We start from the raw sequence: 115,343 nt of genomic DNA on the forward strand, positions 1-115,343 counted from the left end.
TCATTCCATTTATGAAACAGCTTCTCGAAAAAGAGGAAGTGAATTAAAAAAGCTGCCATCATCGGCAGCTTTCAGATTGTTGACAAAGGGCTAAAATGATCTTGATTTTAGCCCTTTGTCTTCTTTTCAGCGTGATAGAAAACCTTTGCAGCCCTAGGAAGGGCGAGTACCGGAGCGGAGCGAATTGGACATTCGTGAGCACCGGAGCGCAGACCTGACACCGAGTGCGAGGGTTTGTCTACACGCTGAAAGCTGCCGGCATCGGCAGCTTTTTTATTTAATGACTGAAATAGTCAGTGTATGCTGTTCATTATCAATGACAAACAGGTTGTTTTCGCCCTTCACTGCGAACTTTGTTCGTTTCTCATTCATCCAGACATCTTGTTCTGTCAGCCCAAGTGTGGAAGGAGAGATTGGCATAATGTCACGAAACATAATCGTGTTTGCCTGACCATTTTGAATGACATAGTCGGTTTTCTCTGTGGTCAATCGCTCAATCGTATCTCCTTGATCATTTTTCACTGAACTCAGCGTTTGCATTCTCTGTTTCAGCACAGATTCTTCTTTTCCAAGGAAAGACAGTAAATACTCATACGAACCTGCCGATGCAGGCGATACATAGGAATTAAACTGTCCTGGTCCAATGGATAATGACTTTAAATCCTCTGCATTTTGAAGCGCAGCAGGTTTAACAAAATACGTTTCTGACGCAGTTTTAATTTGAACGGTTTGTTTATTTTCAGCCACAGCCTGTACTTCTTGTCCAAATGACAAAGTGACATCGGCCTTTTTTTTCATGGCTTGGTCTTTGTAAACCTTGAGGGGATCAGCCGTGACAATCGCCTGTTGATCCACCTTTTTCATATCAGGCGCTCCTTTGGTCTGCGGGTTCTTCGACTGAGGCGCTTCTGTCTTATCTGATGGGATTGCACCAAATGTCGCCAATGTACGAAGCGGGCGATCTGAAAACATCGATAAGGCTAGCAATATCGTTAAGACCGCTAAAACTGTCACTTGAAATGCGGGTCCGAACAATGAGCGGCGTTTTCCGTTCTCTTGATAGCGAGACACCTTTTCTGTCTTTTGTACGCCTTTTCTGCCTTCCTTCTGTTCCATTTGGTATTTTTGTTTCTCTTTCTTGGAAAGCTTGTTAAACCACTCAACAAACTCCTTATATTCCTTCACGACCTTTTTCGTATCATCAAACATACGAAGTTCACCATAATGCATCCAAGCCACCCGATCACAGATTTTTTGGATTTGGCTAATGGAGTGACTGACAAAAAAGATCGTCTTTCCTTGTTCCTTGAATTCTGTAATGCGGTCCACACATTTTTGATAGAAGGTTTGGTCTCCAACAGACAGTGCTTCATCAATAATGAGGATATCTGGATCGATATGAGCTGAAATGGCAAAGCCAAGACGTGATTTCATTCCACTTGAATAGCTCTTAACCGGCTGATCAATAAAGTCGCCAATATCCGCAAACTCTACGATTTTTTCATAAAGCTCGTCTATCTCTTTATTCGTTAGTCCCATCATTAAGCACTTTAAACGAATGTTGTCTTTTCCGCTTAACTGGTTGTTCAGCCCTGCTGCAATGGCAATTAACGAAGGCTGGCCGTCCATATCAATTTCACCACTTGTCGGTGGAATGATTTTCGCTAGAAGGTTCGACATTGTCGATTTCCCCGATCCGTTAATTCCTACAAAACCAATTGTCTCGCCTTCATATACATCAAAGGACACATCACGAACAGCAAAAAAACCTTTTTCATTTTTATTAGGAAAAAACAGCCCTTTAATCTTATCTGACTGCTTTTTATATAGGACGTATTGCTTGGATACGTTTCGAAACGAAACCTTTAGTTTCATCGTATAATCTCCTTACTTTTTAAAGAAAATCGACAAATTTATCCCTAAATTTCATATGAAGCAATGAACCGACTGTTAAAAAAAGAAGCGTGATCAGCCAAAAATAAAGTGTATATTTGACATCATGGAAGAACCATTCTCCCTTTAACAAACTATTTCTAAAACCATCAATAATGTAGAAAAGAGGATTCAATCTTAATATATCCCCAATCCACGCTTTGTCTCCAGTGAGCTTCTCTGAGATATTCCAAAAAATCGGCAGCAAAAAGAAAAGTAATCGTGTCACGGATTGTAAAAGAAATTGATAGTCTCTCACGAGTACGCTAATCGTGGAATTAAACAAACTAAACGAAAACATAAACGCGATCATACAAATAAGATAGTATATATATTGCAGCCAATGTGCGTCAGGATAGATGCCATAGGAAATCAGCACAATCAGATAGACACCCATCATGACAAAGTAGCTGAACAAGTTGGACATAATCACCACAGACGGCAGCGCACTAATCGGAAAATTCATTTTCGATACCATATTAATGCGTTTAAACACACTGTTTGATCCATCAAGAATGGTCGGACTAATGAAAAACCACGGGATTAATCCGGCAAGCATCCAGATGATAAATGGAATCTCCACACCGCCAATGACAATTGGCTGTCCTCCGCGAATGCCCATACCAAAAACAAACCAGTAAGCCAGCATTTGAATCAATGGATTTAAAAACTGCCATAAAACACCTAAATAATTCATCTGATATTTTGATTTTGTTTCATAAACAGCAAGTCGCATAATCAGCGGAAATGAGCTGATTTGCTCCTTTAGTATCGTCAACATTGCGTTCATTCTAATCTTCCTTAGATATAAGTTTTTGGGATTACTTTTTTAAAAAGCACCGCTCATAATTGTAACAGATAACGATACACATTTCATCTTATAACAAAATCATGCACGTCAAACTAGAAGACAAAAAACCCCTGAATCCTTTCAATCATAGATTCAGGGGGCATAAGACATTAGATAATTTGATGCTCTTTTAAGAAATCTGTAATTCTTTTCGTATTTTGATTATCGTTAAAGCTGTTAATTTTCAAGTATTTTTCTTTATATTCATCTTCCACGGCATACTCATTCTCAATCGCATGTTTGACAATACGAATAAGCTCTTGAGTATTATATGCAATCGGTCCTGGTGCATTTTCTTCGTTTACAGGAGGAATCGCTTTATACTGTCTAATCAAGTAATCTTTTTCTTCCCAATAAAAAATAGGGTATGCTCCTCTATATTGTGCATCATAAATAGCTGAAGAGTAATCAGTGATAAACACCTTTGATACTTTTAGCGCTTCTGATGGATTATCAGAAATAATATGTTTATACTGAGGCAGGTTTTGGTAAACGTACTGAGAAAATTTGTTATGCGGTACAATTAACAAACGATCAAGAAGACCTGCTTCTTCAAAGCTTTTAATGATTTTAATCAGAACTCTATAGTAAGATGTTTCTTCGATTCTATTTGTATATATTAGCCCCTCTTCCCAATAGCGGTAAGTTGGCATAAAGGCGATCTTATCTGCACCGTCTACTAATTTGGCATGATCAAAAGTTGCGAGGCCTGTCAAAATCAAATCCTCACGGTCATATTTCATTTTGTAGAATTCACCAGCCTCTAGTTCAGAACTGATGACTGATTTATAAATATTATATTGGTTCTTGTCTTTATGGAATCCAAAGGCCATTGGATTATCAACTGGTTTCGCAAACATTATTCCATGCTGCAAAAAGACAAGTGGTACGCTCATAATTCTCTCTCTAAGGTGATCAATATATAATCTATCGTTCAGAACATGGTTAGATAACTCACTTGAAATAAAATAGCTGGCATTGAAGATACTTAAATAATGTCTCAGACTATATTTCGGAATGATTCCCTTTCCATACTTAGCTTTAAGTGCCGGATAAGCACTTGATTTCTTATTAAGAATAAAGTAATTTCTTGAGTCTGTTTGACAATTCTCTTGTACATAGTCATACACTCTAATAGCGGATTCATCTGCTTTATCACTCTTTTTCTCAAAAAACAAATTCACACGATAATTCTTGTCTTTATAGAATGATGATAAGATACTCGCTATTTTTATTTTTACTTTACTAAATAAAGAATATTCCTGTGAATAAGGAATAATGGTTGATGTCACATTTCCAAATAGATTTGTTCTTAGTACTTGAAGCTTGTCCCCATTCTTTTTCGTGATATATGTTTTCACCTTTTTATCTCTTTTTTTCAGCCTTAAACTATGGATAATTCGGTTATCATTGCCAACGAATAGGTTATTATGGATTCTGCTGTCTAAGTCAAGATCATTTAACGAAATTTTAAAGAAACCATACCTTTTTAAGAATTTGATCTTTCTAAATGGTCTTATAAATTTCGCCACTTGGTGATCAGAATTTCTAATGTACAGATATTCATACTTTTGGTCTGAATTATACGCGTAATGTGTCAGTCTTCCATAAACATAAAAGCTATTAAACAAACTAAAAATACGTAGTCTTGATGTATGTTTTGTAACAAGATAAGGGTTTCCTCTTACTAAGTAAACACCATTCGTTCTTACATATATGTAATACCTTTGTTTATTAATCACCAAAATATTGAGGATATTATCTTCTTTGAATTGCTCTAATGTATCTTTACCAAAAACTTTGAGCGGCTGATATCTAGGAACAAGTCTAAAGTTGACGATTTTCTTTTGCTCAGTCACCTTATTTAAAATTTTGATTTGATTACGATTATTCACAGTCACTTCAATATCTTTATGTTCCTGCATCACATCAAACAAAATTTTCCTTACATTTAGTTCTTTATTTTGGCAATCATACGTAACAACAAAGTTGAAGGGACTATATTGGATAAAGGAGATGTCTACAAATCTTCTTTCTGCCCCGTGAATCTTCAAATCCATTTTATAATTCCGATTGATCTCATCAACGTTCAGCAGCCCTGAGAATAATAACAGTTCCTCTTCGCCTCTATATAAGCCATAGCGGTCTAACCCTAATTGTTTGACATATATATCTTCAAATTGATTGTTAATGTCAATAGGATGTATTTGATTTGATTGAAGGATGTCAGAGCTTTCTTTGACAATATACAAGTTCTGATCCTTAGAATAGAGATAGATCATTTCATTAGAATGATCTATTGAAGATTCAAAAATCATCTGATCCTTAACATTAATTTCACAAATCTTCTTTGATTCGTTTACAATTAGCTCTTTAAATTCAAAAGTACATAACTTCTCTATGTCATCAATATATAACACTAACTTTTGTTCATCTAAATTAAGAATTTCAATAAAATTATGATAAAGTTTGTACATTGAAGCACCTCTATATTATTTTCAGCATTTTTACAGTACCGGATAATCTTATCTAAATTTAGCATGTTTACTGTTAAATTTCTATGTTTTTTTATTTTTACCATTACATTTAAATATGTGTACAATGGAATAAAAAAAACAAAAAAGTACCGTTCTACTATGCGAAGAACGGTACTTTTTAAACTATTTTTCAGAAAACACTACTTCAACGACCCGCTTCGAAGATTCTCCAGTCTCTAAGTAACAGAATTTCTCATAAAACGGTGCAAATGAAGCTGGTAGTGTAAAGCCTGGCTGTTCTGTTTCTCTCACCCAGTCAATGACACTTGCTGTCTCTTTCACAAGTGGTCCAGGTGCTTCTTGTTCAAAGTCGAAGTAGAAGCCTCTGAGCTTGTCACGATATGTTTCAATGTCTGGCACATAGAACAGCATCGGACGTTTGAGGTTTGCATAATCAAAGAACACCGATGAGTAATCTGTGATGAGCAGATCTGAAATCATATAAAGGTCTCTAATGTCTTCGTAATGAGAGAAGTCATAGGCAAAGCCTTCATACGGCCCTAAATCAAAGTTTTCAGCAACTAGATAGTGCATACGCAGAATGATGATATATTCATCTCCGATTGCAGCTCTGAGTTCATGCAGATCAAGGTCTAAATCAAATTTGTACTGCCCTTTTTTATAAAATTGGTCGTCTCTCCATGTCGGTGCGTATAAGATCAATTTTTTATCGAGCGGCAGGTTCATTTTTTGTTTCAGTGCTCTCATCGTTTCTTCATTGTTTTGATTGTGAAGGAAGTCATTTCTCGGATATCCTGACTCAATCATGGTCTTTTGGAATTGGAACGCACGTGTAAAGATTTCAGTCGAGTAGGCATTTGGAGAAATGAGATAATCCCAATTCGATGCTTCTTTTGTGAAATTCTTTTTGTATTTCTTCGTGTTTGTTCCAGGCATATGCACCTCGTCCATGTCCATTGCCAGCCGTTTTAACGGCGTACCGTGCCAAGTCTGCAAGTATGTTGTGTGATCTGGCTTTGGAACCCATAGCGGCAAACGGCTGTTTACGACCCAATACTCGGCTCTTGCCATCGCAAAGATCCATTTTAATGACAGACGATTGATATAGTAGATGCCTTTTTCCTTAAACGGTGCTTCATGACCCTTTTTAACGCTCCAGATCAGCGTATATTCAGGGTGATGTTCTTTCATATACTCATAAATCCCACGCGGGTTACAACTGAATTGTTTTCCGTTAAAACTTTCAAAAACAACCGTTTTCTTTTTCACAGACAGCTTACTCGCCAGTTTAAAGGTCGTTTTAAACGTTCTTGTCACAAGACGGTTACGGACTTTTTTGATTTTACTGATCTTCTTTTTGAATTTCTTCCACTTGCTTTTGACGTAATACTTGGCACGTGTTTTCATTGTGTAATCATTAATACGGATGCCAAGCGTTTGTCTTTTTTTCTTTCGGTACACTTCATATCGAATCGGTACATCGTTTCGTTTATGAATTTGAACAAGTCCTTTGAGTTTGTTCGAGCGGTCTCCAAGCACTAAAGAAGTGGTTGTTAATGTTTCCTCTACTCCGTTTACATCGCAGATAAATTCAAGATAGAAGCGATATACAAAGCGTTTGTTTAATGAATAGGTCAATTCCTCTAAAGGGACTTCTGCTAAAAATTGATAAAGCTGTGGTACATGTTGATCATCACGGTATTCGATCACTTCGTCTTTTATATGGGTAATATTAACCGGAAAGCGATGTTCAATTGGTTCTTCACCATTTTTCTTCAATAGAAGCTTTGCTTCTTTGATCTCATACGGATGTTCTGCACTTAGAACGCCTGCATAACCAGACAAAGCTAACATACATCCTTTGTTGAGCTCGATATGATTGAATTTCACAACCTTTAGCTCACGCTTGATTTTCAAAGAAGCATTCCCTTTGTCTGTACGGTATGGAATGATACACAGCATGGCGTCTTTATTTTCTAAAAAGGTCAGCTCAGGCTTTTCTATTTCCATTTTTAAACGGCGTTTATAGTTTGACGTTTTCTCTTCAGATTCAATATCTGTATTGATATCCGCTTCTTTTACTTCTTCTTCCTCTTCTTCGGAATCAGAATCATAAGCTGAGTCCTCAAGCTCGTCCTCATCCTCTTCTTTGTTTGTGCTCAAATAGTCCGTGACATACAAGTTATATGTCTGGCCTTGCTCTAACGCAAGCGGCAGCGATGCTTCATTCAATACCAATTTGAATAGATTCTCTTCTTGATGAACAAGCGGAAGGAAGAGTTCTTGTTTCGAAACTCTCTCCCTAATAAACAAATAAAATTCTCTATCTGTTAATGGTATGTCATCGTATATGCGAATCAGCATTTCTAGTTTCTCATGATGATTTTTTAACCCTTCAACGACACTCTTCTTATGAATTCCCTCTTCAATCATTAATCGTTAATCTCCTCTGTTCAGAAATCTTACCGTTATGTTATATCACTATTTCACTTTCCAAGAATAGTTGCCTTGTTTCGTTTGATATGACCATCCATCGATGGACGATGGTTTATTCGTAAGCAGCTCACCTTCTATTTCTAGACGCTGCAAAACCTCTTGAAGTTCTTCTGTTTTAAAACGAATGTAAAAATCCACAAATTTCGTTTGGTTGATTTCAATGTTTTTCTTTGTTTGAAAATGGCCGATTGGGAAGCTGACTTGATGGTTCTCATCAATTGTTTGAGAGATGATTTCAGCTCCATTCACTCGATCATATCCTGCGAAATCAATTTGCACATGATCCGCATGACTCATTTCATCTTTTAACTCGAGTTGAAGGTGAAGAACATGATGCTCAGAGCTTAGATCACGCAAGACCCATTTCATGCTGTCAACGATCCCTCTCAGTTCATCTTTATGCTCACGATTTTCAAGCATATGATGAATCGCCGTATTCCAAACAGTCTCTTCGTCAGAAGGAACAAGATAAAAATAGGCTTGTTCTCCCAATAGTTTTTCGACATCTTCTTTATGTTTAGTATCCCCAAAAAAGACAGCATCCACTTGCTGTTTTCTTATTTGTTTAAATAATTCTCCATATTGAGAATTGACTTGATGCAGGTCTTCTTCATAATGTGCGTGATGCACAAATGCAGCGTAATAGGTTGTTTCAGGCTGATCGATTTTAAACAGGTGGCGGTCCTGATCACGATCCTCTGTGATCATCAGTTTCAAACGGTCATTTTGTGATTGAATGCTGGATAGCCATAATTGTTTAATATCCGTCTTCTTTGTAAATGTTTGAATTCCTGTTTTTTTATACCAATTAATATGCCGAACTGGATTCTTTTTTGCATCACCAGGATAAATGATCTCCATATAGATGCTGCCTTCGTCATTGATTAATTCCTCTAAGTATAGAGCACCTGTATGTGGAACAAAGCTTTGTACTCTGCACAAAATGCCCTGCCAATTGTATTCTTCCCTCTTCACTAATTGCTGGTTTTCATTATATTGATCAATATAACAAATGGGAGAAGAAGGCAATTCATATCTCGTCACTTGAATCGCGGACGTATCTTCTGGAAAAATAGCTTCATTGATCTGATGTGACGATTCACCAGCAATAAATTCTGAGTAACGTCTTTTACTTCCGCTTTCCGGTAAGATGTAGTGTTCAAATACATTCAAGATGTCCACTTGGCTAGGAAATGTCTCCTCCAAGCTGTGAATACGTTCCTTCACATTTGCATCGTAATTTAAAGTTAAAATTGCAGTACGTTTATGTTGATCAGCCAAAGGCTTAATCCTTGTCTTTAAAGACTTCGTTAAGCTCTCATCCTGTTTTGGCACATCACCCACAATAAAGTAATAGTCCATATCAGGCACGTCCATTGATGCCATCGTTTCATGTTGTTCAGATTGATCCAATGTGTCTTCAACTTTTTTCTTCATCCAATTTTGAAACAAAGGAAGCTCTCCTTAAAAATAATGATGACTTGCTCATTGTATTTTACATGAAAAAGTACTTCTCACCAAAAGATAAGAAGTACTTTTTTTCGATCTATTAAAGTCCCGCAATTTCTTCCTTAATTTGTGTTGTCGAGATGCCTTCTGTTCTCTTCAAGTATACGACTTCGCAATGTTCTTTTAAGAAATCGAATTTACCTTCCCAGTCATCTCCCATGACAAACACATCGATATCATGCTCTTGCACGTCACGGACTTTTTGATCCCAGCTGTTTTCTGGAATGACTTCGTCTACATAACGAATGGTTTCAAGAATCAGCTTTCTATGCTCGTAGCTGTGATAAGCTTTTTTTGATTTTTGTAAATTAAACTCGTCTGTAGAGATGGCCACCACTAAGTAATCTCCGAGCTGCTTTGCACGTTCTAGCAGCTTAATGTGCCCCCAGTGTAATAAATCAAATGTACCGTAAGTAATAACTTTCTTCATTGCAAACATAAACTCCTTTCTTCAATCCTTATTCGACTGCATTCGTGCAGTAATTTATCCGTAATTCTGTGATATTCGATTCGCTCTTCGGAACCTCATTATATCACAGCGCCCACCAAACGTTAAGCGGATGTAAAGACAAACTATTTCCAATTTATTGGGCGCAGGAGGAAAAGTCCGAAGAATCAATGTTTCACAAAGGATCGTCCAGATGAAATGATGAAAATGTCATGAAATTTAAAGGTTTGTAAAGTTATTGTTAATATTTCATGGAGCATCTGTGATAAAATGATGAGTAGGCGAAGAATGAATTTACAATGAACGTTCATAGATAACAAGTTAAAAAGGAGGTCTAAACAATGCAAACAGAAGTGGTCTCTAACCTTTCTTATGTAAACGGCGACTTAGATGAATTTATCAGCTATATGAACCAGCATCATATTTCTCAGAGAAGAGGCGCCATGATTGCGACTGTCAATCCAGAGATAGGCTATGCCGTCATGAAGGATCATGCGTACCATCAAGTCGTCTCATCTGCGGATTATGTACTGCCGGATGGCGTAGGCGTCGTATTGATGTCCCGCATGACCCAAAGTCCGCTTAAGTCTAGAATTGCCGGCTTTGATGTCTTCATGTCTATGCTTGATCTAGCAAACAAGCAGTCTAAAAGAATCTTTTTATATGGTGCGAAAAAAGAAGTGCTTGAGGCAGTGAAACAGCGAATTGATACGGAATATCCAAATGTGGTCCTTGCCGGAAGCTGTGACGGCTATCAAGCAGATAAACGTTTCGTAGCGAAGCAAATCGCGCGCTCGAAACCTGATATGGTGTTTGTTGCATTAGGTTATCCAAACCAAGAGAACTTTATTTACGAATACCGCCATTTATTCCCGCAGGCTGTTTGCATCGGTTTAGGCGGAAGCTTTGATGTATTTAGCGGAACGGTGAAGCGTGCACCACGCTGGATGATTAAGACAAATACAGAATGGCTGTACAGATTGATTGTGAATCCATGGAGATGGAAACGAATGCTCAATATTCCTAAGTACGCTTTTGCCGTATTAAAAGAAAGCAAAGGAAAAAAACGTTACTATCCTGAGCAAGTAAAGGATCAGACGAAGCAGCTGTGAGAGACTGATAAATGATGAATATACGCTCAATGATGATTTCATGTTACGCAGCTTTTATTTCTTTCATTGGATGGCTGATGAGCGGCGTGAAGCCTCGTGAAAACCAGGTGACGCTGCTTGTTTCATTCCAAGAGAATGCGGCTGCTCTCATTCATACTTATCAACAACAGGCGAACATGACAATGAAGCTTACTGTCCTCTATACGAAGCATGCTTCTGCGATAGAAAAGGACGAGCCTCATCTGTCATTTCGCTATTTTCATGAAAAAAATCCTCTCCATCTCATTCAATGTCTGTATACGATGTTTAAAAGCAAGGTTGTCGTGACAGATAATTATTTTCTCATGACGAGTGTGCTCAGAAAACGGCCTTCTACCACCTGTATTCAAGTATGGCATGCCAATGGGGCTTTGAAAAAATTCGGGCTCGAAGATGCTTCAAATTCTGAACGAAGTCCCCGTGACATCGAACGCTTCAAACGTGTCTATGCGTCTTTCGATTACATTGTGACAGGCTCAGATCACATGCGTGAGATTTTCAAGACCTCGTTTGGGGTCAATGATGAACGCTTTTTACCAACTGGTGTACCATTGACGGATGTGTACTATGAACAGCACCAGCCTTCCTTGAAGCTAAATAATGTTCCAAAAGGGAAAAAGATCCTGCTCTATACACCAACTTATCGAGACTTTGCAATGGACGGTCTTGTGCTGCCTTTTTCAAAAGAGCAGTTACAAACTGATCTGAATGGCGATTACATTCTGCTCGTCAAGCTTCATCCTGCGGTCAAACATTTAGCGAAAGCAGAAACAGACGGTGAATGGATATTTGATGTGTCCGATCAGCCGCTCTATCCATTGCTTTGTGCTTGTGATGTCCTGGTGACAGATTATTCATCGATTGTGTTTGAATATGCACTGCTCGAAAAACCTGTGTTGTTCTTCACTTATGACTTAGACACTTATCGAGAGAAACGCGGCTTAGTCGATCGGTATGAAGATATCATTCCTGGTAAGGCTTGCGTCACTCAAGACATACTCTTGCAGGAGCTTTTGCACCTAAACGGATCAACCAATAAAGAACGAATCAAAACCTTTGCTGAGGAATGGAACCAATATTCAAAGGGACAATCCAGTCAGCTGCTCCTCTCATTTATTGAACAGCAGCTGCTCCTACACAAAAAACGTCCGGCTTCTCATTAGGAAGCACGGACGTTTTTTTATTTGTTATACACCGGGATATCATAATACAGCGTATAGTCATCAAGCAGGTTATACAAACTATACATGCGAGTGACTTGCTTAGAAGCCCAGCCAATATCTGTTGCATATTGATGAGTCGCTGCAGCCGACCAGCGCATTTTATAAATTGTATCTTGCTTGTATGTGGCATTATTGATATAGCTGTTGCCAATGAATTTTGCTCCGCCAATAATGGCCGCCTCTGGCGTGAACCATTGTTGTTCATACGCATACTTTGCACCAAGATAATTTGGATTGCTGTCATATGCGCCAATGCCATACATGTTATAAACTTTCTTTCCATTATACAATGTACCATTCGCTAAAATGGAACTTCCGTTACCCGTTTCAAGCAACGCATGAGAAATAAGATAAATTTCGTTGATATGATACGTTTTTGCTGCTGTAATAAAGGCTTGTCCTTTACCCGCAAGAATCCCTTTTCCTGCTAAAATCTTTGAATTGACCTCTGCTGGATTGAGATTCGCAGCTTCAGAGAGTTTCAGAAATTGAAAATAAGATTGCGTGCCTTCGGCAATATTAGCTGGATCTACATATTTTTGCACCTCTGCTGCACTTGCATTTCTCCAGCCGAGGTTGATCCTGATCCAGTTCCCTTCTTTCCCAAGCTGTTTCACTTTTGCTCCTTTATTGAGCTGTGCCACAATGTTGCTTGCAGAGCTAGAATCAGGTGTAGAACGGACATTTAAGCCATCCGTATTCACTGTCGATGTGGCTTGGTCTACATATGGTGCATAAACATAGGCCGCACTATCTGTCTGTGGTGATACCTTCATTTGTTTGTTGACCATCTCATTGACAGTAAGGTTGTAGTTCGTTTGCATGACCATTGGGCCATTTTTAATTTTTACGGCTGTGGCGGTCCAGCCATATTGGCTTTTCACAAATGCAATGGCTTCATTTACAGTTGGTAACCCTGTAAATTGCTGCGTAATGTTGATTTTGTAAGTTGGTTTCGTTGTTGTTGTATACGCAGCGGTTTCATTCCGTTTTTTGAAAAATGCCAAGCCTTGGTCACGCAGTGCAGCGGTGGAGATGACACCTGTTTTGATCTGATATTGAGCATAATCGGCTGCGCCTGTTTTTTGAGCAGCGGCCTTCATTTTTTGTTTCGTCAAATAGCTGAGTGCTTGATTCAGTTTTGTCTGATTCACTGTCGGCTCTGTCGTGATACGGTATTGCTTGACCGCTTCTGTCAGCGTTTTTGTACTGCTGGCAATGCCATTTTTCTTGATGATCTCTTGAGCCTGCTTCACTTTACTTTGTTCATATACAGGCGTTGTCTTGAGACTATACGTTTTGCTGACAGCTTGTCCCTTACTTGTCTTGATGCTGCTTGTCAGCTTCTGCGTTTTTAAGTAGGCGGCACCTTTATTCACTTTCGCTTGGTCCACTGCTTGATTGACGACGAGTCGATACGTGCTGTCTGATACCTTGCCTGTTTTTTTCGTTGTCGCAGATACTTTTTTCTTTTGGAAGAAAGCCGCTGCTTTTTTCGCCTCGTCATCTCCTAAAAGGTTTCCCGTCACGACTTGATATGGCTGTGTGGAAGAAATCTTTTTGGACGTGTAGCGCCATTTCTTTTTCTTGAAAAAGGCTACCGTTTTGCCGTAAGCTGTATCGTTCAATTGATTGAGCTTCACGATATAATTTTTTGTTTTTCCCACTCGCTGGACAGCACCTGCAGCACCGGTTTGTTTCTTAATCTGAGCTGCAGCTGAAGCTGCTTGTTTGTTGTCTTTAAAATAGCCTGATTCCAAGCTGTAGACATTTTTTAAGGCACCAGTCTTTTGAATCTTCCCGCTGATCTTTGCTTCTTTTTGCAGCTGGGTAAGGAGCGTCTGTGCTTTCGACTGGTTCGCTTGTGCAGCGGATGTGACGATGTAATACGGCTTACCCGCTGTCACCGTTTGAAGCACTGCTGTTAAGCCGGATGCCTTTTGAAAGCCTTGCAGAATGGTATTCGCCTTACTTTGTCCAACAATACCGCTTGAAATCAGCTGATACACAGTGCCAGCTTTCGTTTCGGTTTGGTATGTACTGGTGACACCTGCCTGCTTTTGCAGCTCAGTTTGAATATTTTTCACTTTCGTTTCAGAATCAATGGTTCCTGATATGACCTGATAAGAAGGTTTGCTTTGATTGATGACTTCATAGGAGCTATTGAGCCCTGATGTTTTTGTTAGCTCAAGTGAGAGCTTTTTCGCCTGACTTTCATCATTGACTGGGTCAGATACGACCTTTTGTAAAGGAAGGCGGTCACCTACTGGAGACACCGTACCACTCATGCCCACTTCTTTTTTTAATGCAGCTGCACTTGCATTCGCTGCTGCTTGCGACTCATATCCTGAAGCAGTGAGCTGATAGGTCGACGTAGTTCCTGAGGTTTGATAAGTGGCTGTCCACTTTTTGTCTTTCTTTAGTGTTTCCACTGCTTTTTTCACTTCTGCTTCTGTTGTAAATACCTTTGAGGTGTTCATCGTATAAATGGATTGATCGACATAGGAGGCTGCTTGCGCTTCTTTACCCGTGTGTAATGTCATACCAAAGGCAGCTGCGAGTAACATAATCTTGATGGTTTTTTTCACGTTCCCTGTCCCTCTCTTAACTTTGCATAATAGTCTACTAATCTCTTTATCGACAAAAACAAGTACTCTTTCAAGTCATTTATGCAATAGAAAAATAGAGGACCCTCTCGAAGTCCTCTTTTCCTTATATATGCGACACAATCAGTTCACAAGATCCTTCAATTGAGAAGCTTCCTGTTTCAGCCGGCAGAATAAAATGAGCGCCCTTTGGCAGTGGATATGTGTGTCCGTCATGCTCTAAAGACCCTTCTCCATGAATCACACTGCATAGCAAAAACGGATAATCCTGCGTAAGCTCTACTTTTTGATCAATTTCCCATTTATACACAGAGAAATATTCTGCTTCGACAAATGTACGAATGGTCACTCCCCGGCGTGTTTCAACTGATTCATCTGCATACCCGTCTACATGAGGAACTGTTGTGACATCAATCGCTTGCGCAAAATGAAGTTCACGTTCGTTGCCATCCTGGTCTTTTCGTTCATAATCATATACGCGATAGGTTGTATCTGAGCTTTGCTGCGTTTCAAGGACAAGCGTTCCTTCGCAAAGCGCATGGATGGTACCGCTTGGCACATAATAAAAATCACCAGGCTTAATCTTCACCCGTCGCAAAAGACCTTCCCAATCTCCACTATTCATCATGGTGACTAGCTCAGTTCTTGTTCTTGCATTGTGCCCATAGATCATTTCTGCTCCTTCTTTGCAGTCAATGATATACCAGCACTCTGTTTTTCCAAGCTCGCCATTTTCATGTCTTTCCGCATAATCATCATCTGGATGAACTTGAACGGACAAGTCTTGGTTTGCATCTAATATTTTAGTTAACAGCGGGAAGCGGTCGCCTTCTATCCCCCCGAACAATTCTCTATGATTGTCCCAAAGTTCGATCAGCGTTTTCCCTTTATATGGACCGTCTTGCACGACACTTGGTCCGTTTGGATGAGCAGAAATTGCCCAGCATTCTCCCGTTTGATCAGAAGGAATATCATAGCCAAATTGATCCCTTAAGGCTGTACCTCCCCATATTCTCTCCTTCAATTCAGGCAGTAAAAAAATTGGTGACTGCTTCATTCAGGATGACTCCTCCCTTTGCTACCCTTTGATAATCCTTACCTAGCTTGATGAAAACTAGTAAGTCTCAACTTTTATTATGACGCTATCTAAAGAGAAGTCAATCCTTTCAGTACAACGAATGAAAACGATAACACAAAAAATATTTTACCCTTTGACAGAGCCAGCAAGAAGCCCTTTGACAAAGTATTTCCCAAGAAGAATATAGACGAGTAGTGTCGGCAGCGCAGCCAATATCGCTCCTGCCATTTGGACGTTCCATTGCACAATTTGACTGCCTGATAGATTTTGCAAGGCAACCATCACCGGCTGATGCTCCGCAGTGGTCATCGTGACCGCAAATAAGAATTCATTCCACACATTTGTGAACTGCCAAATAGCCACCACAACAAATCCTGTGATCGAAAGCGGAAGAATCATATGTCTGAAAATCCCGATAAATCCTGCACCATCCATTTTCGCCGATTCAATCATTTCATCTGGGATGCTCACATAGAAATTTCGAAACATGAGCGTTGTGATCGGAAGTCCATATACGACATGGACAAGCACAAGCCCTGGAATTGAATTATACAATCCGACTTCACGCAAAAATTGAATGAGCGGGATCAGAATACTTTGATATGGAATAAACATCCCAAAGAGCATCAGCGTAAAGACGATTTCTGACCCTTTGAAACGCCATTTTGATAGGACATAGCCATTCATTGCACCTAAAACAGCGGACAATAAAGTAGCAGGAATGACAAGATAAAGAGAATTCATTAAATTGGGCGCCAGCTTTTCAAACGCGATTTGATAGCTTGAAAAATCGATAGTAGATGGCAGCGACCACATTCGCTCAAGGGTGACTTCACCTAATGGCTTCAAGCTTGTGACGAGCATGACATAAACAGGCATCAGAAAAAAGAGACTGCACAAAATCAATAAAGCATAAAGAACTGGACGGACAAACCATCTGGCTGTCATGATGAAGCCCCCTTCCGGCTCGACAGGAGATATGGCACGATAAAGACCGCAACAGAGATCAGCATGACAACCGCAATGGCGGCACCGCCTGCATAATGGTTTCCTCTAAAGGTCATTTCAAACATATACACGCCCGGAACATCCGTGACAAAATTCGCACCCGGTCCTGTCATCGAGTAAATCAAATCGAAGATCTTTAAAGAAATATGAGCCATGATGATGACAACACTTGCAGTAATCGGTTTTAAAAGAGGGAAGATGATTTTCCAGTAAATCTGCCACTCCGTTGCGCCATCCATTCTAGCAGCCTCTCTTACTTCCTCTGGAATTCCTCGCAGACCCGCCAAATACATCGCCAGAGAGAAGCCTGTCATTTGCCAAACAGCTGCAATCACAACAGCAATCATGGCCGCAGGTACACCAAACTCAATTTTCCCCCAGACAAATCCGGCCAATATGTTCGTATCCGTATACCACTTAGGCTGGATACCAAGCGTTTTCAAAAATAAATTCACCCCAGTTGACGGGTTTAAAATCCATTGCCATACGACTCCTGTGACAACGAAGGAAAGGGCCATCGGAAAGAAGAATAAATTCCGAAAAAGAGATTCCCCCTTGATCTTCTGGTCTAGTAAAATCGCAAGTGCGAGACCAGAGACAATGACCGCTCCAATAAAAAATAAAGTGAAAAAGACCGTGTTTCGAAGATCTGATTGAAAGCGGAAATCTTGAAACAGCATGACATAATTGCGAAGACCTGCGAAAGAGAAATCAGGAACAAGCGTGGTCCAGTTTGATAATGACACATATCCTGTCCAGCCAATAAAACCGTAAACAAAGATGAATAATAAAACCGCTGACGGGGCTAAAAAGAGCAGCGCCAGCAGCTGGTCTCCATTCCATTTTTTCCGCATACGTTTAACTTTGTGCACAGGTGTTTTTGTCATCGGCGATGTGTCCATGCGCATGAAGCTACACTCCTTTTTAAAAAAGAGGCGGTGCCTAGCCGCCGCCTCCTTCGTCTTTATTTCATTGCATCTTTTAAAGATGAAACAAACTGATTGCTGTCTTTTTGTGTCACGAAGATATTGACGGCTTGATTCGCTTTTGTCACAAACCCTTCTTCAGCAGCTGAGCCATGAGCAAGAGACGGCGCCAGTTTTGACTCTTTAAATGCCTTCATCGCCGATTTTCCGTATTCATCATATTTTGATACATCTGCATCCACACGTGCTGGAATCGATCCTTTTAGCGGATTAAACGCATCCTGTCCTTCCACAGATCCTAAAACGGATAAGAATTTCTTCACGTTTTCTGGCTGTTTCACACCCTTTGGCAGTCCAAATGTATCGGTGATCACCATAAAGCTTCCTTCCGTTCCAGGAGTCGCCGCGTATCCAAAGTCTTGATTCACCTTCAAATCAAGATCATTCACAAAGTACCCCTTCGCCCAGTCGCCCATGACATTCATTGCCGCTTCTCCTTTTGCCACGAGCTGTGAGGCATCCTGCCAGTTACGTGAACTGTGATCGTCATTGACGTATTCGAGCATACGTCCAAAGATGTCTGCCGCTTCCTTCACTTTCGGGTCATCCATTTTCATGTCGCCAGCCCAAAGTTTTTGATAACCATCTGCACCTAATACACCCAGCAAGACACTTTCAAACAAATGAGTCGCTGCCCAAGGCTCCTTATCTCCAAGTGCAAGTGGTGTGATTCCTTTTTTCTTTAATGCATCTGCTGTTTTGAAAAATTCATCAAATGTCGTTGGCGGCTCTAAGCCTGCATCATCAAATACCTTCTTGTTATACCAAAGCACATTGCCCCTGTGAATGTTTACTGGCACGGAATAGATTTTCCCATCTTTGCTGACAAGGTCAATCAGTGATTCTGGAAATTTGTCTTTCCAGCCTTCTTTTTCATATAAATCATCCAGCGGCTCCATTTTGCCTGCCGCGACCCAGCTCTCATTCAGCTCCGCCCCGCCATGCACTTGAAACGTAGCAGGCGGGTCATTTCCCTGCATCCGGCTAGTCAGAACAGCCTTTGCATTCGTACCAGCACCACCTGCGACGGCTGCATTTTCAATTGGAATGTCTTTATTCTTCTCTTCAAACAATTGGATGAGTGCCTTCAGCCCGTCTTCCTCACCTGCTCCTGTCCACCAAGAGAAAATTTCGAGTTTTTCCGCTCCGCCTTCTTTTTTTGCCTCTGAGTTCGTCGATGAGCTACAGGCAGTGACGATAAGCATACAGAGTGCCAGCAGTGTAAAGCCTAATTTGAACTTCATAATTGATCCCCCTATCCCCATTTTGTAAGCGTTATCAAAATAAGTATAATGGCAGATCCTTGCTTTTTTTCAGGCAAACTTCTTCACTTTTTTATGAAATTCTTCATTTTTTTACGGCCTGTTTTCGATATTCCTTCGGTGAACAGCCGACCATCTTCTTAAACACACGGCTGACGTAATTAGGATCTGTATATCCTGCCTGAAAGGTAATTTCTTTTAAGCTAAGCGTGCTGTCTTTGAGGAGCTTTTTGATTTTATCCAGCCGGCAGGCTGTCACATACTCTTTAAATGTCAGACCCGTCTCATCTTTAAATCGTTTTGTGAAATAGGTGGGACTTAAATCAACATAAGCGGCCGTTTGCTCAAGCGTGATCTGTTCACAATAATATGTTTTGATGTAACGTTTTGCCCGCTCGATGTCATTGATGGTCTGGGTTCTCGCTTCATACACATCAAATAGGTGTTCACAGCACTGGCGGCATTCAGCTGCGGTGCTGATTGTCAATATCGATAGGTCTGTACGGAGTCGTGATTTGAAGAGAATCAGCAGTTCTTTTACCTGCGAAATCGTCGCCCCCTCTAATTGAAAGGCATCAAATAAAGCCAGCGCATCCTCTCTTCTCCCTTCCTCGAGCGCCTGCATCATGCTGTCTGCAAGCTCCGGCAGATGAATCAATGGACCGGGCTTCACCTCTGTTTGGTAAAAGCCATAACGAACAACGCCGCCACTCTTTTTTCGCTGATAATAGGAAAGCTTCGCCTCTGCTGCACTTTTCTGAAGATGAAGCGAGTTTGAGACTGGGTGCCCTATGCCAACGACAGGTGAAGGTTGACCGTTTGTCATGGCAGCTCGAATGGCTTGCAGCACCTCTGCCTTTAGCTGACCTGGTCCCTGCTGACTATAAATGAGGCATGTAAACAGTTCTCCCCCCCTCTGAATCGGCACCGTATGAAATCGTGCTGATTTCTGTAAATCGATCAATAGCTGGTCTCCTTCTGTCCGCTGAACAGCAATGATAAGACCTGCTTCATATTCGGAGAATAGTTGTTGAAACTCCATGGATGTATAGGATTGACCGTTCATGACATGCGCTTCAAGCCACTTTGACTGCTGATCGGCCGCTGCCGCCTGCCGCAGAGACGCCTCCTGCTGAATCTCTGCTGCTACAAATTGAATGGCTGCGATGGTTTCATCTTTGTCAGCCGGTTTGACGAGGTATTGTTTCACCCCCTCCTGCATCGCTTGCTTGGCATAATCGAATGTATCGTAGGCTGTGAGCATAATGAATTTTGTATGAGGACTGATTGCTTTGATCTGTTTGATCGCTGTCAGTCCATCCATGCCAGGCATCTGAATATCCATGAGCACAAGATGAATGGACTCAGATCGCACGAATTCAACCGCCTTCTTTCCATTTTCCGCTTCTCCTGCTATATGACACTCTGGAACCCATTCGGTTAAGAATTTCCGCATCGCTAGCCGTTCTATTTTTTCATCATCGACAATCAGCACGTTCAGCATGCCGGTCCCTCCTTCATCGGAATAGCCAATTGTATGGTGGTGCCTTCATTTGGCTTTGAATCAATTTGAAGGGCATCTTGCACCCCGTAAAACAAACGCAGTCTTGACATTACATTTCGAAGACCGATTCCTGTCGAGTGGCCTTTACTCAGTATGTTCGGATCTTCCTCTTCTTTTTCTGACAGCAATCTTCTTTTCTCCTGTTCATTGATGCCCATCCCATTGTCCCGAATCCGAATCATCACATAGCCACCTTCTTGATAAATCGAGAGCTCGACAAGTCCCTCTTCCTCCTTTGGCTCGACGCCATGAATAAAGGCATTTTCAACAAGCGGCTGTAAGGTAAGACTTGGGATATGCACAGATAAACACGATTCATCGATGGACGTTTTGCATGTAATACGATCGGCAAATCTCGTTTCTTGTATATGAAAATACTCTTTCACCACTTTCACTTCTTGTTCCAATGTAACGGATGTACTAAGAGCAGACAGCGAATACCGCATCAGCGTGGAAACGGATTGAATCAGCCTCGATGTGGCTTCTGCTGATTCTAAGTAAGCCATACGTGAAACGATGTTTAATGTGTTAAATAAAAAATGCGGGTTCATTTGGTTTTGCAGCGTTTTTAGCTTCATATCTTTGATTTTTTGATCCAATGCTGCCTTTTGTTTGATCTCTTCAATCATCATTTTCATCTCTTGCCGCATTCGCTGAAAGGCTTCATTTAAAACAGAGATTTCATCCTTTGAGGTGACATGCAAATTTGCTCCATCAAAATTTCCTTCTGATACTTCTTTTACGCTTCGGGACAGATGAACGATGGGTCTTGAGATCCCGCCAGCAATCATATACGCCATCCATAAGGCGACCCCGATTGATAACGTAAACAGGCATAAGGTAAAGAGCGCATAGGTTTGATGCCTTTTTTGAAGAGTTTGATAGAGTATCTGATACTCAGATAATTCATCATCAAGCAGGGTCATCGTCTGCTCTTGTATATAGGAGGAGACGGTTCTCACTTCCTTCACACTTGCAGCATATTCTTCGATTTTCCCTTCTTTTACATGTGTCATGGTCGCATCACTTTCATTGATGAGCGTCCGCATCATATATTGATATTTTTCAATAGAAGGAATTGCCGCATGAAGACCGGCATCCTTTCGCAGCGCTTGATCGTATGATTTCATTTTCTGTTTTGACGTAAGATATTCTTTGGCAAACTTACGATCCTTTTCAATGGCATAGGCATTGACCTTTTCATACATCGTTTTCGCTTCTGTCGATATATCATTGAGCAGGAGAAAAGAACGAAAGCTCCGGCTATATTCTGATGTGATTTTTGAACTGCTCCAGTAGACAAAAAAAGCGGCTACGTTGCCAAGAAGCACAAGGATTAAAAATGCCAATAACAGCTTACTTCGAATCCTTCTCATGGCTGCACCCCCTGCTTTCTGTCTGTTTGCTGAAGAGGCAGATCCCCGCGCCGGATCACACTCGTTCCCGTGTACTGAAGCGGTTCTTCTTTTTCACCTTTCTGCAAACGAACAAGCGATTCAACCGCTTGATAGCCCATTTCATAAGGATGCTGTACGACCACGGCATCAATTGTTCCATCATCAAGCGCCTGAATCGTATCAGGCAATGTGTCAAATGCAAGCACATAAAAATCAGTGGTTGATCGATACTGTGCGATTGCTTGAATGATGCCTGCACCATCTAAAGCACTTGTACCATAAAATGCAGTAAGCTTCGCATGATCGTTTAATAGTTTATAAGCGGCACCTGAGGCACCTGACTTCGTAATGGCTGATTCTTCTATCCCAGCAATATGAATGCGTTTTTCAGCAGAGACTGCATCTCGAAAGCCTTTGACACGCAGCTTTTGATGAATGGCATCCAGCCTGCCTGTGACAATTCCTACATACTGTTCACCTTTTGTATCTGCAATGAGTGCCTGTCCTGCGATAAAGCCTGAATAGTAATTGTCCGTTCCTACATACACTTGACGTTTGCTCCCCTCTGCATCTGTATCGACGGTGACAACATCAATTCCTTTTTCCCTCGCCTTCTGAAAAAGCGGTTTGTATTTTTTCGCATCAAGTCCCTGTGTCATAATGCCGTCAACATGTCCAGCGATTGCCATATCAATGGTTTTCAGATGATCGTCTACATCCGCTTGCTTTGGGCCCAAATATTCTAGATACACGTGATGAACGTCTGCCGCATCCGCAGCTCCCTTTTGTACAAGCTGCCAATATTCATTATCAAGTTCCTCCGGTACAAGGACAAAATGATATTGATACGTTGACTCCGCTTTATCGGAAGCGCTTTCAATTTTAAATAAATCTTGACCTAATAACGTTAAGAAGATGACAGATACCACACAAAATGTGAGAAATGCGCTCATTCCAATCCACTTAGATAATTTCACCGAGTCCTCCTCCTTTCCACTATTTCCGCATAAAAAAAAGAGCTGCTTATAAGCATACTCTCTCGACCTCTATAATTCCTTTGTCATAAATAAACTGTTTGGATCTTCTTGATATGTACCAAAAGGCGGACAATACTGAAACCCAGCGCTCTCATATAGTTTTCTTGCTGGTTCAAAGAAAGCCATTGCGCCTGTCTCTAAGCTGACACGTGTGTAGCCGCGCCGTTTTGCCTCTTGGAGAAGATGATTCAGCATATATCTCGCTACACCTTTTCGCATATGGAGGGCTGCTGTTCTCATCGATTTGATTTCCCCATGTTCACTTGACAGTTGCCTTAACGCTCCGCAGCCAAGAAGCTCCTCTCCATCTCGCACACTCCACACGGTGACATCTTGCTTTTTTAAATCAGTTAATGGAAGGGCATGAATGCTTTCTGGCGGCGAATGCTCCTTCATCTCTTCTATATGTGCGGTAATCAGCTGATCAATTCGTCCATCCGTGAGTTCATCTTGTAGAATGTACATTTTCAATCACTCCTTCACGATCATTGTACGTGAAGAGTCAAATGTTTACCTGCTGTTATGTCAGATAAACGAACAAACAACCGGCATCAACGAGCCAGTTGTTTGTTCGTTTGACAAGTATTTATGAAGAAAGAACGGCTTGTAATTCCTCTGCTGTACTGCTTTCAAGCTGACTTCCGACACCAACAGCCACCGCGCCTGCTTTGAGCCACTTTGGAACATCAGCTGGATGAATGCCGCCCGTAGGGATAAATTCAATTTCTGGAAATGGACCTTGTAAGTTTTTCATATAGGATAAACCGAAAGAGCCGCTCGGAAAAAGCTTGAGCAAGCAATAGCCATCTGCTTTTGCCTGCATGATTTCACTCGGGGTGAGAACCCCTGGTACATAGAGTGTGTCGTAAAATGAAAGATGTTCTCCAATTATAGGAAGGTATCCTGGACTAACGATAAACTGTGAGCCTGCCTCAATGGCTGATTGTGCCTGCTCCAGCGTCGTAATTGTTCCCGCTCCTACAATGAGGTCCTGCTCCTCTTGGAAGGATGCGATGATGCGTTCAGCATTTGGCGTGGTATATGTCACTTCAATGGCACGGACCCCTTTTTTCTTTAAACGCTCAATCATTTCAATGCCTTCTGCTTCACTACCCGCTCTTACCACTGCAATTAATTTACAAGACGCTAGCTGCTTTTTAACGCTCAAACTTGCTGACTTTTCCATATCTCTCATCCCCTTTCATATACTCCCGCCTTTGATATCGCTTGGCTTCTTTCATAAAAGCTTGAAGTTCCTTCCGGGTTGGCAGTCCGTCCTTATCGCCAGGTGACATCACTGCAAGTGCCCCGACCGCATTGCCTCTTGTCACGGATTTTTCATGTGATAAGCCGTCAAGCAAGCCGCTGATGACCCCCACTGCAAATCCATCACCAGCTCCAACTGTGTCTACGACATCCTGCACATAAAACCCATTCACAATTCCCTGACCGGCTGCACTTTTATAAAAGGCACCTTCTGCCCCTAGCTTAATGACCACTAGCTTGACACCTTTTTGCAAATAAACATCTGCAATCTCTTCTGGCTCGTGATAACCTGTGAGCCTTTGCCCTTCTGCAAGCCCTGGAAAAAACCAATCCGATTGTGAGGCGATATGATTCACCGTCTGAATCATATCTTTCTCCTCTTTCCATAGCTGAAGCCTTAGGTTTGGATCAAATGAAATGGTTTTGCCCGCTTCCTTCATTTCTTGAAGGGCATGAAAAGAAAACGCTCTCATTTCACTGGATAAGGCAGGCGGAATACCAGTCATATGAAGGTGGCCTGCCTGTTTGAAATAAGCGGCGGGAAAGTCGCTTGGACTCATTGTGCTCGCAGCAGAGCCTTTCCGATAATACGTGACGTCAGGGTCTCCTTCCGTCACTTTTGATTTAAGTAAGATTCCCGTTTGAGACCCATCATTTGAACGGAGCACTGCACTTGTATCGACACCCTCTTTTTGAAGCTCTTCTAAAATAAATGTGCCAAGTGAATCTGCTCCGACTTTGCTCACCCAGCCCACATGAAAGCCCAGCCTCGCCAAGCCGACAGCCACGTTACTCTCTGCACCAGCAAGTGCCTTTTGGAATGTATGCACTTGATGAAGCTCTCCAACTTCTTTTGCATAAAACATCGCCATTGATTCCCCAAATGTGACCGCATCCAACGCTTTCACTCATTTCTCCCCTTTCTTGGTACCGGTTTCAAATCGGTTGAAAAAGAGAGAGCATGCACGTATGTATACTCTTCTCTGCCTATCATTTATAAAGATTTCCTCATAATGATTTCTCCATCAAGCTGAATCGTTTGGGGCGCACTTTCATCCCCTTCTAGCCGCGTCTTGATTTTTTGCATGGCTGCTTTCCCCATTTCATGAGATGGCTGGGCAACCGTTGTGATTCCAGGTCCAATCAGCTTATACCATTCTGTATCATCAAACCCTGCAATGCCTATCTCTTTAGGTATCTTCACCCCAAGCTCTACAAGTTCACTAATCAGCTTCAGCATGAGTAATCCATTACCGGCTAAAATCGCTTTTTTCTGTTCGTTTGATTGTAAAAAACGGACAATCTCTTCACGCATTTGTTCCTTTTGCTTTAAATCAATTTCTGCAATGATCGGCTTCTTATGTTTACTCAAAGCTGTCTGTTCATATGCTTCCTTTCGTTCTTCACGAGGGCTGATTCCATCGACAGGCTCAGTAAAGAAAGCGATGTGATCATAGCCTTTCTCATACATTTTTTGAAGCAGCCGGATGGTGATATCACGGTTGTTCGTGGTCACTGTGTCGACTTTCAGTTCAGGCAGCTTCCGGTCTACAAGAACAATCGGTACACCGTTTTTCTTAAAATCCTCCAGAATGTCATTGTTCTGTCCTGTCGTATTGATGATGAGCCCTTCAATATAATGTGCATTCAGCTTTAGGAGCATTTCCCGTTCTTTTTCTGGACGATTATCTGTGTTGCACACCATGATGCTGTATCCATATTCATCACAAATCTCTTCGACCCCGCGAAGTGTTGCCACAGAGAATGGATTCGTAATGTCGGCTACAATAAACCCAATGACCTTGCTTTTTCTGACTTTCAATCCTTGAGCAAGCTGACTCGGACGATAATGGAGTTCCTCAATGGCTTTCTTGATTTTTTTTACCTTTTCTGAAGAAATTTCATTTGTTCTGCCATTGATATATCTGGATACAGTTGATTTTGAGACCCCTGCATAAGCTGCAACTTCATTAATGGTGACTTTCGTTTGCTTTTTCTCTTTCATTCAAAAAAACTCCCACAATTGATCTTCTCATTTGGTTCGAAACCGATTTCAAATAAACTTAAAAAGAGCATATCATAATTGAACGCATTTCAGAAGATTTTTTTGTATGATGATAGAAAAAATTTGTCTAATCAGAGTAAAAGAAAGCGATTTCAAAATAACGGTTGACGACGCTCTCTTTTTCCTCTAAAATTTTCCTTGAAACCGATACCAAATAAATATCAATATTTGTTTCAGATGGAAAGGGAGGCTTATCCAAATGGAAAATCGTTATGCTGTACATCCTGAGCAGGTCAAACGTTTTACTACAGAGGAACTTCGTCGTCATTTTCATATTCCTACGCTGTTTGTCAGTGGTGAATTAAAGCTCTATTACTCGCATGAGGACCGCGTGGTGATTGGCGGAGCGATGCCGGCAGCTGAGCCAATCACACTAGATGCCGGAGACTTTTTACGGACGGAGTATTTTCTTGAAAGACGAGAAATCGGGATTGTGAATGTCGGCGGACAAGGAACGGTCACTGTTGATGGTGAGGCCTTTGTGCTGGAGCATAAAGATTTCTTATATATTGGCCTTGGTCACGAAGATGTACAGTTTACTAGTTCATCAGGCGAGCAGGCCAAGTTCTATTTAGTATCAGCCACGGCTCACAGGGCGTACCCTACGCAAAAAGCAGCCATCGCTGAATTAACACCAAACCACTTAGGGGAAGCAGCTGCTTCCAACGTACGAAACCTGTATCAAGTCATCCATGCAGATGGCATCCAAAGCTGTCAGCTCATGATGGGCATCACTCAGCTTGAAACCAATAACACATGGAACACGATGCCCGCTCATATTCATGATCGCCGGATGGAAGTGTACTTATATCTTGATATCGAAGAGGATGCACGGGTCTTTCATTTTATGGGGGAGCCATCTGAAACGAGACATCTTGTGGTGGCAAATGAGGAAGCAGTCATTTCACCTGCCTGGTCCATTCATTCAGGCTCAGGAACAGCGAATTATTCATTTATTTGGGCAATGGCGGGCGAAAACTATACGTTCAAAGATATGGACTTTGTCCCAATGGATCAGCTGAGGTAACGAGGATGATGACAACTTCATATGCAGCGTCCCTCTTTTCCCTTGAAGGAAAAACAGCCCTTGTGACAGGCCCCGGAACCGGCATTGGGCAAGGCATTGCCGTCGCGCTTGCCAAATCAGGTGCAGATATCATCGGTACGTACCATCACACACCGCTTGAAGAAACAAAGACACTTGTCGAACAGGCAGGCCGATCATTTCATGCGGTTCAGGTTGATTTTTCTAATCCTCAGTCTGCAAAGCAAGCTGTCGATGCCATATTAAAGAAGCATACGATTGATATTTTAATCAATAATGCTGGAACCATTAAAAGAGAGCAGGCGGCTCACTATTCAGAGGAAGATTGGCATACGGTCATGGATGTGAATATCAACAGTCTCTTTTTCCTCACGCAAAAGGTTGGACAGCAGATGCTGAAAAATGGGCAAGGGAAAATCGTTAATATCGCCTCCCTTCTATCGTTTCAAGGCGGCGTCTTTGTCCCTGCTTATACAGCAAGTAAGCATGCTGTCGCTGGGCTGACGAAAGCTTTTGCCAACGAATGGGCAAGCCAGCATATTCAAGTGAATGCGATTGCGCCTGGGTATATTGCGACTAATAACACACAAGCCATTCGTGACGATGAAAATCGAAATGAAGAGATTCTGAAACGAATTCCCGCCGGGCGCTGGGGAAAGCCTGAGGATCTAGCCGGTGCTGCTGTTTTCCTTAGCTCACCAGCTTCTGATTATATGAACGGCCACATTTTAGCTGTTGATGGCGGATGGCTTGCAAGATAAACAAACGAGAGAATTCCTATCCAGGATTCTCTTTTTTCTATTTGTATAATTCTCCACCTTCCGAGTCACTCTATAAAAAACATGTGATGAGGGTGAGGTATTATGAAAAGTCGTATTGAACAAGATATAGCGTCCGTCATTAAGCGTGTCAAAAGCTTTGCCGGAAGAAGTGATGATATCGTGTTCCACTCTTTTTCATTTGGTCCTTCCACTATTTCTGCATGTCTCGTGTACGTTGAAGGACTCACAGAATTTGAGATGCTTTCTAAGCAAATCATTTCACCAATGCAAAAGGAACTCGACATCACTGAGGTTGGTTCTACTACACTTTCCTCCCTTTCAAAAACGTTCTTTGGCATTCAAAATGATGTGCTGGATGATATGAACCTTGCCATCGAGCAGTTATATAGCGGCAAGGCTATTTTATTTGTAGATGGAGCGGCTCAAGCGCTTGCGCTCCATACAAATCTTTTTCAATTTAGGGAAGTAGAAGAGCCGCAATCTGAAGTTCTAGTGAGAGGACCACGGATCGGATTTATTGAGAATCTTGAAAAAAACACGGCTTTACTCCGTGAACGGGCAAACGACCCAAATCTTGTGATTCAAAAGGTGAGTATCGGTACTCGCAATAAAAAATCCGCTGCTCTTGTGTATGTTCGCGATATTGCTGATCCTAAACTAGTAGAAGATGTTCTATCACGCATGACCGAAATCAAAATGGATGACATCCCTGAAACCGGCTATATTGAACAGTTGATTGAGGACAGTCACATCTCCATTTTTCCACAAATTCAAAACACAGAACGTCCTGACCGGGTGATTGCATCTGTGCTTGAAGGAAAAGTCTCCATTTTGCTCGATGGGACTCCTTTTGCCCTTATTTTACCTATGACACTTACAGCTTTAATGCAATCTCCGGAAGATTATTATCAGAGGTGGACAAGCGCGACTCTTTTGCGTTTACTTCGTTATATTGCCGTGCTCCTCACGATTTTTTTACCCGGGCTTTACATTGCACTTGTCTCTTATCATCCCGGTTTATTACCGACAAGAATGGCACTCACCATCGCAGGCAGCAGGCAGAATGTTCCCTTCCCTCCTGTTGTCGAAGCCATTCTCATGTCTTTTACGATAGAGCTGCTGCGTGAAGCTGGACTACGGCTTCCAAGAGCCATCGGACAGACAATTGGGCTCATTGGCGGCGTAATTATTGGTCAGGCAGCTGTCCAAGCTAATATCGTCAGTGCCTTAATGGTGATTATTGTGTCACTGACTGCATTGGCTGACTTCACGGCACCGTCATATGACTTTAGTTTCCCACTGCGTATTTTGCGGTTTATGGCGATTTTTAGTTCAGCATTGTTTGGATTATACGGCTTAATCATGTGTTATTTATTTGTGCTTTGTCACTTGATGCAATTAAAGACCTTTGGTTTTGACTATTTCACACCAGTGTTGTCTTCACCGTTTTCAGATCTAAAGGATACGTACGTTCGTTTACCAATCGGGCTATTTAAATCCAGACCAAAAACAGCAAAAATAAAAAATCTCAAAAGACAAGGAGATTAAACGATGTACAGACCTGAAAGGCTATCATTGTTACAAGTCACCATCCTCTGCAGCTCTACAATGATAGGCGCTGGAATTTTAACCATTCCACGCAGTTCTGCCAATTCAGGATACCCTGATGGCTGGATCATTGTATTAATACAGGGCGTCATCTTTGCTTTCGTTGCTTTTTTGTTGGGGTGGATTGCCGAAAAAAATGCACCAGACACCATTTTTGAGTCAAATACAAAAGGAGCAGGGGCATTCTTCGGGACGATCTTTAATTTAATGCTGGTCGCCTATTTACTAGGCATTGTCGGCTTTGAGGCACGTGTTCTTGGCGAAGTGGTCCAGTTTTTCCTGCTGCAATCGACTCCCATGGCAGTGATTGTAATGATTTTTCTACTTGTGGCGATCTATCATTTGAAAAGCGGTATCTTTCCAGTTGTCAAAATGGTGACCTATATTTATCCAATCACCATGGTCATTTACATAGCGCTCATGCTGTTTTGTTTGAAAATATTTGATTTTGATTATTTGCGTCCTGTGATGGCGCATGGTTTTAAAGATTTTAGTAAGCTGTTCTCTCAAACCTTTATTCAATTTACAGGCTTTGAAGTGATTTTGTTTATCGTGCCACTCATTTATAAAGACAAATGGTCGAAGGCAAAATGGGCAGCTGCCATCGGCGTTGGCATTACGTCTCTCGTGTACTCCCTCACACTCTTTATAGTGATTGGCTCCATGACCGTGGGTGAAACGAAATCTCTCACCTGGCCAACCGTGTCCCTCATTCAAGCGCTTGAAATTGAAGGGGTGTTTATCGAACGATTTGATATTTTCTTACTGACGATCTGGACGTGTCAGCAGTTCATTTGTATGCTAGGCTTTTTCCAGTTTGCGATTAAAGGCTGTTTCACCGTTTTTAAAACAACCAATTTAACGAGACTGTTATGGCTGCTATTTTTGATTACATCAGCCCTCTCACTTTTCCCTAAAAATATTAATGAAGTCTTTTACTATTCTACTTTACTCGGCTACGCATTGTTCGCGGTTTTAGCCATTCCTTTTATTACTGCTATCCTGCTGATGATACGCAAAAAATGGGGAGGTCGTTCTGCATGAAAAGAAGGCGTATACTGTTATTCTTTTTTTCCTGCTGTCTTATCCTTTTATCAGCAGGCTGCTGGGACTTAAAGGATATTGAAAAACTATCGTTTGTACGCGGTGTTGGCATAGATGAGGAAGAAGAGAATGGAGTGAAGCTGACCTACCAAAACCTTGTACCGAAAACGGGTGGAACACAAGAAGCCGATTCTCCCGGCTATGTGAATGTCGTCTCGAAGGGAAAAAATGTACTGGAGGCTGTCAGCAATGTCGCCTTGAAGGATCCGCCAATCTATAGTGATCACCTGAAAATCTTTTTGTTCGGCAAAAACCAGGCTGAGCATCACGATATTCAAGGAACACTCAATCATTTTATTCGAGATGATGAGGTTCGGCGCAGCAGCTATCTCCTCGTGTCACGAGGAGATGCGTCAAAAGTCATCAACCAAAAATTGAAATCACAGCAAAAGGTTCCGGTTGAACATATCTTCGAAACATCCAAAAACCGGAGCTTTAACGGAAAAATCGCACTGCCAACTCGTATTGGACGAGCGTCTGATTATTTTCAGATGGGCGTTAGCTTCCTTGTGCAAAGTGTAGATGCGGTAGACGGTGAACTTATTTATGATGGGGCAGGTATCATTCACGGAAAAACAAGAAAGCTGATCGGTTTCATCTCTTCAAAGGATGTCCAATATTTAAACTGGGTAACGAATCGGATCTCAGGCGGTGTTGTACCCGCCACCTACAAAGGCTTTCCGATTACGTATGAAATAAAAAAAGCTAAAACGAAGGTCGAGCCCTATCTGAAAGATGGAAAGGTTTCCTTTAAAATTAGCGTACAAACAAATGGAAAATTGTCAGAGGATCAATATCCCCCGGAAAACTCATACGATGAACAGTACATCAAACGATTTGAGAAGGTTTTTTCTCGTAAAATTAAAGAGCGCATACAAAAAACGGTCAGTCATATGCAACATGAAGTAGGTGTTGATCCTATTTTTTTAAGCCGTCAGTTTCGTATTAAGTATCCTGAATATTGGGATCAGCATCGAGATGAATGGGACAAACTATTTCAAGAAGCAGACATAACGTATGACATCAAAGTGAGCATCTTGAACTTTGGCGCAGAAGGCGCAACAAAAAGCTTCAAATGGTAATACCAAAAGGCGGTTATCCCGATGAGGAACCGCCTTTTTTACGTACAACAATTAGAAGCTGGTATAGCGTCACTTGATCAGACAACTCTTTTGTTTGAAAGCCAAGTGATGCTCCTATCCTCGCCACCTCGTCAAAAAACAATTGGACGTTTTGATCAATCTGTACATTGATCGGCTGCTCGATCACGCGTTCAAACAATGGGTCTGGAAAAAGCGCACGCATCGTGTTTGGTGTGAAGAACCGCATATGGGTTCGGTCTAAAATTCCTACATCTTGATACGTAAAATCCCCTGTCATCAAAGGAAGAAGCACCTCTGCATGCATCATGTTAGGCAAACAGCAAATGATAACACCGCCTGGCTTTAAAGATGCGTGGGCTTGCTCAATGATGTGCCAAGGATCTGACACATGCTCTAAAACATCTGAAAAAATGACCGCATCAAAAAAGGCCTCTTTCTCTGACCATGGGTATTCATCTGCATTTGCCTCGATGATTTCTTCATAATACGCCTTTGCGACCGCTGCTTTTAACGTATCCGCCTCTACCCCGTACATGTGTACTGACTGACGATTCATTAGTTCAAGCCCGGTAGCCCCTGCGCCGCACCCAACATCCAGCACGCGAGCAGCGTCCTCAGGGAGTAATTCCGCAAAATACGGATGAGGGGTGATCAAATTTAGATCTATGCCCCACTTATCTAAAAATCGAAGTCTATTCTCAGTAAACAGTGTAGAGATGTTCGTTTCTTGATTGGCATTGAAGGTAGCATGACCATGATGATGCACAAAGGAATCATGCACAATTTGCAGCTGATATCCTTTTAGTAATGACCGCAAACATAGATCGTCATCCTCAAATGATCCATATACAAACCGCTCATCAAATAATCCCACATCCTCGATCAGCTTTCTTTTCACGAGCAAGCAAAACCCTACAAGCCGGTGCACATAAGTTCTCTGACCTTTTCTCTTAGACGTATACTCCTTAGCAAAGGCTGGGAGCTCCTTCACATCTGTATACGACGGCTGGACCATCTGAGGGCCGCTCACATAATTAGAGACGGGCCCCACCATCCCAATCCGCTCTGATGCAAATAACGCCTCTTTTAATGGAGGCAGCCAATTTTCCGTCACGATCGTGTCATTATTTAAAAAGAGAATGCTGTCTCCTGAAGCTTTTTTTGCTCCTTGATTACACCCCTTTGCAAAACCTTCATTCTCTTCATTATCAATGAAAATCACATCATCCAGCTCTCTTACATATTCCTTCGTGCCGTCAGTTGACGCATTATCGACAATGATGAGTTCATATTGGTCGCTATCCGTATGCTGTTTAATGCTATCGATACATTTTTTCGTCAAATGCAGTTCATTGTACGTCAGCATGACAATGCTTGTTTTCCCTTTCATCTCATTTCCACCTTTCTCCCGCCTGTTCCATATGTATGTGATAGGCAGCACGTTCAGAAGATGAGGGAATGACCTTTCTTGATTAAACGTTTGTTTAACATAGAAAAACCAGCTGCACACGGCAGCTGGCCATTGTTCATACCGTTTTTCCTTCGCCACTTGCGACGGCACGATTTCTCTTTTTTAAATCCTCTTCGATTTCTTCAAGACTTTTCCCCTTCGTTTCGGTCACCAAGTATTTCACAAATAAGAAGGCGCCTACGCCAATGACCGCATAGATGAGGAAAAGATTACTGATACCAATCGCGCTTAATAAAGCTGGGAATGTCAGCGAGATGATTAAATTTCCTGTATGAAGAAGGAAGGTCGAGACACCTGTACCGATTCCCCTGACATGTACTGGGAACAGCTCTGGGAGCATCACCCAAACGACTGGCCCCCAGCTGACAGCAAAGATGACGATAAAGAGACCTAAACAAATAACGGTTGTCCATCCTGCAGCTGTTGAACCTTCAAAAAATCGGTTGACCACTGACAGGACAATTAAACTAAGGACCATTCCTGCATTCCCAAATAGGAGCAGCGCTTTACGCCCTACACGGTCAATGATTTTAATGGCAACAAACGTCATAATGACATTCACTGCACCAATTCCAACAGTTCCTAAAATCGCTGCTGAATTCCCAAAACCAACACTTGTGAATGTTTTTGGTGCATAGTAAATGATCGTATTTGTACCGATAAACTGCTGCAGAAAGGCTAGGCCGACACCGGCAATCAATGCTGGGCGTACCCACGGCTCAAATAATTCCTTAAAACCGCCTTTCTCTTCACTTTCCGCCTTTTGAATATCTGAAATTTCTTCTTCCACTTCTTGCTGACTTTTTCTGAGTTGAGATAATATCTTCTTCGCACGGTCAGCCTGTCCGTGAACAAACAGCCAGCGGGGACTTTCCGGCATAAACAAAATCCCGAATAATAATAGAACAGAAGGAACAACCGCAATTCCAAGCATCAAGCGCCATGCCTCTGCATCCGCTAAAGCGTAGTTCACAATATAGGCAAGAAGAATACCAAATGTGATCATGAGCTGGTTTAAAGAGGACAGTGCCCCTCGTGATTCCTTTGGCGCAAGTTCAGATAAATATAATGGAACAATCGTTGTCGAACACCCGACAGCGAGCCCTAGCACAATTCGAAATAAGACCATCACTTCTGTATTCGGTGCAAGAGCTGTACCAAATCCGCCGATAATAAACAAAATAGCTGCGGCGATGATGGCTTTTTTCCGCCCAAATTGGTCTGTCAGTTTTCCAGAAAGAGAGGAACCGAGCATCGCCCCGATTAAAATCGAGCTGACGACAAGCCCCTCTGTAAACGCATTTAAACCTAAATCCTCTTTCATAAATAAGATGGCGCCAGAGATGACACCTGTATCATAGCCATATAAAGCACCGCCAAGGGCGCCGAAGAAATAAAGCCATCCATTCCGATTTTTCATATACATAACCCCACTTTTGTCTCTGTACTCTTATGAAAAGTCATTTTCCTCACTTCCTGTCATTTCAAACATTTCGATGTTTTATGACAAATATATTTCATTTGTGTATCTTTGAAACTTTTTATGAGAAGGAAACGTCAATTAAGCGTTAGTGAAAAAAATGTCGCACTATATCCCGTTTTAAGGTATATTTGTTTTAGTTTGTAAGCAGAAAGAAGGACATCTTTACTATAAAATCATAGCGAGGGTTTAAAATATATGGATCAATCACGAAGTAAACGCAAAGGGAAAAAGCGTTTAAAACCATGGGTGAAAGTCACTCTTTTTATTATTAGTATTCTTTTACTGACAACTGCTTCAGTCACAGGCTATGCCTACTATAAAATAACAAATGCTGCCAAAAAGGCTCAAGTATCTCTTGATCGCGGCGCACAATCTGTGAAACGGATTGAAGCATTCGATCCAGGAAAAGACAGCTTTTCTGTCTTGCTGCTTGGAATTGACAGCAGACCGGGCGAAACAGTGAAACAAGCACGAAGTGACGCAATGGTTTTGGCAACCATTAACCGCACAAATAAAACCGTTAAATTATTAAGCATTCCTAGGGACTCATACGTTAATATTCCAGGCCACGGTTTTGATAAAATTACTCACGCACACGCATTTGGCGGTGCAGATTTAACAGTGAGCACAGTTGAAGATTTACTAGATATTCCGGTCGATTTTGTCATCCAAAGTAATTTCGTAGCGTTTAAAGAAATCGTCAACGAATTAAACGGTGTTCCTATTAACATCAAGGATGAGTATCTTGTGAAACAGATTAAAAAGGATACAAAAGGCAAGGTTGTGCTTCAAACTGGAACTCATACACTAGATGGTGATCAAGCGCTCGCATATGTGAGAACGAGAAAAGCAGATAGTGACTTAATGCGTGGGCAGCGACAAATGGAAGTGTTAAAAGCCATTTTTGATAAATCAAAATCATTAACGTCTATTCCGTCATACGACAATATCATTGATACACTCGGTGATAATGTGTCAACCACCCTTTCTATGAAGGAGTTAGTCGGTCTTTTCCCGCTTCTGACTTCATTGAAATCGGTTGATACCATTCAGCTTAAAGGATCCGATTACCAGCCAAACGGCATTTATTATTTCCAATTGGATCAAAACCAGCTGAACGAAGTGAAAACTGAATTGAAGAAGCAGCTTGAATTATCATAAATAAAAGCGTCCCTTTGGGGCGCTTTTAGATTGTTGACAAAGGGCTAAAATGATCTTGATTTTAGCCCTTTGTCTTCTTTTCAGCGTGATAGAAAACCTTTGCAATCTAGGAAGGGCGAGCACCGGAACAGAGCGAATTTGAGATTCGTGAGTACCGGAGCGCAGACCTGACACGGAGTGCGAGGGTTTGTCTACACGCTGGAAGCGTCCCTAAGGGGCGCTTTTTCTTATTTCCTTGATCATTCACTCATTTTTGTTTAGCCTTGATAGAGAGGAATCAACCTTCCTTTTTTATGAGAATGAAGAAAATCGTACATACTTTGAAGAGGCTATTGCATGAATGAAGGAGGATTTGACAGCGATGAAAAAAATGATTGCGATTGATTTAGACGGTACACTCTTAAATACAAAAAGTGAAATATCCGCTCAAAACCGAGAGGCATTGATTCGTGCGAAGGAAGCTGGATATATTGTGACGATCTGTACAGGGCGGGCAACTTTTGATGTCAAGGAGCTGCTTGGCGATTTGGACATCCCCATTATTGCGGCAAACGGCGGGACTGTCCATACAGAAGGATACGAGCTCTTCAGCCGAATCACACTGGATCAAGAAGCAGGCAAGCGGGCTGCAAAGGCATTAGTGGAACGAAACATTTACTTTGAAGTCTATACAGATGATGCTCTCCTCTCTCCTTTTGATGGAAAAGAGAAGCTGAAAGCAGAATTTGATCTGATCAAAAGTGCAAACCCAAATGAGGATCTCGCTGATCTATGGGAAGGAGCCATGACGCAATTTAAACAATTTGGCATCAAACCAGTGGATGATATCCGTGAGATTTTTGAGTCGAACGAACCGACCTATAAATTACTCTGCTTCTCTTTTGATATGAACAAACTGAACGAAGCACGAAATCTTCTGGCAGACATGCCTGGGCTTTCATTGACCTCGTCTGGAAAGCATATTATTGAGGTGCTGCCAAAAGAGTCTGGAAAAGGACATGCCCTGAAAAAGCTCGCAGCCCATTATGGTGTAGACCGCTCACATATTTATGCAATTGGTGACAGCCCAAACGACCTTTCTATGTTTGAAGAAGCAGGCCACCGCATTGCAATGGGGAATGCTGTTGATGTCATTAAAGAAAAGAGCACCTTCATCACAAAAGGAAATCATGAAGACGGTGTCGCTTATTTTATTGATCTTCTTTTACAAAATCAATTCCATGAAAAAAAGACGCTTGTCTGATCAGCGCCTAGAGAGAAGTCCAGAAGTCCGATACAAGTATTGATCGGGCTTTTTCTTTATTTTTTGATTCTAACAGCCGTTTCATATTTGTCCTTCCAGTACGTACTTGTTTTCATATTGGTTAAGACAACACCGTTTGAGACAGTCACATGAATGACTTGATTGGATCCTGCATATATCGCCGGCATCAATGATGTTCCGCTGAAGAAGACAAGATCTCCCGGCTGAAGTTCAGAACGTTTCACAGGTGTACCTGCTTTAACTTGACCTGATGCATAGCGGGGCAGCTCAATGCCAAGCACTTTTTGATACACGTACTGCGTGAACCCTGCTGTATCAAATCCTTCCTTTGGGTTCGTACCGCCTTTGACATAAGGGACTTCACCAATATACGTAGCGGCTTTTGATACGATAGGGTCCTCTTTCGCAAGCTCCAGATCTGTTAACCGTTTCGCACCTGTCCATTTTTCGCGCCAATACGATTCAGACAAATAAGAAATTGTCACACTTTCAGAACGGCTCGCATGAATAAAGCGGTCGCCTCCAATATACATACCTACATGAGAAATTCCGGGCTTATATGTGTTGCTAAAAAAGACAAAATCCCCAGGGCGGATATTGTCTAATGATACTTTTTCTCCAACGATCCACTGCTGTTCAGCACTTCGAGGTAAATAAATCCCAAGCGATTTTTCAAATAAATACTGTAAAAATCCTGAGCAGTCGAATCCAGTCTTTGGATCTGCTCCTCCAAATTCATAAGGAATTCCTAAATAGGTCAGCGCATCTTTCACAAGAGGGTCATCAGAAATTTCTTGCGTGCCGGGCAGGCGTTTGACAGCATAAAATCGGTCTGTCCAATATTTGCTTTTGCTGACATCCGTTTTCACCACACCTTGACTAAGCGTGATGTGGATGACCTGATTGTTCCCAGCGTACAACGCCACATGTGTTGGGATATCCTTTGTTTCTTCAAGGCTTCGGAAATACACAAGGTCACCGGGCTGCGCTTTATCCCATGATACCTTTTTTCCAATCTGATATTGGTCGATTACCTTCCGCGGCAAATCAAATGTTTCGGATGTCTTGTACACATATTGAATAAACCCAGATGCATCAAAGCCCGTTTTTGGATCGGTTCCTCCTTTATGATAAGGTGTTCCAATCAGCTTTTCCGCTTGCTCCAAAAGAGATGGTGTTTGAGCAGATACCGCTGATTGAGACATGAACATCAGCCCAACAAGCGCACACCCTCCTATCAATATTCCTTTCCATTTCATGATCTTTTCCCTCCAATCTTCTATAGTTTCGGCATGACACCTTTCATTTTACACCCTTTTTCGACAAAAAAAGAGCACGCGATGTGCGTGCCCTTTATCCTTTTTAGGTTATTTACCTGCTTCCGCTTTTGACTGCTTTTGCTGTTCAATTTTCTGCATTTCAACCGAAATCTTTTGTTTTTCGTGATCTGTCAGACTGTCACTAAATTTAAAAGCAGACATAAAGACAAAGACTAAAATTAACGCAACAAACGGCCAGCTTGCTTTTAGGAATTTCATTTCTTCTCTTTCCCTCCGTTTTCTTTTAAGTTTTTAACTTTATCAGCGTGATCTACTTCAAAGAAAATGTGTCCGTCTTTTTCTTTCCAATCTGCATTCGTTCCATTGGTCAGCATACGGATAATGGCTTTTGATTCTAGAGATCCTGCTTTTACTGGAGCAGGTGTTGCTTCTTTGATGTACATTGGGACAACTTCAAATGTCGCTTTTCCATCTTCATTCAGATGATACTGAACAAGTGCAGAATCACGTGTTCTTGACCAGCCTTGGTCAAAAATAAAGTTGCCTAGGCTATAGAAAATCGCTGTTCCGTTATAGACTTCCATTGGTTCAAGGACGTGCGGATGAGCACCGATAATGATATCAGCTCCGGCCTTAGACATCGCTCTTGCCAATTCTCTTTGTCTGTCGTTTACTTCATTGTTGTACTCCTGTCCCCAGTGAGCATGAACAACGACGAGATCTGCCTTTTCAGCAGCCTGCGAAATCATCGGAATAAAGATAGATGGATCGGCTGGCAGAATACCCGCCTGGCGATTCGTTGCTTTGAAATCTTTCCCATACACATCTGTAAAACCAAGTGTAGCAATTTTGACACCATTTACTTCTTTATACGAAATGTTCTGCTTCGCATCTTGGAGGTTACGGCCTGCACCTGTATAATCCATACCATTTTGTTCAAAGGCATTGATCGTGTTGTTCAGCCCTTTTTCACCATAGTCTGCCGCATGGTTATTCGCAAAGTTTAAGACAGAGAAATTTAAATCCTTCAACGCTTGGACAGAATCTTCATCTGTTTTTAAATGAATATTCTTTTGGGCTGCCTGTTCCTTATCTGATGCGACGGGATGCTCAAAGTTACCTGTCACATAATCTGACACATCAAAATATGGCTTGGCATAACGAAAGAGATGCTCTTTTCCATAGCGGTCTGTTACTTTCTCTACGTTTCTTCCAAACATAATGTCACCGACAAACGAAGCGGTCAGGATGTTTTCTGGATTCTTTTGTACAGTTGGCACTTGTGCTTTCCCGATAAACGTAAATAGAAATGTACAAGCAATGACGATCGGTAAAGCAATTAATACGTGTTTATTCGTCTTTTTCTTTTGATTCTTTGTGATTTTCAGCAGCTTTTCCTGAAAGCTCAATTTTTTATTCATCATTGGACACACCTTATCTTAAAATAGATAGTAAACATACATGATGGCAAATGTTGCACCACTTAGAAGTAACGTGCTTCCAAGGGTAATTGTAAGACCTTGCTTTTGAATCGTATTTGCAATCAATCCAGGGACGATGATTCCGATTCCGCGGAATTCTGCTATTTCAAATGGGACCACTGGATAGAAGAAATCAAATATCAGCTTTAAGGCAATCCCTGTAATCAGCATCGCTGCAAACTTTCTGCGTCCGTATAAAATCATGAATTTTGATAAGCCAAAGCGAACGATCACATACGTAAGCAAGCTGACAGATAAGACGACTAAAATGAAGACTGGCTGGTTAAATACGAGCGCCAGATAACCCGGGACAACAAGTCCAGCTGGTACGATTCCTGTTTTTTCTGCAAAGATTAAACTAAGTAGAACACCTAAAATTAACGAGATATAAAGATCTGATCCGAACATTTTCTATATTTCCTCCTAGCTGACAAGCTGCTTAATTTTGTATTCTTGAATTTTTTCGATTAACGGTTCAGCGGCACCATGGATATTGCCGACTCCATAAACCACTCGATTATGAAGCTTTTTCTCAAGCATATTCATAATTTCTTCTGTAGATTGATATTCAAGGTTGTGTAAGTGGTCAGCCGGAATTTTCCCTTCCTCATATGCCTTCACAATTGGATCAGTTGTTTCACCAATTAAGACAAGATCACTTGCTTCAATATATGGAAGTACATCCTCCGCAAACTGGATCGTTCTATCTACCCGATCCGCACGGCAGTTCATAATAATAATCGGTTCATCTGTTGGATATCCAATTTCTTTCACACGCTTCCAAATGTTCAATGTAGATGCTGCGTCATTTGCCGCAAATCCATTTACAAAGTGTCCAGGTGTTTTCGCGTCCATTAATGGGAGAATTCTCATCGCTCCTGGATCAGGCGGCGCATTTAACATTCCTCTGAATGCCGTATCTTCATCAATCCCTAATGCTTGGGCAACACCAAGTGCAAGTGAAGCATTATCTGGGAAAACCATGTACTCAAATTTCCGCAAAAACTCATCGGAAATCTTGGAATTATCCGCAACAATGACTTCTGTGTTGCGTTTTTTCGCAATCTCTTTAAAGAAATCTGTATATTCACTATCCGTAATAACCAAGTGTCCATTGTAAGGAATTGTCGCTGTAAAGGCTTCTGCTATTTCATCAAGTGTCGGCCCCATAACGTCCATATGGTCTTCAAGAACGTTTACGATCACGCCAATATTTGCTTGAAGTAGCTCTTCCTGAAAGATAATTTGGTAATCTGGATTTACCGCCATACATTCACTGACGATGGCATTTGCTCCTCTTTCAACTGTTTCTCTCATAACTTCTTTCTGCTCTCCGATATTCGGTCCTTGCGGTTTCCTTTTAATCGGTTTCTCCTCTGGCGTATCCCAATAAATCATTCTTGCATCCGTTCCCGTTGTTTTACCGACAGTTTTATAACCTGCCTCCATTAAGATACCGGTTGTCAATCTTGTGACGGTAGACTTTCCGCGAATACCATTAATATTGACGCGCACCGGCAGGGCATCGATATTTTTCTGATGACGCTTCTTTTCAATAAAGCCAATCCCTAACATGATGACACAGGCTATAACGATTAACCACATCGCTATCTACATCTCCTTTTTTTATGAGTGTGATATGTAAATTCAATCAACAGTATATCTGTTCAGCATAAAATCACAATCGGTATTATGTAACATAATCTTTCACTTCCTCGTATGCCAAATTCCTCTAATCAGAAGGCTTTTTTGCCTACCCATCCTTTAAATGAAAAGGCCAAAAGGCGGACAAAAATCAATCTGAATTTCTGCTGAATTCATGAGAAAGCGTTACCATCAATGATCCGAAAATCTTTTGTCCTTTTCTCCCTAAATTTTTTGACAATTATTAAGATGTATTTTGAATCAATGTTTTAAAGCCCGCTCTTCTCTATAACATCAGTCATATCAGCGCTTTAAATGAATAGTGCGTGTTTTGGAATGTTTTATATTTTTGAACGAACAGGTTAGAAAGTCATCCTCATTGGTCAGATTGCTATGTGTTGACCTATGACAAAGGTCACCTCTAAAAAAATCAAGTCATATGCTTATTTTTAGGTCACAAAAAATTGGGATAAGATGTAAATATTTGATCATTTCGGTGTACCTTCTCTTTACGATATTCGCACCTTATGACCTAAACAATGAAACATTATTCATTTGTTTTTATCAAGATTCATCATTTCTTAACATTTTTAATGTGAATTTAGTTGAAAGTTGTCAGCTTATGTCATGCTTTCCCCAAAGGAGACGAATAAAATCCGCTTCTCCGCTTACACTATGGGTAAAAAATCTGTGAGAGGAGGCTAAAGATGCCAAACACCAATGAGCAGACACGCCTGCATTTTTTATCAGGCAGCTTCGAGGAAAAAATCCGTATCCTAAAAAAAACATTTCAGCAAAGCGGCGATTTTGAATACCGAGAGTTAATGGTGAATGAAACAAAATCTGTGCTGTTCTTTATTAAAACAAGAATTGATGAAGGCAAATTAAATGATTTCATTATCGGTAACTTATTAGGCTCTCCTGGAAAGCAGAATTATATAAAGTCTCTTAGCACACTTGAAACAGGCGACTTGACGCTGATCACAGACAGTATTATTGCGGGAAGTATTGCCTTTCTTGATGAAAACTCCTCGCAAATCAAGCTGTTTGCTGTCGGACAGCCGCCGCTGCGCTCTATTACTGAACCGTCTTCTGAAAGTATTATCGCAGGTGCACATGACGGGTTTGTTGAAAGTCTTGATACCAATATCTACTTACTGCGTTCGCATTTAAATGATCGGAAACTCGCCATTCAATATCATAAGGTCGGTACAAAATCGGAAACAAAGCTTGCAACGGTTTATATATCTGATATTGCCAATCAAGAAAAGGTCGAAGAAGTCAACAGACGGATTTCTTCTATTAAAGTAGACACACTGATAAGTCCTGGCTCTATCGTTGAGGCAATTGAGGAAGATTCATATTCTATTTTCCCGCAGCTGATTGATACAGAACGTCCGGACAAGGTAAGATCTGCGATTCTTGAAGGCAGAATAGTCGTACTCATGGATGGCAGTCCAATGGCCATCATTCTGCCTATCACGTTCTTTAGTTTTTTTCAGTCGCCGGATGATTATAACAGCCGCTGGATTCCTGCTACGTTTATTCGTATTCTTCGTTATCTTGCCTGCATCATCGCAGTCATATTGCCATCTTTTTATATTGCGGTTATTGCGTTTCATTATGAGGTTGTCCCAGATGAACTAGCTATTACGATGAAGAACTCTATTATCGGCATTCCCTTTCCTCCATTGATTGAGGCTATGCTGATGGAGATCACAATTGAACTTATACGTGAGGCTGGGGTGCGTCTGCCTAAACCGATCGGGCAGACCATTGGCATCGTAGGAGGTTTGGTTATTGGGGATGCGGTTGTACAAGCAGGACTTATTTCGAATGTCCAAGTGATTGTAGTCGCTGTGACGGCTGTCGCTTCATTTGTACTTCCGTCGTTTGAAATGACGTCCACCATCAGGATGCTTCGTTTCCCGCTCATGTTTATGGCATCGATGTTTGGATTTATTGGCATTTCATTTGGGCTTGCCATTATTCTCATGAATTTATGCCGCCTAGAATCACTAGGGGTGCCATATTTATCACCTGTTGCTCCCTTTAACTGGCAGGACTTAAAAGATACTGTGGTTCGACTCCCAATGTGGATGTACAAAAACCGCCCTGTTTATTTAAATCCGCAAAAGAACAAACAAATTGAACAACTGAGAGGGTGGAAAAAGAAAAATGAAAAATAAAATATCTCCACCTCAAGCTGTTTTTTTTATCATCCAATCTCAAATTGGTGTTGGTATTTTAGCGCTCCCCCATTTGCTAATGAAAGACATGGGACACGATGGCTGGATGGCAATAATTGTCGCGTGTTTTTTTATCCAAATCATCAATACCATTTTTCTTTATATCATCTACAAGTATCCAGAAACGTCATTTTTCCAAGCGCTGATTGAGGTCTTTGGAAAATGGATTGGACGCACCTTGGTCGTGCTCTATACGGTATACTTTGCTTCGGTTTGCATTGTTGTACTTTCTATATTCACAAGGATTCTTGGCATATGGGTGCTCCCGCTCACACCAAACTGGGTGATTAACCTATTACTGATGATATGCATTGTCTATATCGCAAAGGAGCAAATTACAGCCATTGTCAGGTTTAACTTTATCTTAACTCCCTTTTTGCTCATGCTCTCTCTATTGATGTTCTATTCATTGAAAGGAACCAATATTGATTACCTTCTGCCCTTTTTCCAAACAGATATTTCTCAATTTCAGCTTGGATTGAAGGACGTGGTGCTGTCAATGAATGGATTTGAGATGATTTTAATCATCTCTCCACTGATGAAGGGCACCATTAAGGAACGATATAAAGTGATGACCATTTCAAATATATGCACGACGCTTTACTACCTATTTATTACATTAATTTGTTTTATGTTTTTCAGCCCAGCTGAGCTTGATGTTATCCCGAATCCTGTTTTGTATCTATTAAAAACCATTACATTCGGTGTCATTGAGCGCACGGATTTAATTTTTCTAAGCTTTTGGGTCTTTGTCATTTTAGCCACACTGAGTAATTATCTGTACTTTTGTGCAAATGGTGTGTCCAGTATGCTGAAGAAAAAAAATCACAAAAAATATGTCTACTATTTTGCCATTTTGATTTATGCTGCAAGCTGTTTTCTTTCAACTGATAACTTTAGAATTCAGCGCTTCAATGACTTTACTACCGCTGCACAATATTCATTTATATACACACTTCCGATCATGATGGCCGTTATCATCTTTATCAAACACCGCAAAAAGAAGGTGAAATCACATGCATCATAGGTACATATTGACACTGCTTATGTGTGTTTCCCTCATTTTCATGCCTGGCTGCTGGGATCAAAACCTATTAAAAGACATCTCTCTCGTATTAACTTCAGCTGTTGATCAAGGAGAGGATGACAATGCGAGATATTCGATTACCTATCGAAAGGTGCAGCAGTCTCAAAGTATGCAGCAAGGGAATTCAGGCAGCTATTTAACCACTGTTCTCACAACCGATGCGCCTACTTTAAGAAAAGCAAGAAGCAACTTTAGCCGGAGTGTAGACCAAAAAATTGATATGTCTAAAATGAGGGTCCTGCTGATCGGTGATGAATTTGCCCAAAACCGGCTGCTCCCTTACTTAGATATGTTTTATCGCGATCCCAAAAGCCCTTTGCTCGCAAACTTGGCAGTGGTGCAAGGCGGGAGTTGTGTGGACTTAATCAATTCTCTGCTCAAGGAAAAACTCATTGTGAGCGACTATTTAAACAACCTGATCACTTCTGCATCACGCTCCTCACAAGTTGCACCTAAGAACATTCAAAATATCCGGTCCAAAATGCTGCAAACCGGCGAGGATTTCACACTGCCATTACTCTACTACGATAAATCAAAAAAGTTAACGAGTGTAAGGGGGGTCGCCTTATTTGATAATGAGAAAATGAAAGGAGAACTTTATGCGCAAGATGCCATTCTGCTCACCATCATGGATGGAAAAATGGGCAGTTATGCAAACTTCACAAAAAAAGTAAGAAGTGATATGAAATCAAAGGAGAACAATTACATCAGCATTCAAGTTACCGATACAAAAAGAGACATTAAAATCGTCAATCCTGATCATCGAAACGTAACCTTCTCTCTTGAGTTTGAATTCAATACCTCTGTTATTGAATATCCGAAAGATAATTTAGATACAGACAAGAAAATTGAAATGCTAAATAAAAGGCTGTCAGCTATTTTGACTAAAGATGCCGAAAGAGTCATTGCGGCCCTGCAAGAAGCAAATTCTGACGTCCTAAGCCTTGGCAGAAAATATAGGGTAAAACACTATGATGAATATATGAAAATGAACTGGGTCACCGATTATCCGAAGGTGAAAATCATTCCAAAAGTGAAAGTGAACATTACACAAACAGGTATTATTAGTTAAGAAAAGGAAGAAGCCTTCTTTCTTTTCTTTTTTTATTTTTTTTAGATTGTCATTTCGATGCTTTCGTGATAATCTATGTGTGTAAACGGTTACACATTCATGAAGGGAGGCTCTCCATTGGCTACAATTAAAGATGTCGCAAAAGCTGCACAAGTGTCTGTTGCCACTGTTTCACGCGTGCTCAATGATACTGGATATGTTCATTCAGATACGAAAACTCGCGTGACGCAAGCGATGCAGGAGTTGAACTACTTTCCCAATGAAGTGGCTAGATCCCTTTTCAAAAGAGAATCACGCTTAATCGGCTTAATCTTGCCTGATATCACAAACCCCTTCTTTCCTCAGCTTGCTAGAGGCGTTGAGGATGAGATTCATGCGCACGGTTTTCGGTTATTATTCGGAAACAGTGATGAAGATCGAGAGAAAGAAATGGCATACTTGCAAACCTTTAAACAAAATCAAGTGGTCGGTGTCATCGCGGTCACAAATGAACCTGAGTCAGATATATACAATGATGATGATCTGCCTGTTGTGTTTTTAGATCGAACAGTTCCACATGCACCTTCTGTTTTTGCAGATGCTGCAGCTGGCGGGAAAATGGCGGCAATGGAATTAATCAGACGCGGTAGCCGGCAGATCACACTGTTAAAAGGACCTGCCCATCTGCAAACAGCGCGGCAGCGATTCAAAGGCGCACTCGATGTTCTCACGGAAACAGGTGTCGACTTTCATGTGATGTCTAATGCTTCCTTTTCCTTTCAAGAAGCTCGAAAAAGTGCCAAGGCCCTTTTCCAGCTGTACCCAGAAACAGATGGGATCATTGCCAGCAATGATATCGTCGCAACAGCGGTCATCCATGAAGCGCTTCGAATCGGAAAAGCGATTCCAGGAGACGTTCAAATCATTGGATTTGATGATATTCCGCAAAGTGAGCTGCTCTTCCCTTCCTTATCGACCATAAGGCAGCCCGCCTATGAGATGGGAAAAGAAGCGGCACAGCTGTTAATCAAAGCGATTCAGAAACAACCGATAGATCAACCAGTTATTCAAATGCCCGTCTCTTTTATTGAACGAGAGACCACAAGAAAGGTGGATTCACAATGAGTCATATTGTTGTAGTAGGAAGCTGTTCAATGGATTTAGTCGTCACTTCAGATAAACGGCCAAATGCCGGTGAAACGGTTTTAGGCGAATCGTTTAAAACGGTCCCAGGCGGGAAAGGTGCCAATCAGGCAGTCGCAAGCGCCAGACTCGGTGCCGATGTATATATGGTCGGCCGAGTTGGTGATGACGCTTATGGCCATGATATTCTCAGCAATTTACAAGCACAAGGTGTCCGTACCTCATATATGAAACCGGTTACCGAAATGGAGAGCGGCACAGCTCATATCATTTTAGCAGAAGGTGATAACAGCATTGTAGTGGTCAAAGGGGCAAATGACGAGGTTACTCCTGACTATGTAAGTACTGCTCTTTCTACAATTGATGATATTGAGATGGTTCTCATCCAGCAGGAAATACCTGAAGAAACGGTCGAAGCGGTCTGCGCCATTTGCAGTGAAAAAGAAATCCCTGTCATTTTAAACCCTGCACCAGCCCGTAAAGTATCGAAGCAGGTTTTAGATCAGGCTGCTTACATTACACCGAATGAACATGAAGCTGTTCTGATGTTTGATGGTCTGCCAATTGAAGATGTCTTGCGTCAATACCCCAACAAATTACTAGTCACAGAAGGAAAAAATGGGGTTCGATACTTTGATGGAACGAAAGACGTGTTGGTTCCAGGCGTTCCTGTCGAAGCAGTCGATACAACAGGAGCTGGCGATACTTTTAACGGAGCCTTGGCTGTCGCTCTAACAGAAGGCAAATCCCTCTATGACGCACTTGCCTTTGCCAACCTTGCAGCATCAATGTCCGTCACAAAGTTTGGCGCACAAGGCGGCATGCCAACAAGAGAAGAATTGGAGAAAAAGAAATGAAAAAAAACGGCATCCTAAACAGCCATATCGCCAAGGTGCTTGCTGACCTTGGCCACACAGATACAATCGTTATCGCAGACTGTGGTCTCCCTATCCCAGAAGGTCCAGTCAAAATCGACCTGGCGTTATCAATCGGCACACCATCCTTTCAGGAGGTCACCTCCCTCCTTCTTCAGGAAATGGCCGTTGAAAACATCACTGTAGCTAGTGAAATCAAAGAAGCCAATGAACGAGATCATTTATTTCTTAAGAAAGCGCTCTCAAAAGCGTTACATGAAGTAGACCACGAGACGTTCAAAGACATGACCAAACAGGCAAAAGCAGTCATTCGAACGGGTGAAGCCACCCCATACGCAAACTGCATTCTTCATGCCGGTGTCATCTTTTAAAAGGAGGAGCCAGATATGAACATAGAGATGCATAACATCCATAAGGCTTTTGGAAAAAACACCGTTCTCTCCGGGGTCTCCTTTGACCTCGTCACAGGTGAAGTCCACGCACTCATGGGTGAAAATGGTGCGGGAAAATCAACTTTAATGAATTTGCTTACAGGTCTTTATTCTTTAGATCAAGGAACGATACAAATCGACGGGAAAGAAACCGCTTTCAAAAATCCGAAGGAAGCGGAGCAGCACGGCATCGCCTTCATTCATCAGGAGCTCAACATATGGCCGGATATGACCGTCTTGGAGAATCTATTCATCGGGAAAGAAATCTATACGAAACTCGGACTGCTAGATACTAAGAAAATGAAGACCCTCGCCCAAACGCAGCTGGACCGTTTGTCTGTGAATCTCTCACTTGAACAAGAGGCAGGCAGCTGTTCTGTTGGACAAAAACAGATGATTGAGATTGCAAAAGCATTAATGACCGATGCAAAGGTCATCATCATGGATGAGCCGACAGCAGCTCTTACGGAACGGGAAATCGAGAAGCTCTTCCAGGTCATTGAATCTCTCAAAAAAGAAGGCGTTTCCATTGTCTATATTTCTCACCGTATGGAGGAAATCTTCGCCATCTGTGACCGGATTACGATCATGCGTGATGGGAAAACGGTCGATACGAAAGCCATACCTGAAACGAATTTCCATGAAGTCGTCAAAAAAATGGTCGGCCGTGAATTGACAGATCGATATCCTGAGCGAACGCCTTCTACAGGAGACATTGTCCTTGAGGTGAAACAAGCAACGAGAAAAGGACAATTTCAAGATATCAGCTTCTCAGTTAAAGCTGGAGAAATCGTTGGTGTTGCAGGCTTAATGGGTGCTGGCCGGACCGAAATGATGCGGTCGCTCTTTGGCCTTGATCCTCTTGCTCAAGGAGAAATATGGGTTCATGGAAAAAAGGCTGTTATTAAAAAACCAAGTGATGCCGTCAAGCTCGGCATCGGCTTTATCACAGAGGATCGCAAGGATGAAGGATTGATGCTTGATGCATCCATCCGAGAAAACATCGGTCTGCCAAACTTAAAAAGCTTCTCTCCAAAGGGATTGATTGATAAGAAAACAGAACAGGATTTTGTCGACCTTCTCATCAAACGACTGACGATTAAAACGGCTTCCTCTGACATCTCTGCCCGAAGCCTGTCTGGGGGAAATCAGCAAAAAGTCGTCATTGCCAAATGGATCGGCATACAGCCGAAGGTCTTGATTTTAGATGAACCGACACGAGGAGTCGACGTCGGAGCGAAACGAGAAATCTATCAGTTAATGAATGAGCTGACCGATCGAGGCGTTGCCATTTTAATGGTCTCCTCTGAGCTCCCAGAGATACTCGGGATGAGCGATCGAGTGCTCGTCATTCATGAAGGAACCATCAGCGGAGAATTAGACAAAGCAGAAGCAACGCAGGAACGAATTATGACACTAGCTACAGGAGGGAAGTAACATGAAACCACTTACTTCTAATGGACGATTTGATCACATCATGCAAAAGCTTGGGCCATTCTTAGGACTCATCATCCTTGTCGCCATTGTTTCTATTTTAAACCCGGCCTTTTTAGAGCCATTAAACATCTTAAACTTACTGAGACAAATCTCCATTAATGCCCTCATTGCCTTTGGCATGACGTTTGTTATTTTAACTGGAGGTATTGATTTATCAGTCGGTGCTATTCTTGCACTGTCCAGTGCCCTGACTGCCGGCTTTATCGTTTCTGGCATGGATCCGATTTTAGCCATTATCGTCGGCTGTATCATCGGTGCTGTTCTTGGGATGATCAACGGTCTTTTAATCACAAAAGGCAAGATGGCTCCATTTATCGCAACGCTTGCCACGATGACAATTTTCAGAGGTTTGACACTCGTTTATACAGACGGAAACCCGATTACTGGGCTTGGCTCTAACTATGCCTTTCAGTTATTCGGCCGCGGATATTTCTTAGGCATTCCTGTTCCAGCGATTACGATGCTTCTCACCTTTATCGTACTTTGGGTACTGCTTCATAAAACACCTTTCGGCAGAAGAACATATGCCATCGGCGGGAATGAAAAAGCGGCTCTCATCTCAGGAATCAAAGTACCACGCGTGAAAATTATGATCTATTCATTAGCAGGCTTCATGTCTGCCTTAGCAGGTGCGATCTTAACATCTCGCCTAAATTCAGCGCAGCCAACAGCTGGTACGTCCTATGAGCTTGATGCCATTGCTGCCGTCGTACTTGGCGGAACAAGCCTGTCCGGTGGAAGAGGACGAATTGTCGGCACACTCATCGGGGTGCTCATTATCGGTGTCCTGAACAATGGTATGAACTTACTTGGCGTTTCATCATTCTATCAATCTGTTGTGAAAGGGATTGTCATCTTGATTGCAGTCCTATTAGACAGAAAGAAATCTGCTTAAGGAGGCAGCCGCTATGAAAAAATATCTTATTCTCATCCTGACTCTCTCATTGTTCATGCTTTCTGCCTGCTCACTTGAACCGCCGGAGTGGGCCAAGTCATCAAAGGATGGCAAGAAAAAGGACATCAAAATTGGGCTGTCGATCTCGACGTTAAATAACCCATTCTTCGTTTCTCTGAAAAACGGTGTGACAAAAGAAGCGAAAAAGCTAGGCATTGAAGTCGTGATTGCAGATGCACAAAATGATTCAGCTAAACAAACAAGTGATGTTGAAGACCTTATTCAGCAAGGCGTCGACGCATTGCTCATCAACCCAGCGGATTCATCTGCCATATCAACCGCTGTCGAATCAGCAAACGCTTCTGATATACCTGTCATCACATTAGACCGCTCAGCCGAAAGTGGAAAGGTAGAAGCACTTGTCGCCTCAGATAACGTCAAAGGCGGAGAAATGGCAGCAAAATTTATCATTGACAAGGTTGGCAAAGGAGCAAAAGTCGCTGAATTAGAAGGCGTACCAGGCGCTTCCGCTACACGTGAGCGTGGAAAAGGATTCCATCAAATAGCGGATAAAGATCTAAAAGTGACAGCAAAACAAGCTGCCGACTTCGACCGGACAAAAGGACTGAATGTCATGGAAAACCTCCTTCAAGGAAACCCTGACATCAAAGCCGTTTTTGCCCACAATGATGAAATGGCACTTGGCGCACTAGAAGCGATTCAAAGCTCTGGGAAAGACATTCTTGTCGTTGGCTTTGACGGAAACGAAGATGCACTCAGCTCAATCAAAGCAGGAAAGCTCTCTGCAACAGTCGCGCAGCAGCCTGAGCTGATCGGTCAACTGGCAGTCGGTGCTGCAAACGACGTATTAAAAGGGAAAAAAGTACAAAAGAATATCGCAGCTCCACTCAAACTAGAACAGAAGAAATAAACAGAAAACCCCCGATTTCCCTCGGGGGTTTTCCTATTACTGTGGTCTTTTCAGCACAAATGACGTGCCTAAATGGGCATAATCATTACCTGCTAGGCGAGCAACTGGTTTCAGTTCATTAGTAGAAACATAGCCTTTTTCTGCATCATAAACACCCTCATCTAAATGTGCACATACAACCCGTCCAATGATATGATCGACCGTGATCTCCCCTTCATCATTTTGAAAGGTCAGATGTTTTTCCAGCTGACATTCAAATCGAATGCGTGCTTCCTTGATCCCCGGCACTGAAATGACATGACTTTCTACTTGATGAAGACCGGTTCGTTCCAGCTCACTCTCTTCAACCGGCAGCGTAGCAGCTGTTTCATTAATATCTTCTATGATGGCTTCATCACTCACATGAACAACAAACTCTTCCCTATCGATGATATGCTGCGCAGTATCTTTCATCTGACCATCACGTCGTCCGATAGAAACCGCAATAAGCGGCGGGTGTCCGCTGATGACATTAAAGAAACTAAATGGTGCGGCATTGACAACATCTTCTTTAGACAGACTTGTAATAAACGCTATCGGTCTTGGAACGATAGAACCAGATAATAATTTATATGCCTCTTTTCGTGACAGCTGATCCATTTGCAATGTAATCAATTCGGTACGCCTCCTTTTAATGTAACGACATCATACCATAACCCGTTCCCTATACATCTTATTCCAGCTCGGTGCGATGCAGGATATGGTGAACAAGATGAAATAAAGCAGGATTATGATTTTCCCGTCTATAGGAAATCGTCCATTCCGCCAGAAGCTGTTCATCCTCAATGGCCCGATATACAACATCCAGATTAAATAAACGCCGGGCTGATTTTGGAATCACTGCAATACCGATCCCTGCTGTGACGAGGCCAATGATCATTTGATATTCCGCTGCTTCCTGCACGATATTTGGAGAAAACCCGTACTTTTCACATAGCAGGACAAAGTGCTGATAAAGAGACGGCCATGATTCCTGTGATAAAGAAATAATCGGTTCATGACGGATATCTTCAATCGCGACCGTCTCTTTATTAGCCAAACGATGATTTTTTGGAATCGCAAAAATACATTCACTTTGCTTCATCAAACGACTCACTAATTCTTCATGCGGCGATGTAGGATGTAAAAAACCGATATCAATCTCACCATTTAAAAGTGCCTCTAGCTGCTGCGGAACAGAAAGCTGCTGCAGCTCAATACTGACAGAGGGATACAGCTCCCTGAATTCACGTACAACGGGCGGCAGAATATCGTACGTCGCCGTTCCAACAAAACCTATGATGATTTTCCCCAGCTCTCCTCTTGCTGTATGACGGGCATGATCAACGGCTTTATCAAGCTGCTGCAGCACTCCCCGAACCTCATGTAAAAAGACCTTTCCAGCTGCTGTTAGCTCCACCACCCGCTTCGACCGGTGAAATAAAGGAAAACCCAATTCTTCCTCAAACTGCTTAATTTGCTGACTAAGTGGAGGCTGTGTCATATTCAACCGCGCGGCTGCTCTGCCAAAATGCAGCTCCTCCGCTACTGTGACAAAATATTGCAAATGTCTCAGTTCCATCCTTTCACTCCTCACACACTTATTCGTGAAACATATCAAAACCACGTTAAACATATATTGGAAAATTTATTTTATGAAATGTATAGTAAATCATATCATGAAAATATATTTTCATAAAAAATTTTACTTGCCGAAAGGAGTGCGGGGTAAATGAAATCTCAAGCACAACCCCTAACAAGACGAGGAGCAGAGTTGATTGTTGATACGCTGATTGCTCAAGGTGTGACCCATGTTTTTGCGATTCCAGGTGCAAAAATTGACGCTGTATTTGATGTATTAAAAGACAGAGGTCCAGAGCTTGTCCTATGCAGACACGAACAAAATGCAGCCTTTATGGCAGCTGCTGTCGGACGATTAACCGGCAAACCAGGTGTTTGTCTCGTCACATCAGGTCCTGGTGCATCTAATTTAGCAACAGGTCTATTAACAGCCAATACAGAAGGTGATCCTGTTGTCGCAATCGCCGGAAACGTCATTCGTGCAGATCGTCTGAAACGAACACATCAATCACTCGACAATGCGGCATTATTCAAACCAGTCACAAAATATAGCGTTGAAGTACAAGACGTTCATAATATACCAGAAGCATTAACGAATGCTTTTCGCGCGGCACAAAAAGGGCAGGCTGGAGCAGCATTTATCAGCTTTCCACAAGATGTCGTGACAGAACACACCACACAAACACCAGTGTCTGCTCACCCTTCTCCAGAATTAGGTCCTGCACCAGATGCTCTCATCAGTTCGGCTATCGCCAAAATTCAAAATGCACACTTACCTATTGCGATTGTGGGAATGAAAGCTAGTCGTCCAGCTGCTGCAAATGCCACAAGAGCATTATTAAAAACACTTGGTATCCCATTTGTTGAAACGTACCAAGGAGCCGGCGTTCTCTCAAGAGAGCTCGAGTCTCAATATGTAGGCAGAATCGGCTTATTCCGTAATCAGCCGGGTGATCTTCTCATTGAACATGCAGATGTCATTTTGACCATTGGCTTTGATCCAATTGAATATGATCCGAAGCATTGGAATCTTCAGCCGCAGCAGCGTCAGATCATCCATGTTGATGACATGCAGGCAGATATTGACCATTTTTATGAGCCAGCGCTTGAGCTTGTAGGCAATATTTCTGAAACCGTCAAACATCTAGCGCATGACAGTGTTCCCCTTTCTCTAAGCAAAGAGAACATAGAATTCGTCACTGAATTACAGGAACTATTAAGCGACATCGAAAAGACACCAGAAAGAGAAAGTCATCGATCTCACCCTCTGGATGTCATTCATACATTGAGACGTCTGATTCCTGATGACACGAAGGTCACGTGTGATATCGGATCTCACGCGATTTGGATGTCCCGTCACTTCCGCGTCTATGAACCGAACTCATTCCTGGTGAGTAACGGCATGCAAACATTAGGCGTCGCATTACCATGGGCAATTGCGGCTTCTATCATGAATCCAGATGAAAAGATTATCTCGGTCTCAGGTGATGGCGGTTTTCTCTTCTCCGCAATGGAGCTAGAAACAGCAGTCCGGAAGAAAACAAACCTCGTTCACCTTGTTTGGAACGACAGCACATACGACATGGTCGCGTTCCAGCAGGAAATGAAATATGACCGTACATCCTGCGTTGAATTCGGGCAGATCGATTTAGTGAAATATGCGGAAAGCTTTGGAGCGACTGGACTAAGGGTCAACTCACCTGAGGAGCTTTCAACCGTCCTTCAAAAGGGTATAAACATAGAAGGACCCGTGATTATTGATATTCCGATTGACTATCAAGACAACCCTGACCTCGCCAGTCAAAAATGGCCAGAAGTCTTTCGCAAAAAACATGCAATGAACGTTAGATAAGACTTCGATACATTACATTAAAGGAGTGAGCGGTTATGGGTATGATGCACCCAATGAATCAACAGAATGACACAAGACAGCATGACAAACAGCAAGAGGTCTATCAAGTATCAACAATGACCTCCCTGCTGGAAGCCGTATATGATGGAGATTTCTCCCTCGCACATATTCCTGAACACGGTGATTTTGGCATCGGTACATTCAATCAATTAGATGGAGAGCTGATCGGCTTTGACGGCGCATTCTACCGGCTGCGCTCGGACGGAACAGCGACACCGGTCACCAATCAAGATTATTCACCATTCTGCTCTCTAGCATTCTTTGAAACAGATATCGTTCATCGAATTGATGCACCTATGACGTCTAAAGAACTTGAAGAAGAAATCGACCGCATTTTACCAAGTAAAAATATCTTTTATGCGGTCCGCATTGATGGATCATTCAAAAAGGTTCAAACACGTACGGTTGAAAAACAGGAAAAACCTTACGTTCCAATGGTAGAAGCAGTCAAGTCTCAGCCTATTTTCGACTTCGAGGATATTCAAGGCACGATCGCAGGCTTCCGTACACCGCAGTATGCACATGGCATTGCGGTGAGTGGATATCATCTTCATTTTATTGATGAAGATCGAAGTGTTGGCGGACACGTATTTGATTACACCGTTGATCAAGTCACCATCCGCATTTCTCAAAAACGCCATATGAATTTACACCTGCCAAATACGCAGGAATTCTTCCAAGCAGACATTGATCGTGCTGATCTTGCACAGCAAATTGCCAGTGCAGAAAGCAGCCCGGATCAATAAATGAAGACACCCCGATGAGATCGGGGTGTTTTTTTATGCACAAAGATGTTTTCTCGCACGTAATGTTTTCGTTTCGATACCAAAATAGAAATCATCCATTCTATTCGTAATAAAATATGATAGAATATCAACAGAAGAAAGGTGGTTATACGGTGTCAAAAGACTATAGCATTCCAAACCTAACATTAGACGAAAGAGATAAACAAATTTTATCCCTATTACACGAGGATGGGCGCATGTCTTATACAGATCTCGGCAAACAGGTCGGTCTGTCACGTGTTGCCGTACAAGCCCGCATTCAGCAGCTCATTGAAGCAGGAGTCATTGAACGATTCACCGCTGTAATTAACCCCGCGAAGGTCGGCATTCATGTCTCTGTCTTCTTTAATGTAGAGGTAGAGCCGAAATTTTTAGAAGCGGTAGCCCTTCAGCTTGAAAAGGAAACGGCTGTCACAAGCCTTTACCACATGACAGGACCAAGCAAGCTGCATATGCATGGCATTTTTCAACATGAACAGGAAATGGAGACTTTCCTGACAAAAAAGCTATACCCGCTAGAAGGCGTTGTCAGTGTGGACTGCCAAATGCTCATTAAACGATACAAAAGCCGCATGGGCATGAAATTGTAGACAGGAGTTGAACCACTTGCAATCATATATCGAACTCATTATCGCTATGGTGCGAACCGGTATTCTCGGTTTTGGCGGAGGCCCTTCCGTCATACCGCTTATTCGCCATGAAGCGGTGGTGAAATACCAATGGATCAACGATGACGAATTCGGAGAAACACTCGCCATCGCCAATGCATTACCAGGCCCGATCGCTACGAAAATGTCAGCATACCTCGGCTATCGATTAAAGGGCGTATCTGGCGCAATTGTCGCCACAGCTGCTCATATTTTACCAACATGTCTCGCCATGGTAGCCCTTGTTACACTTGTCAGCGTTTTAAGCTCCTCACAAATCATTCAAAATATGATTGGCGCTGTGACCCCTGTCATTGCTGTTCTGTTAGGTATCATGGCATATGAGTTTGGACAAAAAGCGCTGAAAGGCTTCGGCATGATCTTCGGGATCGTTCTATTTCTTCTTGCCTTTATTGGGCTGCAAGTGCTGTCCATTCATCCAGGAATTATTGTCATGATCTTTTTACTTTATGGCGCCTTTCATTTTAAACTGAAAAATCGCTGGAATCGGCCAAATAAAGAGAAAGGAGTGTCTTCATGATGCTGATTCTCTTTTTATTCTGGGCATTCTTTTTATCCAATCTATTAGGATATGGCGGTGGCCCTGCATCCATCCCGCTCAATTATGAAGAAATCGTCAATCATTTTCATTGGATGACGAACGAAGGATTCTCCAATATGCTGGCTTTAGCCAATGCACTGCCGGGGCCAATCGCTACGAAGATTGCAGCATATGTCGGCTATGACGTCATGGGCTGGCCAGGCTTTATCGTGGCACTGCTTGCAACTGTCCTGCCATCCGCTGTTGGGCTGATTTTATTGCTCAAGCTGATTGACCGCTTTCGTCAATCTCCCGTCGTAAAAGGCATGACCTTATCCGTTCAGCCTGTCATTGCGATGATGATGCTTTTATTAACATGGGAAATCGGCGGAGATGCTGTGAAAGCCATCGGCTGGACGCAATCGCTCGCCATTGCTGCGATCTCCTTTTTCTTGATGACCAAATTCAAGCTGCACCCTGCTTTTCTGATTGTGGCTGCATTTTTATATGGCGGATTCATTCTGCCGCATTCATAAAAACCGATAACATTCACTGTTATCGGTTTTCTTTTACATATAAATTGGAGAAACTGATCTGCGCCCAATCGAATGATACTCGACCCCTGCTTGTTCTGCCTCTTCAAGTGTATGACAGTTTCGTCCATCGAAAATAAGCGGCCGCTTCATCCATTTCTTATAGGAAGCGAGTGGAAACGACTGAATATCCGCCCACTCTGTTAATAGACAGACCGCATCGGCATCCTTGATCGCTTCCTCAATCGTTTGAGCAAATAAGACTTGATCCGGCAGCTCGCGAGCTGCATGCCGGGCAGCAACAGGATCATATGCCACAAGCTCCGCACCTAATTGATGGAGCTCATGAGCGATCGGAATAGATGGCGCCTCCCTCATATCATCTGTATTCGGTTTAAAGGACAGACCAAGAAGCGCAATTCGCTTCCCTTCAAGAGCTGCCCCCAGCCGCTCCTGAATATTGCGGATAAAACCTGCTCGCTGCTCATTATTTACTTTGATGACAGCCTTTAACAGCTCAAAATCATGGGACACATGCCCTGCAATTTGGACAAGGGCATTTGTATCTTTTGGAAAACAAGAACCTCCGTAGCCAATGCCCGCTCTGAGAAAGGAAGAACCGATCCGCTGATCTAGCCCCATTCCCTGCGCCACCCATTCAACATCAGCCCCTGTTTTTTCACAAATGGAGGCAATCTCATTCATAAAGCTGATTTTTGTCGCAAGAAATGCATTTGATGCGTACTTGATCATTTCAGCACTTTTACGGTCTGTTTTCACCAATGGAAGGTGGAAATCAGCATACATGTCCTCTAACTTGTCTAATACGGCTTTTGTTTCAGCTCCAATCACTAGCCGATCCGCCCTCAATGTATCTGAAATGGCAGAGCCTTCCCGTAAAAATTCTGGGTTAGATGCAATCGCTAGTGGCTCCTTCCGTCCTAATTCTTGATGGATCAACTGATCGATTTGATCCCCCGTTCCGACAGGCACTGTACTTTTCACCACAAGAATCGCCCCTGACTTTGCTTTTAAGCCCATCTCTTTTGCAGCCTGAAACACATACTGTAAGTCAGCTTGGCCATCTGCCTGCTGCGGGGTGCCGACTGCAATCATTAACACATCTGCCTGCGGGTAGGCTTCCGCTCCATTTATGTGAAAATGAATTCGTCCCTGCTCAAGGTTGCGCTTCAATAGCTCTTTTAACCCTGGCTCATACATTGGGGGGGTTCCCTGTTTCAGCTGCATGACCTTTCGGCGGTCAATATCAATACACGCCACATCATGACCTGCCTCCGCTAAACACACACCTGTCACAAGCCCCACATACCCACAGCCTGCAATCGCAATATTCATGACTCCATCAGCTCCCCATACTCCTTATGCTTGTAATGACATCGTATGCCGGGAGCGTTCATTCCATTCTTAAAAGCATACAAAAACCCCCTGCCATCACTAGCAGGGGGTCACTTTTATGAAACAAGACCATTTCGAATATGAGCAATCAGATTTTCAAGCATTTCTTTTGTTGTGACATCATTTGAATTTTCACCAATATCATGAGCGTACATCAAAATCTTTAAAAACTCTTCTTGATTTAAACCCTTATTATCCATGTCTGTATCCTTTCGATTCCACTAATTTCATTATTATATGCTGTAAGGTTGGTTTATGCAATACTCTATTACATCATTCGACAGCTTTTGAAATTTATGACCATTTTCATGAAAAACTTTTTTATAAATCCCCATTGAGCTATAATAAAAGAATTGGAATCTTTTACTTGGTTAGGAGCGGATCAAATGCTTCAGCACAACATCAACGAAGAAGAAATCAAACAAACAGCCGAACAGATCAAAGAACTTCTTCCTGCAACAGATGAAAACAAACAACTCATCAAAAAAGCATTGATTACTTATAGACAGGACAGCGTATATCGGCTCAAGCAAGAGTCTGATACCGAATGGTCAGCTTATGTACATGATGTCGTGGCAGCAAGAGTCCACCTTCATGTGCTGTTTCCTGTGAGAAGCAGCTGCTCATGTCCAGCAGATGGACTTTGTAAACACATTCTTGCTGTCTTCTTTTCGCTATACGCTCAAGTAGAGAGTGTGACCGGGTTTACAGAACATTGGTCAGAAAAGGATGAATTACAGCGCAGCAAAGAACTGATTCGCCAGCACTTCCAAGTGAAGCGCCCAGACGAACAATCACTCCAAAGCTGGCTGACTTTTTTCCAAGAGGAATTTAACCTCTGGCTGAAACGGACACCGAAGCACCAGCAAACACCGCAGCATTTATATTACGGCTATTTATCGATCCTAAAAAAACACGCACCTGCTTCACCTGAATTCAAGAGCTTGTATGCAATTCATACGTCGATCGATGTATGGCTGAGGCTTCATGAACTCGTCGACCTCGGCCGGCTTGATGCCGAAAAAGACTTTTATTCCATGAATCCCTATGTAGAACAGCTCATGAACACCATTTTCGATTCAGTGGATCATTTGAAGACATACGCCCTTTCCTTTTCCCTCGATCCGTTTCTTGAAAACACACCAACTGCCGTTCGCACACTTCTTCAAATCAATGGACCTTTCCAGCATGAACGAGTAGCGGTCTTTATGGAGATTTGGGGCACCATATTAAATAGAGGGAAATGGGTCAAAAAAGAAACAGAATTACTAAAGAACGCCCAGAAGAAAGAACAAACGGTTGAACGTACCATCGGGCTGATGCACATGGATTATTTACTGAAAGAAGACGAAAGCCTCTTTCAGCAATTACAGCTGCTTAATGCGGATATGCTGCCAAATGTGCTCAATTGGCTGAAGGATCTCACAAACCGAAAGGACTGGAAGCGGCTCAAGCTCTGGTATCATGAAATCACCTATATATTAGAGGAATATTGCCAGCTCGACCTTTCCTACAGAGAACTGCGGGGAGCCGTCAGTGATTTCTTCTTTTATTTAGATGCATACTTTAAGCAAACGAAGGATCATCATTTATATGAACGTTATCTCCAAATCTGTATGCCCTATGCGTTTACAGAATACAGTCAGCTCTTGTATGCACAGCAGCGTTATGCGGAATGGATTGAGATTCACAGCCTTGTTGGTTTCTCCATTAGTGAACTGGAGAAGGATTTGATCAAACAGATTGCAAAAGAGGAGCCGGAAGCCCTCATTCCATCGTACCACCGTGAAATCTCACTTCTTCTCGATCAAAAGAATCGAAGTGCTTATCGAGAGTCTGTGAAAATGCTGAAGAAACTGCGCACGCTTTATCATAAAACGAAAAAAACCGTGATCTGGGAAAGGTATGTAAAGCAGCTGCAAGATTCAACAAAACGGCTGCGTGCGTTCCAAGAGGAAATGAAGAAAGGAAAATTGATTGATGACACGCCATAAACAAATTGTCATTCATGCAGAACAAACTGAAGATTTCTCTTTCACCATTTCAGCGCAAGCAGAGGACGGACACCCTGTTCCGCTTAATGAAATGAAGAGGCAGCTTTTCCAATGGCACGAATCTTCTTTCTACGGAACATTTTTAGAAGATGTCAGCTTTATTGGCACTCCTGCCTTTCTGTTAAGCCCTTGGATGACCGTTGAATTGCTAGGAAAAAATTCATTTAATACGTTTAGTCATGTGACATTAACGGATGAAACGGAACCACTGATGAAGACTGCCTCCACCATTTACGAATTCATCGAGGACGAAGATTTCGTTCCCGATTATGAGGCGTGGACAAAAGGCGAGCTTCGGTTTAAAGATAAAGAAGGCCTATTAGATGGTTATACGGCTGATTGGTTCTCCTTTGCTGTACAGGATTACATTCAGTATGATGATGCCTTGCAGCACAAATGGGAACTCATGAACGCACAATCGCCTGCGCTCTCAACCTTCCAAGGACATTTTCTAGATGAGCAGGATTTCTTGGAGACGATTGGCTGGATAGATGATGAGACGCCGTTCACTGTCGGCTTGCGCTTAAATGAACCGGATTTTGACGGAGATGATTGGAAAATCGAATTGTTTTTGCGGGACAAGAAAAACAGTGACCTTCACTTTTTTGAAGGCATTCGTTCATTGAAAAGGTCTTGGCATCCGTATCAAGATAAAATTTCAAGAGAGCTGGAACGATTCAGTCAAATCGTCCCTTGGCTTTCTTTCACATCTGGCACCACACTTATGTCAGAAGAAGAAGCATGGCTCTTCCTATCTGAAGCAAGTGAAACACTTGTCAATATGGGCATTGAGATTCTGCTCCCATCGTGGTGGCAAATTGTTAAAGACAGCACGATGATGTTAAAAGCAAGGATTTCTTCGACACCGCGAGGCGAATCGCATGTCGGAATGGACGCATTAATGGACTTTAATTGGCGCTTTGCTACAAACGGCATTGAACTGACAGAAGATGAGTTCAACGAACTTGTCCAAAGCAAACGGCGCCTTGTCAACATTCGAGGACAATGGATCAAAATAGACCCGACCTTCATTCAGCAAATGAAAAAGTGGATGGAGCGTGCCGAAAATGAAGGGCTTCACATGTCTGATATTTTGTCACGCGAACTGGCAGATCAAGAAGCTTCCTCTGAATCGATTCCAGAACTACTAGACAGTTCAGCATTTGCCCATATTCAATTTGAACTTTCATCGCAATTAAGAGGGCTTGTCCACCAATTAAATGATTCGCACGAGCTGCCTTCTTACGAAATGAGTGAGTCCTTCAAAGGCACACTGCGTCCGTATCAGCAGCATGGCGTGAATTGGCTTTTATTTTTAAGATCTCATGGATTTGGGGCTTGTTTAGCAGATGATATGGGTCTTGGAAAAACGATTCAAATGATCGCGTATTTCACGTATTTGAAGGAGCAGGAGCAAAATGCCGCTCCCTCTCTCATCATTGCGCCGACCTCTGTTTTAGGAAACTGGCAGCGAGAGCTCGAAACATTCGCACCACATTTGAAGGTTGCCCTGCATTATGGCCCATCGCGTCCACAGGGAGAGGACTTCACAAAAGCATACGAGTCAACAGATATTGTTCTGACGTCTTATGGACTCTCACATTCTGATCGTGATGAATTAACGGCAGCAAAGTGGAATACCATTTGCTTAGACGAAGCCCAAAACATCAAGAACGCCCATACGAAACAATCGAGAGCGATTAGACAGCTCAAAGGACAGCATCACATTGCCCTTAGCGGGACACCAATGGAAAACCGTTTGACAGAGCTTTGGTCCATATTCGACTTCGTCAACAAAGGATATCTCGGCAGCCTGACCAGCTTCCATAAAAAGTTCGTCCTTCCGATTGAAAAAGACCGTGAAGAAAAAAGAATTGAACAGCTCCAGCAGCTGATCAAACCATTTTTATTAAGACGAACAAAACAAGATGAAGAGGTTGCCCTGAACCTGCCTGAGAAACTCGAAGAAAAAGAATTCATTCCGCTCTCCGCTGAGCAGGCGTCTTTATATGAACAGCTCGTGAAGGATACATTTGAACACATGGCATCATTAACAGGGATGCAGCGAAAAGCCATTATTTTAAGTATGCTTGGCAGACTCAAACAGATTTGTGATCACCCTGCGCTCTATTTAAAAGAGAGCGGAACAGATGTGAAACTGCTGAAACGTTCGTTAAAAATGGATAAACTCGCAGAGCTGTTAAAAGTGATACATGAGCAAGGAGAAAGCTGTCTCATCTTTACGCAGTATATTGAAATGGGCAACATGATCAAGCAGCTGGCAGAAAAGATGTTTGGAGAACCAGTCCAATTTTTAAATGGCAGCCTCTCAAAACAAGAGCGGGACAAAATGGTGGACCACTTCCAGAAGAAAGAATTCAACATCTTAATTCTCTCTTTAAAGGCAGGAGGAACAGGACTCAACCTAACCGCCGCAAACCATGTCATTCACTACGATAGATGGTGGAATCCTGCTGTGGAAAACCAAGCGACAGACCGAGCTTATCGGATTGGACAAAAACGATTTGTTCACGTCCATAAGATGATCACAACGGGCACAATCGAGGAAAAAATCGATCAAATGCTCGAAACAAAACAAACATTAAACGATCAAATTATCCAAAGCGAAAGCTGGATTACAGAGCTATCGACAAACGAACTAGAAGACTTATTTACCTTAAGTGCCGCCGCTCAATCATCTTAATCACAGCAAAAAGAGGACTTTTCTCAAGTTTCATGAAAAGTCCTCTTTTTTATTTGATATAAACGTAAGCTAAATGTTCAGTTTTTTCAATGCAGATTTCACATTCATATACGTATTTAATTCACGGAAGTCCTCTCTCATTTCCCCCATTTTCATGGCAAGATTCGGTTTAATTCCTGTCACAATGAGTTCAGTACCCGTCATTAAAATCAAATCGTTCAGCTTAAAGATCGCATCTGCCACAAATGAATCCACTTCTAATAATCCGGACAGATCGACAATAAAATAATCATCCTTGGATTGAGAGATATAGGTGGAGACCGTTGAAATGATCTTATCAAATCTTGGCGCTGTTAATGTACCAATGATCGGTAACACAGAGATCCCATCTTTCACAGGAACGATTGGGACAGAAATATTCAGCACTTCATCAATTGATTGCTCAAGAAGCTCTTGCTGTTCCTTCTCTTTCGTGACATCCTTTTGCAGACCAACGAAATAAAGACGTTTCCCTTCATTTTCGTCAATCCAAAGTGGAGCGACACTTAACTCGTTCCAAAACATTTGTCCAGATTTTTTATAATTTTTCAGCTGAACAGTGACAGCCTCTTTGTTCTCAATGGCTGTTCTAATTTGTTTGAGAGCGATTTGTTCAGTTTCATCTCCCTGAAGGAAACGACAATTCCTCCCCAATACTTCGATTTCTTGATAGCCTGTCATATCTAAAAAGCCCTTGTTCACATATATTAAAGGATTATCAGGTAAAGACGGGTCCGTCACCGTCAGGCCAACCTGAGTATAGTCCAAGGCTTCCTTGATTAAATGCAGATTTTCGGACTTATAAGATTCCAGCGCCATTCGTTTACTCTCCTTATTTTCCTTACAAGCGGGTTATATTCTTAATTAAATTATATGATGTTCCACATCATGTGTAAATAGAAGTGGTTCTGAATTCCTCTTTTGTAGAATGCGCTTCATCCTATGTGATTTATACCGCGACATCTGATTCATCTATTTCAAAAGGTGCCGGATCATATGCGCCACTCCATGTTTATCGTTTGATAACGTGACGTGATCAGCGATTTCTTTTATATCCTGCCTCGCATTCCCCATCGCAACCCCAACACCAGCAGCTCGAAGCATCGATTCATCATTTAAACTGTCTCCTACAGCCGCTGCCCTACTTAAAGGAATACCTAGTCTTTCTGCCAGCCTTGTTAATGCCTGCCCTTTAGACGCGTGCTTTGAACCAATTTCAAAGTTATGATCAGCCGAACTGACCAATGTTAAATCTAAATCATCACCAAACATATCCCATCCGGCTTTCAATCTGTCCTGAAAGAAAGAAAAACCTAAGATGTTGTAAAATGAAAGCTTTCGATCCTCACGAAACAATTCTTTATATGTATCAATATAAGAAAAACCTGACTGGCTGTATTGAACTTCTGCCGCTTGCTTTAAGACATTTTGATCCGTTTCTGGATTTGCACTTTTTAAACGGTCCATTTCAATCGCAAGAAGCTCTCTGCCGCGATTCGTTGTGAAAATGGCTTCGTTTGTAAAGACTTCATAATAATAATCACGTTCTTCCAGCCATGACAATATGTGTTTAGCCTTTTCTTCTTGTAAAGCAGCTGAATGGTACACTTGTCCAGTTGGATCATGAATCACAGCTCCATTGGCACTAATCACCCATGTATTCATACCAAGCTGGTCAAAAATAGACTTCACATCAAAATACGCTCTCCCTGTTGAAACGACAACCTCAATTCCATTCGCAGCTGCTTCCTTTAATGCCTGCTCGTTTTCCTGACTCACTTTGTGTTCACTGTTCAATAAAGTGCCATCTAAATCCGTTGCGATTAATTGAATGTTTGTCATCGTTCTCTCCTTTTTGTCTTTATTTTCAACCGATATCCCGTTAACAAAATCCATCATCATTATGTAATGAGTATCCACCATTTGCAAGAGCTGATCGGTTAAACAGTGAATAAAAGAGTATCCGGCCACGCATTATGACCGGATACACACAAAGGGGATTCATAAGGGGACACATGACCTATACAAAGAAGCATTGGTTCTATTACGCAGTGTTCATATGCACAAGGCAGCATCTATCAGCTTTAGCTAGAGGGGGGCTGTCAGATGATAGACGTTACCTTTTGATCGGGACTTGCCTCCTTTCCTTTCAGCTACCCCTAGTCTACGAAGAAAGGCCTGATGTGACAAAACTTGAAAATAGCAAAATAGGCCTTCAAATTCTCTATATCCTCATTAATTTCTGTTTTTTACCGCTTGCGTATAAAACATCATCTTGTTTTGTTTGATGAAATACTTATTTTTCATAAATTGATAAAAAATATCTGAATGAATCCAATTACTAGAAGGCATGTGAATATAATCAGATCCGTCCCACGCAAACCAATAAAAACAAAGCCGGCCATCATGAACCGACAGCTGAAACTCAAAGCAGTCCATTTGATCCTCAGTGACATATTGAAACGTGAGTGACTCTCCTTCTTCCATATAGACATCACAAAATGAAAGAATGTCTCCCCACGAATAAACACGTATATCACTCTTTGCCTTCTCCTCGCCAATATGAATATTTCTCAATTGATAGGACTCCATAAAACATCTCCTTTCACTCATGTGCAGCTAGTTCTAAGCAGGCAGCGGTTTCATTTATACAGATGTTGTATGCTATAATAATACTTACGAATAATGAACGCTTGTGAGGTGATAAATATGAAAACCTTTAGGCTGATTGATTTAAAAATTGAACTTGATCCACAGCAAGATAAAATGTCCAGTATTCCCCTTCGTGACGGTTTAATCATTAATAAAGAAGACGGTGAAAATCACTGGATGATTGAAGCACTCATTCCAAAGAAACATAGACAGGTGTTTGAGGTACTCTTTCAGCAGCACACAGAAGTGAAGATTCTTGTAACGATCACTAAAGAAAACAACCGCCCTGTTCATCTATCTGTCCAAGTCAAAAACATCGTTGCCTTAGAAGAAAACATTTCTGTGTTACTCGATGGTAAAATGATTACAAATCGTTACAGAACAGAAACTGAAGAAGTATTAAAAGACCTCGTCAAAGAGGGGCTGTCAGGAGAAAAACTACTGGATGCTTTTAAACAAAACACATAAAAAAGAGCGGGATCAGCCGCTCTTTTTCTATTGCAAATCTTTAGACTGGCTTTGATTTTTCAATAAATCTCTAATTTCAGTTAGCAGAACTTCCGTTTGATCCGGCGTTTCCACAACCTCTTCTTCCTCAACCTTTTTCCGTTTTAACTTATTCAAATAACGAATAAAGATAAAAATGGAAAACGAGATAATTAAGAAATCAACCACTGTCTGAATAAAGTTCCCATATAAAATTTGAGCCGCTCCGATTTTAATGGATAGACCGCTAAAATCATGCCCTCCAATAATAATACCGACAAGCGGCATGATTAAATCATTCACAAGAGAAGTGACAATTTTGCCAAATGCTCCCCCAATGATGACACCTACAGCCAAGTCAATGACATTACCCTTGACGGCAAACTCTCTAAATTCTTTCAGCATCCTTTATCACCTTCATCTTTTTTTGTCTAATATGACGTTTTTTTGTCAAAATTGCAAGTCCTTATCCGTTCTAACTGAACGTTTCTAAATAAAAAAGCGATTCATGCTTAATGAACCGCCAGGAAAATCATGATACTTTAGGACCGATAGAAAATGTCAGTTCTGCTTCACATGCAACTTCGCCATCTACTGTCGCTACTGCTTTTCCTTTTGCAACCGGCCCGCGGAGGCGCGTCACTTCAACCTCTAAACGAAGCTGGTCACCAGGCTTGACCTGTCTTTTGAAGCGGCATCCGTCAATCCCTGCAAACAAACCAATCTTTCCTTTGTTTTCTTCCTTGCCTAACATAATCACACCAAAAACCTGTGCGAGTGCTTCTACTATAAGCACACCAGGCATGACTGGGTAACCAGGGAAATGGCCGTTAAAAAATTCTTCATTCACTGTGACATTTTTAATTCCAACCGCTCTTTTTTCTCCCTCAACCTCTAGAATACGGTCGACCAATAAGAATGGATAACGGTGTGGAATAATGTCTTGAATTTGCTGAGCATCAAGCATATCTTGATCTCTCCTTCTTTTCTATATCGCTGATCTTCATTTGATTCCTATAGAAGTATATTATGAATGCTGGCATTTTTCAATATTCGCCTTATGCATATGGTAAAAAATAGAATCTACTATTACCAATTGTCATCAAATATAATCCACACTACACTCATTGTTTTTTCACAAATATGGTAATATATATTACAACATTGATTGAATAAGAGGGTAAAAATGAATTTTATGAGCGATAAATCCATAAAAAAACTTCTCCATTCCTGGTATACAATGCTAAAGCATCGACATTTTTCGAAGGCTGAAGAAATCAAAAAAACACTGCTAAAATATAAACGCAAATTATCAAAAAAACAGGAACTCTATTTCCATTATCAGCTGATGCTTTTCCGTCATCAGCTCTGGATGAATCAGACAGAAGACTTAGAAAAACTCAAACATGAACTGCTGCCCCACAAAGATGAAATGAACGAAGAACTGCAATATTATTTTTATTTCTTTCTCGGATTATATGAATCTTTAAAAAGTGATCAAAATGATGCGATTCATTATCTCGAAAAGGCAGAGGAACGACTGCCATTACTTAACGATGAGCTGGAGGAAGCAGAGTTCCATTTCCGTACAAGCGGTGTTTATTATAACAACCGTTACTCGTTGTTATCGATTCGTCATGTTCAAAAAGCCATGGATATTTTTGCAAAGCACGGAGATATCCATAGCATCTATCGGTGTAAAATTGTGCTCGCTCTTAACTATAGCGACCAAAAAAAATATAAGGAAGCAGAAGATATTTTCATTGAAATTATTGATTATGTGAAAAAGATTGATGATCAAGAGCTGCTCGGTATCGTTTATTATGATGCTGGCTTTATTCAGTCAAGACAAAACCATCATAAGGAAGCGCTAGAATACTTCAAAAAAGCACTTCGTCTTCCAGCATACCGAAAGTCAGCACACTCCTATGTATCGTGCCTATACGAAACTGTGCGTTCCTGTTTTAAAGAAAATTTAACCGATGAAGGGATGAAATATATTCAAAAAGGACTGAAAGAAGCCGTTGCTTCCCAGTTTGATATATTAAGAATGAAGTTTCAAATCTTATCTCTTCTCTACAGCCAAACGCCAAAGGCAGATGAGCAGATCGCCACACTCGTCACATGTCTTGAACGAAAAGAAGCCTGGATTGATCTTGAGGATCTGCTTGCTGATGTCTCAGATTTTTATAAAAAAAAGGGCGACTTTGAGCGAGCCGCCTTTTTTATCATGAGAGGCTGATACCAGCCTACTGATTATCGAATTGTATTAATTAATCCCAGCATTTGATCGCCCATCGTGATCGTTCTTGAGTTCATCTGATAGGAACGCTGTGTTGTCATGAGGTCTGTTAATTCTTTCGACATGTCCACATTTGACGTTTCCAGTGCACCTTGCTGGAGCTGAATCGCCTCTCGGTTTGCTCCATTTAGTGCTGTTAATGCACCTTGATAGGTTCCGTCGACTGAGAACAAATTATCTCCTTCAGAGGCAAGTGCTGAAGAATTATTGACTTGTACAACGCCTAGATTCACTTGCTGATTCGGTTGATTATCTCTTGAAATCGCCGTAAGCCGTCCATTTTTATCGATTGAAATATCACGGAAATTCGCATTTAAGACGATTGCATTTCCGTTTTCATCAAGAATCGGATAGCCTTCGCTCGTGACAAGCTGCACTTGGTTACGGTTATTGCCCGGCTGTAAGTAAAGTGAACCATCTCTTGTATAACGGATATTACCGCCGGCGTTGACCTGTAAATACTGCGACGGCGCTCCGAATGCAACATCAAGATCACGTCCTGTTTCTTTAATCGAGCCTTGCAGCGAGTTAATGGACGCATTGACCATTGTCCCCGTACCAAGCCTTAACCCAGCAGGTGTCAGACGACTGTTTGCCACCTGCTCATTTTTTTCATCTACCTGATTAAACTGCTGTCTGATCAGCTCTGAGAAACGGGTGTTTTTCGCACGGTATCCTGTTGTTTCACTGTTCGCGATGTTGTTGCTGATGATGTCAAGCTGCTTTTGCACTTCATTCATCGATACAGCTGCATTTATCATCGTTCTAAGCATAATTTTCCTCCTTTCTTTTTCATTTCTTGATTAGTACACTCTGCCAATTTCATTCACTGCTTTTTCTAAGCTTTTATCATACGCCTGAACCACTTTTTGGTTTGTTTCAAATGCTCGGTAAGCCGTTGTCATATCTGTATATGATTTCGTCACATCCACGTTCGACAGCTCCGATATGCCTTGGCTTAACGTATAGGACATTTGACCGTTATTGACTGCACTTGGCAGGGGCTGGTTATCAGCTGTACGGTATAAATCATTTCCTTCACGCGCTAGGTTTCTTGTATCCATCGCAACACGTACATCGATTTGACCAAGATTTTGGCCATTTTCAGACACAGTACCATCTGCATTCACTTTGAAGTTCTCACTCTGAACCGTAATCGGCTGACCCGTCACGGAAAGAAGAGCGCGTCCATTAATCGTCAGCTGCTTTTGTGCGTTCAATGTAATGGAGCTGCTTTTCGTATAACGAACGCCTTCTGGTGTGTTGACCGCATAAAATAGCGCTGATTTCTGATTGGTCTCCGGATTGATCGGCACATTATTTTCAACTAGTGCTACATCTGTTGTTTGATCTGTTGTTTTTAAAGTTCCCTGTGTAAATTGAGGGATTAATTCCTGCATATATGTCCCAGTATTGATTCCACCAATCGGCGATTGCAGTGGAACACTAAAACCTTTGCCTGAGGATGTTTGGAAACGTCCTGATTCCATTCGGCTCAGCAGCATTTCTGGAAATGCACGCATTGCCCCTTCATCCGCTTTATAGCCTGGGGTATTCGCATTTGCGATATTATTTGAAAGCATTTCTGTCCGCCGCTCTTGAGCGATCATGGCAGATGTTGCGGTGTATAGTCCTTTTAACACGTGCTCACCTCATTCAAATTCTTTCACATGACCTAAACACAATCTTCTATGAAATATATCGGCTGATTAGCAGGGTTCTTTAATAAAAATCCCCCATTCTTTCTAAAAAGAATGAGGGAAATCATTAGCTGAGTTTACGCTTTGGCAGCTTGTCCATATTATCAAGCATCACGCCAGTACCAACTGCTACACAGTCCATTGGATTTTCAGCAACGAAAACTGGTACTTTCAGCTCTTCTGCAAGCAATTGATCAAGCCCGTTTAGAAGAGCTCCGCCACCTGTAATGATGACGCCGCGATCGATAATATCAGCTGATAATTCAGGCGGTGTTCTCTCAAGAACTTGCTTCGCAGCCTGAACAATCGCAGATACAGATTCACGCAATGCTTCTTCTACTTCTTTGCTTGTGACGGTAATCGTTCTTGGTAATCCTGTCACCATGTCTCGTCCACGAATCGAAATCTCTTCGTGACGTGCGTCTGGGAATACCGTTGCAACTTGGATCTTAATATCCTCAGCCGTGCGCTCACCGATCAACAGCTTGTACTCTTTTTTAATGTAGTTTAGAATTTCCAGATCAAATTTGTCTCCAGCCATTTTAATAGAAGAGGCGGTTACAATGTCACCCATTGAGATGACAGCGATATCTGTCGTTCCGCCTCCAATATCTACGACCATGTTTCCACTTGGCTGAAAAATATCCATACCAGCACCAATCGCTGCTACTTTTGGCTCTTCTTCAAGAAATACATGCTTACCACCGCTTTTTTCAGCAGCTTCCTTGATCGCCTTCTGCTCAACAGATGTAATATTTGTCGGGCAGCAGATGAGCATACGCGGCTTAGAGAACAGCCCTTTCACATTTAATTTGTTAATAAAATGCTTGAGCATCGCTTCAGTTACTTCAAAATCAGCGATTACGCCGTCTTTTAATGGACGAATCGCAACAATATTCCCAGGCGTACGTCCAACCATACGTCTAGCCTCTTCTCCAACAGCCAAAACTTTCCCGCTGTTTTTATCAAGAGCTACCACAGATGGTTCATTTAACACAATTCCTTTTCCTTTGACATGAATCAGTACATTTGCAGTACCAAGATCAATTCCAATATCCCTAGCAAACATCTATATATATCCTCCTTGAAAATCTGTTTCCATAGCAAATACCACATTCTGCCCTAATTATATATTCTATCATAATTTGCAGAAAAAAAGATATTTCTTTACAAAAGTCTTTACAAAATTTGTGGTTAGAAACTACCGATATGAGGAAGATATATATATCATGTTTATGAACAAAGAACTAAGCTTACTGTTTCACAGGTTCGCCTTCTAAAATTTCTTCTTTTTTATACTTTAACTTGGTGGCTTCTCCTCCTCGCAAGTGGCGGATTGATTTATGATAATCCAGTATCTCCTTTACTTCATTAGCCAGATCTGGATTAATTTCTGGCAGCCTTTCTGTTAGATCCTTGTGTACAGTACTTTTAGAGACTCCAAATTCTTTCGCAATAACACGAACGGTTTTCTTTGTCTCCACGATATACTTTCCTATCTTGATTGTTCGCTCTTTGATGTAATCGTGCACACCACTCGACCTCCCTAAAATGGATGTGAGAAGTGTGAAATGAGATCCGTATGAAGATTATCCATTTTCAGCGGCGCTTGTTCGTCGTAATTTCTCATCCATTAGGTAGTAAATGCCAAACACGATCCCTCACCTCAAACACTCTCTTTGTCAGGTTTGTAACAGTGTATTAGCATTGAATAGGGAATATGCTAAAAATGAAGATGGGACAAGGGATTTATCAGAAAAGGCAAAACAAAAAATCATTTCGGGGCGCGAAAATTTCCACTTTACAAGAAAGGGTTCAGCACGTAAAATAGAAAAGGTGAATTTATTTACCTAGCTAAATATTTAAAAAAGGTGAGCATATGGATACGTTAAATAGAGAGTGTTTACATCAAATACATCAAGGCGCACGGCTGCTGTCTAAAAAGGCGAACGAAGCGCTTGCTGCTTATGACTTGTACATGTCCCAGTGGACTGTGCTTTTTTGTTTGGATACATTCGGCCCAAAAACCCAAAAAGACATCTGGACATATTTAAACGTCGAAGCACCGACCATCACCAGAACCGTCACCCGCTTAGAAGCAAACGGCTGGGTGAAACGTGTACAAGGCAAAGACAAACGTGAGAATCTGATCGTGATGACAGATGATGCAAAAGCCCGATTTGAAGAAATCAAACGCACGATGGAACAATTTGAAGAAGAATGTCTTTCAGATTTTACCTACGAAGAAAAACAACTCCTCCATACACTTTTACACAAATTATCTACTGAATAGGAAGTGACATACATCATGAACGAACGCATATGGACAAAAGATTTTATCATGATTGTCCTGGTGAATTTATTTACGTTCACCTCTTTTTATGCCCTTTTGACATTACTGCCCATTTACACAATGGATGAACTAAATGGAACAGAATCACAGGGCGGTCTCCTTGTGACGGTCTTCTTATTGTCTGCTATTGTGACAAGACCGTTTTCTGGCGCCATTATTGAGAAATTCGGCAAAAAACGGATGGCGATTTTCTCTTCTACAGCCTTTGCCTTACTCACTTATTTATACATTCCGATTGATCAATTCCAAACGCTTCTTGTGCTGCGTTTCGTACAAGGAATCTTTTTTAGTATTTTGACGACAGTCGCCAGTGCCATTGCGGCTGATATGATCCCGAAACATAAACGCGGGGAAGGACTCGGATACTTTGTGATGTCCATGAACCTCGCTGTTGTCATCGGTCCGTTTATCGCACTAAACCAAGTAGGAAAAATAGGATTTCATTCCTTATTTCTTCTCTTTTCCATTATCGTGACGATCGGAGCCGCTTTTACAATGCTGATTAGACAGCCAGAGCCTGAAAACGGCGGAAGCATCGTCTTCCGATTCACGTTTTCTCACCTGTTTGAAAAAGGCGCATTAAAAACAGCGGCCGTCGGTATTATTATTTCTTTCTGTTATTCGCCGATTATTTCATTTATTTCAGTATATGCCAATTCACTCCATTTGATGGGTGCAAGCAGTTATTTCTTCATTGTGTTTGCGGCTGCAATGCTTGGATCACGTCCATTTACAGGCAGACTTTTTGACCGAGTTGGAGCTCACGTTGTGATCTATCCTTCGATTGCCCTTTTTGCTATTGGTTTATGGATGCTGACAGCGACACATTCAGCTGCAATGCTTCTTCTATCAGGCGCTGTGATTGGACTTGGCTATGGTTCGCTCGTGCCATGTTTACAAACACTTGCGATTCAGCACTCACCAGCTCACCGTACGGGGTATGCGACGGCTACTTTCTTTACTCTGTATGATACAGGTATTGCTGCTGGCTCATTTGTCTTTGGACTCCTTGTCAGTTTCACAGACTTTTCAAATGTGTACCTCATTGCAGGCATTGTTGTCTTGCTGAGTATGGGCGTCTTTTATTGGAGCGAACGAAAACCCCAGGAAGCAAATGCACAAAAGGTCTCCCTTTCAGAATAAAAGGATACTATTTTAAACTTCGCCGGAAACATGCTAAAATATAGGATATTTCATATAGAGCATACAGGCTTTTTTGAAAAATAGTTGGCATTAAGCGAAAGTATAGGTGATGTTTTGAATTACGAATTGTTTAAAGTCATACACGGGATGGCTCACCATTCTGAGTTTTTAGATCAGGCCATGATCTTTATTACGAAAAAGGCCATTCTTGTGTACGCCCTTGTCTTATTGATTTGCTGGTTTTTAGGGAATCACAAATTTAAAAAGCATGTCTTCTTTTCCGGTGTAACAGGCATTGCAGCACTTATCGTCAACTTTGCCATTACATTGTTTCATTATGAAGAGCGGCCGTTTGTGGCGCATAAAGTCGACACACTCATCCCGCATTCAGCAGACGCTTCCTTCCCAAGTGACCATACAACAGGTGCATTGGCTCTTTCACTAGCCATTCGATCCCGTAATAAAAAGCTCGGCAACATATTGCTCGTCTTTGGATTACTTACAGGATTCTCCCGCATCTGGGTCGGTCATCATTATCCATTTGATGTTTTAGGCAGCTTGGTCGTATCGATTGTGGTTGTCTTTATCATGAATAAATTATGGAAGTTCTTTGACTCTCCTATTGATCGTATCGTGACATTTTACGAGACAATTGTAGGGAAAATTTTCAGAAGGAAGACAAAGGATCAGGGTTCAGACCTGTCCAACTCTTAAGCGGCCTTGCGATAACGTGATGAAGATTCTTCTCTCACTTATCGCGCCGCTTTTTTTATTGGCGGTCTCCCTCTAACCATACTTGAAAAATAAAGACTGACGCCAATGCCAATAAGAGAAATGATGATCAACGTCCAGCCTAATTGCGCAAAATGAGCACCAGCAATTTCTTCCCCAAACAGCATACCAAGCACAGCAGACGACAGAATAGAACCAAGGTAGCGGCATGTTTGAAAAAGTCCAGAGGACGTGCCAATCATTTGCTGAGGACTTGCCTTGAGCATCGCAGCTTGAAGCGCAACATTCCCTATCCCATAACTGAGCCCAAGCAGCGCCAGAACCAATCCTTTTCCCCATAATGGCGCAGGAATAAAAAAGAAAGTCATGGCAGACGCTCCAGCCAGCATCAATACAGCACTCGCTAAAACTGGATGGCGTTCATCCCCGCGATCCACCCACTTTCCTGTCAGCGGCGACACAATAATGCTCACCCCTGACATACACAGCATAAAAAGACCCGTCATCTCCACACGCCAGCCTAACTCATCCTGAAAATAACTCGGCAAACCAAAAAAGAGACAATAGAAAAAGATATTTAAAATGATAAATTGCACATACACAAGTGACAGCCGCTGCTCTTCTCTGAACATCCGTATTTGAATAAACGGTTCATCTACCTGATACTCCCACCAGATAAAAGCGCCTGCACTCAGGAGACAAAGAATGCCTTGAACATATTGAATGCCATCACCCAGTGATAATAAAAATGAAAGGAGGAGAACAATGCAGACGGTAAAAAGAAGCATCCCTGGCAAATCGAGTGTTCGCACAGTTTCGCCTATGCGCAGCTTTCTCTTTTTCTGCTCCTTCGGAAACAACAATAAACCGAGAAAGAAACTGATCAAAATAAACGGCAGATTCACTAAAAAGATAGCCGGCCAGCCGCCAATGGTCATCAGAAATCCGCCAAGCGTCGGTCCAAGCGCCGTCATCGCTGAAGCAAAAATGGATAATACCGCTAACGCCGAAGCCTGTCTTTCTTGAATATGATCCCGAATGAGTCCGACCCCAGAAGGATAAATGGCACTGCTTCCAATCGCCTGTAACAAACGGATCACAATCAGCACCGCAAACGTTGGGACAAACGGCGCGCAAATGGCTGAGACTGCGACAAGAACGAGACCGAATAAAAATAAGGTTCTCCGGCTCATCACATGATCCCCAATCCGGCCGCTCACTGGCTGTGTTACTGCACTGGCTAAATAAAAAGAAGAAATAAGCCAAGATACGGTCGTAAACGACAAACCGAATTCATGCTGAATTTGATGCAAGGCCAAAGAAATCATTGATGAATTCAGCGGATTCAACATCGTTCCAAAGGCAATAGCGGTTAAAAAAACTTTTCGATTGTCTCTCCACTTGTTCATACACTGACCTCCTTTTTGCAACCCTTTCGTTATTATGAGATTCATTTCCCTTTTTTACCCTAATCAATTCAAGTTCTCTCTTAGAAAAGCAAGACATACATTCTAAAAAGGACGGTTGTTGGAATAACACATATAAAATTGAGAATATGAGGAACAAATGGTAAGATGCTACACATATTGAAAAGCCTACTTTCTCCTTATATGGAGAACGGCTGAAAAGGAGGAGAAGCTTATTATTAAAAAAAGACGGTTTTGGGTCCCAGCCCTTTTCTCGGTTGCAGTATTACTTCTGTCTTCGTGTGGTTCAAATGAAACAAATGGGAACGGAGATAAACGTAATTCTACAGCGAAAGGGTCGCCAATTTTGGAGGATGGAAAATTTATTTTTGCAGCATCAGGTGAATTTCATCCGTTTAGTTACATGGATGGAAATCAGATGTCCGGCTTTGATATCGACGTAGGCAATGCGATTAGTGACAAACTAGGTCTCGAACCTATACAGAAAAAATATAAATTCGCAGGCATCGTCGAAGGCGTGAAAGCAGGTAAATTTGATGCGGCGGTTGCAAGTCATACCATCAATGAGGAACGAAAAAAACACGTCCTTTTTTCTAAGCCCTATTACTACTCTGGTCCGCAAATTTTCACAAGACCCGGATCAGACATTCAGCATGCTGATGACTTAAAAGACAAAGAAATTGCTGTATCCAAAGGATCGTCCTACGCTGATATTGCTAAGGAACATAGCGGGCAAGAACCAAAATATTATGATAGTGATGTCGTCGCCTTAGAAGCACTGGCCAAAGGAAAACACGATGCAGTCGTAACAGATTTCGCCACAGGTGCAGAAGCGATGAAGAAAAAATTGAACATCACAGCGCAGGAAAGACTCGGACAAAGTGAGCAGGCAATTGCTGTATCAAAAGAAAATGAACAGCTCATAAAAGAGATCAACGATGCGATTGACGCACTAAAAAAAGACGGAACATTAAAACAAATTAGCGAAAAGTACTTTGATGAAGACATCACGGTCAAACAAGATTAAAACCACGATTGTGCGCCTTTTTTATAGGCGCACTTTCTTCAAATGGAGATGATTGTTTTGCCTACCCTATCACACTTTTTTCAGACACTGATTGATTCTAGAGGTATTTTCTTAGAAGGAATGCTGATCACCTTACAGCTGACGGTGATCAGCATCTTCATCGGTATGTTCATCGGGCTTTTCTTTGCTTTATTGAAAATATCCCGCATAGCCGTTTTCGGTTATATCGCCAATGCGTATATCTTTCTTGTACGCGGAACACCACTGATTGTTCAAATTTTCATCCTATACTTCGGCCTCACAGAATTGAATATACCCGACTTCTGGGCTGCTTCCATTGCGCTCGCCTTTCATAATGGGGCCTATATAGCGGAAATATTTAGAGGTGCCATCCAATCCATCGATCAGGGGCAAAAAGAGGCAGGACGATCTCTTGGGATGGGTCGTTTTTTAACAATGAGACGCATCATTCTCCCTCAAGCGATGCGGCGCGCCCTCCCCCCTCTTGGCAACCAGTTCATTATCGGCTTAAAAGATTCATCACTCGCCGCCTTTATCAGTGTCAATGAACTATTTAACGTCGCCACCACGCAAGGCTCCAACAGTTTTGATAATATGACGTATTTACTTGTTGTCGCCGTCTATTACTTAGTTCTTGTCCTGCTGTTAACATTCGCTGTCCAAACCTTTGAGAAGAAACTATCAGCCAGTGACCAATAGGAGGAGAAGCATGACAGAATCAAAGGAAATCATTCGTGTTGAAAAACTCAATAAATATTTTGGAGAGCTTCATGTTTTAAAAGATATCGATCTCACTGTTTATGAAAATGATGTGGTCGTCTTAATTGGCGCAAGCGGTTCTGGAAAAAGCACCCTGCTCCGCTGTATGAACTTTTTAGAAATAAAAAATGATGGAGATATTATCATTGATGGCAGCCCTGTTCATCCAAAGCGCGATCAATTAAACGAAATGAGACAAAAAATAGGGATGGTGTTTCAGCATTTTAATCTTTTCCCGCACAAAACTGTGCTTGAAAATATCATCGAAGCGCCTGTTATGGTGAAAAAAACAAAGAAAGCGCAAGCCATCGCTGAAGCCAGCGCCTTGCTAGAAAAAGTCGGACTTGCGGATAAAGCCAACGTATATCCTTCTAAACTATCAGGCGGCCAAAAACAGCGTGTAGCCATAGCCAGATCTCTCGCCATGAAGCCTGATGTCATGTTATTTGACGAACCTACGTCTGCCCTTGATCCAGAGCTTGTAGGCGAAGTGCTGCAAACGATGAAAAGCCTCGCAAAAGAAGGCATGACCATGGTCATTGTCACACATGAAATGGGCTTTGCGAAAGAAGTTGCCGATCGTGTCGTCTACATGCACGAAGGCCGCATCGTCGAAGAAGGCGTCCCTTCGGAATTGTTTGATTCTCCTAGGGAGGAACGTACAAAACTGTTTCTCAGCTCCATTTTATAGGTCAAACGCCCTTCATTTTTAGTGCTTAACTTACGTTTTTGCTCATTTTTTACGAACTTTTCATCCATTTATATTGAACTTAACCAAAAAACCATGTCAGATAAACTTACATGTATATGTTATATATGACTTTTCTCTCTATAATGAAGAATTAAGAAAACAATAATTCTGAATGATTCGGGGGAATGCAGCATGCAAATGGGTGATACAGTATTTATGTTCTTCTGCGCACTACTCGTGTGGTTAATGACACCGGGTTTAGCTTTATTCTACGGAGGACTCGTGAGGAGCAAAAACGTGTTAAGCACAACCATGCACAGCTTAACGTCACTAGCGATCGTTTCAATCGTATGGATCGTATTCGGTTATTCCTTAGCTTTTGCACCAGGCAATGCATGGATCGGAGGATTAGACTGGGTGGGCCTGAAAGGCGTAGGTTTTGAGCCTGGTTCCTATAGTGAGACCATTCCACATTCATTGTTCATGATGTTTCAAATGACTTTTGCCGTCTTAACAACAGCCATCATCTCAGGAGCCTTTGCTGAACGGATCCGCTACTCAGCAGTCGTTGTATTTACACTCCTTTGGGTCACATTTGTATATGCTCCAGTCGCACACTGGGTATGGGGCGGCGGTTGGATTGGCGAGATGGGTGCTCTTGACTTCGCAGGCGGAAACGTGGTTCACATCTCATCCGGTGTTGCGGGTCTTGTCGTGGCGATTGTGCTCGGGAAGCGTAAAGAAGCAGCAAGCTCTTCTCCGCATAACTTGATCTACACCCTTCTTGGTGGAGCTGTCATCTGGTTTGGCTGGTTTGGTTTTAACGTGGGTAGTGCTCTTACATTAGACAGCGTGGCCATGTTTGCCTTTATTAACACCAATACAGCTGCTGCTGCAGGAATCATCGGCTGGCTGTTAGTAGAGTGGATGATCAACAAAAAACCAACCATGCTCGGCGCGATCTCTGGAGCCATCGCAGGTCTTGTCGCCATTACACCTGCCGCAGGCTTTGTTACACCGTTTGCTTCTATTATAATAGGAATCATTGGCGGGATCGTCTGTTTCTGGGGAGTCTTTTCACTCAAAGCCAAATTTGGCTATGATGACGCACTAGATGCATTTGGCCTTCACGGAATTGGCGGTACTTGGGGAGGAATTGCAACAGGACTATTCGCCACAACTTCTGTCAATGACGGCGGAGCCAATGGCTTATTTTACGGAGATCCTAGCTTACTTTGGAAGCAAGTGGTCGCGATTGTTGCTACGTACGCTTTTGTTGCCGTTGTGACATACGTGATCATCAAAGTGGTCAATGTCTTCTTCAAAATTCGTGCAACCGAAGAAGAAGAATCAGTGGGTCTTGATTTAACCATGCACGGTGAAAAAGCTTATCAAGATTAAAGAAAAGGGGTGTCTCTATGAGCAAAATGTATAAAGTGGAGATTGTCACACGTCCAGCTAATTTTGAAACATTAAAGGTGGAGCTTGGAAAGATTGGTGTCACCTCGATTACCTTTTCAAATGTACACGGCTGCGGCTTACAAAAGGGACATACAGAGCTATACCGCGGCGTCAAAAAGGAAAGCAACGTGTACGAACGATTAAAGATCGAAATCGTCCTAAGCAAAGTACCTGTCGAACAGGTCGTAGAAACAGCTCAAAAGGTACTTCGTACAGGCGAACCAGGGGATGGGAAAATTTTTATATATGAGGTAGCGAATACAATCAACATCCGGACAGGTGAAGAAGGACCTGCCGCCCTATAGTGTATCCTCCGCCGAGTGGCGGGGGATCTTTTTAAGCAGAAAAAACCTCTGCATATTCATATACACAGAGGACCTTGTAAGACATTAAGATTGTTTTGTTTCTTCTGACTGACTGCTGTCTTTAGAGGAATCAGAAGACTTTTCTTGATCAGAGGATTTACCCTTCTCATCAGACTTTTCTTCAGATTTTTCTCCAGCTGGCTCTTTGGCTTTATCTTCAGCAGCAGGTTCTTTCGTTTTTTCCTCAGTCTTTGGCTGAGCAGGTTCTTTTGCTTGTTCCGTCACTTCTTGCGCTGCTTTTTCAATTGTAGAAACAGGCTTGTCAATGAAGCTAAGCGGATTAAGCGCTAAACCTTCCATACGAATTTCAAAATGCACATGGTTGCCGCTTTCAGCACCATATAGATTTTTACCAGAAGCACCAATGACATCATTCTGCTTGACTTCATCGCCTTCTTTGACACTCACTTGTGACAACGATTGATAAACAGTCGATAATCCATCTTCATGTTCAATTTCAACAACGTGACCAAGAACTGGATCTTTTTTCGCTTGAACCACTGTTCCACTAAGAGCAGCTGTGACATCAAACACTTTGCCATCTTTATCTGCAAGATCAATACCTTTGCTCAAGGTATAGGTGTTATTATAGTTTACAAGTGCTGCTTCTTTTTCTTTTTGGTCAGCATCTGCTTCATAGAACTTTTTCACGACAGAAACATTATCAGAATTCTGGACCGGCATTGCGACATTTTCAATTGGCTTTCCAACTTCAACGGCATCATCGCGCTGTTCTTGCCCTGTTTGATTTCCATCAGATAGTTGGTCTTTCACATCTTTTGATACAGCTTGATACCAAAGAACGGCTGTTAACACGACCGCTGCGCTGACCAAGTAAATAGCAGGGAATACCCAGCGCTTACGGAAAAATTGCTGAACTTTTGTGATTTTGGAAGTACGTTTCTTTTCTTCCTCTCTCATTTTTCATCACCTCAGCAACATTCTGAACACTTTTCAAAAAATATATACACACGAAATCATTTTTCTTTTTATTTTGCGCAATCGCATCAATAATATGTATGATAAATGAAAAAAAGATGGGAGACTTAATTGTGAAAACTTTCAACCGTATAGCAACAGAAGATGACCTCAAAGCGATCGTTGATATCTACAATTCAACCATTGCTTCAAGAGAAGTGACCGCAGATACAGAACCAGTTTCTGTCGAGGACCGCCGGCAATGGTTTTTGAATCATTCCGAGAAAAGACCTCTCTATGTGAAAACAGATGAGGATGGAAATATCTACGGCTGGCTCAGCTTTGAAACCTTTTACGGAAGACCTGCATACAACGGGACCGTTGAAATGAGTATCTATTTAAACCAAGACTATCGAGGAAAAGGCTTAGGATCACTTTTCTTGCAAGAAGCCATTGATTTAGCACCATCATTAGGCATTCGAACGTTACTTGCCTTTATTTTCGGGCACAACGAAGCTAGCATTCGACTATTTAAAAAGCACGGCTTTGAGACATGGGGCCACCTGCCACGCATCGCAGAAATGGACGGCAGCAGATACGATTTAGATATCCTAGGAAAAGAATTATAAAACGAGCGTCTCCCTGAAAAAGAGACGCTTTTTTATGACGCATGTAACAGCTGTTCAAACTGTTTCGCATTTTGAAGAGATTTTCTTTGCAGAATGATACCATGTTCATCAATGAGAATCGCTTGTGGAACAACCGTTACCCCGTATAGCTCCATGATTTGTGAAGAACGAGTATACACAGCCTGGGACGGCAGCAATTCAAGGATCTGCGTATCATCCGCCTGTTCATCCCCATTAATAAAAATGAATTGAGTATCATCAACAGCGATTTGCTGCTGCAAGTCTGCTAAAATGCTTTTGCACGTCATACAAGTAGAGTTCACAAATAACAGCATCACAGCACTCCCGCTTTGAACATATTCCTTCAAAATGACCTTCTCGCCTAAATGGGAATAGCTTCGAAATAACGGTGCAGGATCCCCCACATCCGCTTCCTTTAATTCAATTCCATCAAGGGTTTTGATCTTATTCATAAATTTTCCGATAAAACGAGCGAGCAAAAATATCACAGCCAGCTGAGCAATGACAATGAATAACACAATAATCAATAGAATATCTGTCATTTCACATCGTCTCCTTCTATAAATAATTCAAATTGATTGATCCATTTTCTTTTAAACATTAAGACTTCTTGACCCACCGCTATTATGAAAGAGACAGCCACGGCAATGAGAAAACAAATGATGTTATATTGCCATGGAATGGTTTCTGCATAGGGATGCACATAAAACAATCCGATCACAAGAGCCAGCATCGACACATTGCGAATCACAATTCCCCAGTGAAGGCGTTCATTATCAAGCAGTCCACCACAGCCGCAAGAAATATCACGATGTCCTCTCAATAAATTGAAGGTCACCGCTCCAGTATAAATACTTAAAAGTGCTGTAAGACCAATCGCAGGTACAAGAGTCATATGCCATACGAATAAAAAAACAGTACAAACCAATTCTGCAGTTAAAAACAAATAAAACATGGGTCCCGTGAAAGAAGAAGGCAGCAGCCGATAAGCATTCATCTGCTGCATATGTGCCGTCTGTTTTTTTACTTTATCAAGCCAAGCACCAGCAAAAATGATACCTAATAAATAGACACCTATGTAATAAAAGACACTCACCTTACGCCATCTCCTTTTGTTGAAATAATTGAGATTGTGCCTCGTAAAGCCTTTTGTACTCTCCGTTTAACACCATCAGTTCATCATGGTTCCCCTCTTCAACGAAAGCACCATCTTTCATTACGATTATACGGTCTGCTAAACGGGCTGCTCCCATTCGATGTGTGATAAACAAGACACCCTGATCCTGCGTGTGATCGAATAGCTTTCGAATAAGTGAAATTTCCGATAGTGGATCAAGAGCAGAAGTTGGTTCATCTAAAATGATAAAATCACTCTCTCTAAAGAAGGTTCTAGCCATCGCGAGCTTTTGCCATTGCCCGCCAGACAGTTCATGGCCTTCTTCAAAAAATCGGCCAAGCTGCGCATCATACATTTCTTCCATTTGATGAATTCTTTTCTCTATGCCTGCTTGCCGGGCAGCTGAGATCATCCGCTCTCCCTCGTCCATATGATCAATACGGCCAAACCCGATGTTTTCTTTCACAGTGAACTCGTACTTCATAAAATCTTGAAAAAGAACAGCCATTCTCGCATGATATGACTTTTTATGAATAGTAGAAATGGACTCACCGTTGACTTTTTGCATGTTCGACTGATCTGGATCATATAAACCGGTCAAACATTTGATCAAGGTGGTTTTACCTGATCCGTTATCCCCCACCAATGCAATACGTTCACCTTTATTGATATGAAAATGTATATGCTCAATGGCAGGTGTTTTCATATTCGGATAAGTAAAAGAGAGATTTTCAAGTGTAATGGACTGAATACACTCGATTTTTCGAAGCGATGCTCCTTCTTCTGTCTGCTCATGAATTTCTTCTTCTCTCTTTTGAAAAGCTCTCATTTCATCAACATAAAGACTTGTTTCATATAAACTAGAACATTCTCTTGTTAAGTCTTGAAAACCACTTTGGATGTTTTGCACCGCTTGCAGCACAGCGACAAATGTCCCGGCAGCTAATTTTTTTTGAAAAATAAGAAAAACAATAAAAAGGCCGCAGCATACATAGGCAAATGTCATAAGCAATCCGCCCGCCATCTCCCAGCGGACTTGCCGCTTAAGCAGTTTATATTTTTCATCTGCACTTTTTACATAATGATCTTTCCATTTCTGAAGAAGATAATTCCCGATTCCATATAAACGGATTTCCTTCAATGAATCCCGTTGTGCGACAAGATCGGACACATACATTTCTCTTCTGTCATTGGCTGTTAACATACGGTTTAATTGATAACGCGCTCCTCCAAAGAAAAGCTCAATCCACAAGACAGGCAGGGTAAACACGATCAGAATGACCGCCAAGCCCCAATGGATACCGATCATATAGATAAGAAGTGATACAACAGTAATCAATGCGCTCATGATGGTAAAGATACTTCTAACCATGCTCAGAACATGCTGATGACTGTTCATCACACGTTGACTTTCATTGTAAAAAGACGGGTGTTCAAATGTAATAAACGGCAGCCTGATCGCCTTTTGAAGCAATTCACCCTTCAAATGCAGACCAATCAAATTTGTCGCTTTCTGCTGGCTAAGCTGAAGAATGAATTGAAGCCCATATCCTAAAACCACAATGACCATTTGCAGCCCAAATAACCACAAAACCTTTTGAATGTCTCCTGAAGACGTCATGAATAAAATAATTTCATTAATCAAAGTTTGAATAATCCAGACACTAGCCAAAGGCATAAAACCAACGATCACTTGGATCAACAAGGTTAAAAGAAGATAAGATCGGCTTCTTTTCCAAGTATAGGAAATTGCATATAAACAATGGTTCACTGTACTCATCAAACGCTCCACCTTACACCATTTAGTATAATTGACATATTTTTGATATTTATATTATGATAGCTTTGCGTAACTTTACTCTGAGAGGACGATATACGATGAATTCAATCCTACTTTTACAGCTCACTCTTATTCTTTGCAGCCTATTATTAACGATCGGAGTCATCATCTATTTAAAACAACAAATGGAACTGATCATCTTACCGATACAGCATGTTGGACAAAAACTTGTGCATCCGCTGCTTGAAAAACCATCACCTATTCCAGTGAATGATTTACTGCAAACCAACAACAAGCAGCAGCTACTTATTTTCACTGATACATCATGTCCGCATTGCATCCCATCACTTGAACAATTCCTAGAAACGAAAAAGCAGCGTAAATTGGACGTTTCATTTAGTATTTTGCTAAAGAATGGGCAAAAAGAGGATCAAGAATTATATCGTGATAATAAAACCAACATGCGAATTATCCCTGTGGACGAGCAAATGATAGACGCATTCCAAATTGAAGAATTTCCTTATTACATTATGGTAGAAGATGAAATCATCTCATACGCAGCACCTTTTCCGGATGGTCTTTATTCAAGGATATCTGCAAAATAAAGATAAATGAGGCATGTGAAGACTATCAAACACATGCCTCATTTTTTATTGTGGATCTGACTGAACATCTTGATCTTTTTCTCCTGCAGCAGCTTCACTCGCTTCACCTGAAGCCTGTTCCTCAGCTTGTTCAAACTCACTCCGAGCCTCATTTGAAATGTCTACTTGGTCACCATGCTCATTCACAGTAACAGACGAAGAAGACGTCTCTTTTTGAGCCTCTTTCTCTAGTTCCTTTAATTTAGAAACATGAAGTTCTAAATCTTTTCCTTGCTGAACTAGAGTAAGTTGTTGAAATAATGCCTTTCTCTCTTCTGGAGAATGGTCACCTTGAACAATTTGAGCCGCTTGGGTTAAAAAAGAATTTGATGTTTGACCCGCTTGACGTCTATTTGACGTCTGCATAGCATTTGTTAAGAATGAAATTGAAGATATGCTCATGCGTTCACATCCTATTAAATATGATCCTTAGATTAGCAGCCACATCTAACGCGTTCTTGACTAGTACAAATCTCACCTGTGTCACGATCCACGTAGTAACGGAAAGTTCCAACACCTTGAAGGAAACAAGTCGGTGCTGATTTACATGAAGTGACTAATTTTTGCAAAATACATCTTGCAGCTGCCGGTTGAACATTGGTCATCTTGTTTAAGAAACGATCTAACATATGAATTCCACCTTCCAATTTTTATGGTAACACAACACAATAATAACCAATTACTAGAAAACTAACAACATATTTTGATAAATTTACTAATTATTTTTTACTACCAATCTTATTTATGACATAATTTGTTGATAATTTTTATAGTAAATGTTACTTTTTTCTTATTTGAAAATAATTTATTTATCTGTAAATGATGAAGTGAAGATAGAAACATTTTAATTAAACAACATTCACTCTTCCTAAAGCACTACTTACTCAAGTATGATAAAGAGTGAATACATAAAGGAGTGAACACCATTGCAACAAACTGAGAAAATCATTCAATCTCTTCATTCAATCGTAAAGTGGGGAAAGGTTGGTAGCATCTTTCTCTATATTTCAGGCGGTCTGGCTATTCTTATTGGTTTTTGGCTTGTTCTTCCTGCAGCCCTTGGCGTCTTCCTCATTATGATGGGAATTCATGTACAAAAATCTGTAAAAGCAGCTGAACACTTGATTCAGGCTCCAGTTACTTCTTACGAAGAATTATTAGAACAGTACGCTAAGATGATGAAAATGCAAACACTGTTTGCCATTTCAAGTATTGCCGCAGTTATTCTTTCATTCATTGCTATCGTTTTGATACTTATACTAGGCGGGTTAGCCTTCCTCCAAGAAATTCCTTATGATGTCCAGCAGTATGAAGGTGATTACGAACAAGAACTCGGTGACTTTTATTAATGGAGAGGGGTATCAATAGTCATTCGATACCCCTTTTGTTTTTATCATTTGACTTGGATCATTCTCCTATGCTTGACATTCAGTCTTGATCATTTTAAAATACAAATCGTAACTATTACGAATTAAAGGAGGATCCTATTACTTATGCGCGTGAATATTACGTTGGCCTGTACTGAAACAGGTGACAGAAACTACATCACAACAAAAAATAAAAGAACGAATCCTGACCGATTGGAGTTAAAAAAATATTCTCCTCGATTAAAGAAATATACCCTTCATAGAGAAACAAAATAAATTTTTTAGATTACAAATCGTAATGATTACTTTTTAAGTGAGGCGGAAAACAAAATGATCGTTTTCAAAAAGGACAAAAACAAATGAATAAGCGTATACCTGTTACAGTATTAAGCGGCTTTTTAGGAGCAGGAAAAACAACGATATTAAATCATGTTCTTCAAAATCGCAAAGGATTAAAAGTGGCTGTGATCGTCAATGACATGAGCGAAATTAATATTGATGCAGAACTAGTCAAACAAGGCGGCGAGCTTTCTCGTTCAGATGAGAAACTCGTTGAATTATCTAACGGCTGTATTTGCTGCACTTTGAGAGAAGACTTGTTAATCGAAGTAGAACGCCTTTGTAAAGCGGGTAATATTGATTATATTGTCATTGAATCAACCGGAATTAGTGAACCAATTCCCGTCGCTCAAACGTTTTCTTATATTGATGAAGAAATGGGTATAGATTTGACCCGCTTTTGCCGTCTAGATACGATGGTCACAGTAGTAGATGCAAATCGTTTCTGGACTGATTTCCAGTCAGGAGAGAGTTTATTAGATCGTAAAGAAGCGGTTTCCGATGACGACGAGCGAGAAATTTCCGATTTACTCATTGATCAAATTGAATTTTGTGACGTGCTTATTATCAATAAATGTGATCTAGTATCTCCCTCTGAATTAGATCGACTTGAGCATGTGCTGAACAAACTACAACCAGAAGCATCCATCATCAAAACCTCAAAAGGTATAGTACAGCCAGATGACATTTTGAATACTGGTTTATTCGACTTTGAAAAATCAAGTGCCTCTGCTGGGTGGATCAAAGAAATCAACGCAGGACATGGTCAGCATACACCGGAAACAGAGGAATACCAAATTTCATCTTTTGTTTACGAAAGAAGACTCCCTTTTCATACCGGCAGACTGAATGCTTGGTTAGATCAAATGCCTGAGCAGATCGTTCGTGCGAAAGGTTTTACTTGGCTTGCCACACATCATGATTTAACCATTTTAATTTCACAAGCTGGGAAATCTGTTGCGATTGAACCAATTGCATACTGGATTGCTGCTTTGCCTGAACAAGAAAAAGCACGGTTATTAAATCAGGAACCAGAGCTTCTAGATGAGTGGGACGCAGAGTTTGGTGATCGCCATACAAAACTTGTGTTTATCGGTGTAGATTTGCCTAAAGCAGAAATCATTCGTACTCTTGATCAATGCTTGCTCACACCTGAGGAATTTGATCAAGATTGGACTACATTTGAGGACCCCTTTCAATGGAAAATACAAAATTAGGCCAGGAGGGTTTTAATTGGCAAAGAAATCTAAGATTGCTAAAGAAAAAAAACGACAGCACCTTGTATTGAAATATGCAGAATTAAGGAAAGAGTTAAAAGAAAAAGGTGACTATGAAGCTTTACGAAAATTACCTAGAGACTCTTCCCCTACCCGCTTAAAAAACCGCTGTGAATTAACGGGCCGTCCCAGAGGTTATTTACGAAAATTCAAAATGTCTAGGATTGCTTTTCGTGAGCTTGCCTATAAGGGTCATATCCCTGGAGTGAAAAAATCGAGCTGGTAAAGAATGATTTGATCTTATCACAGCACTCGTAAAAGTAAAGCCGCACACAATGAGGGAAAATCTATTTTCCAATCTTATCTCAATCTTTTTGAGGTGCAAAATAGCAATTTAAAAACCAGCAGAAATTCTGCTGGTTTTTTATAGTGACTGAGTTCATAAGATAAAAAGACCTGTTTTCAAAAAAGGATTTTCAACCACGATTATGACATTTTCTCTTCTTTTCAAAAATACATGATCATGATACTTTATTGTCATTACCCACCGATGTATGACATCTCAACCTTTTTCTGATCTTTTTTCTGCTCTCTCTCGGCTGAATATTGGTCATGTCTATTCGACCATAATTCCTTTAACCTGTTCGTTAATTCTTCATTATCTTTTGTCGTACGAATCATCTGTTTCAGATCAAAACCCGATGATGCAAACAGACATGTAAATAATTCCCCCCGTGCAGACAGCCTTGCTCTGTTACATGTTCCACAAAAAGCATCTGAAACGGAAGAAATAATGCCTATCTCTCCTGAACCATCTTTGTAAAAAAATCGTTTGGCTACTTCACCTGTATATTGAGGAGGTTCTGGTTTGATAGGATATGTTGAATCAATTAATTCAATTATTTCTTTCTTTGTCATGACATGTTCTAGATTCCATTTATTCGTATTACCGACATCCATAAATTCAATAAATCTGAGAACGTGTCCTTCTTTTTTGAAGTAAGCTGCCATTGGTAAGACATCCTGATCATTCACACCTTTTTGAACAACCATATTAATCTTGATAGCAAGTCCAGCCTTTTTTGCAGCCTCAATACCATCAAACACTTTTTGGATAGAAATATGCCTTCCGTTCATTTGCTTAAAACGGTCGGGATTTAATGAATCTAAACTAATGGTGACTCTATTAAGACCAGCTCTCTTCAACTGATCAGCATATAAAGGTAAAAGCGTTCCATTGGTTGTCATCGCAATGTCTTCAATCCCTGGAATGTTTGCGAGCTTTTCTATTAAGACAGGCAGATCCTTCCGCATTAAAGGTTCTCCGCCCGTGATGCGTATTTTTACCACACCTAGGTTCTTTACAAAAAGGGTAGCAAGTCGTTCTATTTCTTCGAAACTAAGCAGTTCTTCTTTTTTCAAGAAAGGATAATCCGGTCCAAAAATTTCAGCAGGCATACAGTACGTACATCTAAAGTTACAACGATCAGTTACTGATATTCTTAAATCGCGCAATGGTCGATGTCTTTTATCTAAAATACTGACCATACTTTGCCTCCTATTCTGTAATACGCTGAGGATGCGTGTAAATGTTAAAGGATTTCCCTCTGACGAATCCAACTGTCGTAATATTTAATTCTTCTGCCATTTTAAGCGCCAGCTCAGTAGGTGCTGATTTTGAAATGACGATAGACACTCCTAGTTTTGCTGCCTTCAATAGAACTTCTGACGATATCCGGCCGCTGAAAACAAGGATTTTATCTCTAAGTGGAATTCGCTGAAGTAAACAATATCCATAAATTTTATCTAAAGCATTATGTCTTCCTATATCAGTTCTAGTGATGAATAGCTTCTCTGTGTCACACAGACCAGCATTATGCACTCCACCAGTATGTTGAAATAATTGGCTTTCTTCTTGCAAACACTTCATGAGATGCATACAGGTATCAGCAGAAATACTGATTCGATCAATGGCCGTTTTTGCCGTCTTCACATCTTGAAGGAAATAAAAGTGTCTTCCTTTCCCGCAGCATGAACCAATCACTCGTTTTGTAAAATCTGATGAATCAAATCCACTTGAGTGAACTAAATCAACATAGGCAAAACCCATACTTTCATCTATTGTAAACCTTTTAATCTCATTTTCAAATCGAATGACCCCTTCTGAAGCCAAAAAGCCGATAACCAATTCTTTCAGGTGCTCTGGGGAACAAACAAGTGTCACAAATTCTTCTCCATTCACCATCACAGTTAAAGGATATTCTTCTACAATTTCATCAGTTTTGCAGGTAAACTGGCCTTCACGGTATTGGTGTATGACCCGTTTCTTTTTAACAGATGAATTCATTGTATGATCCTTCCTTTCAATGCAAATTTAGTTATATGATCCAATCAAATTGTGATATTATTTTAAAAAGTCATAAAAATGTAACATATTTCTATCTTATCAAACTTCTTGATTGCTTTATATGGGGGGAACAAAATGAACAAATCGAAAAATCGCTGGCTCATCGCAGCAAGTACTGTAGGAATTCATTTATCTATTGGGTCTGTTTATGCTTGGAGTGTTTTTACGAATCCTTTACATGAAGCCTTTCAGTGGTCATTAACAGAAATAAGTCTCACATTCAGTATTGCTATTTTATTTTTAGGTTTATCTGCTGCTTTTATGGGACATTTCGTTGAAAGGTATGGTCCAAGGGCATCGGGGCTCTTCTCAGCTATTTTCTTCGGCATCGGAATGACTGGTTCAGGATTCGCTGTCCACATGTCCTCACTGCCTCTCCTCTATTTATTTTATGGTGTACTCGCTGGAATTGGTTTAGGGGTAGGCTACATTGCACCTGTATCAACTCTAGTCAAATGGTTTCCGGATCGAAGAGGTCTTGCAACCGGCTTAGCCATTATGGGGTTTGGGTTTGCTTCTCTTATTTGCAGCCCAATTATTCAATATCTCATTGAAAAAGTGAATATCGCAAATACTTTTTATATTCTTGGAATCTCCTATTTTATTATCATGGTGATCTCATCTCTTTATTTATCACCACCAACGCCTGATGACGTCAAACAATTTGACGTATTCAAAACAAAGAAAAGAAAAATCCCTCAAGATTTATCACAGCTTACAGCAAATGAAGCGATCAAAACAAGACGTTTTTATTATTTGTGGCTTATGCTTTTTATTAATATCACATGCGGAATCGCTATTATTTCAGTAGCGTCACCTCTTGCCCAAGAAAGTGTTGGGTTCACTGCAGGTGCTGCAGCTACTCTTGTGGGCATTTTAGGTGCTTTTAATGGTTTAGGACGCATTGGCTGGGCATCGTTTTCAGATTATATAGGAAGACCGAATACGTATACGATTTTTTTCAGTATCCAGCTCATTGCTTTTCCTTTACTCCCCTATTTAAAAGAACCGCTCATCTTTTCAATCGTTATGGCGATCATTTATACGTGCTATGGAGGAGGATTTGCTTCAATTCCAGCCTATATTGGGGATTTGTTTGGTACAAAGCAGCTTGGTGCCATTCACGGTTATATTTTGACTGCTTGGGCCGCTGCGGGATTAGCAGGACCACTATTTTCATCCTTCATCCGAGATATAACAGGTAATTACACACAAAGCCTTATGGTGTTCTCTGGCTTATTTTTCATTGCTTTTATCATATCACTTCTCATTCGAAAGGATATTCAGCAGCTAAGAGAAAGAAACCTATCTGCTGCTTCCTCTGTCTCAGCCCGATCTTAATTTGAATTTGACAGAATCACAATCTAAAGGTAATTTTTAGATATGAAAACGCTTTACAAAGTAATAGGAGGGTGATGATCTCATGGGGAAAACAAAACATAAGGGGCCTGTTAAACTCAATAAAAAACCCTCACCAAAGCTATGGGCCTCTTTTGTACCAATGGGGCTTGGCAAAGTGAAACCGAAACACATTCGAGATACGATGAAAGTGGCATGGGAGAACAAAGATAACCTTCCCTACGCGTACCGTATTTTAACGCAGGGTGTTTGTGACGGCTGTGCCCTTGGCGTCTCAGGACTGTATGATCAAACGCTCGCAGGACCTCATATATGCACCACAAGACTAAATGTGCTTCGTCTTAACACAATGCCAGCTATTGATCCAAAATGGTTTGAAGATATTCAGCAGCTAAAGCAAATGGACAGCACCTCTCTTCGCAAGCTTGGGCGGATTCCTTATCCATTGATCCGAAAAAAAGGTGACAATGCCTTTACACGTATTTCTTGGGATGATGCACTAGATCAAATCGCAGCTAAAATCCAATCAATTGATAAACGGCAGCTTGCTTTCTATTTAACCGCCAGAGGAATTACAAATGAAGTTTATTATACGGCTGCAAAGGCTGCTCGATTTATAGGGACGAATCATATTGATAATGCTTCTCGCATTTGCCATTCACCAAGTAAAACTGCTCTTAAACGGTCCCTTGGCATCGGTGCTTCCAGCTGTAATTACAGTGATTGGATTGGAACGGATGTATTAATTTTTTGGGGATCTGTTGCAGCAAACAATCAGCCTGTTTCCACTAAATATATGTACGCTGCTAAAAAGAAGGGAACAAAAATTATCGTCATCAATCCGTATAAAGAGCCTGCTATGGAAAAGTATTGGGTTCCTTCTATTCCAGAGAGTGCTTTATTCGGTACAAAAATTGCAGATGATTTTTACCAAGTCAATATAGGCGGAGATATTGCGTTTATGAACGGCGTCATCAAGCATTGGTTTGACATGGAGCAGCATGCTCCCCATTCGGCTCTTGATCACGAATTTATTCAAAAACATACAACAGGCATACAGGATTTAAAGCAGCATGTCACACAATTGAAGTGGGAGGACCTAGAAGCATCATCAGGTTTATCAAAAGAAAGAATGAAGGAATTTGCGTCACTGCTTGCCAATGCTAATTCAGGCGTTTTCATTTGGAGTATGGGCCTTACTCAGCACCGCTTTGCAACTGATAATATATCACAGGTTGCCAACCTTGCCATGCTGCGCGGATTTATCGGCAGAAAACATTGTGGTGTCATGCCAATTCGGGGGCATAGCGGCGTCCAAGGTTCTGGTGAAATGGGTGCTGATCCATTCGTTTTGCCGGGTAGTGATTTTGATGAAGAGAATATTGAAAGAATCGAACGTATATGGGGGTTTGACATTCCTAAATGGCATGGTGACACCATTGGGCAATCCTTTGAGAAGATGGCTCTCCCAAAAGACCATCCACAAAAACTCAAAATGCTGTTTACGAGTGGCGGAAACTTTTTAGAAACGATGCCAAATCCGGAAGCGATCGAAAAAGCATTATCTGAACTTGAACTCCGTGTTCACCAAGATATCATTTTGAATACCTCTACGCTGGTAGACGCTGAAGAGGCGGTGATTGTGCTGCCTGCTATGACAAGGTATGAACAACCAGGCGGCGGCACATCAACCAGTACGGAACGCATGGTATATTTCAGTCCAGAAATTGAAGGACCTCGTATTGAGGAAGCCAGAGCGGAATGGGAGATTTATGTTGATCTTGCGAAAAGAGTCCGGCCAGAAGATGCCGAGCTGATACATTTTGAAACAGCTGAAGACATTCGTCGTGAGATTGCGGTCGCCAACCGAAATTATGATGGCATCCAGCATTTACGTCACAAGGGAGACGTTTTTCAATGGGGAGGCGCATGGCTTTGTGAAGATGGCGTGTGTCCAACACCAGACGGCAAGGGACATCTTCTTCCTGCCCAGCTGCCTCAATATCGAAAAACTGAAGGACATTTCAATATCACGACAAGAAGAGGAAAGCAATTCAACTCCATGATCTACAGTGAAAAGGATGCCTTTAATGGTGGAAAACGTCATTCTATCCTAATGAATGAAGAAGATGCAAAAGAGCTTTACATCCAAGAAGGTGATCCAGTTGTTCTCTTTAATCAATATGGATCCTATCAAGGAGTGGCTCAATTCGGAGAATTGAGACGCGGCAATATCGCAGTTTATTGGCCGGAAGGGAACGTTTTAATTCCTAAAGGTGTGTATGAGAGCTACTCACAGATTCCCGAGTATAATACGGCTGCCATATTAGAAAAAGCCGAAACCTTCCATGCAAGAAAGGATCAGCATTATGTAGAGAAACGAATTGATGAATTAGAAACGACTTTGAATTAATCGTCAACTTAAAAACAGCTGGGGTTGTTTTCCCCAGCTGCCATTCACTCTCTACCGACCAAAAGCGCTCGCTTCCTGTTGAAGAATATGGTTCAATTCTTCGGCATTTGCAGCCGGTTGATATTGTCCTCCACCCGCTTTTGCAACAGATTTAAGACTTTTTGCTTCCTTTTCATTCACATCGAAGCCAATGATATTGACGATTGTATCTATTCCGTCTTCATGTAATTCCTTTGCTGCTTGTGAAGGGCTTCCACCACAAGTTTCTTCACCATCACTGACAACATAGACAATATTTTTCCCTTCAGCTTGGTGATCTTCAAAATCTTGTTTCGTATCCGTTAATGCTTTTGCAAGTGGTGTCCAGCCAGTTGGCTTATACACATTCAGTGCTTGTTGAAATGTTGATGGCTCATATGATCCAAATCCGTAAACGGCTTCAGAGCTTGAACAAGAAACGGCTTTCCCTGCATTTTTATTGGTTCCTTCATGACCAAACACACGAAGCAGAACTTGTGTATCTTCTGATAAAATGCTCGCAAAGCTTTGAATAGACCGTTTGGCGATTTCAATTTTCTTTTCACCTTCAACTGACTGTGCCATGCTGCCGCTTAAATCGAGTAATATCACCACATGAGCAGGCGGCTCCTGTTTTGTTACAGCATGAGCTGGTGAAGAAAGAAGCAGGACAAGACTAGCCAAAATGGTTAATACGATATTTCTTTTCATCAATAAAGACCTCCCTTTTTTACTTTTGTACAGAAAAAGAGAAACGAAAGCATGAATCAATCGTTTCCCTTTTGTTCAGCAAGTTATTCGTGTAGTTTTAATGATTCTGCTGAAAAGATAGATCCCATTTCTTTACCTGTGCTTGCTTGGTAGTAATGGCCTTTACCAGCTTTGGCTACTTGCTTCAATTGACCTTCATAGCCATCGTTAAAGTCTAACCCGATCACATTTACAACAGTTGATCCTTTTGAGTTATGCAATTCTTTTGCTACTTTTACTGGATCTCCGCCACAAGTTTCTTCACCATCAGTGATTAAGTACACAATATGCTTTGTTCCTTCAGTAAGCTGCTCATCCGCTTGCTTTGCATTTTCAAGTGCACGTGCAATCGGTGTCCAGCCAGTCGGCCCAAGTCCGTTTAAAGAGTTCTCAAAGCTGTCTTTTTCATAAGGCTGTACGCCGTAAACGCCTCTAATGACTTCACATGATTGAGCTTTACCTGAATTTTTGTTGTTTCCTTCAGAACCAAACAAGCTCATACGAATTTTAGCGTCTTTTGGAAGTGACTGAGCAAATTTAAATACCTCTTGTTTAGCGAGATCAAATTTGCGCTCTCCCTCTACTTTTCTTGCCATACTTCCGCTTGCATCAAGTAAGATTGTGACTCTTACATCTTTATTATGTTTTTTGACTGTAGATGCTTCTGCAAATACTGGTGAAGAGATTGACATAGATAATGTCAATACAGCTAAGGTTACGAGTGAGAATACTTTTTTCAACATAATTTTCCTTCCTCCTTATGTATTTAATTGAAACACCTTAATCGTAAATTATTCTGTCTTGGAATGGTATAGGACTCGGTCCCTTTTTCTCTTTCATCAAAATCACTAAAATTCTGTCAGATGTCTAGATATTTTCACCTAACACACCCATTATCCTCTCGTTTTCTCTGTCTTTCGAGGGACTTTGTATCGGCCATCAGTTCTTATCGGGACGTAAATGTTTAAGTTTTCCTACGGTGCGTCTTAAGTCGCAATTTGTCACATTCTGTTCAAACCTCTTTGAACACACAAAAAAATGCCTCATTTCTGAGACACCTTTGATTTATTTTTTAGCCATATACGTGTTGAGAAAACGATCGGCTGATTCGATTTGAATTCCTTTATAATAATGTTTCACGATGGCATCTACTTTTTTGCCTGCCTGCGCCATATAATGCGCACCATATTGACTCATGCCTACACCATGACCATATCCTTTTGTTGTAATGACAATCTGCTGGCCCTTGCGTTCCCATGTGAAGTCCGCTGAATGAAGGCCTAGTGATTCCCGAATGTCTCGGCCTGACAGTGTTTTACCGTTGATCACGGCTTTCGCTACTTGGTTTCCTGGTGTCCGTTCTACAATCTGTCCGACCTGAGCCTGCTGAGTGAGCGTCACACCTAATTTTTGCTGAAATTCACTGACCGAGATGGTTTTCTTATTTTGAAATTTTGGCGATTTTTCGTCCCATTTACTTGAGACACTTTTCAAATAAGGGATTTCGTTTTTCCAATAGGCTTCGGCATTTTCCGTTTTTCCGTTACTTGTTGAAAAGAATGAAGCATCAATTGGTTTCTCGTCATAAGTCAGCACTTTTCCTTGTGTGCTGGCGACAGCTTCCGTGACCTTTTTTAATTTCCAATTGTACGCTTTCCCCCAAATTTTCTTGAGTTCCTGTTTGTTTTTGTAAACTTGGAACATTTGGGTATCATCTACAAGAGAGCCCTTAGGTGATTTGACAGTCTTATCACTGATCATTTGTCTGACGATATACGTTCTTGCTGCGAGCGCCTGTGCCTTGAGTGCTTCCATTTCAAATTCAGCTGGCATTTCAGATGCTACGACACCGATCACATACTCTTCTAAGGGGATGTTTTCTACCTGCTGATGAGCTGAGCGATAGACGGGGATAGCGACGGGTGATTGCTTCAATTTGACTGAACCCTTCACTTCTTTTTTAACTGATGGTTCTGCTGCTACGTGCTGGCTTGCCGCCGGTTTCCCTTGGAACGTCGGCAACACAAGTAATGTTGGAATCATTAAAATAATGATGCATATTCCTGCGATTGTCCATATCATTGGTTTCATATTTGGCTGCCCCCATTTGTCATTGAATCTCTTTTATCCTATGGGCAGGGACAAGCTAATATGACAGCTTCTTTCATTTAGTGGACAAGTCTTTTATGAAAGGTATGGGCCTGTTCTTAGAATGGATTTTACTGTTCGTCTGTATGAATAAAATTTAAGATGGTTGGATACACTAATGATAAGCTTCGTGAAATGAAGCATTCTATGATTCTAAAAAAAAATCAGCATGCCCCAATGGACACACTGATTTCTTTCATGATTACGCGTTCAGATCTGATACAACTTGTTCTTGTGTCACATCTGCCGATTCATCGTTTACTCTTTCAATATCTGCACCGATTGCTGCAAGCTTTTGGTGGAAGTTCACATAACCACGGTCAATATGCTTCAACTCAGTGACACGTGTATGACCTTCTGCCACTAATCCAGCAAGTACAAGTGCTGCTCCTGCTCTTAAATCAGTCGCTGCCACTTCAGCACCTTGAAGTTGAACCGGCCCATTGATAATGACAGAGCGACCCTCAATTTTAATATCGCCATTCATGCGGCGGAATTCTTCAGCATGCATAAAGCGGTTTTCAAACACCGTTTCTGTGATCATGCTTGTTCCGTTCGCACGAAGCAATAGCGCCATCATCTGAGATTGCATATCCGTTGGGAACCCAGGATGCGGCATTGTTTTTAGATCGATTGGCTTGAGCTCAGATGGTCCAATGACTCTTAAACCTTCTTCTTCTTCAATGATCTGAATACCCATTTCTTCCATTTTTGCAACAAGTGATGTCATGTGCTCTGGCACTGCGCCTTTTACAAGAACATTTCCTTCTGTAATGGCTGCTGCCACCATGAAAGTACCTGCTTCAATTCTGTCAGGGATGATGTTGTGTTTTGCACCGTGAAGTGTTTCCACACCTTCGATTTTGATTGTACCAGTACCAGCACCGCGAACCTTACCGCCCATGGCATTGATGTAGTTTGCTAAATCAACAATTTCAGGTTCTTTTGCTACGTTTTCTAAAATCGTCGTTCCTTCAGCTAATGCTGCTGCCATGATGATGTTTTCAGTTGCCCCTACACTTGGGAAATCCAAATAGATTTTTGCACCTTTTAAACGGCCTTTTACTTCAGCCTCGATGAAACCATTACCTACTTGAATTTTAGCACCCATTGCTTCAAAGCCTTTTAAATGCTGATCAATTGGTCTTGAACCAATCGCACAGCCTCCAGGTAATGCAACTCTTGCATGACCTGTTCTTGCTAAAAGTGGTCCCATGACAAGCACGGATGCTCGCATTTTACGGACATACTCAAACGGAGCCTCAGTTTCTAGTGCATGAGATGCATCAACTGATACTTCGTTATTTTCAAAATGTACTTCTGCTCCTAAATGACGTAACACTTCATTGATTGTATATACATCGGAGAGCGTAGGTACATCACAAATTACGCTTTTTTCTGTACTTGCTAACAAAGATGCAGCGATAACTGGTAAAACGGCATTTTTTGCGCCTTCTACTTTAACTGTGCCGTTTAACTTTTGACCGCCGCGGACGATGATTTTTTCCAAGGTCTTCCCCTCCGCGTCCCAAATTCTCTATATTAATATTCAGTCGTTACGATTGGTGTGCCAACCGTAATCGTATGATTTTCGTTCATTTCCGAACTTCTGATGGCAATTTGAACATTCATTTTATCATTTGAAGTCATAATGAACTGTTCCCACTTATCTGTGTAAGCGGAAAGCGACACAAAATTAGACTCAACGAGATACTCAACTGGTTTTGCTTGAAATTCATTTGCTAACGTTTCAGCTTTTTTTTGCAAAACAACATCCATCATACCATTTACATGACCATCGAGACAAGTAAAAATTACAATTTTCTCTTGTAATATGCTTTTTGCATGACGTACGAACTGATCATATGTATGCTCCCAGGTATTCAGTGGGCGAGCACCTTTTTGCTCATATAATAAATACGACTTTTGATTTGATTTTGTGTCGGTCTTCACGAGTAAAATTTTCGATTCTGTATCATTTTTTTCATCTTTGTAAATTCCTGTGACTTTGGTGACATGTTGTTCTTTTTTTTCGGTCCACTCATACTGTCGTAGTTCGTCTTTCAAACGTTTCACTTTTTTTGAAAATTGTTCGGATGAAATATCTACATTTGTTTTGGCATGAAGGGTCCACCCATCGACTTCGATTTGCTGGTTTTTTAGACCTTCTGCTATTTGAGCGAGCGGGGAAGATTCTTCCGCACGAACACCTTGAATCATCAGAACAAAAAAAAGAATAAACGCAAATAATGGCCAACCTTTCAAATACTTTCTCACTTGTCATTCCCCCTTGCTACAAGTGTTGCCGCAAGGAGGGCAATGCATACGTGGAAAAGTCAACAAAAGGCAAGCCTTTTGACCCTTCCTTTTACGTTCCCGCAGAAGGCCGTGACCAAACCTTTTATGTTAGAACATATAAGGAATTTGTCTCGAGAAATTTAAGTAATCAAGGAAGAAATTGCTGACCGCAGATGCGATAGCAATGGTAATGAGCATCATCAGCAGCCTTGCTTGAACGATTTTCCCTTTTTTAATGAGTGGATCAATATTTACAGCAAGCAGTGCCCACCATGTAACCGCGATAAAAAATAGGTGGATCACAATGCCCACGATTGCTTGTTGTCCTACGTCTTCCATACAGTTGAATCCTCCTTTTATTTATTTCTGTAAAGGAAAACTCCCTTTCATTATATCCTCGAAAATCGGAAAGATGAATCATTTGGAAAAAAGAGCTACATTTAGTGTAAATCCCCTCTTATCCTGATGCCAAGGAGATGATATACTGCGTGTGGAAGGAGCTGAACACATTGAAAGATTCTTTTCCTGACTTTGTTGATTTGTACGGAGAATTGGTTCCCTCATTTGATCATGAATGGGAGGCCATTGCTTTCTACTTTGATTATAGACAGACACAGCTAGAAGAATTAGCACAATTGTGTCATTTTCATAACATTTCTTTGGATTACTCTGAGGAAAGCCTGTATCAGTTAGAATCACTATACTTTGATGCATTGACCAAGCAGCTGTTCGCTGAGTGGAAAATGCCAATAGATGCATTAGAAGCGATGATGAGTGTGTATTTAGGAGAGGTTGTCATCCGTCATCATTCAGATGCTGACTGGGTGGTGCGGCCTTATATGGACTCTCCGCACAAATATACGCTTGGTTTACGCAGAAACAATAAAACATGGCATTGCAGTACGCAATTTTGCGAGAACTTATATCTAGAAAAGCAAGCATCTCATCCTTATGTGTCGATGTATCAATCTCTCATGTCATCCTAAAAAAAACCTTCTTATCATTGTGATAAGAAGGTTTTTCTGTTTTATTTCCCTGCTACATTTAAACGGTTTAACGCCCGTTTTAATGCGAGTTCCGCCCGGCGTACATCACTTTCATTCGGGTGGTTCAAATGCTCTTCAGCACGCTGTTTCGCTGATTTAGCACGATCGACATCAACTTTGTCTGATGTTTCAGCGGCCTGAGCCAGAATTGTTACTTGTTCAGGGCGGACTTCAACAAATCCGCCACTTACTGCAACCAATTCAGTTGATCCACTATGTTTTAAGCGAACTGCACCGATTTTTAGCGGAGCAACCATTGGAACGTGGCCAGCTAAAATACCAAGCTCACCGCTTTCTGCTCTTACACTGACCATTTCCACATCCGCTTGATACACTGGGCCGTCGGGAGTAACGATATTGACTTGAACGGTCTTCATGCTTTTACCCTCCTAAGGACCAGATTAGGCCTCTACACCCATCTCTTTGGCTTTTTCAACCACTTCTTCAATGCGTCCAACTAAGCGGAATGCATCTTCTGGAAGGTGATCGTATTTACCAGATAAGATTTCCTTGAAGCCTTTAACAGTTTCTTTCAATGGCACATAAGAACCCTTTTGGCCAGTGAACTGCTCTGCTACGTGGAAGTTTTGAGATAGGAAGAATTGAACACGACGCGCTCTGTGTACCACAAGCTTATCGTCCTCAGATAATTCATCCATACCTAAAATGGCAATAATATCTTGCAGCTCTTTATAACGCTGTAATGTTTGCTGCACTTCACGCGCAATCGCATAATGCTCTTCGCCAACGATCTCAGGTGCAAGTGCACGAGATGTTGAAGCAAGAGGATCAACCGCTGGGTAAATACCCATTTCAGTCAGCTTACGCTCAAGGTTTGTCGTTGCATCAAGGTGAGCGAACGTCGTTGCAGGAGCTGGATCTGTATAGTCATCCGCAGGTACATAGATCGCTTGAATCGATGTAACCGATCCTACGTTTGTAGACGTGATACGTTCTTGCAGCTGACCCATTTCTGTTGCAAGTGTCGGCTGATAACCTACCGCTGAAGGCATACGTCCAAGAAGGGCTGATACTTCAGAACCTGCTTGTGTAAAGCGATAGATATTATCGATGAAGAACAATACGTCTTGACCTTGTTCATCACGGAAATGCTCTGCCATTGTCAAACCAGTTAGGGCAACACGCATACGTGCACCTGGCGGCTCGTTCATTTGACCGAAGACCATGGCTGTTTTTTCGATAACGCCAGAATCTTTCATTTCGTAGTAAAGGTCGTTTCCTTCACGTGTACGCTCTCCAACACCAGCGAATACAGAAATACCGCCGTGTTCTTGTGCGATGTTGTTGATCAATTCTTGAATCAGAACGGTTTTACCTACACCAGCTCCACCGAATAGACCGATCTTTCCACCTTTGATGTAAGGAGCAAGCAGGTCAACAACTTTGATACCTGTTTCAAGAATTTCAACTTCTGTAGAAAGTTGATCAAAAGAAGGCGCTTGTCTGTGGATTGGATCTCTTTGAGCTTCCACACCAAGTGGCTCATCTAAGTCAATGTTATCTCCCAGTACGTTGAATACACGTCCAAGTGTTACGTTACCAACTGGTACTGAAATTGGTTTTCCAAGGTCTACAGCTTCCATACCGCGCTTCACACCGTCTGTTGATGCCATCGCGATGGTTCTCACTGTATCATCACCTAAATGTAGTGCTACTTCTAAAGTTAAGTCGATATCAACTTCACTTTCGCTTTCCGCTTTATGCGAAACTTTGATCGCATTATAAATCTCAGGCAAGTGACCGTCTTCAAAACGAACGTCTACGACTGGTCCCATGATCTGACTGATGCGTCCTGTTTTCATTGCATTCCCTCCTGACAATTATTTCTATTCTAAGGCAGCTGCTCCGCCGACAATTTCTGTAATCTCTTGTGTAATCGCTGCTTGACGAGCACGGTTGTAAGAGAGTGTCAGGCTGTCGATCAATTCTTTTGCGTTGTCTGTTGCACTCTTCATTGCTGTCATTCTTGCAGCATGTTCACTTGCTTTGCTGTCAAGAAGCGCACCGAAAATCAAACTCTCTGCATATTGAGGAAGGAGAACTTCAAGAATTTCTTCTTCAGAAGGCTCAAACTCATAAGATGCGGAACGTTTATTTGGTGTCGCTGCGGCCGAAAGGTCCGTTAGCGGCAATAATTTCTTTTCTGTTACTTCTTGTGAAATCGCACTGACAAAGTGGTTGTAGAACATGTAAAGTTCATCAAACGCTTCATCAGAGAACATTTGAACTGTACTGCTTGCTAATTCTTTAATATCAGCAAACGCTACTTCGTCTCCAAGCCCTGTTACTTCAGAAATAACTGGAATGCCACGCTTTTTGAAGAAGTCGCGTCCGATTTTACCAATGACAATCACCGCATATTCATCAGCGGATTGATGACGAGCTTGAATGGTTTGGTAAGCGGCACGCAAAATCGAGCTGTTAAAAGGTCCTGCAAGCCCTCGATCAGATGTAATAACGAGATACCCTGTTTTTTTGACAGGTCTTGAAAGAAGCATTGGGTGCTTAGCACTTGTTCCAGTTGCGATTGCAGCAACCACTTCCTGGATTTTCTCCATGTAAGGAACAAAAGACTTCGCATTGTTTTCAGCACGATTCAGTTTCGCAGCTGATACCATTTGCATCGCTTTTGTGATCTGACTCGATTTTTTCGTTGACGTGATCCTTGACTTTATATCGCGTAATGAGGCCAAAGATTTCACCACCTTTTTTCAGGAATCCGTGTTCATTTACGTGAAAAGAGAGAAAAAGAGAATCTTTTTCTCTCAGAAAGATTACTAATTAGTTGCTTGGTGCAAACGTACGTTTAAAGCCTTCGATTGCTGTCTTCCACTCTTCATCAGCAGGCATATTTCCTGTTTGAGAGATTGTGTCAAACAAGCCTTTATGGTTTTCTTCAATGTACAAGAATAACTCAGCTTCAAAACGTTTAACATCAGCAATGGCTACATCGTCTAAGTATCCTCTTGTTAGTGCGTAAAGAATCGCTACTTGTTTTTCAACTTTAAGCGGTTTGTTCAAGTCTTGTTTTAAGACTTCAACTGTTCTTGCACCACGGTTTAATTTCGCTTGAGTGGCTTGGTCTAGATCAGATCCAAACTGAGCGAATGCTTCAAGCTCACGATAAGAAGCAAGATCCAGACGAAGTGTACCTGCTACCTTTTTCATCGCTTTGATTTGTGCAGAACCACCTACACGGGATACAGACAATCCTGCGTTTACCGCTGGACGTACGCCTGAGAAGAAGAGGTCAGATTGTAAGAAAATCTGTCCATCTGTGATGGAAATAACGTTTGTTGGGATATATGCAGAGATATCGCCAGCCTGCGTTTCTACGAAAGGCAATGCTGTGATAGAACCGCCACCCTTTTCGTCACTAAGCTTCGCTGCACGTTCTAATAAACGAGAGTGAAGATAGAAAACATCACCAGGGAATGCCTCACGACCTGGAGGACGACGAAGCAATAATGAAAGCTCACGGTAAGCTGCCGCTTGTTTAGAAAGGTCATCATAGACAACAAGTACGTGCTTGCCGTTATACATGAATTCCTCACCCATCGTTACACCTGCATAAGGAGCAAGGTAAAGAAGTGGAGCCGGCTGTGATGCAGAAGCTGTGACAACGATTGTGTAGTCAAGCGCACCATGCTTACGAAGTGTTTCAACAACACCACGAACCGTAGATTCTTTTTGTCCGATAGCTACATAAATACAGATCATGTCTTGATCTTTTTGGTTTAGAATTGTATCGATTGCAACAGATGTTTTACCTGTTTGACGGTCACCAATGATCAATTCACGCTGTCCGCGGCCGATTGGAATCAAGGCATCAATTGCTTTAATTCCTGTTTGAAGCGGCTCATGTACAGATTTACGATCCATAACGCCAGGTGCTTCACTTTCGATTGGACGTGTTTTGCTTGTTAAGATTGGACCTAGTCCATCAACAGGCTGACCAAGCGGGTTCACAATACGTCCGATTAACTCTTCACCTACTGGAACCTCCATGATACGACCTGTACGTTTTACGTCGTCACCTTCGCGGATATCTTTGTAAGGTCCTAAAATAACGATACCTACGTTAGACTCCTCAAGGTTTTGAGCCATACCCATTACACCGTTAGAGAACTCAACCAGCTCTCCTGCCATAATGTTGTCAAGGCCATGTACACGCGCGATACCGTCCCCTACTTGAATGACTGTACCGACATCTTTTACTTCAATTTCTGATTGATAGTTTTGGATTTGCTGCTTTATCAGCGCGCTAATCTCTTCAGCTTTGATACTCACTAAGGTTTCACCCCTTCTAACGATTTTCGCCTGCAAGCTGACGTTCAATGCGGGAAAGCTTTCCGCTGACACTGCCGTCATAAATGCGGTTTCCGATACGGATTTTCACTCCGCCTATTAGATCCTTGTCAATCACATTTTCAACACGCAGTGATGTGACTCCGGCTTTTTTGGCAAATACTTCAGATAAAGATTGAATTTCAGCACCGCTCAGCGGTTTCACTGAATACACGACCGCATCGTCTATTTGTTTCGTACGGTTTGCAAGTTTCACAAACTCAGACGTCATTTCAGAGAAAATATTCGTGCGTCCGCGGTCAATCAGTAAATACATTGTGTGCAATACATAAGTAGAAACACCTTTGAAAGCTTCAGCAATCAACTGTTTCTTTTTGTCTGCTGTAATCTTTGGATGAACAAGGAAGTCATTGAGTTCTTGATCAGCCTTTAGAACTTTTTTGATCTCATTCAGCTCTTTTTCAGTTTCGTCTACTGCCGAAGAAGCAAGAACGATGTCAAAAAGAGCAGAAGCGTAACGCTTAGAGACAATAGTTACGCTCATCGGCTTTCGCCTGCCTCTTTAAGGTACTCTTGAATCAATTTCTCTTGTGCCTGCTCATCAAGTTCTTTTTCAATCACTTTAGATGCAATCAGCACAGATAGTGATGCAACCTGCTCACGCAGTGCAGCCACAGCTTGTTCTTTTTCTTTCACGATTTCAGTTCTAGCAGACTCTTTCAAGCGCTCTGATTCTTGACGTGCTGCTTGAATGATCTCTTCTTTTTGTTTCTCACCAATCTTTTTCGCATTTTCGATGAGTGTATGTGATTCTTCGCGTGCTTCTTTCAATAAGACACGTTGTTCTTCAAGAAGCTTTTCAGCTTGAACGTGCTTTTGTTCAGCACTTGAAATTTCATTTCCTATATAATCTTCACGCTGCTTCATAATACCTAATAAAGGTTTAAGCGCAAATTTCTTTAAAAGTGCAAGCAAGATGAGCATAGCGATAAGCTGGAATAACATATCACCGGCGTTGAAACTTAAGCCCCCTGCTCCTAAAACCACTGGTAACTGAGACATTTAGTACGGCAACTCCCTTCTTTAAATAATATGTTAAGAAACAAAACATAAAGGAATGGCGAAGTTTCGAACTAATCTGATCTTCGCCATTAAAATTCATATTAGAACGCTTCTCACATATTAACCAAAGAATGCCAAGAATGCGATAACGACAGCGATAATTGGAAGTGCCTCAACTAAAGCGACCCCGATGAACATAAGTGTTCTTAGTTCTCTACCAGCTTCTGGCTGACGAGCGATTCCTTCAACTGTTTTAGATACGATTAGACCGTTACCAATACCTGCTCCTAGTGCTCCTAAACCGATTGCAATTGCTGCTGCTATTAAATTCATTAAAAAGCTCCTCCTTTAAAATAACGTCCTTTTTGGACTCTCAATTTTTTAGTGTTCGTCGCTGACTTTATGGGAAATGTACACCATTGTCAGCATGGTGAAGATAAATGCCTGGATTGTTCCGACAAACAAACTGAATGCCTGCCATACAATCATCGGCACGATGGCACCTAATGTACCAACGATACCAAGCGCAATATTTTGCGTGTAGAAATTGGTCGCAAGTCCTGCAAGTAACCCAAGAAGAATCTCTCCAGCGAAAATATTTCCGTAAAGACGCAAACCAAGTGTTAGCGTGTTTGCAAATTCTTCAATAAGTTTCAATGGTACTAAAAGTGGAATTGGTCTAAAGTAGTCTTTTGTATATTCCTTGACTCCTTTTGCCTTGACACCGTAGAAGTGTGTAAGTCCCATGACCATAATTGCTAGTGTCATTGTGATTGCAGGATCAGCAGTTGGTGATTTCCACCACAAGTTGTGATCGACCGTAATCGAGAACGGCAGTCCAAGCATGTTTGAAACAAATATGTACATGAGTAATGTAACGCCAAGCGCTAGAAATGGGGCTCCTGTTTTCATGTCCATCGAACTACCTATGATATTTCGAACAAAATCAACGATCCATTCCATGAAGTTCTGCGCCTTAGTCGGACGAATAGACAGAACACGAGTAGTCAGCACCGCTATGAGAAGAACGATGATACTAGCAATCGTAATCATGAGAACATTGGATAAGTTGAACGTTAACCCTAAAAATTCTGTAGTTTTTGAACTGTGACCCAAAGAGTATTCACCTCTCTTCCATAGTAGAACGTTTAAGTTGAATGAAGGAATCTATCATAATGACAGGATATATTGTCATTAATCCTATAACAACACCTGCCAGATGAACTTCATTAGGGTAACGCCAAGCAATCGCTACTGCGAGAATCGCGTTGGCCCACCTGGCTGTACTTCCCATTGAACGAATGGATTTTCCTTTTTTAACCGCTCGATCAAAAGCGTGCATTCTCCGTATAAGTAGGAATAAATTAAAGAAAGCAAAAATTGTGCCGATAATGAAACCAAGAAACAGTGGTTTAAAACCAGGCATGGCATAGCCAAACACAAAAATTGCCAATAGATAGAACATGTATTTACTCTGTCTGCGGAAAATCGCGTTTGGATCGTTCATTCATCTGACTCCCGATGAAAAGTATTGTAAAAAAGGTGATAAATGGTGATGAAAACTGCGTAGAAGACGCTGATGATAAGCCGTCCTATTCGAAAAAAATCAATCACCCATCGGTCTAATTGCACAATCAGACTTGAAATCTTTAGATCTATGGGATGCTGCTTCATTCGTTGATACAAACCCTGATTATTAAAGGGTTCACAATGAGGATTAGTAGAGTGCTATAGGCTATGAAAACCTTACCATAATACCCTCGTTTAGCATACAATAGCGTCTATGATGTGTCAATCGGTTGAAAGTTAAAAAACTTTTCTATAGTGATAGAGCACACAAAATGTTCACAATTTCATCAAACTTTAGGAGAGATGTGACATTCATTGAAAAAAACAGCCAATGTTCAGTATACATTGATTTTTCTAAGAACGGTATCAACCGTTTGTCATATATTTCAAAAAGCCCACATGCACGTTTGCATGTGGGCTTTTATTAAGACTTTCTTATTTCGTTCCGTACATACGGTCACCAGCATCACCAAGACCTGGGATGATGTAACCTTTTTCGTTTAGTTTCTCATCTAATGCTGCAATGTAGATATCAACATCTGGATGATGCTTTTGCATTTCTTCTACACCTTCAGGGGCAGCAATCAGACACATAAAGCGAATGTTTTTCGCACCGCGTTTTTTCAAGCTGTTTAACGCTTCGACTGCTGAACCGCCAGTTGCAAGCATTGGGTCTACTACGATAAATTCACGTTCTTCCACATCTGATGGAAGCTTCACATAATATTCAACAGGCTTTAATGTTTTCGGATCGCGGTATAAACCGACATGTCCCACTTTAGCAGCTGGAATGAGTTTCAAAATCCCGTCTACCATTCCAAGACCTGCTCTTAAAATTGGCACAACCCCGAGTTTCTTCCCTGAGATCACGTTTGATTTCGCTACTTGTACAGGTGTTTCTACATCTACCTCTTCAAGCGGTAAGTCTCTTGTGATTTCAAATGCCATTAATGTTGCGACTTCATCCACTAGCTCTCTAAATTCTTTAGTTCCTGTATGAACGTCACGAATATATGTAAGTTTGTGCTGAATAAGCGGGTGATCAAATACATAAACCTTTGCCATTGCTTGCTACAACTCCTTTTCTGTCATCTTCCGGTGAACTTTGCACACTTCCTACAATTCTACATAAAAAGACATCATCTTTCAATATGATTCGCAAATCCTACAAAAAAAACCCACATGCCAAAAATAGGCAAATGGGTCTGTTTTTTAATAATCTAATTCGTTATATAGAGGGAAACGGGCCGTAAGATCAGACACACGCTTTTTCGCCTCTTCTAATTTCGCTTCATCTTCATGATGTTTTAGCGCAAGTGCAATAATGGAACCGACTTCTTTCATCGCTTCTTGATCAAACCCGCGGCTTGTTACTGCTGCTGTACCTACACGTACACCGCTTGTGACAAATGGTTTCTCTGGATCATAAGGAATTGCATTTTTGTTCACTGTAATACCGATTTCATCAAGAACGTTTTCTGCAATTTTCCCTGTGATGCCAAGAGAACGCAAGTCGATGAGAACAAGATGGTTATCTGTTCCGCCAGATACAAGCTGAATATCTTCAGATAAAAGTGTTTCAGCTAGTTGTTTTGCATTTTTAATGACGTTTTGTGCATATGTTTTGAAATCTCCGTTCAATACTTCACCGAAAGAAACAGCTTTTGCAGAGATGACATGCATTAGTGGTCCACCTTGAATACCAGGGAAGATCGATTTGTCGATCTTTTTACCAAACTCTTCACGGCATAGGATCATTCCGCCGCGAGGTCCGCGTAATGTTTTGTGAGTTGTTGTTGTCACAAAATCTGCGTAAGGAACTGGATTTGGATGAAGACCTGCTGCAACAAGACCAGCAATGTGAGCCATGTCGACCATAAAGTAAGCACCGACTTCATCAGCAATCTCACGGAACTTTTTGAAATCAATTTGGCGTGGGTATGCACTTGCACCCGCAACGATGAGTTTCGGCTTATGTTCACGTGCTTTTTCAAGTACATCTTGATAGTCGATATGCTGAGTTTCTTTATCTACACCATATTCTACAAAGTTGTACTGTACACCACTAAAGTTTACAGGGCTTCCATGTGTTAAATGCCCGCCATGTGATAAGTTCATGCCAAGTACTGTATCGCCATGCTCAAGAATTGTAAAGTATACGGCCATGTTCGCTTGAGCACCTGAGTGAGGCTGTACGTTCACATACTCAGCGCCAAAAATTTCTTTTGCGCGGTCACGTGCGATATCTTCCACAACGTCTACATGTTCACAGCCGCCATAGTAGCGTTTACCAGGATAGCCCTCAGCGTATTTGTTTGTTAATACAGAGCCCTGTGCTTCCATGACTGCTTCGCTTACGAAGTTTTCTGATGCAATTAATTCGATTTTGTCCTGCTGGCGTTTCCGCTCTAGTTGAATTGCTTTGAATACTTGTGCGTCTTGCTCAGGTAAATGTTTCATCAGCGAAATCCTCTCCAATCTATTTCCATTCGATGTTTTCACCATCTCATTGTACACGGTTTTTGAGTAAAATGTAAAAGTTTTTTTTGGAAAATCGACTTCTTTTTTATGAAAACCCGAATATTCAAGTGGTAAAGCGTCTTCATCATTCAACATTATATTAGAAATATTTCGAAGCTATGATCTTGTATAAACGGCTCGTTCTCCGCCAATCAGCTTCGGACGCGTTTTCGCAAAAGTCACATGTGCATGTCCTAATCGATGACGACTGAGGCGGACAGGTACTGCGACTCTCTTTAAGTGCATCCCAATTAACGTATCGCCGATATCAATTCCAGCATGTGCCTCAATGCATTCGACCAATACAGGATGTTCCATTTGCTGATACGCATGAGCCGCCATCGAACCACCCGCTTTACGGACAGGTACTGCAGCTACGATCTCCAGGTTAAAACGGAAAGCCACTTCTTCTTCAACAACAAGGGCACGATTTAGATGTTCACAGCATTGAAAGGCGAGCTCGATGCCGGTCTCTCGTCTTAACTGATCCAATTCTTGATAGATAGAGGCAGCAATTTGCTCACTTCCTGCAGTACCAATATGCTCACCAGCCACTTCTGACGTACTGCAGCCAATGACTAAGATTTGCCCGGCACGCAATTCAACTGTTTGATGAAACTCTTTTAACATTTCAAGCCAATCTTGACCAATGTTCATGTTAAGCGCTCCTTATAGGTGCTTTTCTTCGTAATCAGCAATTTTGCCAATCCGCACAGCATGGCGTCCTGCTGTAAACTCTGTCGTCAGCCAAATGTGCGCAATCTCACGTGCTAACCCTGGTCCAATCACTCGCTCTCCCATTGCAAGAACGTTCGTATCATTATGTTCTCTCGTTGCTTTCGCACTAAATGTATCATGAGCCAATGCACAACGGATTCCTTTTACTTTATTTGCTGAGATGCTCATGCCGATGCCTGTCCCACAAATTAAAATGCCGCGGTCGACTTCTCCGTTTGCCACCATATTGGCTACAGGGAAAGCATAATCTGGGTAGTCTACAGAACCTGATCCGCATTCACAACCCATATCAATGTATTCAATCTTCAATTCATCCATCAATTGTTTGATTTCTTCACGAATATTCGTTCCGCCGTGATCGGATGCAATGGCTACTTTCATCGGGCAATTCCTCCTAAGGGTGAGTTGATCTGTTATGTCTTACATTCATTCTTTATTTACAGTTATATTTTAACCTCTGCCTAGTGATTTGCAAACAATAGCAGAAAAACCGTTGAGGCAACGGTTTTACAAGTTATCTATTATGATGATCTTTTTTCAGCTTCTCAGCGAGCTGATACAGCAAGGCTTCTAGTTCATCTCGAGTTTCCTGATAAACAGAAAGACTTCCTCCAAACGGATCGGATACATCGCCTTCTGTTCCTGTCGCAAATTCCTTTAAAGTGAAGACCTTACCTTTTGCATGCGCATATTGCTCTGCAATCAACTGTTTATGCTGCATCGTCATCGTGAAGACGTAATGAGCTTCGCGCAGAAGATCCTCTGTCAATTTTGATGATGAGTGATTCAGTGGAATGCTTTTCTCAAATAATGCTTCGATCGCTTGAGGAGAAGCCTTCCCTTCATCGGAGGCAAAAATGCCCGCTGATTTTACAGTGACCTCTAAACCTTTTTCATCTGCAATGGAAGCAAAAAGGGCTTGAGCCATTGGACTTCTGCATGTATTTCCCGTACAAACAAATAAGATTTTCATCTTTCGCCCTCCTTTTCTTCTATTATATAGCATTTCATTCTACATGTTATGTAAGGAGACTGGCTAGAGCGGAAATAATAATTTGATACCAAAGGCTAGTAAAATGATTCCGCCAAGCGCGCCGCTATATGAACCCACCCATGACCGAACCTGTTTACCGAGTAATAATCCGAGCCATGTGAGGAGCATACTAAAAAAACCAAACAATAATATAGTCATCCACACCTGGGAACCGTAAATCCCGAGGCTTAAACCAACGGAAAAGCTGTCTAGGCTTACACTTGTCGCAAAAAGAACAAGACCAGCCCCAACTGGTGCGATAAAGGGCTTATCCTCTTTGCGGATAGAAGCAACAATCATTTGCAGTCCCAGCACCAAAAGCAGCGCCCCGCCAATATAGGTGGCAAGAAGACCGAGCCATCCAGATAAGAGCTGACCTGTCAGCATGCCAAAAAGCGGCATAAACATATGAAATATCCCAATAACAAGTCCAATATAAATGATCTGGCGGAACCTCAGCTGAATCATCCCCATACCAAGTCCAACCGAAAAAGCATCCATCCCAAGTGCAAAAGCCATGATGCTGAGTGTCAGCAATTCGCCAGCTAGTTCGTTCATGTAAATCCCCCTTGGACACACATTCTTCTTTAACCTATGTTTGTCCAAGAAAGGTTAGAACTATTGGAACGAAGGGAGTGTACGCCCTCCTGCGGCTTTTTGCAGACGGTTCATAATGGCAGAACCAACTCCCTCTTCTGAAAAGGCTTCTGAAATGATCAAGTCTACATCTGTTTCATCAAATTGTCTCAGTACACGATAAAGGTTTGCGGCAACCGTTTCAGGTTTTTCTCTCCATCCACAGCTGTACACAACATCTGCCGCAAACAGCGATTTCTTTTCTTCTGTTGTCAGCACTCCGACTTTTAGCCCTTCAGCTTTGTATTTCTGTATGTGACGCTGCATGTCTTCATCACTTCCATGAAAGATATACATCTTAGCTTCAGGTGCATAATGTGTGTATTTCATTCCCGGCGATACAGGCGCTTCGTCCTTTTTTGTCAGCCCTGGGTCCACACTCACCGTCCCCACGACCTCTTCTAATGCTTCTTTTGTAATTCCGCCTGGTCTTAAAATCACTGGGGTCTCACCGATACAGGATACAACCGTTGACTCAACGCCAATTCCAGTTGAACCGCCATCCACAATCCCAGCGATTCTCCCTTGGAGATCACTCGCTACATGGTCAGCTTGTGTTGGTGAAGGTTTCCCCGAACGATTGGCACTTGGTGCAGCAATTGGCAGACCAGCTGCTCGGATGAGCTCAAGCGCAATGGGATGATCAGGCATTCTCACACCTACTGTGGATAAATCTGCTGTAACCTGCTTTGATAAAGTGCCCGGCTTACACGGAAGAACAATGGTTAAGGCGCCCGGCCAAAAGGCATCCATCAGCGCCTTCGCTTTTTCACTTTCTATTTGTGCAAATTCGTGAAGCTGCTGAACCTCCGCAATGTGAACAATCAACGGATTATCACTCGGACGCCCTTTCGCTTCATAAATTTTCATAACGGCTTCTGTCTCTTTCGCATTTGCCCCGAGTCCGTAAACGGTCTCTGTCGGGAAAGCAACCACTTCATTTTGCTGCAGCAGATCGGCCGCCTGTTTAATTTGTGGATAGTATGTGGATAAATCCTTTTCTAAATCCACAGACCACCTTTTTGTATTTAACATCATACAAACTCCTTTTAAAAAAGATAAAACTGTTGATATATCTCAATTATCCTTTTGAAAGTATAAAAGATGATGATCAATAAAACAAGCGTTGTCCACAATTTGTGGATAACGCTTGTTTTATAGTGGATAAGTATGTGTATAAGTCCATCATTTTGTGATTAACTGCCTTTTTTTTGCAGGACCACAGCCTGTTCTTTCCCCAATGTCTCTTTCGCATGTGCAGAGCTCCATATGCTTTCTGGAATTTCCTTTAAAGGCGTAAAGCCCATTAATGCCAAAAAATCATGGGAAGAGGAATGGTTTGCGACGACATAAAAAGTATCCACACCCATTTTTTCACCGAGCGTTTGAACACTTTGGAACAAAGAGACAATGTGTCCCTGACCGAGCTTATCAGATATGACAAGAGACCGCAGCAATCCCTCTTGTTCATTGAGCTGTTCAAGACCTAAGCAGCCTGCCAGCTGACCATCCGCATCTTCCATCACTACAAATGCCGTTCGCTCCGCAAGTGTTACTCCGCCTTTTGCTTGTCCCTTTTCAAGAAAAGCATTGATCGCCGGGACATCTTCTTCTGTGGCTATTCTTAATTGATAATACATGCTTTCACCTCTTTTTGATCTCTTACTTCAACTCT

114 protein-coding genes (1 of these 114 only partly in view) are annotated in these 115,343 nt (G+C 41.6%); 45 read left to right on the forward strand and 69 right to left on the reverse strand.

Annotated elements, in window-relative coordinates:
- On the forward strand, window positions 1-47 hold the final stretch of the coding sequence (gene galU / locus H7F25_RS15180; RefSeq protein ID WP_008343198.1) for a UTP--glucose-1-phosphate uridylyltransferase GalU. It extends 835 nt beyond the left edge of the window; the window shows 47 of its 882 coding nt (coding positions 836-882); its start codon lies beyond the left edge, outside the window; its stop codon occupies window positions 45-47.
- Window positions 48-273: 226 nt separating this feature from the next.
- Here the strand turns inward: galU and tagH are convergent, their stop codons facing one another.
- The 6 genes from tagH to tagD form a co-directional block, all read right to left on the reverse strand.
- On the reverse strand, window positions 274-1,875 hold the full coding sequence (tagH, locus tag H7F25_RS15185) for a teichoic acids export ABC transporter ATP-binding subunit TagH (protein WP_171464736.1): 1,602 nt from the start codon (window positions 1,873-1,875) through the stop codon (window positions 274-276).
- A gap of 19 nt (window positions 1,876-1,894) precedes the next feature.
- On the reverse strand, window positions 1,895-2,722 hold the full coding sequence (locus H7F25_RS15190) for an ABC transporter permease (RefSeq protein ID WP_041115561.1): 828 nt from the start codon (window positions 2,720-2,722) through the stop codon (window positions 1,895-1,897).
- A gap of 170 nt (window positions 2,723-2,892) precedes the next feature.
- Complete coding sequence (locus H7F25_RS15195; RefSeq protein WP_103131689.1) at window positions 2,893-5,259, reverse strand: CDP-glycerol glycerophosphotransferase family protein; 2,367 nt, start codon at window positions 5,257-5,259, stop codon at window positions 2,893-2,895.
- A 183-nt stretch (window positions 5,260-5,442) separates the two neighbouring features.
- Complete coding sequence (locus H7F25_RS15200) at window positions 5,443-7,713, reverse strand: CDP-glycerol glycerophosphotransferase family protein (RefSeq protein WP_185853894.1); 2,271 nt, start codon at window positions 7,711-7,713, stop codon at window positions 5,443-5,445.
- A gap of 48 nt (window positions 7,714-7,761) precedes the next feature.
- Entirely contained in the window at window positions 7,762-9,228 is a 1,467-nt protein-coding gene (locus H7F25_RS15205; protein ID WP_103131691.1) for an alpha-glucosyltransferase N-terminal domain-containing protein, read from the reverse strand.
- Between the two features lie 97 nt (window positions 9,229-9,325).
- A complete protein-coding gene (gene tagD / locus H7F25_RS15210; RefSeq protein WP_008343212.1) occupies window positions 9,326-9,715 on the reverse strand; it encodes a glycerol-3-phosphate cytidylyltransferase in 390 nt (129 codons plus the stop codon).
- A gap of 359 nt (window positions 9,716-10,074) precedes the next feature.
- On the opposite strand from tagD, the gene H7F25_RS15215 reads away from it, so the two are divergent.
- Together H7F25_RS15215 and H7F25_RS15220 are read left to right on the forward strand one after the other, a co-directional pair.
- Window positions 10,075-10,845 carry a WecB/TagA/CpsF family glycosyltransferase gene (locus H7F25_RS15215; RefSeq protein ID WP_024426277.1) on the forward strand — a complete coding sequence of 257 codons (771 nt, stop codon included), beginning with the start codon at window positions 10,075-10,077 and terminating at the stop codon, window positions 10,843-10,845.
- A gap of 11 nt (window positions 10,846-10,856) precedes the next feature.
- Window positions 10,857-12,047, forward strand: coding sequence for a CDP-glycerol glycerophosphotransferase family protein (locus H7F25_RS15220; protein WP_080780817.1), 1,191 nt, complete (start codon window positions 10,857-10,859; stop codon window positions 12,045-12,047).
- A gap of 17 nt (window positions 12,048-12,064) precedes the next feature.
- Here H7F25_RS15220 and H7F25_RS15225 read toward each other — a convergent pair whose 3' ends face one another.
- The 12 genes from H7F25_RS15225 to H7F25_RS15280 form a co-directional block, all read right to left on the reverse strand.
- Window positions 12,065-14,695 (reverse strand): glucosaminidase domain-containing protein, encoded by a 2,631-nt coding sequence (locus H7F25_RS15225; protein ID WP_103131692.1) that lies wholly within the window; start codon window positions 14,693-14,695, stop codon window positions 12,065-12,067.
- Between the two features lie 124 nt (window positions 14,696-14,819).
- Complete coding sequence (gene manA / locus H7F25_RS15230; RefSeq protein WP_044333314.1) at window positions 14,820-15,770, reverse strand: mannose-6-phosphate isomerase, class I; 951 nt, start codon at window positions 15,768-15,770, stop codon at window positions 14,820-14,822.
- A gap of 147 nt (window positions 15,771-15,917) precedes the next feature.
- Window positions 15,918-16,739 (reverse strand): carbohydrate ABC transporter permease, encoded by an 822-nt coding sequence (locus tag H7F25_RS15235; RefSeq protein ID WP_044333316.1) that lies wholly within the window; start codon window positions 16,737-16,739, stop codon window positions 15,918-15,920.
- Window positions 16,736-17,707: a carbohydrate ABC transporter permease gene (locus tag H7F25_RS15240; RefSeq protein ID WP_103131693.1), complete on the reverse strand. Its 972-nt coding sequence runs from the start codon at window positions 17,705-17,707 to the stop codon at window positions 16,736-16,738. Before H7F25_RS15240 ends, H7F25_RS15235 begins: the two co-directional genes overlap by 4 nt.
- Window positions 17,708-17,763: 56 nt before the next feature.
- The gene (locus H7F25_RS15245) at window positions 17,764-19,029 is read right to left on the reverse strand and encodes an ABC transporter substrate-binding protein (protein WP_103131694.1); all 1,266 of its coding nucleotides are present in this window, start codon (window positions 19,027-19,029) and stop codon (window positions 17,764-17,766) included.
- A gap of 103 nt (window positions 19,030-19,132) precedes the next feature.
- A complete protein-coding gene (locus H7F25_RS15250; RefSeq protein ID WP_103131695.1) occupies window positions 19,133-20,551 on the reverse strand; it encodes a response regulator in 1,419 nt (472 codons plus the stop codon).
- Window positions 20,545-21,987 carry a sensor histidine kinase gene (locus tag H7F25_RS15255; RefSeq protein ID WP_103131696.1) on the reverse strand — a complete coding sequence of 481 codons (1,443 nt, stop codon included), beginning with the start codon at window positions 21,985-21,987 and terminating at the stop codon, window positions 20,545-20,547. Before H7F25_RS15255 ends, H7F25_RS15250 begins: the two co-directional genes overlap by 7 nt.
- A complete protein-coding gene (locus tag H7F25_RS15260) occupies window positions 21,984-22,985 on the reverse strand; it encodes a sugar-binding protein (protein WP_103131697.1) in 1,002 nt (333 codons plus the stop codon). The genes H7F25_RS15255 and H7F25_RS15260 overlap by 4 nt, the downstream gene beginning before the upstream one ends.
- 69 nt (window positions 22,986-23,054) lie before the next feature.
- Window positions 23,055-23,510, reverse strand: a complete 456-nt coding sequence (locus tag H7F25_RS15265; protein WP_044333324.1) for a GNAT family N-acetyltransferase — start codon at window positions 23,508-23,510, stop codon at window positions 23,055-23,057.
- A gap of 121 nt (window positions 23,511-23,631) precedes the next feature.
- Window positions 23,632-24,231, reverse strand: a complete 600-nt coding sequence (locus H7F25_RS15270) for a bifunctional 4-hydroxy-2-oxoglutarate aldolase/2-dehydro-3-deoxy-phosphogluconate aldolase (protein WP_103131698.1) — start codon at window positions 24,229-24,231, stop codon at window positions 23,632-23,634.
- Window positions 24,203-25,183 (reverse strand): sugar kinase, encoded by a 981-nt coding sequence (locus tag H7F25_RS15275; protein WP_234107954.1) that lies wholly within the window; start codon window positions 25,181-25,183, stop codon window positions 24,203-24,205. Before H7F25_RS15275 ends, H7F25_RS15270 begins: the two co-directional genes overlap by 29 nt.
- A gap of 122 nt (window positions 25,184-25,305) precedes the next feature.
- Window positions 25,306-26,316, reverse strand: a complete 1,011-nt coding sequence (locus H7F25_RS15280) for a LacI family DNA-binding transcriptional regulator (protein ID WP_103131700.1) — start codon at window positions 26,314-26,316, stop codon at window positions 25,306-25,308.
- 259 nt (window positions 26,317-26,575) lie between these two features.
- Here H7F25_RS15280 and kduI point away from each other — a divergent pair, with 259 nt between their 5' ends.
- From kduI to H7F25_RS15305, 5 genes are all read left to right on the forward strand, one after another.
- Window positions 26,576-27,403, forward strand: a complete 828-nt coding sequence (gene kduI, locus H7F25_RS15285) for a 5-dehydro-4-deoxy-D-glucuronate isomerase (protein WP_024423659.1) — start codon at window positions 26,576-26,578, stop codon at window positions 27,401-27,403.
- A gap of 5 nt (window positions 27,404-27,408) precedes the next feature.
- Window positions 27,409-28,182 carry a 2-dehydro-3-deoxy-D-gluconate 5-dehydrogenase KduD gene (gene kduD / locus H7F25_RS15290; RefSeq protein WP_024423660.1) on the forward strand — a complete coding sequence of 258 codons (774 nt, stop codon included), beginning with the start codon at window positions 27,409-27,411 and terminating at the stop codon, window positions 28,180-28,182.
- 102 nt (window positions 28,183-28,284) lie between these two features.
- The gene (locus H7F25_RS15295; protein WP_024423661.1) at window positions 28,285-29,751 is read left to right on the forward strand and encodes a spore germination protein; all 1,467 of its coding nucleotides are present in this window, start codon (window positions 28,285-28,287) and stop codon (window positions 29,749-29,751) included.
- A gap of 3 nt (window positions 29,752-29,754) precedes the next feature.
- A complete protein-coding gene (locus H7F25_RS15300; RefSeq protein ID WP_024423662.1) occupies window positions 29,755-30,855 on the forward strand; it encodes a GerAB/ArcD/ProY family transporter in 1,101 nt (366 codons plus the stop codon).
- Window positions 30,852-31,997, forward strand: a complete 1,146-nt coding sequence (locus tag H7F25_RS15305) for a Ger(x)C family spore germination protein (RefSeq protein WP_073207650.1) — start codon at window positions 30,852-30,854, stop codon at window positions 31,995-31,997. The genes H7F25_RS15300 and H7F25_RS15305 overlap by 4 nt, the downstream gene beginning before the upstream one ends.
- Window positions 31,998-32,010: 13 nt before the next feature.
- Here the strand turns inward: H7F25_RS15305 and H7F25_RS15310 are convergent, their stop codons facing one another.
- Both H7F25_RS15310 and H7F25_RS15315 read right to left on the reverse strand, forming a co-directional pair.
- Window positions 32,011-33,408, reverse strand: a complete 1,398-nt coding sequence (locus H7F25_RS15310; RefSeq protein WP_185853895.1) for a bifunctional glycosyltransferase family 2 protein/class I SAM-dependent methyltransferase — start codon at window positions 33,406-33,408, stop codon at window positions 32,011-32,013.
- 136 nt (window positions 33,409-33,544) lie between these two features.
- Window positions 33,545-34,909, reverse strand: coding sequence for a sugar porter family MFS transporter (locus H7F25_RS15315; RefSeq protein WP_103131702.1), 1,365 nt, complete (start codon window positions 34,907-34,909; stop codon window positions 33,545-33,547).
- A 258-nt stretch (window positions 34,910-35,167) separates the two neighbouring features.
- Here H7F25_RS15315 and H7F25_RS15320 point away from each other — a divergent pair, with 258 nt between their 5' ends.
- Together H7F25_RS15320 and H7F25_RS15325 are read left to right on the forward strand one after the other, a co-directional pair.
- Window positions 35,168-36,133, forward strand: a complete 966-nt coding sequence (locus tag H7F25_RS15320; protein WP_024423666.1) for an LCP family protein — start codon at window positions 35,168-35,170, stop codon at window positions 36,131-36,133.
- 361 nt (window positions 36,134-36,494) lie between these two features.
- Window positions 36,495-37,376: a Cof-type HAD-IIB family hydrolase gene (locus H7F25_RS15325; RefSeq protein ID WP_185853896.1), complete on the forward strand. Its 882-nt coding sequence runs from the start codon at window positions 36,495-36,497 to the stop codon at window positions 37,374-37,376.
- A gap of 56 nt (window positions 37,377-37,432) precedes the next feature.
- On the opposite strand, the gene H7F25_RS15330 is transcribed toward H7F25_RS15325, so the two are convergent.
- The 5 genes from H7F25_RS15330 to pgsB all read right to left on the reverse strand — a co-directional run bounded on the left by H7F25_RS15330 (window position 37,433) and on the right by pgsB (window position 41,763).
- Window positions 37,433-38,656 carry a C40 family peptidase gene (locus tag H7F25_RS15330; RefSeq protein WP_151039790.1) on the reverse strand — a complete coding sequence of 408 codons (1,224 nt, stop codon included), beginning with the start codon at window positions 38,654-38,656 and terminating at the stop codon, window positions 37,433-37,435.
- Window positions 38,657-38,764: 108 nt separating this feature from the next.
- On the reverse strand, window positions 38,765-38,935 hold the full coding sequence (locus H7F25_RS15335) for an extrachromosomal elements maintenance protein EdmS (protein WP_087976066.1): 171 nt from the start codon (window positions 38,933-38,935) through the stop codon (window positions 38,765-38,767).
- Entirely contained in the window at window positions 38,932-40,098 is a 1,167-nt protein-coding gene (locus H7F25_RS15340; protein ID WP_024423669.1) for a CapA family protein, read from the reverse strand. Before H7F25_RS15340 ends, H7F25_RS15335 begins: the two co-directional genes overlap by 4 nt.
- A gap of 18 nt (window positions 40,099-40,116) precedes the next feature.
- Window positions 40,117-40,566, reverse strand: coding sequence for a poly-gamma-glutamate biosynthesis protein PgsC (gene pgsC / locus H7F25_RS15345; protein ID WP_007497520.1), 450 nt, complete (start codon window positions 40,564-40,566; stop codon window positions 40,117-40,119).
- Between the two features lie 15 nt (window positions 40,567-40,581).
- Window positions 40,582-41,763 (reverse strand): poly-gamma-glutamate synthase PgsB, encoded by a 1,182-nt coding sequence (gene pgsB / locus H7F25_RS15350; protein WP_024423670.1) that lies wholly within the window; start codon window positions 41,761-41,763, stop codon window positions 40,582-40,584.
- Between the two features lie 746 nt (window positions 41,764-42,509).
- Here pgsB and H7F25_RS15355 point away from each other — a divergent pair.
- The 9 genes from H7F25_RS15355 (at window position 42,510) to rbsB (ending at window position 51,961) form a co-directional block, all read left to right on the forward strand.
- Window positions 42,510-43,991: a spore germination protein gene (locus H7F25_RS15355; RefSeq protein ID WP_024426302.1), complete on the forward strand. Its 1,482-nt coding sequence runs from the start codon at window positions 42,510-42,512 to the stop codon at window positions 43,989-43,991.
- Window positions 43,981-45,078 (forward strand): GerAB/ArcD/ProY family transporter, encoded by a 1,098-nt coding sequence (locus tag H7F25_RS15360; RefSeq protein WP_024423672.1) that lies wholly within the window; start codon window positions 43,981-43,983, stop codon window positions 45,076-45,078. Before H7F25_RS15355 ends, H7F25_RS15360 begins: the two co-directional genes overlap by 11 nt.
- On the forward strand, window positions 45,068-46,210 hold the full coding sequence (locus H7F25_RS15365; protein ID WP_151039788.1) for a Ger(x)C family spore germination protein: 1,143 nt from the start codon (window positions 45,068-45,070) through the stop codon (window positions 46,208-46,210). Before H7F25_RS15360 ends, H7F25_RS15365 begins: the two co-directional genes overlap by 11 nt.
- A gap of 117 nt (window positions 46,211-46,327) precedes the next feature.
- A complete protein-coding gene (locus H7F25_RS15370; protein WP_024423674.1) occupies window positions 46,328-47,314 on the forward strand; it encodes a LacI family DNA-binding transcriptional regulator in 987 nt (328 codons plus the stop codon).
- Window positions 47,311-48,189, forward strand: coding sequence for a ribokinase (gene rbsK / locus H7F25_RS15375; RefSeq protein WP_185853897.1), 879 nt, complete (start codon window positions 47,311-47,313; stop codon window positions 48,187-48,189). Before H7F25_RS15370 ends, rbsK begins: the two co-directional genes overlap by 4 nt.
- The gene (gene rbsD / locus H7F25_RS15380) at window positions 48,186-48,578 is read left to right on the forward strand and encodes a D-ribose pyranase (protein WP_185853898.1); all 393 of its coding nucleotides are present in this window, start codon (window positions 48,186-48,188) and stop codon (window positions 48,576-48,578) included. The genes rbsK and rbsD overlap by 4 nt, the downstream gene beginning before the upstream one ends.
- 15 nt (window positions 48,579-48,593) lie before the next feature.
- The gene (locus tag H7F25_RS15385) at window positions 48,594-50,075 is read left to right on the forward strand and encodes a sugar ABC transporter ATP-binding protein (protein WP_185853899.1); all 1,482 of its coding nucleotides are present in this window, start codon (window positions 48,594-48,596) and stop codon (window positions 50,073-50,075) included.
- A 1-nt stretch (window position 50,076) separates the two neighbouring features.
- Window positions 50,077-51,030, forward strand: a complete 954-nt coding sequence (rbsC, locus tag H7F25_RS15390) for a ribose ABC transporter permease RbsC (RefSeq protein WP_024423678.1) — start codon at window positions 50,077-50,079, stop codon at window positions 51,028-51,030.
- 13 nt (window positions 51,031-51,043) lie between these two features.
- Window positions 51,044-51,961: a ribose ABC transporter substrate-binding protein RbsB gene (gene rbsB, locus H7F25_RS15395; RefSeq protein ID WP_024423679.1), complete on the forward strand. Its 918-nt coding sequence runs from the start codon at window positions 51,044-51,046 to the stop codon at window positions 51,959-51,961.
- A gap of 36 nt (window positions 51,962-51,997) precedes the next feature.
- Here the strand turns inward: rbsB and H7F25_RS15400 are convergent, their stop codons facing one another.
- Together H7F25_RS15400 and alsR are read right to left on the reverse strand one after the other, a co-directional pair.
- On the reverse strand, window positions 51,998-52,615 hold the full coding sequence (locus H7F25_RS15400) for a flavin reductase family protein (RefSeq protein ID WP_149126200.1): 618 nt from the start codon (window positions 52,613-52,615) through the stop codon (window positions 51,998-52,000).
- Between the two features lie 58 nt (window positions 52,616-52,673).
- A complete protein-coding gene (alsR, locus tag H7F25_RS15405; protein ID WP_024426309.1) occupies window positions 52,674-53,561 on the reverse strand; it encodes an acetoin biosynthesis transcriptional regulator AlsR in 888 nt (295 codons plus the stop codon).
- Between the two features lie 150 nt (window positions 53,562-53,711).
- Here alsR and alsS point away from each other — a divergent pair, with 150 nt between their 5' ends.
- The 5 genes from alsS to H7F25_RS15430 all read left to right on the forward strand — a co-directional run bounded on the left by alsS (window position 53,712) and on the right by H7F25_RS15430 (window position 57,981).
- Complete coding sequence (alsS, locus tag H7F25_RS15410) at window positions 53,712-55,412, forward strand: acetolactate synthase AlsS (protein ID WP_149126199.1); 1,701 nt, start codon at window positions 53,712-53,714, stop codon at window positions 55,410-55,412.
- Window positions 55,413-55,447: 35 nt separating this feature from the next.
- On the forward strand, window positions 55,448-56,218 hold the full coding sequence (gene budA / locus H7F25_RS15415) for an acetolactate decarboxylase (protein WP_024423683.1): 771 nt from the start codon (window positions 55,448-55,450) through the stop codon (window positions 56,216-56,218).
- Between the two features lie 152 nt (window positions 56,219-56,370).
- Window positions 56,371-56,847 (forward strand): chromate efflux transcriptional regulator ChrS, encoded by a 477-nt coding sequence (locus tag H7F25_RS15420; RefSeq protein ID WP_024426311.1) that lies wholly within the window; start codon window positions 56,371-56,373, stop codon window positions 56,845-56,847.
- A gap of 46 nt (window positions 56,848-56,893) precedes the next feature.
- On the forward strand, window positions 56,894-57,445 hold the full coding sequence (locus tag H7F25_RS15425) for a chromate efflux transporter ChrB (RefSeq protein WP_051149970.1): 552 nt from the start codon (window positions 56,894-56,896) through the stop codon (window positions 57,443-57,445).
- On the forward strand, window positions 57,445-57,981 hold the full coding sequence (locus H7F25_RS15430) for a chromate efflux transporter ChrA (RefSeq protein ID WP_024423686.1): 537 nt from the start codon (window positions 57,445-57,447) through the stop codon (window positions 57,979-57,981). The genes H7F25_RS15425 and H7F25_RS15430 overlap by 1 nt, the downstream gene beginning before the upstream one ends.
- A 33-nt stretch (window positions 57,982-58,014) precedes the next feature.
- On the opposite strand, the gene H7F25_RS15435 is transcribed toward H7F25_RS15430, so the two are convergent.
- Window positions 58,015-59,334: a UDP-glucose dehydrogenase family protein gene (locus tag H7F25_RS15435; protein ID WP_149126198.1), complete on the reverse strand. Its 1,320-nt coding sequence runs from the start codon at window positions 59,332-59,334 to the stop codon at window positions 58,015-58,017.
- Window positions 59,335-59,450: 116 nt separating this feature from the next.
- A complete protein-coding gene (locus H7F25_RS15440; RefSeq protein WP_003214884.1) occupies window positions 59,451-59,594 on the reverse strand; it encodes a YwzD family small protein in 144 nt (47 codons plus the stop codon).
- 186 nt (window positions 59,595-59,780) lie between these two features.
- Here H7F25_RS15440 and H7F25_RS15445 point away from each other — a divergent pair, with 186 nt between their 5' ends.
- Entirely contained in the window at window positions 59,781-61,388 is a 1,608-nt protein-coding gene (locus tag H7F25_RS15445) for an SWIM zinc finger family protein (RefSeq protein WP_041115535.1), read from the forward strand.
- A complete protein-coding gene (locus H7F25_RS15450; RefSeq protein ID WP_149126197.1) occupies window positions 61,375-64,152 on the forward strand; it encodes a DEAD/DEAH box helicase in 2,778 nt (925 codons plus the stop codon). Before H7F25_RS15445 ends, H7F25_RS15450 begins: the two co-directional genes overlap by 14 nt.
- 69 nt (window positions 64,153-64,221) lie before the next feature.
- On the opposite strand, the gene H7F25_RS15455 is transcribed toward H7F25_RS15450, so the two are convergent.
- The 3 genes from H7F25_RS15455 to H7F25_RS15465 form a co-directional block, all read right to left on the reverse strand.
- Window positions 64,222-65,010: a YtvA family blue-light photoreceptor gene (locus H7F25_RS15455; RefSeq protein WP_039182012.1), complete on the reverse strand. Its 789-nt coding sequence runs from the start codon at window positions 65,008-65,010 to the stop codon at window positions 64,222-64,224.
- A gap of 153 nt (window positions 65,011-65,163) precedes the next feature.
- The gene (locus tag H7F25_RS15460) at window positions 65,164-66,024 is read right to left on the reverse strand and encodes a Cof-type HAD-IIB family hydrolase (RefSeq protein WP_216100528.1); all 861 of its coding nucleotides are present in this window, start codon (window positions 66,022-66,024) and stop codon (window positions 65,164-65,166) included.
- Window positions 66,025-66,426: 402 nt separating this feature from the next.
- A complete protein-coding gene (locus H7F25_RS15465) occupies window positions 66,427-66,783 on the reverse strand; it encodes a hypothetical protein (protein ID WP_041087904.1) in 357 nt (118 codons plus the stop codon).
- 117 nt (window positions 66,784-66,900) lie between these two features.
- Between H7F25_RS15465 and H7F25_RS15470 the strand changes: the two genes are divergently transcribed.
- Window positions 66,901-67,311 carry a YwpF-like family protein gene (locus tag H7F25_RS15470; protein ID WP_024423692.1) on the forward strand — a complete coding sequence of 137 codons (411 nt, stop codon included), beginning with the start codon at window positions 66,901-66,903 and terminating at the stop codon, window positions 67,309-67,311.
- Window positions 67,312-67,338: 27 nt separating this feature from the next.
- Here H7F25_RS15470 and mscL read toward each other — a convergent pair whose 3' ends face one another.
- Together mscL and fabZ are read right to left on the reverse strand one after the other, a co-directional pair.
- Window positions 67,339-67,734: a large conductance mechanosensitive channel protein MscL gene (gene mscL, locus H7F25_RS15475; protein WP_041115532.1), complete on the reverse strand. Its 396-nt coding sequence runs from the start codon at window positions 67,732-67,734 to the stop codon at window positions 67,339-67,341.
- A 127-nt stretch (window positions 67,735-67,861) separates the two neighbouring features.
- Window positions 67,862-68,296: a 3-hydroxyacyl-ACP dehydratase FabZ gene (fabZ, locus tag H7F25_RS15480; RefSeq protein ID WP_012011512.1), complete on the reverse strand. Its 435-nt coding sequence runs from the start codon at window positions 68,294-68,296 to the stop codon at window positions 67,862-67,864.
- A gap of 219 nt (window positions 68,297-68,515) precedes the next feature.
- Here fabZ and H7F25_RS15485 point away from each other — a divergent pair, with 219 nt between their 5' ends.
- Window positions 68,516-69,571, forward strand: coding sequence for a tetratricopeptide repeat protein (locus H7F25_RS15485; RefSeq protein ID WP_125585887.1), 1,056 nt, complete (start codon window positions 68,516-68,518; stop codon window positions 69,569-69,571).
- A 14-nt stretch (window positions 69,572-69,585) separates the two neighbouring features.
- Here H7F25_RS15485 and H7F25_RS15490 read toward each other — a convergent pair whose 3' ends face one another.
- The 4 genes from H7F25_RS15490 to spoIIID form a co-directional block, all read right to left on the reverse strand.
- Complete coding sequence (locus H7F25_RS15490) at window positions 69,586-70,404, reverse strand: flagellar hook-basal body protein (RefSeq protein ID WP_024426319.1); 819 nt, start codon at window positions 70,402-70,404, stop codon at window positions 69,586-69,588.
- 30 nt (window positions 70,405-70,434) lie between these two features.
- Entirely contained in the window at window positions 70,435-71,274 is an 840-nt protein-coding gene (locus H7F25_RS15495; protein WP_171464751.1) for a flagellar hook-basal body protein, read from the reverse strand.
- Between the two features lie 124 nt (window positions 71,275-71,398).
- Entirely contained in the window at window positions 71,399-72,400 is a 1,002-nt protein-coding gene (gene mbl, locus H7F25_RS15500) for a cell shape-determining protein Mbl (RefSeq protein WP_007497573.1), read from the reverse strand.
- A 184-nt stretch (window positions 72,401-72,584) separates the two neighbouring features.
- The gene (gene spoIIID, locus H7F25_RS15505) at window positions 72,585-72,863 is read right to left on the reverse strand and encodes a sporulation transcriptional regulator SpoIIID (protein WP_008343327.1); all 279 of its coding nucleotides are present in this window, start codon (window positions 72,861-72,863) and stop codon (window positions 72,585-72,587) included.
- Window positions 72,864-73,210: 347 nt separating this feature from the next.
- On the opposite strand from spoIIID, the gene H7F25_RS15510 reads away from it, so the two are divergent.
- The 3 genes from H7F25_RS15510 (at window position 73,211) to H7F25_RS15520 (ending at window position 75,541) form a co-directional block, all read left to right on the forward strand.
- Complete coding sequence (locus H7F25_RS15510) at window positions 73,211-73,624, forward strand: MarR family winged helix-turn-helix transcriptional regulator (protein ID WP_024423697.1); 414 nt, start codon at window positions 73,211-73,213, stop codon at window positions 73,622-73,624.
- Between the two features lie 15 nt (window positions 73,625-73,639).
- Window positions 73,640-74,827 carry an MFS transporter gene (locus tag H7F25_RS15515; protein ID WP_185853901.1) on the forward strand — a complete coding sequence of 396 codons (1,188 nt, stop codon included), beginning with the start codon at window positions 73,640-73,642 and terminating at the stop codon, window positions 74,825-74,827.
- Window positions 74,828-74,941: 114 nt separating this feature from the next.
- The gene (locus H7F25_RS15520; RefSeq protein WP_024423699.1) at window positions 74,942-75,541 is read left to right on the forward strand and encodes an undecaprenyl-diphosphatase; all 600 of its coding nucleotides are present in this window, start codon (window positions 74,942-74,944) and stop codon (window positions 75,539-75,541) included.
- A gap of 38 nt (window positions 75,542-75,579) precedes the next feature.
- Here the strand turns inward: H7F25_RS15520 and H7F25_RS15525 are convergent, their stop codons facing one another.
- Window positions 75,580-76,968 carry an MFS transporter gene (locus H7F25_RS15525; RefSeq protein ID WP_185853902.1) on the reverse strand — a complete coding sequence of 463 codons (1,389 nt, stop codon included), beginning with the start codon at window positions 76,966-76,968 and terminating at the stop codon, window positions 75,580-75,582.
- Window positions 76,969-77,167: 199 nt separating this feature from the next.
- On the opposite strand from H7F25_RS15525, the gene H7F25_RS15530 reads away from it, so the two are divergent.
- From H7F25_RS15530 to H7F25_RS15550, 5 genes are all read left to right on the forward strand, one after another.
- A complete protein-coding gene (locus H7F25_RS15530; protein WP_243837421.1) occupies window positions 77,168-78,013 on the forward strand; it encodes a transporter substrate-binding domain-containing protein in 846 nt (281 codons plus the stop codon).
- Window positions 78,014-78,055: 42 nt separating this feature from the next.
- A complete protein-coding gene (locus H7F25_RS15535) occupies window positions 78,056-78,733 on the forward strand; it encodes an amino acid ABC transporter permease (RefSeq protein WP_080652918.1) in 678 nt (225 codons plus the stop codon).
- Between the two features lie 10 nt (window positions 78,734-78,743).
- On the forward strand, window positions 78,744-79,484 hold the full coding sequence (locus H7F25_RS15540) for an amino acid ABC transporter ATP-binding protein (protein ID WP_034622553.1): 741 nt from the start codon (window positions 78,744-78,746) through the stop codon (window positions 79,482-79,484).
- A 192-nt stretch (window positions 79,485-79,676) separates the two neighbouring features.
- The gene (locus H7F25_RS15545) at window positions 79,677-80,885 is read left to right on the forward strand and encodes an ammonium transporter (protein ID WP_024426325.1); all 1,209 of its coding nucleotides are present in this window, start codon (window positions 79,677-79,679) and stop codon (window positions 80,883-80,885) included.
- Between the two features lie 17 nt (window positions 80,886-80,902).
- Window positions 80,903-81,250: a P-II family nitrogen regulator gene (locus H7F25_RS15550; protein ID WP_024423704.1), complete on the forward strand. Its 348-nt coding sequence runs from the start codon at window positions 80,903-80,905 to the stop codon at window positions 81,248-81,250.
- Between the two features lie 84 nt (window positions 81,251-81,334).
- On the opposite strand, the gene H7F25_RS15555 is transcribed toward H7F25_RS15550, so the two are convergent.
- Window positions 81,335-82,231, reverse strand: a complete 897-nt coding sequence (locus tag H7F25_RS15555) for a stage II sporulation protein SpoIIQ (RefSeq protein WP_034281210.1) — start codon at window positions 82,229-82,231, stop codon at window positions 81,335-81,337.
- Window positions 82,232-82,347: 116 nt separating this feature from the next.
- Here H7F25_RS15555 and H7F25_RS15560 point away from each other — a divergent pair, with 116 nt between their 5' ends.
- The gene (locus tag H7F25_RS15560) at window positions 82,348-82,857 is read left to right on the forward strand and encodes a GNAT family N-acetyltransferase (protein ID WP_029706351.1); all 510 of its coding nucleotides are present in this window, start codon (window positions 82,348-82,350) and stop codon (window positions 82,855-82,857) included.
- A 32-nt stretch (window positions 82,858-82,889) separates the two neighbouring features.
- Here H7F25_RS15560 and H7F25_RS15565 read toward each other — a convergent pair whose 3' ends face one another.
- From H7F25_RS15565 to H7F25_RS15575, 3 genes are read right to left on the reverse strand one after another with little or no spacing between them, the layout of a single operon-like run.
- A complete protein-coding gene (locus H7F25_RS15565) occupies window positions 82,890-83,420 on the reverse strand; it encodes a TlpA family protein disulfide reductase (RefSeq protein ID WP_125585877.1) in 531 nt (176 codons plus the stop codon).
- A complete protein-coding gene (locus H7F25_RS15570; RefSeq protein WP_044333378.1) occupies window positions 83,417-83,974 on the reverse strand; it encodes a MauE/DoxX family redox-associated membrane protein in 558 nt (185 codons plus the stop codon). The genes H7F25_RS15565 and H7F25_RS15570 overlap by 4 nt, the downstream gene beginning before the upstream one ends.
- Window position 83,975: 1 nt before the next feature.
- Complete coding sequence (locus H7F25_RS15575) at window positions 83,976-85,775, reverse strand: ABC transporter ATP-binding protein (RefSeq protein ID WP_135031387.1); 1,800 nt, start codon at window positions 85,773-85,775, stop codon at window positions 83,976-83,978.
- Between the two features lie 98 nt (window positions 85,776-85,873).
- Between H7F25_RS15575 and H7F25_RS15580 the strand changes: the two genes are divergently transcribed.
- Window positions 85,874-86,380 carry a hypothetical protein gene (locus H7F25_RS15580; protein ID WP_025093903.1) on the forward strand — a complete coding sequence of 169 codons (507 nt, stop codon included), beginning with the start codon at window positions 85,874-85,876 and terminating at the stop codon, window positions 86,378-86,380.
- A 45-nt stretch (window positions 86,381-86,425) separates the two neighbouring features.
- Here the strand turns inward: H7F25_RS15580 and H7F25_RS15585 are convergent, their stop codons facing one another.
- Complete coding sequence (locus H7F25_RS15585) at window positions 86,426-86,821, reverse strand: hypothetical protein (protein ID WP_024423711.1); 396 nt, start codon at window positions 86,819-86,821, stop codon at window positions 86,426-86,428.
- 524 nt (window positions 86,822-87,345) lie between these two features.
- On the opposite strand from H7F25_RS15585, the gene H7F25_RS15590 reads away from it, so the two are divergent.
- The 4 genes from H7F25_RS15590 (at window position 87,346) to rpsN (ending at window position 89,628) form a co-directional block, all read left to right on the forward strand.
- A complete protein-coding gene (locus H7F25_RS15590; RefSeq protein WP_185853903.1) occupies window positions 87,346-87,768 on the forward strand; it encodes a hypothetical protein in 423 nt (140 codons plus the stop codon).
- 144 nt (window positions 87,769-87,912) lie between these two features.
- Entirely contained in the window at window positions 87,913-88,062 is a 150-nt protein-coding gene (gene rpmG / locus H7F25_RS15595) for a 50S ribosomal protein L33 (protein WP_024423713.1), read from the forward strand.
- 83 nt (window positions 88,063-88,145) lie between these two features.
- Window positions 88,146-89,342 (forward strand): GTP-binding protein, encoded by a 1,197-nt coding sequence (locus H7F25_RS15600; RefSeq protein WP_056765572.1) that lies wholly within the window; start codon window positions 88,146-88,148, stop codon window positions 89,340-89,342.
- A 16-nt stretch (window positions 89,343-89,358) separates the two neighbouring features.
- Window positions 89,359-89,628: a 30S ribosomal protein S14 gene (rpsN, locus tag H7F25_RS15605; RefSeq protein ID WP_024426333.1), complete on the forward strand. Its 270-nt coding sequence runs from the start codon at window positions 89,359-89,361 to the stop codon at window positions 89,626-89,628.
- 254 nt (window positions 89,629-89,882) lie between these two features.
- On the opposite strand, the gene moaA is transcribed toward rpsN, so the two are convergent.
- Window positions 89,883-90,890 (reverse strand): GTP 3',8-cyclase MoaA, encoded by a 1,008-nt coding sequence (gene moaA / locus H7F25_RS15610; RefSeq protein ID WP_029707486.1) that lies wholly within the window; start codon window positions 90,888-90,890, stop codon window positions 89,883-89,885.
- A 10-nt stretch (window positions 90,891-90,900) separates the two neighbouring features.
- A complete protein-coding gene (gene fdhD, locus H7F25_RS15615; RefSeq protein ID WP_024423717.1) occupies window positions 90,901-91,689 on the reverse strand; it encodes a formate dehydrogenase accessory sulfurtransferase FdhD in 789 nt (262 codons plus the stop codon).
- Window positions 91,690-91,824: 135 nt separating this feature from the next.
- Here fdhD and H7F25_RS15620 point away from each other — a divergent pair, with 135 nt between their 5' ends.
- Window positions 91,825-93,090, forward strand: coding sequence for an L-lactate MFS transporter (locus tag H7F25_RS15620; RefSeq protein WP_185853904.1), 1,266 nt, complete (start codon window positions 91,825-91,827; stop codon window positions 93,088-93,090).
- An 82-nt stretch (window positions 93,091-93,172) separates the two neighbouring features.
- Window positions 93,173-95,521, forward strand: a complete 2,349-nt coding sequence (locus H7F25_RS15625; RefSeq protein WP_122631638.1) for an FdhF/YdeP family oxidoreductase — start codon at window positions 93,173-93,175, stop codon at window positions 95,519-95,521.
- A gap of 51 nt (window positions 95,522-95,572) precedes the next feature.
- Here the strand turns inward: H7F25_RS15625 and H7F25_RS15630 are convergent, their stop codons facing one another.
- From H7F25_RS15630 to H7F25_RS15655, 6 genes are all read right to left on the reverse strand, one after another.
- Window positions 95,573-96,250 carry a VWA domain-containing protein gene (locus tag H7F25_RS15630; RefSeq protein ID WP_024423719.1) on the reverse strand — a complete coding sequence of 226 codons (678 nt, stop codon included), beginning with the start codon at window positions 96,248-96,250 and terminating at the stop codon, window positions 95,573-95,575.
- An 83-nt stretch (window positions 96,251-96,333) separates the two neighbouring features.
- Entirely contained in the window at window positions 96,334-97,032 is a 699-nt protein-coding gene (locus tag H7F25_RS15635; RefSeq protein WP_034622539.1) for a VWA domain-containing protein, read from the reverse strand.
- 322 nt (window positions 97,033-97,354) lie between these two features.
- Complete coding sequence (gene spoIID, locus H7F25_RS15640; RefSeq protein ID WP_044330886.1) at window positions 97,355-98,380, reverse strand: stage II sporulation protein D; 1,026 nt, start codon at window positions 98,378-98,380, stop codon at window positions 97,355-97,357.
- A gap of 259 nt (window positions 98,381-98,639) precedes the next feature.
- Window positions 98,640-99,947, reverse strand: coding sequence for a UDP-N-acetylglucosamine 1-carboxyvinyltransferase (gene murA, locus H7F25_RS15645; RefSeq protein WP_024423722.1), 1,308 nt, complete (start codon window positions 99,945-99,947; stop codon window positions 98,640-98,642).
- Window positions 99,948-99,979: 32 nt separating this feature from the next.
- Window positions 99,980-100,714 (reverse strand): YwmB family TATA-box binding protein, encoded by a 735-nt coding sequence (locus H7F25_RS15650; RefSeq protein WP_073978872.1) that lies wholly within the window; start codon window positions 100,712-100,714, stop codon window positions 99,980-99,982.
- Window positions 100,715-100,843: 129 nt separating this feature from the next.
- Entirely contained in the window at window positions 100,844-101,074 is a 231-nt protein-coding gene (locus H7F25_RS15655) for a DUF1146 family protein (protein WP_024423724.1), read from the reverse strand.
- Window positions 101,075-101,211: 137 nt separating this feature from the next.
- Here H7F25_RS15655 and H7F25_RS15660 point away from each other — a divergent pair, with 137 nt between their 5' ends.
- Entirely contained in the window at window positions 101,212-101,721 is a 510-nt protein-coding gene (locus H7F25_RS15660) for a hypothetical protein (protein WP_232624124.1), read from the forward strand.
- Between the two features lie 41 nt (window positions 101,722-101,762).
- On the opposite strand, the gene H7F25_RS15665 is transcribed toward H7F25_RS15660, so the two are convergent.
- The 17 genes from H7F25_RS15665 to H7F25_RS15745 form a co-directional block, all read right to left on the reverse strand.
- On the reverse strand, window positions 101,763-102,158 hold the full coding sequence (locus H7F25_RS15665) for a F0F1 ATP synthase subunit epsilon (protein WP_003214592.1): 396 nt from the start codon (window positions 102,156-102,158) through the stop codon (window positions 101,763-101,765).
- 24 nt (window positions 102,159-102,182) lie between these two features.
- On the reverse strand, window positions 102,183-103,604 hold the full coding sequence (atpD, locus tag H7F25_RS15670; RefSeq protein WP_008354929.1) for a F0F1 ATP synthase subunit beta: 1,422 nt from the start codon (window positions 103,602-103,604) through the stop codon (window positions 102,183-102,185).
- Window positions 103,605-103,628: 24 nt separating this feature from the next.
- The gene (locus H7F25_RS15675; RefSeq protein ID WP_034622534.1) at window positions 103,629-104,495 is read right to left on the reverse strand and encodes a F0F1 ATP synthase subunit gamma; all 867 of its coding nucleotides are present in this window, start codon (window positions 104,493-104,495) and stop codon (window positions 103,629-103,631) included.
- Between the two features lie 88 nt (window positions 104,496-104,583).
- A complete protein-coding gene (gene atpA, locus H7F25_RS15680) occupies window positions 104,584-106,092 on the reverse strand; it encodes a F0F1 ATP synthase subunit alpha (RefSeq protein ID WP_024423728.1) in 1,509 nt (502 codons plus the stop codon).
- A gap of 16 nt (window positions 106,093-106,108) precedes the next feature.
- A complete protein-coding gene (locus H7F25_RS15685) occupies window positions 106,109-106,654 on the reverse strand; it encodes a F0F1 ATP synthase subunit delta (RefSeq protein WP_024426340.1) in 546 nt (181 codons plus the stop codon).
- Window positions 106,651-107,172, reverse strand: coding sequence for a F0F1 ATP synthase subunit B (gene atpF / locus H7F25_RS15690; protein ID WP_008354935.1), 522 nt, complete (start codon window positions 107,170-107,172; stop codon window positions 106,651-106,653). The genes H7F25_RS15685 and atpF overlap by 4 nt, the downstream gene beginning before the upstream one ends.
- Window positions 107,173-107,292: 120 nt before the next feature.
- On the reverse strand, window positions 107,293-107,505 hold the full coding sequence (gene atpE / locus H7F25_RS15695; RefSeq protein ID WP_003214968.1) for a F0F1 ATP synthase subunit C: 213 nt from the start codon (window positions 107,503-107,505) through the stop codon (window positions 107,293-107,295).
- A 48-nt stretch (window positions 107,506-107,553) separates the two neighbouring features.
- Window positions 107,554-108,225 carry a F0F1 ATP synthase subunit A gene (gene atpB / locus H7F25_RS15700; RefSeq protein WP_395960802.1) on the reverse strand — a complete coding sequence of 224 codons (672 nt, stop codon included), beginning with the start codon at window positions 108,223-108,225 and terminating at the stop codon, window positions 107,554-107,556.
- 70 nt (window positions 108,226-108,295) lie between these two features.
- Window positions 108,296-108,679, reverse strand: coding sequence for an ATP synthase subunit I (locus H7F25_RS15705; RefSeq protein WP_024423731.1), 384 nt, complete (start codon window positions 108,677-108,679; stop codon window positions 108,296-108,298).
- Between the two features lie 497 nt (window positions 108,680-109,176).
- Entirely contained in the window at window positions 109,177-109,806 is a 630-nt protein-coding gene (gene upp, locus H7F25_RS15710) for a uracil phosphoribosyltransferase (protein ID WP_003214553.1), read from the reverse strand.
- A 147-nt stretch (window positions 109,807-109,953) separates the two neighbouring features.
- A complete protein-coding gene (gene glyA, locus H7F25_RS15715) occupies window positions 109,954-111,201 on the reverse strand; it encodes a serine hydroxymethyltransferase (RefSeq protein WP_185853905.1) in 1,248 nt (415 codons plus the stop codon).
- A 177-nt stretch (window positions 111,202-111,378) separates the two neighbouring features.
- Window positions 111,379-111,918, reverse strand: coding sequence for a TIGR01440 family protein (locus H7F25_RS15720; protein ID WP_024423733.1), 540 nt, complete (start codon window positions 111,916-111,918; stop codon window positions 111,379-111,381).
- Window positions 111,919-111,930: 12 nt separating this feature from the next.
- Window positions 111,931-112,380: a ribose 5-phosphate isomerase B gene (gene rpiB / locus H7F25_RS15725; protein WP_003214714.1), complete on the reverse strand. Its 450-nt coding sequence runs from the start codon at window positions 112,378-112,380 to the stop codon at window positions 111,931-111,933.
- A 133-nt stretch (window positions 112,381-112,513) separates the two neighbouring features.
- Entirely contained in the window at window positions 112,514-112,972 is a 459-nt protein-coding gene (locus H7F25_RS15730) for a low molecular weight protein arginine phosphatase (RefSeq protein ID WP_024423734.1), read from the reverse strand.
- A gap of 63 nt (window positions 112,973-113,035) precedes the next feature.
- Entirely contained in the window at window positions 113,036-113,590 is a 555-nt protein-coding gene (locus tag H7F25_RS15735; protein ID WP_024423735.1) for a manganese efflux pump MntP, read from the reverse strand.
- 60 nt (window positions 113,591-113,650) lie between these two features.
- A complete protein-coding gene (locus H7F25_RS15740; protein WP_185853906.1) occupies window positions 113,651-114,703 on the reverse strand; it encodes an L-threonylcarbamoyladenylate synthase in 1,053 nt (350 codons plus the stop codon).
- Between the two features lie 161 nt (window positions 114,704-114,864).
- The gene (locus H7F25_RS15745) at window positions 114,865-115,308 is read right to left on the reverse strand and encodes a GNAT family N-acetyltransferase (protein ID WP_044330897.1); all 444 of its coding nucleotides are present in this window, start codon (window positions 115,306-115,308) and stop codon (window positions 114,865-114,867) included.
- Window positions 115,309-115,343 lie beyond the last annotated feature (35 nt).

The sequence above is a fragment of the Bacillus sp. PAMC28571 genome (genome assembly GCF_014250435.1).
In the GTDB taxonomy this organism is placed as follows: domain Bacteria; phylum Bacillota; class Bacilli; order Bacillales; family Bacillaceae; genus Bacillus; species Bacillus safensis.

Excerpts from the sequence above, each read along its gene's own strand:
- H7F25_RS15365 (WP_151039788.1), top strand. The coding sequence starts at position 45,068 with ATGCATCATAGGTACATATTGACACTGCTTATGTGTGTTTCCCTCATT.
- H7F25_RS15485 (WP_125585887.1), top strand. The coding sequence starts at position 68,516 with ATGAATTTTATGAGCGATAAATCCATAAAAAAACTTCTCCATTCCTGG.
- budA (WP_024423683.1), top strand. The coding sequence starts at position 55,448 with ATGGGTATGATGCACCCAATGAATCAACAGAATGACACAAGACAGCAT.
- H7F25_RS15215 (WP_024426277.1), top strand. The coding sequence starts at position 10,075 with ATGCAAACAGAAGTGGTCTCTAACCTTTCTTATGTAAACGGCGACTTA.
- H7F25_RS15220 (WP_080780817.1), top strand. The coding sequence starts at position 10,857 with ATGATGAATATACGCTCAATGATGATTTCATGTTACGCAGCTTTTATT.
- H7F25_RS15660 (WP_232624124.1), top strand. The coding sequence starts at position 101,212 with ATGATATACTGCGTGTGGAAGGAGCTGAACACATTGAAAGATTCTTTT.
- H7F25_RS15735 (WP_024423735.1), bottom strand. The coding sequence starts at position 113,590 with ATGAACGAACTAGCTGGCGAATTGCTGACACTCAGCATCATGGCTTTT.
- H7F25_RS15465 (WP_041087904.1), bottom strand. The coding sequence starts at position 66,783 with ATGGAGTCCTATCAATTGAGAAATATTCATATTGGCGAGGAGAAGGCA.
- H7F25_RS15445 (WP_041115535.1), top strand. The coding sequence starts at position 59,781 with ATGCTTCAGCACAACATCAACGAAGAAGAAATCAAACAAACAGCCGAA.
- rpmG (WP_024423713.1), top strand. The coding sequence starts at position 87,913 with ATGCGCGTGAATATTACGTTGGCCTGTACTGAAACAGGTGACAGAAAC.
- fabZ (WP_012011512.1), bottom strand. The coding sequence starts at position 68,296 with ATGCTTGATGCTCAGCAAATTCAAGACATTATTCCACACCGTTATCCA.
- H7F25_RS15310 (WP_185853895.1), bottom strand. The coding sequence starts at position 33,408 with ATGAAAGGGAAAACAAGCATTGTCATGCTGACGTACAATGAACTGCAT.
- H7F25_RS15360 (WP_024423672.1), top strand. The coding sequence starts at position 43,981 with ATGAAAAATAAAATATCTCCACCTCAAGCTGTTTTTTTTATCATCCAA.
- H7F25_RS15305 (WP_073207650.1), top strand. The coding sequence starts at position 30,852 with ATGAAAAGAAGGCGTATACTGTTATTCTTTTTTTCCTGCTGTCTTATC.
- H7F25_RS15470 (WP_024423692.1), top strand. The coding sequence starts at position 66,901 with ATGAAAACCTTTAGGCTGATTGATTTAAAAATTGAACTTGATCCACAG.
- pgsB (WP_024423670.1), bottom strand. The coding sequence starts at position 41,763 with ATGTGGTTAATCGTTATAGCCTGTGTCATCATGTTAGGGATTGGCTTT.
- H7F25_RS15655 (WP_024423724.1), bottom strand. The coding sequence starts at position 101,074 with ATGGAAGACGTAGGACAACAAGCAATCGTGGGCATTGTGATCCACCTA.
- H7F25_RS15730 (WP_024423734.1), bottom strand. The coding sequence starts at position 112,972 with ATGAAAATCTTATTTGTTTGTACGGGAAATACATGCAGAAGTCCAATG.
- H7F25_RS15330 (WP_151039790.1), bottom strand. The coding sequence starts at position 38,656 with ATGAAATGGAAAGGAATATTGATAGGAGGGTGTGCGCTTGTTGGGCTG.
- H7F25_RS15535 (WP_080652918.1), top strand. The coding sequence starts at position 78,056 with ATGGAGATGATTGTTTTGCCTACCCTATCACACTTTTTTCAGACACTG.
- H7F25_RS15515 (WP_185853901.1), top strand. The coding sequence starts at position 73,640 with ATGAACGAACGCATATGGACAAAAGATTTTATCATGATTGTCCTGGTG.
- H7F25_RS15540 (WP_034622553.1), top strand. The coding sequence starts at position 78,744 with ATGACAGAATCAAAGGAAATCATTCGTGTTGAAAAACTCAATAAATAT.
- H7F25_RS15240 (WP_103131693.1), bottom strand. The coding sequence starts at position 17,707 with ATGCGCATGGACACATCGCCGATGACAAAAACACCTGTGCACAAAGTT.
- H7F25_RS15335 (WP_087976066.1), bottom strand. The coding sequence starts at position 38,935 with ATGAAATTCCTAAAAGCAAGCTGGCCGTTTGTTGCGTTAATTTTAGTC.
- rbsK (WP_185853897.1), top strand. The coding sequence starts at position 47,311 with ATGAGTCATATTGTTGTAGTAGGAAGCTGTTCAATGGATTTAGTCGTC.
- H7F25_RS15385 (WP_185853899.1), top strand. The coding sequence starts at position 48,594 with ATGAACATAGAGATGCATAACATCCATAAGGCTTTTGGAAAAAACACC.
- glyA (WP_185853905.1), bottom strand. The coding sequence starts at position 111,201 with ATGAAACATTTACCTGAGCAAGACGCACAAGTATTCAAAGCAATTCAA.
- rbsB (WP_024423679.1), top strand. The coding sequence starts at position 51,044 with ATGAAAAAATATCTTATTCTCATCCTGACTCTCTCATTGTTCATGCTT.
- manA (WP_044333314.1), bottom strand. The coding sequence starts at position 15,770 with ATGAAGCAGTCACCAATTTTTTTACTGCCTGAATTGAAGGAGAGAATA.
- H7F25_RS15455 (WP_039182012.1), bottom strand. The coding sequence starts at position 65,010 with ATGGCGCTGGAATCTTATAAGTCCGAAAATCTGCATTTAATCAAGGAA.
- H7F25_RS15705 (WP_024423731.1), bottom strand. The coding sequence starts at position 108,679 with ATGAACGATCCAAACGCGATTTTCCGCAGACAGAGTAAATACATGTTC.
- H7F25_RS15600 (WP_056765572.1), top strand. The coding sequence starts at position 88,146 with ATGAATAAGCGTATACCTGTTACAGTATTAAGCGGCTTTTTAGGAGCA.
- atpE (WP_003214968.1), bottom strand. The coding sequence starts at position 107,505 with ATGAATTTAATAGCAGCAGCAATTGCAATCGGTTTAGGAGCACTAGGA.
- H7F25_RS15275 (WP_234107954.1), bottom strand. The coding sequence starts at position 25,183 with ATGGCGATGTTTTATGCAAAAGAAGTTGGAGAGCTTCATCAAGTGCAT.
- H7F25_RS15490 (WP_024426319.1), bottom strand. The coding sequence starts at position 70,404 with ATGCTTAGAACGATGATAAATGCAGCTGTATCGATGAATGAAGTGCAA.
- H7F25_RS15245 (WP_103131694.1), bottom strand. The coding sequence starts at position 19,029 with ATGAAGTTCAAATTAGGCTTTACACTGCTGGCACTCTGTATGCTTATC.
- H7F25_RS15580 (WP_025093903.1), top strand. The coding sequence starts at position 85,874 with ATGAATTCAATCCTACTTTTACAGCTCACTCTTATTCTTTGCAGCCTA.
- H7F25_RS15545 (WP_024426325.1), top strand. The coding sequence starts at position 79,677 with ATGCAAATGGGTGATACAGTATTTATGTTCTTCTGCGCACTACTCGTG.
- alsR (WP_024426309.1), bottom strand. The coding sequence starts at position 53,561 with ATGGAACTGAGACATTTGCAATATTTTGTCACAGTAGCGGAGGAGCTG.
- H7F25_RS15720 (WP_024423733.1), bottom strand. The coding sequence starts at position 111,918 with ATGAACATTGGTCAAGATTGGCTTGAAATGTTAAAAGAGTTTCATCAA.
- atpB (WP_395960802.1), bottom strand. The coding sequence starts at position 108,225 with ATGATTACGATTGCTAGTATCATCGTTCTTCTCATAGCGGTGCTGACT.
- H7F25_RS15235 (WP_044333316.1), bottom strand. The coding sequence starts at position 16,739 with ATGACAGCCAGATGGTTTGTCCGTCCAGTTCTTTATGCTTTATTGATT.
- H7F25_RS15625 (WP_122631638.1), top strand. The coding sequence starts at position 93,173 with ATGGGGAAAACAAAACATAAGGGGCCTGTTAAACTCAATAAAAAACCC.
- H7F25_RS15555 (WP_034281210.1), bottom strand. The coding sequence starts at position 82,231 with ATGAGAGAGGAAGAAAAGAAACGTACTTCCAAAATCACAAAAGTTCAG.
- H7F25_RS15265 (WP_044333324.1), bottom strand. The coding sequence starts at position 23,510 with ATGTACATTCTACAAGATGAACTCACGGATGGACGAATTGATCAGCTG.
- H7F25_RS15425 (WP_051149970.1), top strand. The coding sequence starts at position 56,894 with ATGGTGCGAACCGGTATTCTCGGTTTTGGCGGAGGCCCTTCCGTCATA.
- H7F25_RS15320 (WP_024423666.1), top strand. The coding sequence starts at position 35,168 with ATGGATCAATCACGAAGTAAACGCAAAGGGAAAAAGCGTTTAAAACCA.
- spoIID (WP_044330886.1), bottom strand. The coding sequence starts at position 98,380 with ATGAAACCAATGATATGGACAATCGCAGGAATATGCATCATTATTTTA.
- kduD (WP_024423660.1), top strand. The coding sequence starts at position 27,409 with ATGATGACAACTTCATATGCAGCGTCCCTCTTTTCCCTTGAAGGAAAA.
- H7F25_RS15585 (WP_024423711.1), bottom strand. The coding sequence starts at position 86,821 with ATGAGCATATCTTCAATTTCATTCTTAACAAATGCTATGCAGACGTCA.
- H7F25_RS15315 (WP_103131702.1), bottom strand. The coding sequence starts at position 34,909 with ATGAAAAATCGGAATGGATGGCTTTATTTCTTCGGCGCCCTTGGCGGT.
- H7F25_RS15195 (WP_103131689.1), bottom strand. The coding sequence starts at position 5,259 with ATGTACAAACTTTATCATAATTTTATTGAAATTCTTAATTTAGATGAA.
- H7F25_RS15325 (WP_185853896.1), top strand. The coding sequence starts at position 36,495 with ATGAAAAAAATGATTGCGATTGATTTAGACGGTACACTCTTAAATACA.
- mbl (WP_007497573.1), bottom strand. The coding sequence starts at position 72,400 with ATGTTTGCTAGGGATATTGGAATTGATCTTGGTACTGCAAATGTACTG.
- H7F25_RS15250 (WP_103131695.1), bottom strand. The coding sequence starts at position 20,551 with ATGCTGAACGTGCTGATTGTCGATGATGAAAAAATAGAACGGCTAGCG.
- rbsC (WP_024423678.1), top strand. The coding sequence starts at position 50,077 with ATGAAACCACTTACTTCTAATGGACGATTTGATCACATCATGCAAAAG.
- H7F25_RS15450 (WP_149126197.1), top strand. The coding sequence starts at position 61,375 with ATGACACGCCATAAACAAATTGTCATTCATGCAGAACAAACTGAAGAT.
- mscL (WP_041115532.1), bottom strand. The coding sequence starts at position 67,734 with ATGCTGAAAGAATTTAGAGAGTTTGCCGTCAAGGGTAATGTCATTGAC.
- pgsC (WP_007497520.1), bottom strand. The coding sequence starts at position 40,566 with ATGTTCGGATCAGATCTTTATATCTCGTTAATTTTAGGTGTTCTACTT.
- H7F25_RS15525 (WP_185853902.1), bottom strand. The coding sequence starts at position 76,968 with ATGAACAAGTGGAGAGACAATCGAAAAGTTTTTTTAACCGCTATTGCC.
- rbsD (WP_185853898.1), top strand. The coding sequence starts at position 48,186 with ATGAAAAAAAACGGCATCCTAAACAGCCATATCGCCAAGGTGCTTGCT.
- H7F25_RS15430 (WP_024423686.1), top strand. The coding sequence starts at position 57,445 with ATGCTGATTCTCTTTTTATTCTGGGCATTCTTTTTATCCAATCTATTA.
- H7F25_RS15635 (WP_034622539.1), bottom strand. The coding sequence starts at position 97,032 with ATGTTGAAAAAAGTATTCTCACTCGTAACCTTAGCTGTATTGACATTA.
- H7F25_RS15565 (WP_125585877.1), bottom strand. The coding sequence starts at position 83,420 with ATGACAGATATTCTATTGATTATTGTGTTATTCATTGTCATTGCTCAG.
- H7F25_RS15745 (WP_044330897.1), bottom strand. The coding sequence starts at position 115,308 with ATGTATTATCAATTAAGAATAGCCACAGAAGAAGATGTCCCGGCGATC.
- H7F25_RS15190 (WP_041115561.1), bottom strand. The coding sequence starts at position 2,722 with ATGAACGCAATGTTGACGATACTAAAGGAGCAAATCAGCTCATTTCCG.
- H7F25_RS15440 (WP_003214884.1), bottom strand. The coding sequence starts at position 59,594 with ATGGATAATAAGGGTTTAAATCAAGAAGAGTTTTTAAAGATTTTGATG.
- H7F25_RS15550 (WP_024423704.1), top strand. The coding sequence starts at position 80,903 with ATGAGCAAAATGTATAAAGTGGAGATTGTCACACGTCCAGCTAATTTT.
- H7F25_RS15685 (WP_024426340.1), bottom strand. The coding sequence starts at position 106,654 with ATGAGCGTAACTATTGTCTCTAAGCGTTACGCTTCTGCTCTTTTTGAC.
- H7F25_RS15630 (WP_024423719.1), bottom strand. The coding sequence starts at position 96,250 with ATGAAAAGAAATATCGTATTAACCATTTTGGCTAGTCTTGTCCTGCTT.
- H7F25_RS15560 (WP_029706351.1), top strand. The coding sequence starts at position 82,348 with ATGGGAGACTTAATTGTGAAAACTTTCAACCGTATAGCAACAGAAGAT.
- H7F25_RS15575 (WP_135031387.1), bottom strand. The coding sequence starts at position 85,775 with ATGAGTACAGTGAACCATTGTTTATATGCAATTTCCTATACTTGGAAA.
- H7F25_RS15620 (WP_185853904.1), top strand. The coding sequence starts at position 91,825 with ATGAACAAATCGAAAAATCGCTGGCTCATCGCAGCAAGTACTGTAGGA.
- kduI (WP_024423659.1), top strand. The coding sequence starts at position 26,576 with ATGGAAAATCGTTATGCTGTACATCCTGAGCAGGTCAAACGTTTTACT.
- H7F25_RS15510 (WP_024423697.1), top strand. The coding sequence starts at position 73,211 with ATGGATACGTTAAATAGAGAGTGTTTACATCAAATACATCAAGGCGCA.
- alsS (WP_149126199.1), top strand. The coding sequence starts at position 53,712 with ATGAAATCTCAAGCACAACCCCTAACAAGACGAGGAGCAGAGTTGATT.
- rpiB (WP_003214714.1), bottom strand. The coding sequence starts at position 112,380 with ATGAAAGTAGCCATTGCATCCGATCACGGCGGAACGAATATTCGTGAA.
- H7F25_RS15740 (WP_185853906.1), bottom strand. The coding sequence starts at position 114,703 with ATGTTAAATACAAAAAGGTGGTCTGTGGATTTAGAAAAGGATTTATCC.
- tagH (WP_171464736.1), bottom strand. The coding sequence starts at position 1,875 with ATGAAACTAAAGGTTTCGTTTCGAAACGTATCCAAGCAATACGTCCTA.
- H7F25_RS15300 (WP_024423662.1), top strand. The coding sequence starts at position 29,755 with ATGTACAGACCTGAAAGGCTATCATTGTTACAAGTCACCATCCTCTGC.
- H7F25_RS15280 (WP_103131700.1), bottom strand. The coding sequence starts at position 26,316 with ATGAAAGAGAAAAAGCAAACGAAAGTCACCATTAATGAAGTTGCAGCT.
- H7F25_RS15200 (WP_185853894.1), bottom strand. The coding sequence starts at position 7,713 with ATGATTGAAGAGGGAATTCATAAGAAGAGTGTCGTTGAAGGGTTAAAA.
- H7F25_RS15295 (WP_024423661.1), top strand. The coding sequence starts at position 28,285 with ATGAAAAGTCGTATTGAACAAGATATAGCGTCCGTCATTAAGCGTGTC.
- upp (WP_003214553.1), bottom strand. The coding sequence starts at position 109,806 with ATGGCAAAGGTTTATGTATTTGATCACCCGCTTATTCAGCACAAACTT.
- moaA (WP_029707486.1), bottom strand. The coding sequence starts at position 90,890 with ATGGTCAGTATTTTAGATAAAAGACATCGACCATTGCGCGATTTAAGA.
- atpF (WP_008354935.1), bottom strand. The coding sequence starts at position 107,172 with ATGTCTCAGTTACCAGTGGTTTTAGGAGCAGGGGGCTTAAGTTTCAAC.
- H7F25_RS15340 (WP_024423669.1), bottom strand. The coding sequence starts at position 40,098 with ATGAATAAAAAATTGAGCTTTCAGGAAAAGCTGCTGAAAATCACAAAG.
- H7F25_RS15435 (WP_149126198.1), bottom strand. The coding sequence starts at position 59,334 with ATGAATATTGCGATTGCAGGCTGTGGGTATGTGGGGCTTGTGACAGGT.
- atpD (WP_008354929.1), bottom strand. The coding sequence starts at position 103,604 with ATGAAAACAGGACGCATCAGTCAGATCATGGGACCAGTCGTAGACGTT.
- tagD (WP_008343212.1), bottom strand. The coding sequence starts at position 9,715 with ATGAAGAAAGTTATTACTTACGGTACATTTGATTTATTACACTGGGGG.
- fdhD (WP_024423717.1), bottom strand. The coding sequence starts at position 91,689 with ATGAATTCATCTGTTAAAAAGAAACGGGTCATACACCAATACCGTGAA.
- H7F25_RS15665 (WP_003214592.1), bottom strand. The coding sequence starts at position 102,158 with ATGAAGACCGTTCAAGTCAATATCGTTACTCCCGACGGCCCAGTGTAT.
- H7F25_RS15355 (WP_024426302.1), top strand. The coding sequence starts at position 42,510 with ATGCCAAACACCAATGAGCAGACACGCCTGCATTTTTTATCAGGCAGC.
- H7F25_RS15270 (WP_103131698.1), bottom strand. The coding sequence starts at position 24,231 with ATGGAAAAGTCAGCAAGTTTGAGCGTTAAAAAGCAGCTAGCGTCTTGT.
- H7F25_RS15255 (WP_103131696.1), bottom strand. The coding sequence starts at position 21,987 with ATGAGAAGGATTCGAAGTAAGCTGTTATTGGCATTTTTAATCCTTGTG.